At 61.6% G+C, this 115,343-nt stretch carries 91 protein-coding genes (2 of these 91 only partly in view); 52 read left to right on the top strand and 39 right to left on the bottom strand.

Going from position 1 to position 115,343, the window contains the following annotated elements; all coding sequences use genetic code 11:
• The 7 genes from IFT44_RS00995 to IFT44_RS01025 form a co-directional block, all read right to left on the bottom strand.
• On the bottom strand, window positions 1–1,761 hold the 5' portion of the coding sequence (locus IFT44_RS00995) for a glycosyltransferase (protein WP_192175255.1). Its footprint begins 888 nt before the window's first position; the window shows 1,761 of its 2,649 coding nt (coding positions 1–1,761); it begins with the start codon at window positions 1,759–1,761; its stop codon lies off the left edge, out of view.
• Window positions 1,758–3,200 carry a DUF6212 domain-containing protein gene (locus IFT44_RS01000; RefSeq protein WP_207106115.1) on the bottom strand — a complete coding sequence of 481 codons (1,443 nt, stop codon included), beginning with the start codon at window positions 3,198–3,200 and terminating at the stop codon, window positions 1,758–1,760. The genes IFT44_RS00995 and IFT44_RS01000 overlap by 4 nt, the downstream gene beginning before the upstream one ends.
• Before the next feature lie 7 nt (window positions 3,201–3,207).
• Entirely contained in the window at window positions 3,208–4,215 is a 1,008-nt protein-coding gene (galE, locus tag IFT44_RS01005) for a UDP-glucose 4-epimerase GalE (RefSeq protein ID WP_192175257.1), read from the bottom strand.
• 39 nt (window positions 4,216–4,254) lie between these two features.
• Window positions 4,255–6,669 carry a glycosyltransferase family 2 protein gene (locus tag IFT44_RS01010; RefSeq protein ID WP_192175258.1) on the bottom strand — a complete coding sequence of 805 codons (2,415 nt, stop codon included), beginning with the start codon at window positions 6,667–6,669 and terminating at the stop codon, window positions 4,255–4,257.
• Complete coding sequence (locus IFT44_RS01015) at window positions 6,666–9,023, bottom strand: glycosyltransferase family 2 protein (protein WP_192175500.1); 2,358 nt, start codon at window positions 9,021–9,023, stop codon at window positions 6,666–6,668. The genes IFT44_RS01010 and IFT44_RS01015 overlap by 4 nt, the downstream gene beginning before the upstream one ends.
• A gap of 150 nt (window positions 9,024–9,173) precedes the next feature.
• Entirely contained in the window at window positions 9,174–10,688 is a 1,515-nt protein-coding gene (locus tag IFT44_RS01020; RefSeq protein WP_122478364.1) for a DUF4214 domain-containing protein, read from the bottom strand.
• 17 nt (window positions 10,689–10,705) lie between these two features.
• Window positions 10,706–11,524, bottom strand: a complete 819-nt coding sequence (locus IFT44_RS01025) for a hypothetical protein (protein ID WP_192175501.1) — start codon at window positions 11,522–11,524, stop codon at window positions 10,706–10,708.
• Window positions 11,525–12,252: 728 nt separating this feature from the next.
• Between IFT44_RS01025 and IFT44_RS01030 the strand changes: the two genes are divergently transcribed.
• The 13 genes from IFT44_RS01030 (at window position 12,253) to IFT44_RS01090 (ending at window position 28,442) form a co-directional block, all read left to right on the top strand.
• A complete protein-coding gene (locus IFT44_RS01030; RefSeq protein WP_192175259.1) occupies window positions 12,253–14,076 on the top strand; it encodes a type I secretion system permease/ATPase in 1,824 nt (607 codons plus the stop codon).
• Between the two features lie 58 nt (window positions 14,077–14,134).
• On the top strand, window positions 14,135–15,415 hold the full coding sequence (locus IFT44_RS01035) for an HlyD family type I secretion periplasmic adaptor subunit (protein WP_199861466.1): 1,281 nt from the start codon (window positions 14,135–14,137) through the stop codon (window positions 15,413–15,415).
• Window positions 15,412–16,830, top strand: coding sequence for a TolC family outer membrane protein (locus IFT44_RS01040; RefSeq protein ID WP_192175260.1), 1,419 nt, complete (start codon window positions 15,412–15,414; stop codon window positions 16,828–16,830). Before IFT44_RS01035 ends, IFT44_RS01040 begins: the two co-directional genes overlap by 4 nt.
• Window positions 16,831–17,126: 296 nt before the next feature.
• A complete protein-coding gene (gene gmd, locus IFT44_RS01045; RefSeq protein ID WP_122714154.1) occupies window positions 17,127–18,158 on the top strand; it encodes a GDP-mannose 4,6-dehydratase in 1,032 nt (343 codons plus the stop codon).
• A complete protein-coding gene (locus tag IFT44_RS01050; protein ID WP_192057197.1) occupies window positions 18,158–19,054 on the top strand; it encodes a GDP-mannose 4,6-dehydratase in 897 nt (298 codons plus the stop codon). Before gmd ends, IFT44_RS01050 begins: the two co-directional genes overlap by 1 nt.
• Window positions 19,055–20,200 (top strand): glycosyltransferase family 4 protein, encoded by a 1,146-nt coding sequence (locus tag IFT44_RS01055; RefSeq protein ID WP_192175261.1) that lies wholly within the window; start codon window positions 19,055–19,057, stop codon window positions 20,198–20,200.
• Window positions 20,197–21,312, top strand: a complete 1,116-nt coding sequence (locus IFT44_RS01060; RefSeq protein WP_192057195.1) for a glycosyltransferase family 4 protein — start codon at window positions 20,197–20,199, stop codon at window positions 21,310–21,312. The genes IFT44_RS01055 and IFT44_RS01060 overlap by 4 nt, the downstream gene beginning before the upstream one ends.
• 24 nt (window positions 21,313–21,336) lie before the next feature.
• Window positions 21,337–22,308, top strand: a complete 972-nt coding sequence (locus tag IFT44_RS01065) for a UDP-glucose 4-epimerase family protein (protein WP_192175262.1) — start codon at window positions 21,337–21,339, stop codon at window positions 22,306–22,308.
• The gene (locus IFT44_RS01070) at window positions 22,305–23,315 is read left to right on the top strand and encodes an MraY family glycosyltransferase (protein WP_192175263.1); all 1,011 of its coding nucleotides are present in this window, start codon (window positions 22,305–22,307) and stop codon (window positions 23,313–23,315) included. Before IFT44_RS01065 ends, IFT44_RS01070 begins: the two co-directional genes overlap by 4 nt.
• 100 nt (window positions 23,316–23,415) lie before the next feature.
• A complete protein-coding gene (locus tag IFT44_RS01075; protein WP_192102099.1) occupies window positions 23,416–25,416 on the top strand; it encodes a polysaccharide biosynthesis protein in 2,001 nt (666 codons plus the stop codon).
• A 417-nt stretch (window positions 25,417–25,833) separates the two neighbouring features.
• Complete coding sequence (locus tag IFT44_RS01080; RefSeq protein ID WP_192056208.1) at window positions 25,834–26,730, top strand: glycosyltransferase family 2 protein; 897 nt, start codon at window positions 25,834–25,836, stop codon at window positions 26,728–26,730.
• A 16-nt stretch (window positions 26,731–26,746) separates the two neighbouring features.
• Window positions 26,747–27,382, top strand: a complete 636-nt coding sequence (locus IFT44_RS01085; protein ID WP_192056210.1) for a CatB-related O-acetyltransferase — start codon at window positions 26,747–26,749, stop codon at window positions 27,380–27,382.
• A gap of 169 nt (window positions 27,383–27,551) precedes the next feature.
• Window positions 27,552–28,442, top strand: coding sequence for a glycosyltransferase (locus tag IFT44_RS01090; protein ID WP_192175264.1), 891 nt, complete (start codon window positions 27,552–27,554; stop codon window positions 28,440–28,442).
• A gap of 223 nt (window positions 28,443–28,665) precedes the next feature.
• Here the strand turns inward: IFT44_RS01090 and IFT44_RS01095 are convergent, their stop codons facing one another.
• The gene (locus tag IFT44_RS01095; protein WP_192175265.1) at window positions 28,666–29,871 is read right to left on the bottom strand and encodes an O-antigen ligase family protein; all 1,206 of its coding nucleotides are present in this window, start codon (window positions 29,869–29,871) and stop codon (window positions 28,666–28,668) included.
• 298 nt (window positions 29,872–30,169) lie between these two features.
• On the opposite strand from IFT44_RS01095, the gene IFT44_RS01100 reads away from it, so the two are divergent.
• Entirely contained in the window at window positions 30,170–30,493 is a 324-nt protein-coding gene (locus tag IFT44_RS01100) for a ComEA family DNA-binding protein (RefSeq protein WP_122478336.1), read from the top strand.
• A 15-nt stretch (window positions 30,494–30,508) separates the two neighbouring features.
• On the opposite strand, the gene IFT44_RS01105 is transcribed toward IFT44_RS01100, so the two are convergent.
• On the bottom strand, window positions 30,509–31,789 hold the full coding sequence (locus IFT44_RS01105) for a glycosyltransferase (protein WP_192175266.1): 1,281 nt from the start codon (window positions 31,787–31,789) through the stop codon (window positions 30,509–30,511).
• Between the two features lie 449 nt (window positions 31,790–32,238).
• Here IFT44_RS01105 and IFT44_RS01110 point away from each other — a divergent pair, with 449 nt between their 5' ends.
• From IFT44_RS01110 to IFT44_RS01140, 7 genes are all read left to right on the top strand, one after another.
• The gene (locus tag IFT44_RS01110; RefSeq protein ID WP_192056215.1) at window positions 32,239–32,700 is read left to right on the top strand and encodes a histidine kinase; all 462 of its coding nucleotides are present in this window, start codon (window positions 32,239–32,241) and stop codon (window positions 32,698–32,700) included.
• Between the two features lie 187 nt (window positions 32,701–32,887).
• Window positions 32,888–34,183 carry an MFS transporter gene (locus tag IFT44_RS01115; RefSeq protein WP_122478330.1) on the top strand — a complete coding sequence of 432 codons (1,296 nt, stop codon included), beginning with the start codon at window positions 32,888–32,890 and terminating at the stop codon, window positions 34,181–34,183.
• A 283-nt stretch (window positions 34,184–34,466) separates the two neighbouring features.
• Entirely contained in the window at window positions 34,467–35,465 is a 999-nt protein-coding gene (locus IFT44_RS01120; RefSeq protein WP_192175267.1) for a 2-dehydro-3-deoxygalactonokinase, read from the top strand.
• Window position 35,466: 1 nt separating this feature from the next.
• Window positions 35,467–36,090 (top strand): 2-dehydro-3-deoxy-6-phosphogalactonate aldolase, encoded by a 624-nt coding sequence (locus tag IFT44_RS01125; RefSeq protein ID WP_122800155.1) that lies wholly within the window; start codon window positions 35,467–35,469, stop codon window positions 36,088–36,090.
• A gap of 173 nt (window positions 36,091–36,263) precedes the next feature.
• Entirely contained in the window at window positions 36,264–37,412 is a 1,149-nt protein-coding gene (gene dgoD / locus IFT44_RS01130; RefSeq protein ID WP_122478323.1) for a galactonate dehydratase, read from the top strand.
• A 145-nt stretch (window positions 37,413–37,557) separates the two neighbouring features.
• Window positions 37,558–38,868, top strand: a complete 1,311-nt coding sequence (locus IFT44_RS01135) for an MFS transporter (RefSeq protein ID WP_122478321.1) — start codon at window positions 37,558–37,560, stop codon at window positions 38,866–38,868.
• 58 nt (window positions 38,869–38,926) lie between these two features.
• The gene (locus IFT44_RS01140; RefSeq protein ID WP_192057186.1) at window positions 38,927–39,718 is read left to right on the top strand and encodes an IclR family transcriptional regulator; all 792 of its coding nucleotides are present in this window, start codon (window positions 38,927–38,929) and stop codon (window positions 39,716–39,718) included.
• 879 nt (window positions 39,719–40,597) lie between these two features.
• On the opposite strand, the gene IFT44_RS01145 is transcribed toward IFT44_RS01140, so the two are convergent.
• From IFT44_RS01145 to IFT44_RS01175, 7 genes are all read right to left on the bottom strand, one after another.
• Window positions 40,598–41,089 carry an REP-associated tyrosine transposase gene (locus tag IFT44_RS01145; RefSeq protein WP_192175268.1) on the bottom strand — a complete coding sequence of 164 codons (492 nt, stop codon included), beginning with the start codon at window positions 41,087–41,089 and terminating at the stop codon, window positions 40,598–40,600.
• Between the two features lie 418 nt (window positions 41,090–41,507).
• Window positions 41,508–42,335 (bottom strand): iron uptake system protein EfeO, encoded by an 828-nt coding sequence (gene efeO / locus IFT44_RS01150; RefSeq protein ID WP_122476861.1) that lies wholly within the window; start codon window positions 42,333–42,335, stop codon window positions 41,508–41,510.
• A gap of 27 nt (window positions 42,336–42,362) precedes the next feature.
• On the bottom strand, window positions 42,363–43,676 hold the full coding sequence (efeB, locus tag IFT44_RS01155; RefSeq protein WP_192175269.1) for an iron uptake transporter deferrochelatase/peroxidase subunit: 1,314 nt from the start codon (window positions 43,674–43,676) through the stop codon (window positions 42,363–42,365).
• 297 nt (window positions 43,677–43,973) lie between these two features.
• A complete protein-coding gene (gene efeO / locus IFT44_RS01160; RefSeq protein WP_192175270.1) occupies window positions 43,974–45,167 on the bottom strand; it encodes an iron uptake system protein EfeO in 1,194 nt (397 codons plus the stop codon).
• Window positions 45,168–45,174: 7 nt separating this feature from the next.
• Entirely contained in the window at window positions 45,175–46,017 is an 843-nt protein-coding gene (gene efeU / locus IFT44_RS01165; protein ID WP_122476866.1) for an iron uptake transporter permease EfeU, read from the bottom strand.
• A gap of 105 nt (window positions 46,018–46,122) precedes the next feature.
• Entirely contained in the window at window positions 46,123–51,216 is a 5,094-nt protein-coding gene (locus IFT44_RS01170; protein ID WP_192175271.1) for a dermonecrotic toxin domain-containing protein, read from the bottom strand.
• A gap of 194 nt (window positions 51,217–51,410) precedes the next feature.
• The gene (locus IFT44_RS01175) at window positions 51,411–51,728 is read right to left on the bottom strand and encodes an SCP2 sterol-binding domain-containing protein (protein WP_185793470.1); all 318 of its coding nucleotides are present in this window, start codon (window positions 51,726–51,728) and stop codon (window positions 51,411–51,413) included.
• Between the two features lie 249 nt (window positions 51,729–51,977).
• Between IFT44_RS01175 and sohB the strand changes: the two genes are divergently transcribed.
• The 4 genes from sohB to IFT44_RS01190 all read left to right on the top strand — a co-directional run bounded on the left by sohB (window position 51,978) and on the right by IFT44_RS01190 (window position 62,627).
• Window positions 51,978–53,003 (top strand): protease SohB, encoded by a 1,026-nt coding sequence (sohB, locus tag IFT44_RS01180; RefSeq protein WP_122476871.1) that lies wholly within the window; start codon window positions 51,978–51,980, stop codon window positions 53,001–53,003.
• A 90-nt stretch (window positions 53,004–53,093) separates the two neighbouring features.
• Entirely contained in the window at window positions 53,094–54,881 is a 1,788-nt protein-coding gene (locus tag IFT44_RS21100) for a dermonecrotic toxin domain-containing protein (protein ID WP_244652064.1), read from the top strand.
• Window positions 54,882–55,849: 968 nt separating this feature from the next.
• Window positions 55,850–57,529 (top strand): NEL-type E3 ubiquitin ligase domain-containing protein, encoded by a 1,680-nt coding sequence (locus tag IFT44_RS21105; protein WP_244652086.1) that lies wholly within the window; start codon window positions 55,850–55,852, stop codon window positions 57,527–57,529.
• Between the two features lie 91 nt (window positions 57,530–57,620).
• Window positions 57,621–62,627 (top strand): dermonecrotic toxin domain-containing protein, encoded by a 5,007-nt coding sequence (locus IFT44_RS01190; RefSeq protein ID WP_192175273.1) that lies wholly within the window; start codon window positions 57,621–57,623, stop codon window positions 62,625–62,627.
• 78 nt (window positions 62,628–62,705) lie between these two features.
• Here IFT44_RS01190 and IFT44_RS01195 read toward each other — a convergent pair whose 3' ends face one another.
• The 4 genes from IFT44_RS01195 to IFT44_RS01210 all read right to left on the bottom strand — a co-directional run bounded on the left by IFT44_RS01195 (window position 62,706) and on the right by IFT44_RS01210 (window position 65,604).
• Window positions 62,706–63,200 (bottom strand): DUF934 domain-containing protein, encoded by a 495-nt coding sequence (locus IFT44_RS01195; protein WP_122476876.1) that lies wholly within the window; start codon window positions 63,198–63,200, stop codon window positions 62,706–62,708.
• The gene (locus tag IFT44_RS01200) at window positions 63,184–64,842 is read right to left on the bottom strand and encodes a nitrite/sulfite reductase (RefSeq protein WP_122476878.1); all 1,659 of its coding nucleotides are present in this window, start codon (window positions 64,840–64,842) and stop codon (window positions 63,184–63,186) included. Before IFT44_RS01200 ends, IFT44_RS01195 begins: the two co-directional genes overlap by 17 nt.
• 284 nt (window positions 64,843–65,126) lie before the next feature.
• Entirely contained in the window at window positions 65,127–65,288 is a 162-nt protein-coding gene (locus IFT44_RS01205; protein ID WP_185793466.1) for a hypothetical protein, read from the bottom strand.
• Window positions 65,289–65,301: 13 nt separating this feature from the next.
• Window positions 65,302–65,604: a DUF1883 domain-containing protein gene (locus IFT44_RS01210; RefSeq protein WP_122476881.1), complete on the bottom strand. Its 303-nt coding sequence runs from the start codon at window positions 65,602–65,604 to the stop codon at window positions 65,302–65,304.
• Between the two features lie 149 nt (window positions 65,605–65,753).
• Between IFT44_RS01210 and IFT44_RS01215 the strand changes: the two genes are divergently transcribed.
• Window positions 65,754–66,104 (top strand): hypothetical protein, encoded by a 351-nt coding sequence (locus tag IFT44_RS01215; protein ID WP_122476883.1) that lies wholly within the window; start codon window positions 65,754–65,756, stop codon window positions 66,102–66,104.
• Between the two features lie 7 nt (window positions 66,105–66,111).
• On the opposite strand, the gene IFT44_RS01220 is transcribed toward IFT44_RS01215, so the two are convergent.
• Window positions 66,112–66,402: a hypothetical protein gene (locus IFT44_RS01220; protein WP_240998717.1), complete on the bottom strand. Its 291-nt coding sequence runs from the start codon at window positions 66,400–66,402 to the stop codon at window positions 66,112–66,114.
• A 260-nt stretch (window positions 66,403–66,662) separates the two neighbouring features.
• Here IFT44_RS01220 and galU point away from each other — a divergent pair, with 260 nt between their 5' ends.
• Together galU and gorA are read left to right on the top strand one after the other, a co-directional pair.
• Entirely contained in the window at window positions 66,663–67,505 is an 843-nt protein-coding gene (gene galU, locus IFT44_RS01225; protein WP_122476885.1) for a UTP--glucose-1-phosphate uridylyltransferase GalU, read from the top strand.
• 104 nt (window positions 67,506–67,609) lie between these two features.
• On the top strand, window positions 67,610–68,968 hold the full coding sequence (gene gorA, locus IFT44_RS01230) for a glutathione-disulfide reductase (RefSeq protein ID WP_122476886.1): 1,359 nt from the start codon (window positions 67,610–67,612) through the stop codon (window positions 68,966–68,968).
• A gap of 16 nt (window positions 68,969–68,984) precedes the next feature.
• On the opposite strand, the gene IFT44_RS01235 is transcribed toward gorA, so the two are convergent.
• Window positions 68,985–69,629, bottom strand: a complete 645-nt coding sequence (locus IFT44_RS01235; protein WP_192175274.1) for a response regulator — start codon at window positions 69,627–69,629, stop codon at window positions 68,985–68,987.
• A gap of 271 nt (window positions 69,630–69,900) precedes the next feature.
• Here IFT44_RS01235 and ahpC point away from each other — a divergent pair, with 271 nt between their 5' ends.
• From ahpC to gloA, 4 genes are all read left to right on the top strand, one after another.
• Window positions 69,901–70,464 carry an alkyl hydroperoxide reductase subunit C gene (gene ahpC, locus IFT44_RS01240; RefSeq protein WP_122476891.1) on the top strand — a complete coding sequence of 188 codons (564 nt, stop codon included), beginning with the start codon at window positions 69,901–69,903 and terminating at the stop codon, window positions 70,462–70,464.
• Between the two features lie 239 nt (window positions 70,465–70,703).
• Entirely contained in the window at window positions 70,704–72,266 is a 1,563-nt protein-coding gene (gene ahpF, locus IFT44_RS01245; RefSeq protein WP_192175275.1) for an alkyl hydroperoxide reductase subunit F, read from the top strand.
• 480 nt (window positions 72,267–72,746) lie between these two features.
• Complete coding sequence (locus IFT44_RS01250) at window positions 72,747–73,112, top strand: histone-like nucleoid-structuring protein, MvaT/MvaU family (RefSeq protein ID WP_122476894.1); 366 nt, start codon at window positions 72,747–72,749, stop codon at window positions 73,110–73,112.
• Window positions 73,113–73,378: 266 nt separating this feature from the next.
• Window positions 73,379–73,897 (top strand): lactoylglutathione lyase, encoded by a 519-nt coding sequence (gloA, locus tag IFT44_RS01255; RefSeq protein ID WP_122476895.1) that lies wholly within the window; start codon window positions 73,379–73,381, stop codon window positions 73,895–73,897.
• Between the two features lie 74 nt (window positions 73,898–73,971).
• Here gloA and xylB read toward each other — a convergent pair whose 3' ends face one another.
• From xylB to IFT44_RS01305, 10 genes are all read right to left on the bottom strand, one after another.
• Window positions 73,972–75,441, bottom strand: a complete 1,470-nt coding sequence (gene xylB / locus IFT44_RS01260) for a xylulokinase (protein ID WP_192057178.1) — start codon at window positions 75,439–75,441, stop codon at window positions 73,972–73,974.
• 6 nt (window positions 75,442–75,447) lie between these two features.
• A complete protein-coding gene (locus IFT44_RS01265; protein WP_192057177.1) occupies window positions 75,448–76,929 on the bottom strand; it encodes a mannitol dehydrogenase family protein in 1,482 nt (493 codons plus the stop codon).
• A 13-nt stretch (window positions 76,930–76,942) separates the two neighbouring features.
• Window positions 76,943–78,046 carry an ABC transporter ATP-binding protein gene (locus IFT44_RS01270; protein ID WP_122476901.1) on the bottom strand — a complete coding sequence of 368 codons (1,104 nt, stop codon included), beginning with the start codon at window positions 78,044–78,046 and terminating at the stop codon, window positions 76,943–76,945.
• Between the two features lie 133 nt (window positions 78,047–78,179).
• Window positions 78,180–79,010 carry a carbohydrate ABC transporter permease gene (locus IFT44_RS01275; protein ID WP_122476903.1) on the bottom strand — a complete coding sequence of 277 codons (831 nt, stop codon included), beginning with the start codon at window positions 79,008–79,010 and terminating at the stop codon, window positions 78,180–78,182.
• Between the two features lie 11 nt (window positions 79,011–79,021).
• A complete protein-coding gene (locus tag IFT44_RS01280; protein WP_122476905.1) occupies window positions 79,022–79,948 on the bottom strand; it encodes a carbohydrate ABC transporter permease in 927 nt (308 codons plus the stop codon).
• 60 nt (window positions 79,949–80,008) lie between these two features.
• The gene (locus IFT44_RS01285; protein ID WP_185793459.1) at window positions 80,009–81,328 is read right to left on the bottom strand and encodes an ABC transporter substrate-binding protein; all 1,320 of its coding nucleotides are present in this window, start codon (window positions 81,326–81,328) and stop codon (window positions 80,009–80,011) included.
• Between the two features lie 211 nt (window positions 81,329–81,539).
• Complete coding sequence (locus IFT44_RS01290) at window positions 81,540–82,433, bottom strand: AraC family transcriptional regulator (RefSeq protein WP_185793458.1); 894 nt, start codon at window positions 82,431–82,433, stop codon at window positions 81,540–81,542.
• 124 nt (window positions 82,434–82,557) lie between these two features.
• A complete protein-coding gene (locus tag IFT44_RS01295) occupies window positions 82,558–83,496 on the bottom strand; it encodes a MurR/RpiR family transcriptional regulator (protein WP_192102084.1) in 939 nt (312 codons plus the stop codon).
• Window positions 83,497–83,577: 81 nt separating this feature from the next.
• On the bottom strand, window positions 83,578–84,861 hold the full coding sequence (locus tag IFT44_RS01300) for a glycosyltransferase (RefSeq protein ID WP_192175276.1): 1,284 nt from the start codon (window positions 84,859–84,861) through the stop codon (window positions 83,578–83,580).
• Between the two features lie 76 nt (window positions 84,862–84,937).
• On the bottom strand, window positions 84,938–85,300 hold the full coding sequence (locus IFT44_RS01305) for a response regulator (protein WP_192047183.1): 363 nt from the start codon (window positions 85,298–85,300) through the stop codon (window positions 84,938–84,940).
• 270 nt (window positions 85,301–85,570) lie between these two features.
• Here IFT44_RS01305 and IFT44_RS01310 point away from each other — a divergent pair, with 270 nt between their 5' ends.
• From IFT44_RS01310 to IFT44_RS01330, 5 genes are all read left to right on the top strand, one after another.
• A complete protein-coding gene (locus tag IFT44_RS01310) occupies window positions 85,571–89,056 on the top strand; it encodes a response regulator (RefSeq protein WP_192057174.1) in 3,486 nt (1,161 codons plus the stop codon).
• Window positions 89,056–89,910 (top strand): CheR family methyltransferase, encoded by an 855-nt coding sequence (locus tag IFT44_RS01315; RefSeq protein WP_240998718.1) that lies wholly within the window; start codon window positions 89,056–89,058, stop codon window positions 89,908–89,910. Before IFT44_RS01310 ends, IFT44_RS01315 begins: the two co-directional genes overlap by 1 nt.
• Window positions 89,907–90,482, top strand: coding sequence for a chemotaxis protein CheB (locus IFT44_RS01320; RefSeq protein WP_192175277.1), 576 nt, complete (start codon window positions 89,907–89,909; stop codon window positions 90,480–90,482). The genes IFT44_RS01315 and IFT44_RS01320 overlap by 4 nt, the downstream gene beginning before the upstream one ends.
• Complete coding sequence (locus tag IFT44_RS01325; protein ID WP_122476919.1) at window positions 90,476–91,657, top strand: hybrid sensor histidine kinase/response regulator; 1,182 nt, start codon at window positions 90,476–90,478, stop codon at window positions 91,655–91,657. The genes IFT44_RS01320 and IFT44_RS01325 overlap by 7 nt, the downstream gene beginning before the upstream one ends.
• An 81-nt stretch (window positions 91,658–91,738) precedes the next feature.
• Window positions 91,739–92,116, top strand: coding sequence for a response regulator (locus tag IFT44_RS01330; RefSeq protein WP_122476920.1), 378 nt, complete (start codon window positions 91,739–91,741; stop codon window positions 92,114–92,116).
• 79 nt (window positions 92,117–92,195) lie between these two features.
• On the opposite strand, the gene mltA is transcribed toward IFT44_RS01330, so the two are convergent.
• Both mltA and IFT44_RS01340 read right to left on the bottom strand, forming a co-directional pair.
• Complete coding sequence (gene mltA, locus IFT44_RS01335; protein WP_425311966.1) at window positions 92,196–93,350, bottom strand: murein transglycosylase A; 1,155 nt, start codon at window positions 93,348–93,350, stop codon at window positions 92,196–92,198.
• Window positions 93,351–93,534: 184 nt separating this feature from the next.
• A complete protein-coding gene (locus tag IFT44_RS01340) occupies window positions 93,535–93,864 on the bottom strand; it encodes a hypothetical protein (protein WP_122476924.1) in 330 nt (109 codons plus the stop codon).
• 533 nt (window positions 93,865–94,397) lie between these two features.
• On the opposite strand from IFT44_RS01340, the gene IFT44_RS01345 reads away from it, so the two are divergent.
• From IFT44_RS01345 to IFT44_RS01355, 3 genes are all read left to right on the top strand, one after another.
• Complete coding sequence (locus IFT44_RS01345) at window positions 94,398–95,669, top strand: sensor histidine kinase (protein WP_185793451.1); 1,272 nt, start codon at window positions 94,398–94,400, stop codon at window positions 95,667–95,669.
• A 273-nt stretch (window positions 95,670–95,942) separates the two neighbouring features.
• Complete coding sequence (locus IFT44_RS01350; RefSeq protein ID WP_122476930.1) at window positions 95,943–96,602, top strand: TIGR04211 family SH3 domain-containing protein; 660 nt, start codon at window positions 95,943–95,945, stop codon at window positions 96,600–96,602.
• Between the two features lie 91 nt (window positions 96,603–96,693).
• Entirely contained in the window at window positions 96,694–97,398 is a 705-nt protein-coding gene (locus IFT44_RS01355; protein WP_192057173.1) for a DUF533 domain-containing protein, read from the top strand.
• Between the two features lie 219 nt (window positions 97,399–97,617).
• Here the strand turns inward: IFT44_RS01355 and xthA are convergent, their stop codons facing one another.
• Window positions 97,618–98,436 carry an exodeoxyribonuclease III gene (gene xthA, locus IFT44_RS01360; protein WP_192056255.1) on the bottom strand — a complete coding sequence of 273 codons (819 nt, stop codon included), beginning with the start codon at window positions 98,434–98,436 and terminating at the stop codon, window positions 97,618–97,620.
• Window positions 98,437–98,597: 161 nt separating this feature from the next.
• Here xthA and IFT44_RS01365 point away from each other — a divergent pair, with 161 nt between their 5' ends.
• From IFT44_RS01365 to IFT44_RS01375, 3 genes are all read left to right on the top strand, one after another.
• The gene (locus IFT44_RS01365; RefSeq protein ID WP_192102079.1) at window positions 98,598–99,266 is read left to right on the top strand and encodes a GNAT family N-acetyltransferase; all 669 of its coding nucleotides are present in this window, start codon (window positions 98,598–98,600) and stop codon (window positions 99,264–99,266) included.
• Window positions 99,267–99,331: 65 nt separating this feature from the next.
• The gene (locus tag IFT44_RS01370) at window positions 99,332–101,059 is read left to right on the top strand and encodes an autotransporter assembly complex protein TamA (protein ID WP_192175278.1); all 1,728 of its coding nucleotides are present in this window, start codon (window positions 99,332–99,334) and stop codon (window positions 101,057–101,059) included.
• The gene (locus IFT44_RS01375; protein ID WP_244652067.1) at window positions 101,056–104,757 is read left to right on the top strand and encodes a translocation/assembly module TamB domain-containing protein; all 3,702 of its coding nucleotides are present in this window, start codon (window positions 101,056–101,058) and stop codon (window positions 104,755–104,757) included. The genes IFT44_RS01370 and IFT44_RS01375 overlap by 4 nt, the downstream gene beginning before the upstream one ends.
• A 39-nt stretch (window positions 104,758–104,796) precedes the next feature.
• On the opposite strand, the gene IFT44_RS01380 is transcribed toward IFT44_RS01375, so the two are convergent.
• Window positions 104,797–105,171: a Mor transcription activator family protein gene (locus tag IFT44_RS01380; protein ID WP_122476937.1), complete on the bottom strand. Its 375-nt coding sequence runs from the start codon at window positions 105,169–105,171 to the stop codon at window positions 104,797–104,799.
• Window positions 105,172–105,438: 267 nt separating this feature from the next.
• Between IFT44_RS01380 and IFT44_RS01385 the strand changes: the two genes are divergently transcribed.
• The 3 genes from IFT44_RS01385 to IFT44_RS01395 all read left to right on the top strand — a co-directional run bounded on the left by IFT44_RS01385 (window position 105,439) and on the right by IFT44_RS01395 (window position 107,079).
• Entirely contained in the window at window positions 105,439–105,630 is a 192-nt protein-coding gene (locus IFT44_RS01385) for a hypothetical protein (protein ID WP_185793444.1), read from the top strand.
• An 81-nt stretch (window positions 105,631–105,711) separates the two neighbouring features.
• Window positions 105,712–105,978: a PepSY domain-containing protein gene (locus IFT44_RS01390; protein WP_122476941.1), complete on the top strand. Its 267-nt coding sequence runs from the start codon at window positions 105,712–105,714 to the stop codon at window positions 105,976–105,978.
• A gap of 75 nt (window positions 105,979–106,053) precedes the next feature.
• A complete protein-coding gene (locus tag IFT44_RS01395; RefSeq protein ID WP_192102077.1) occupies window positions 106,054–107,079 on the top strand; it encodes an Ldh family oxidoreductase in 1,026 nt (341 codons plus the stop codon).
• An 82-nt stretch (window positions 107,080–107,161) separates the two neighbouring features.
• Here the strand turns inward: IFT44_RS01395 and IFT44_RS01400 are convergent, their stop codons facing one another.
• On the bottom strand, window positions 107,162–107,482 hold the full coding sequence (locus tag IFT44_RS01400; RefSeq protein WP_122476944.1) for a DUF883 family protein: 321 nt from the start codon (window positions 107,480–107,482) through the stop codon (window positions 107,162–107,164).
• A gap of 157 nt (window positions 107,483–107,639) precedes the next feature.
• Here IFT44_RS01400 and IFT44_RS01405 point away from each other — a divergent pair, with 157 nt between their 5' ends.
• On the top strand, window positions 107,640–107,894 hold the full coding sequence (locus IFT44_RS01405; protein ID WP_122476946.1) for a hypothetical protein: 255 nt from the start codon (window positions 107,640–107,642) through the stop codon (window positions 107,892–107,894).
• 39 nt (window positions 107,895–107,933) lie between these two features.
• Here the strand turns inward: IFT44_RS01405 and IFT44_RS01410 are convergent, their stop codons facing one another.
• The gene (locus tag IFT44_RS01410; RefSeq protein ID WP_122476948.1) at window positions 107,934–108,404 is read right to left on the bottom strand and encodes an LEA type 2 family protein; all 471 of its coding nucleotides are present in this window, start codon (window positions 108,402–108,404) and stop codon (window positions 107,934–107,936) included.
• 366 nt (window positions 108,405–108,770) lie between these two features.
• Between IFT44_RS01410 and eat the strand changes: the two genes are divergently transcribed.
• From eat to eutC, 3 genes are read left to right on the top strand one after another with little or no spacing between them, the layout of a single operon-like run.
• Complete coding sequence (gene eat / locus IFT44_RS01415) at window positions 108,771–110,129, top strand: ethanolamine permease (protein WP_192175279.1); 1,359 nt, start codon at window positions 108,771–108,773, stop codon at window positions 110,127–110,129.
• 10 nt (window positions 110,130–110,139) lie between these two features.
• Complete coding sequence (locus tag IFT44_RS01420) at window positions 110,140–111,531, top strand: ethanolamine ammonia-lyase subunit EutB (protein WP_192136741.1); 1,392 nt, start codon at window positions 110,140–110,142, stop codon at window positions 111,529–111,531.
• 46 nt (window positions 111,532–111,577) lie between these two features.
• Window positions 111,578–112,384 carry an ethanolamine ammonia-lyase subunit EutC gene (gene eutC / locus IFT44_RS01425; RefSeq protein ID WP_192136742.1) on the top strand — a complete coding sequence of 269 codons (807 nt, stop codon included), beginning with the start codon at window positions 111,578–111,580 and terminating at the stop codon, window positions 112,382–112,384.
• A gap of 116 nt (window positions 112,385–112,500) precedes the next feature.
• Here eutC and IFT44_RS01430 read toward each other — a convergent pair whose 3' ends face one another.
• Window positions 112,501–113,163 carry an HAD family hydrolase gene (locus IFT44_RS01430; RefSeq protein ID WP_185793438.1) on the bottom strand — a complete coding sequence of 221 codons (663 nt, stop codon included), beginning with the start codon at window positions 113,161–113,163 and terminating at the stop codon, window positions 112,501–112,503.
• Between the two features lie 201 nt (window positions 113,164–113,364).
• On the opposite strand from IFT44_RS01430, the gene IFT44_RS01435 reads away from it, so the two are divergent.
• Window positions 113,365–114,708, top strand: coding sequence for a putative bifunctional diguanylate cyclase/phosphodiesterase (locus IFT44_RS01435; protein ID WP_192175280.1), 1,344 nt, complete (start codon window positions 113,365–113,367; stop codon window positions 114,706–114,708).
• A 149-nt stretch (window positions 114,709–114,857) separates the two neighbouring features.
• Window positions 114,858–115,343, top strand: partial view of a translesion DNA synthesis-associated protein ImuA gene (gene imuA / locus IFT44_RS01440; RefSeq protein WP_192175281.1) — the 5' portion only. 132 nt of this gene lie beyond the right edge of the window; only the first 486 of its 618 coding nucleotides appear in the window; it begins with the start codon at window positions 114,858–114,860; the stop codon falls past the right edge of the window.

Here is a 115,343-nt window from a genome sequence, read left to right on the forward strand (position 1 = left end):
GAGCCAATACATGAGGCTAGAAGCTTTGCCATGATTGCCGTGGCGTGCCCATGGGGAAATATCCGTCCCCATATAACTCACTGCACCATCCCAGTCCTTTTGTGACTCGTCGCTGAGAAAGCTAACTGACTCAAAAACAACTCTCCACTCTTCAGTCATATTGATATTGGTGCTTTCAAGTATGAATAGATGCGGGGTCCATCCAAACTTCTTCAAGGCTCTAGCGATATTTAATGCAACCTTTTCCACACCGCCAAATTCTACAAGGGGGAGAATTAGCCCTACATGCTTGCCCGAATTTGCGATCTTGGGATACGTGGCATTGCCTCCAAACTGACGACGGGATGCCTCATGTGCCCTTGCTCTTTCAGGTATGCCTTCCTGCCTCCATTCCCATGTATGCGCTACAGCTTGTTTAAATCGAGAATTGCGCAGCATATGCAGTTGTGAGAGAAAATTGTATACGGCTGTGGAGTCAGGCTCATAGGTGTTAATTAGGATGGATGGAGATATACGCAGTGTTACGTTTGCAACAATAGGATCACAGTTCGCGCGAGAAAGCGAATTGATCCATTCGTGGTTGGTATCTAATAGCGTCTCATACAAGCATCTAGGAGCAACCATCAAAATGCTTGCTTGCAGGTGCGATGAATTTGACCCCAGGCTAGTCGCATATGCGTGACGATCAGGCTCGCCTTCAACAATATTAAGTGTAGATATCCCAGTGGACGTAAGGGCCTGCTCAAGAGACCAAAAAGCCCAATGCAAAGACTTCGCAGCTATAAGGGTGTCGATCGTTTTTGAACTAGTTATGACCAAAAAAGAGGGTGTGTGTGCACGGCTGCGTGAAACTAGCGAATTCCAGACCATTCTGCAATATTCGTCTGGCGTTATAACTCTGCCGGGTAGTTCAGGATCGACCGTTAGAAAGTATTGATTTGTGTCGCTAAGGTAGCATGCATAACGAGGAAGCTCGGCATGTTCGAGAGTGACAAGTGTTTTAGGAGACATCAGTATTTTGTGCTTACGCAGCATGGATCCTCTAATCTCATCCTGATCGCGATGCGAGTCTGCGAGCATGCTTTCTGGACGTTTTCGATAAAGGAGCCCAAAATCTTCTAGGTTTTTACCTCTAAATCCTGCGTCCGCAGCCGTCAAAAAAAAGTCCCAGTCCTCAAATCCGAGCTTCATGCTTTCATCGAAAAATATACCTCTCTCGAATACTCGCCGATGTATAAGGCTGCCCGCTTCACATATGTTCATTGTGGTGTGGATAAGTAGCGAATACTCACCGCCATAATCTCCTGACCATTTCACCCCGAACATGTCAACGTTAGGATATATCCAGTCGCATCCAGTATCATTAGACAGGGCGGTCATGCCGCGTGAGATTGAGTTTCGACGAAGTCTATTATCAGCGTCTAAGAGATATATAGCTTCCACCGATGTCCAGCGATTTAGAGCCTCCCTGATCCCATGGTTTCTGGCTGAACTTAGGCCACCGTTCTGCTTCCTAAGATAAACAATCTGTCTAGGGTAGGTAGTCACAAATTCTGAACAGATAATATCCGTCTCGGCATGAGGACACCCATCGTTTACAAGAACCAAGACAATAGCGAAGTCAGCTATCTGCTGCAGAGCACTCTCTATGGCTTCGGTCATTAAGACGCTATGTCTAAATATGGGCATGACTATTGCGACTTTAGGGGCCGCCAGCGCGCTTGGGCGATTATATCTATCTACTTCGGCAACGGAAATCATGCTGTCGCTCTGATTTTTTTAAAGTATGCCCAGCACTTTTCGTTGCTGTAACCGGGTTTTAATCTTGTAGCGAGATAGATATCTCCTGTACCGATCAGAGGCTCAGGCAGGAAAAGATGCAGCTCTGACTGGGCGCCACCTTCCACCGTTATCCACTCTGAGATAAAGCCCGGTTTGAATTGGACACCCTTTTCGTCTAGGGTCTCAGGGTCTGGTACGGAAATGGCTAGCGCGTACTCAATCGGGGCAGCCTCTTTATTCGCGCTTTGAATGTCAGCCCATATATGTTTAGCTCCTACTGGAGCGGCTTGGGCAAGCTTTCCTAGCACGGGAGTTTGATTGATAGGATGCACAAGTATTGCTTTTGGCTCTTCTAAATACTTAACGTGGTCCCTGCTGTTGCTGAGATTCGCTACGCCTCGCATTATATCCTCAGCAACGAGCCACCGCTTATCTTGCAGTCCGTCAATAGGGCTGCTCATACTTGCTGCGGTCGGCCGCGTCTGCGGTAAGCTCCTCCATGCTTTCATCGCTAGTGTTCTATTTTCGGCCTCTCCGTTAAGCTGAACGCACCACCTGGGATCTGGATGCGGCACACCGGCGGATATTGATACTGACCCAGTTCCGCACCAGCGTATAGTGATGTATATGGATTGTTCATCCACCCCTAGACTTTGCGGGAGCGCAAGACGCAACCAATTCAATGATAAGTTCTGAAATGGGATCTTCCAGCTGCCTACCTGTTCGGAAGACTCGACAGTATTAAGCTTCACATGCAGATAGCCATCGGCATCTGTAGAAATCGCGGAAACATGGACGCCAATATCACTTATACCTACGCTTACTGTTGGCATAAGTTGCACGGCCGTAGATTTATCGCCGTCCAGTAAAATGACTCTACTGCACGGCTCGATCAGTAGTGACTCAGTTCTATGTAAGTCAAAGTTAGCTTCTGCGTAGCGCTCTAGTGCACGATAGCTTTCAAGTGTTTCCTCATGCGAGATTCGAATCTTTGACAATTCACGCATTAGAGTAACATTTCTTCTAGAGGTCGATATTTGGTACCTAACCAGTTGGCTGATCAACCAATTATTAAGACTTTCCGGACCAGCTTTTGGGTCAAATACCGTGAGGCTGGGTGGCACATCGTGGCCATGTTTTACCCAGTGATCAGCAATATCTTTAAGTTCAACTGCGGAGCTTTTATTCGCTGCAATGAAACCCACCAAATGGTTTGGGAGCGAGTCTAATCGCTTTTCTCCTTCAAGGTCCATCTCATACATCTGACCCTCCCTTGACTTCAAAGCGACAAGGCTAAATTCATCCGGAAGTCTAATGCTACTTAGTGCGGGCAGGTCAGCTGCTATGATCCCAATGCTATAAATAAGGGGCGTGTGATCAACTTTTCTATTTAGTGACTTGATTTGGTTAGTTTTCATATTTATGTTAAATATCTATCTTTTGATTAGATTCATTTGCTTGGCGTTTGTGCCACTGCCACGCGTGTTTAACGATTTCGTCTAGCGAGCTGTACTGAGGTGCCCATCCAAGCATATCTATGATTTTCGAGGAATCTGATACCAGTACGGAAGGATCTCCAAAGCGACGAGAACCATATTTAACTGGCACATCTAATCCTGTAACGCTTTCTACTGATCTGATGACTTCGTTGACCGAGTATCCATTTCCATTCCCCAAATTGAAGCTGTTACTATCGCCGCCATTAATCAAATGCTGTAGCGAAAGCCAGTGAGCTTCCCCAAGATCCATGACGTGGATGTAATCTCTTATGCAGGTGCCGTCATAAGTGTCGTAGTCTTTACCGAATACTGTGATGTCGGGGCGACGCCCCGATGCCGCGTCTAATACGAGGGGTATAAGATGGGTTTCTGGATCGTGTCGCTCGCCCAGAATAGACTCGGGGTGCGCGCCTGCTGCGTTAAAATAACGTAGGGAAATGGATTTTATACCGTACGCCCGATCATAATCGGCCAATATCTGCTCTACCATGAGCTTGGTCCGGCCGTAAGTGTTAATCGGATTTAGCGGGTGGCTCTCATTAATAGGCGTATACTGTGGATTGCCAAAAATCGCTGCTGTAGATGAAAAAATTATTTTCGATACATTATGGCTACGCATGGCATTAAGTAGGTTTAAGCTATTTACCAGATTGTTTTCATAATATTTAGCAGGGTCGGACATGGACTCGCCTACTTGAATAGACGAGGCGAAATGAATCACTGCTTCTATGTTGTGATCAGTGAAGACTGTATTTAGTATAGTAGGATTGCAAAGATCACCTTCAATAAACGTACCGCAGAATGCAGCGTCTTTATGGCCAGAAGATAGGTTGTCTAGTATTACTACGTTCTCACCACGCTCCCTCAGCATCCACGACATGTGCGAGCCGATGTAACCTGCGCCACCAACAACTAATATATTTTTAATCTTCATGACCCTATATGCCTATCTATGGATTGGTAAGGTACCAATTTAGAATTGCTCCTTGCTGCGCAGGTGCTGAAGCGCCTTCAGATTGCTTGCGAGTACGCGATTGTTTGTTCCACTATGTCTTGGGTCGAAGCAACGCGGAGGAAGCGCTAATCCAGAATAAGGACCGGTAAGGTAGTCCGCGCTCAAGGCCGGATGATAGGTTATGTCATCGAACCCCCTATGCATCCACTTCGCAAGCAAAGATTGCTGCTCTGACCGCGCCCGGGCTCGCTTGTCATTTGTTGTGTCTTTTCCACGGCTTGCTGACTCTGCATGTACAAGCTTCGCGTTTGCTTCCCATATAAGAGAATGACCGAGGAGGCCTATTCGCAAACATAGATCCACATCGTTGAATGCCACAGGAAAGGTTTGTTCATCCATGCCTCCGCATTGACGGTAGAGGTCAGCACTTAACACCATGCATGCGGCTGTAACTGCACTGCGTTTGTGTGTTATTTGGTTCAAGCCTAGATAGCCTGCTTCATGTGCTTGAAGATAGTTGCCACAATGCGCTGCTACGCCATTTATACCAATGATAACTCCACCATGTTGAACCATGTTGTTAGGCCACATTAGTTTGGCCCCAGCTATGCTGATGTTTGGTCGTATTACTTGGCTGACTAATTCCTTAAGCCAATCCGCATTGAGTATCTCAATATCGTTATTGAGCAAGCAGACAAATTCGCCTGTAGCGATTTCCGCCGCACGGTTGTTGACTGCCGGGTAGTTGAAGGGGAACGGGTGCGGTAGTATGATCACCCCGCGCTGCTTCAGATCTGCTAAATATGTAAGTGTTTCAGGATCACTCGACTCATTGTCGATTATGATGACTTCCAAGTTTGGATAATCAGTCTGGCCCAATACACCTTCGACACAGGTGCGCAGCAATTTTACCTGATCCCGGGTAGGGATCATGATCGATACTTTAGGTAGTTCATCCGGCAACGGCCACCTCGCCCTTAGTAGGCCGGGAAAGTCCTCAATCGCCTCGATTGTCGCGCCTTCGCGGAGGGTATTGACGAGCCAAGCCATAGCGGCTTCTCGCTGCTCGCAGCGCGGAGCGTCCGCAGGTGTTACTGGACGGCTAAGGTGTCGGTGATAGACAACTTTGGGCAGGTGCACGACTCTGACTTTAGGGCTCTGAGTGAGCAGTGCTATGCTGGCAAGCAATGTGTGCCAGCCAAGCGTTGCGGTGCACAAGACGCTACTAGCGGTGTCGAGCGCCTGTTCAAGCAGAGAGGAAGTGAAGATGGCGCCAGGGGAAAAGACGTCGGCTCCTATGAACAGGTCTAGGTCCCATACCGGCTTCAACCATGGCGAAGAGCGCTCGCCAGCTAGTCCATCACAGTCACAATCGCCATAGGCCCACGCTGTACCGTCTTCCAGTAATGGCGCAAGGTGATCCAAAGCATACGCGGCCAGCCGGTCACCAGCTATTAGAGGGATTATGAGGTCGCAGCCCAGGTTCATCAGGCGCTTGAGTCCAGGCATTACATCCGTAGCCTCAACTACTTCTACCGCTTTGGCTTGGTGGCGCTGCTGACTTGCGCTGAGTCGGGATAGTGCCTCTAGTTGCGCATCTCCCTCGCTGATGATGAGCACGCCGCAAGTCTGCTTCGCTGCAATGCTCGCAGGTTCCGGCTTCTGGAACACCTCGAACCACTGCGGGTAGTGATTGAAACCGGCGCTCTTAGGCAAGATTAGCTCTTGGTAGTGAGCGACTTCGGCCATTAGCGCAACCCTGGCTTCATCACCGACGGTTGCCAAGTGACTGCGAAGCAGGGCTTCCACGCCTTCCGGCCAGCAGCAAAAAGCCAACGGGCTTCCAGAAAGCTGCTCGCCCAAGTCGTTTTGTACGTGCAGTGTATGGACCTTGCCATCTGCGAGCTCCCAAGGGAGGTCCAGTTCGAAACCATGGCTGCGGCTAGCCTTGTACGATAAGGCATGATGCAATTGATTGGCCTTGGCTGTTACCAGTACGTTGGCGCCTTCGCGGACGTGGATAGTAACCGAGCGGTTTGGATCGGCGGCATCGAATGCCCAGCCACTTATTCTCAAACCTCCGGTGTGCCAGACCTGAGACGCGGCGGGAGCCGGCTCGGAAGGCATTGCTGCAGGGAGTTGGATGGTGCCTGCCAACCATTCGGACTGATTGGCAACGCGTGCCGTAATCACGCTGCCAGTACTCAACCAACTCTCGCGAAGTTGAATGGCGAAGCCGTTGAACTGATCACCTGCTTCCGCGTCTGGGCAGAACTCGTTGGCTCGTACAAATGCCACGCTACTGCCGTCCACATGGATCTCCACCACCAGTTTCAGATCCGGTTTAGCAGCATCCATCGCCCAGCCTTGTAGCACATCACCATAGAGCCCGGCGAGTCGACCGCGAATAGTGGTTGTATTTTGATCGTTCATAGTTCTGTCAGGCTCGAAGCCTCTGTCCTTGATCTATCCAGCTGCGCGGGCGCGCAGGAGGTGGATTCGCTGATGGCATTTTCTCGCATTGAGTGAAGCGGTATGTCATGCAAGGCAGCCATCCGTATGCAGTACGCATCGGGGAGTAGGCCAGTATCCAGAGTGGCAAGCACTTTACATCCGCTGAGCGTCACCCACGTTGCCCGCTCGAACCCAGGGGAAGGAGTCAAGCCTTGCACGGCTCCTGTGGCAAGTAGCGTTTTCAATGCTGGAGTGTCGCCTTCTACACAGAAAATAGTGGACGAAGCGGCCCTGCGGAACTGTCTAGCCACTTGAGTCCATCTCTCAAGCGTTGCCGGTTGTGACAGATCGTCTGCGATGAGCATCCGCTGTGCTGGCTTCTCGACTATGGAGGGTCTATGCGTGGGGTCGCTGTTCGCCGCTCCAACGGACGCAGTGAGGCCAACTGCGTCGAACGTTTGCGTCAGATCGGCGGGCAACACCGGGCCCCCTGCGTAAATGTAATTTGCTACCCCGTTTTTGATCAGGGACGTTAGATGACCAAACAGTACCTTGCCGTCTTTAGGCAGGGTGTAATCTATGACCAACGCCAAGGGCTTCATCGGAGCTGAGAGTGTCGCAACAATGCCGGTGGCCCCCTGTCTGTAGACGAGACTCAACGCAGAGTTTTGTGGCGAGTCCGGCTGCACATGAACTGCCATGGCTGAACCACAGATGATTGCTTCGCTTTTCAGCCAGTTGCACAGGCTGCCGAAGCGCGCACTTTGCAGAGCGTTTCGAGCCGGCCGCAATGGATCCCGTTTGCAGAACGCGTCATAGTCCGCCTCGGCAGTGGGAAACCGTTTGCGCAATATGGCGTTGTTGTAGGCAACCCTTAGTTGTTTTTCTTCCTTGAAAGATACCCCGCCTTTATGGGCCACGAAAACGTTGGGTGCACCAAGATGGCGGAAGCCATGCTGACGCGCTCGCAGACACCAGTCCGTTTCTTCGCCATAACCTCGGCTGAGGTGCACTTCGTCCAAGTACCCCACCGCATCCAGTGCGCTGCGTTTTATGTAAAGGCAGAAGCCGCATCCTGTCTCCAGCTCTACCGCTGGACTGTTGACCGTGCGTGCCAGTTCATCAAGTTCGGCGTGTTCGGAGGGTGTCGGCATTGGCGCGCTGACACGGCTGACCGGAAAGCTCATCAGTTCGCCGTTGTTGGTGAACGGCGTCACCGAAGCGATATCGGCTGCTGCATAGGCCTTGTCACGCAGGCGGTCCAGCCAGTTGCCCTGTACGCGCGTGTCGGCATTTAGCCAGACCACATCTTGCAGGCCACTGAGTGCCATTCCGCGATTCATGTTTCGGATGAAACCGAGATTCACCGGGTTCTGGATCAGCTTGATCTTGCCTTTGCTTGCGAGAATCTTGAGCGCTTTATTCAATGCCGGAACTGGGGTCGCGTCATCCAGTACCACGATTCTGTGGGGAGTGCGGTTTAATTTGCGCGCTGCAATCGCACTGTTGATGCACTCCAGGGTTTCCTCGAGGCCGTCATACACGGGAATCAATACATCGACTGGCTGCGTTGCGCCCGCTCCCTCAAGTGCCGGTGGGGGAACGAAGGCAGGCATCGCCGAAACAGGGCTGCCCAGCAAGGGTGCCCCTGTCCCGAACCGTACCTGCACAGCTGGCGTGGGGTTGGGGACCTTGATTCGAATGCCGCCGTGAGTGGAAGGAAGGCCGACAGCTGTCAGCAACGGGTGTGCCAGATTCGCCGTAACGCTCATCGCCTGGCCGTTGGCTTCGAGGTGCAGGGTAGGGGCCGTTTGCGGATCTCTCAGGTCGACTGCCCAGCCCTGGATTTCCTTTTCATCAGGATTGAAGCGAACTACTCCGACAGTGGACGCAGTATCGGGCTGGGCGAGCAGCAACTTGAGGACGAACGAGAGCTCGGCTGCTTCAGTGATATCAGGAAGGTGAGCAAGGATAGACGCGCGCAGATCCTGAGATGATTCTGATTGGCTGCGAGCTTGCCACAGTGTCATCCGCAACGAGGCATCGTTGGGGTTTTTCTGCCAAGCCGCACTCAGGTATTTCTTCGCGGTTTCAGGTTGGTTCTGAAGCAGAATGCATCGGCCGACCAACGCATGTACGTCTGGTCGATGGGGCAGGAGATGAGCTGCGTTACTTAGAAAAATAAATGCCAGCTGAGGATCGTGCGACAACGCATCGATACCTTTCCAGATCAGAGCCTCCGGTCGGTATTCGGACGTCTGCATGGCGCGTTCCAGCGCTACAGCGGCGAGGTCATGCTCATTGGCCTGACGGTGGCGGTGAAAAATGTCCATGAGCGTTTCTCGCTCACGATCAAGGTTTCTGGACATGGGCTGTTCGATTCGCCATTCAAAATAAAAAGAAGGGCGACCCTAAAGTCGCCCCTTTTTTTCAGAACACGCCCAGCCTTTCAGCTGGACGTATCTTCAACTCGGCAGGGTGAGTTACACCGCGCCGTGCAGTACTACAACGTTGTCGATGTGAGCGATCGCTTCCTGCGAACCGATGATGCCGATGGCAACGTCAGCCTGAGTAGCGCCGTTGGCCAGAGCCTCGACCCAACCTGCTTTACCAGCAACGTCGGCTGCAGCCTGATCTTCGGTACGGCCCAGTGCTTTGACGTACAGGTCGTTCAGGAAGTTGTCAGTCGACTTCTCAGCAGCTTCGGACGAACCGAGGATGCCTGCAGCCACTTCGGCACGGCTTGCACCGTTGACCAGTTGACCGACCCAAGCGGACAAGCCGTCTTCGCCTGCATCACGGCCCAGAGCGGCAGTGTACAGAGCTTGGACGAATTCGCCGTTGCCGCTGTCTTGGGCGATGGCTTCTTGCGAAGTTGCAATGCCGGTAACAACGTCTACGAGCGAACCACCGCTGGCCAACACGCTCAGCCAGTTTTGAGCGCCAGCGGCGTCTTCACCGATGTTGCGGCCCAGCAGGGCACCGTACAGGGTGTCGATGAACGCGGTGTTGTCACCGTCGGTGTACTCGCCAGAGTTCAGGAAGTTCTGAGCAATGGTGTTCAACGAAGTACCTTCGTTGACCTGAGTAGTCCACTGCTTGGCGCCAGCAACGTCGGCGTCACGGCCGAGGATACCGTCGTACAGACGCAGGGCAGCAGCTTCGGCTTCGTTGTGAGCCAGCGCAACGGTGCTGATGACGCCAGCGGTGTCGGTGAAGCTCAGGAACTCGGCGTTGGTGATGGCCGCGGTTTGACCCAGACCTTGAGCGCCGTTCAGCGTGACGTTGAAGTTGTTGCCTGTAACGAAGCTGTAGTTGGCGGAAGAACCTTCCAACTGAACGACGTCATAGCCAGCGCCGGTGTTCACTACGTCAGAGTGGTTTACGCCGCTCAGAACGATGGTGTCATTGCCGGTACCGGTGGTGATGACGTTGTTGCCCAGGCCAGCGACTACGGTGTTGTTGCCGTTGCCAGTGGTGATGACGTCGTTACCGAAGCCAGCGTCGATGTAGGTGTTCTGATCGCCAGTTACGGTGATGATGTCGTCGCCGTTGCCGGTTTTGACCAGGAATTCAACAGCAGTAGCAGGATCAGCGGCAACAGCGGCGGCTGCGATGCTGAATGCGCTGAAAGTCGACACTTCTTCAGCCGGAGCTACTGGAGCTACAGGAGCAGCAGCAACAGGGTTGAAAGTGACGTTCAGGTTGGCATTGCTGTCCAGTACGAACGCTTTGGCCGAGGCCAGCGAATCAGGAATGGCCAAGGTAACGGTGTCGCCAGTACGGCCAGCGACAGTACCGGTTACGACTTCAGCAGCAGCAGTCTGACCAGTTGGAGTCAGAGGAGCCGAAACGCCATCCCAGCTAGCCAGGTTGACGGTGGCAGCTGTTTCCAAGCTCAGCAGGGTGCTGATCGCGGCCGCGGTAGCGGACGAGAAGTTGGTACCGGTCAGAGTGGTCTGGAACGATTCGGACGAAATAGGGCTGTCGTATTGCATGTGTAATTCCTGTTACTTCAGGCCATCTGGCCCGTGCTGCTGATTTTCTGCTTCAATGCAGAGTTTTCCCACGGAGACTTATTGCGGGGAGCGTTCATCTTCGTGACGGGATCTATGGAGAGATGCAGCGCCACCAGAGGCTCGGTGCCTGTGGGGCCATACATCATCTGGTTGGCCACGACGAGTTGCGGCGAGGAGCCGGAGAACACGATGTGGCCAGACAATTCGTAGAGGCAGCGGTTGGGACCGACCAGGCTGAAGCCTGCCGAAATCAGCGGAGAGGCTTTGCCGCGTGTCCCGGTGAAGGTGCCAGCAGCCACGTTGGGACTTGGGCCCGAACCGGCGACTGTTGAGGTGTAGACGAGATCTACGCCTTCTGGCTTGTTTTCCCAGATGACGCAAAAACCTTCCAGGCGTTTCGTGCCGTCATGCTCACCCACCCACCCTTTGGTGGATTCAACGTCGCCTGCGCCCTGGAGGTGCGCGATGAGCTTGAGCGTGGCGGGGGAGGCCGTTACCGCGAGTGCCGGGCTGGGCTCTGGGGTCGCAACGACAGAGAAATTGCGCATGATGGCAGGAGAGGTGTCTATACGGTCGATGCGCAGATCTATCGGATCAATTTCAGCATCGAACATGTGATATTCGGTGATCAGAACAGTGGCCACGCCACTTTTAACACGGGCAACTATAGTGTCGCCCAAGTGTGTAAGCATGTTCTTGCTCACACCCTCGGCTGGGAAGAAGTCGATAGACCCTTTGCCCAAAGGCGCTTGTTGTAGTGCGATGCAAACAGGCTTGTCTGCGGGGGGCTGCGAGGCATAACGAAAGATGTACATTCCAGGCTCTAGCAGGGTGACCCGCGAGCTGATTTTCAATCCATCTAGTGCATGCGAAGGCAGTGACATGAAATTCCGATTTCCTGTTGGCTTGAACACACTGTGCCATTGAGAAATGACAATCCCGAAACAATAACGTGGCCAGTGGCGGCTTCCCTTCGAGCGAGAATGATTGAGCCAGAGAGGGTAGGTTGTCAATCGTCGAGTGAAAAAAATCTTACATTCCCGATCAAGCCGGCTTTAGAGGGGTGACCGGGGGCAGCAGTCTGGCGCTAATGGTTTATGAATAGCCGTGTGGCCACTATTGAGGTGCGCAAATTATATTCGAAAAAAAACCTTTAATATCAGAAGGTTGCGATAACTAAGAATTTGTAATATTTGATTACGACAAATTTCAGTCACAATATTAGTGGCACTAAGCTATTACCTACAGCTTGATCGGAATCTTCCACTTGACAGGTAAAAATCTGTCGGATGGGCGTTATCCGCTTAGATCTGGATTCGGTTTCGGTGCGCGAGGCGATCGGTGGGAAGCCTAATGTTTCATACGCAAACTGAATAAAAAATTAAGAAAAAAACCGTAGTGCTGCATCCTCCGGTTCCATATGCTGCCCATGTTTTGACCCGCACTACTAGCAGCCTAATGAGAGTCGCGGCAGAACCTCCTATCAAACGGACGCGAGTGGTACACTGCGTGCCGTTTTAGCCATTTCTTCAGTACGGATACTATGAGTCGGTCACACGAGAATAATCTGCAAGCGGCTTTAAAGGCCTGTAAAACCAGCTTCCTCTCGGTAGGTTTCTTCAGTTTCTTCGTCAATGCGTTGATGCTGGTTCCAACCTTCTACATGATCCAGGTGTCCGGCAGGGTGGTTCCTGCCAGCAGCAATTCAACGTTGTTGATGCTCACGCTGATCCTCACCATTCTCATGATCACCATGGGTTCGCTCGAGTGGGTGCGCTCGAGAATCATGGTGCGCATCAGCAACCGGCTCGACGTCCTTCTGAGTCGGGATGTGTACCGGGCCAGTTTCAAGCGCGCGCTGAATAGTGGGGGGATGGATGCCACGGCCCAGTCGTTGAATGACCTGACGTCGCTCCGCCAGTTTTTGACCGGGCCCGGCTTGTTTGCGTTCTTCGATGCTCCCTGGTTTCCGATCTACACCGCCGTAATGTTCCTTTTCCATCCGTGGTTCGGCTGGATGACCGTGGCGTCAGGTCTGGTTCTGGTCGTGCTGGCGTTCGTCAATCACCGGTACACGGCGAACACCCTTGCCGCGGCCAACAAGGAAAGCGTCAGCTCCAACGTCACGACCAACAAGACATTGCGCAATGCGGAAGTCATCGAGTCCATGGGGATGCTTGAAACCCTCATGAACAGATGGGCGGTTCGTCAGCGCAAGGTGCTGATGCTGCAGTCGGAGGCGAGTGACAAGGGCGGGACCATTACCTCGATTTCCAAGACGTTCCGCAATTGGGCCCAATCGATCATGCTGGGTATCGGCGCCTATCTGGTGATCACTCATCAGGTGACACCGGGCCTGATGATGGCGGGCTCCTTGCTGCTGGGCCGTGCGCTGTCTCCCATCGACCAGATGATCGGCAGCTGGAAAGGGTTCATCGCTGCGAAGGTGCAGTACGGCCGTCTCAGCGACGTACTGAACAAACTCAACGCAGAACCGGAGCGCATGCCGCTTCCGGCGCCGCAAGGGCACATTCAGGTCGAGAATCTGGTTGTAGCGCCCCCGGGAGCCAAGGCTCCGGTGATCCGCAATATCAGCTTCGTTGCACCTGCCGGATCGATTGTCGGCATCGTCGGGCCGAGCGCGGCGGGCAAGTCGACATTGGTGCGCGCCTTGATGGGCATCTGGCCGACGCAGCACGGTGTGGTTCGACTCGATGGTGCTGATATCAGCAGTTGGGACAAGCACGAGCTTGGGCCCTATGTGGGTTATCTGCCTCAGGACATCGAGCTTTTCGAGGGCACCATCAGCGACAACATCTCCCGTTTTGAAAAAATCATCCCCGAAAAGGTGGTACAGGCCGCGCAGACAGCTGGCGTCCACGAGATGGTGCTGATGCTCCCCGACGGCTATGACACCGTGATCGGTAGCGATGGCATCAACCTTTCGGGCGGTCAGCGTCAGCGAATCGGTCTGGCCCGTGCCATCTACGGCAATCCGCGGCTTATCGTGCTCGATGAGCCTAACTCCAACCTCGACGAGGTGGGTGAGCGCGCGCTCAGCGTTGCATTGCAGAAGATCAAGGAGACAGGCGCCACCGTCTTCATCGTCTCCCATCGACCCAATATCCTTTCGCGGCTCGACCGCATATTGGTGATGTCCAACGGGACCATTTCTCTCTATGGCGAGCGTGACAAGGTCATTGCCGAGCTCGCAGTTCAACAGGCAAAAGGTCAGGCCCGTGTTGCCCAGCCCGGCCCAGGCCCAGGCACGAACGGTGCGACAGCGCCCGCTGCGCCTAATCCGCCGGCACCTCCTGCAGGCCCCGGCGTGCAAACGCCCGCTGCTTCCGCACCTAACGGCGCTTGAAAGGAATTCATCAGTGACCAGCAAGGCTATTACGACGTTCGATCACAACTTCGATGACATGCCCACGTCCGATCGCGGCATCAGGCGCATTGGCATGACTATCGTGTTTGTCACCTTTGGCATCTTCGGTACATGGGCTGCGGTAGCACCGTTGGGAAACTCGGTACACGGCACGGGCAGCGTTACGGTGCAGAGCTATCGCAAGACCGTTCAGCATCTGGAGGGCGGTATCGTCAAGGAGCTGCTCGCTCGCGACGGCGACATGGTCAAGCAAGGTGACCCGCTTATCGTGCTCGACGAAGGACAGTTGAGCAGCGAGTACGAGTCGACCCGCAATCAGTTGATCGTAGCTCGCTACAAGGAAGCGCGTTTGCGTGCCGAGCGCGACGGCTTGCAGGCCATCCCACCCGTGGTTCTGACGGGCACGGATTCGGAGCGGGCGCAGGAAGCGCTGGCCGGTGAGCAGCAGGTGTTCAGTGCTCGACACGATTCGCGGCTGAGTGAGATTTCGGTGCAGCGCGAACGTATCAGTCAGTTGAAGCAGCAGATACTGGGTCTGCAAGATATGATCAGAACCAAGCAGAATCTGGAAAAATCCTATAGCGGCGAGATCGTCCAGCTCAAAGATCTGCTTTCTCAAGGCTTCGTCGACAATCAGCGTTTGCTGGAACAGCAGCGCCGCTTGGACATGCTCAAGACGGAAGTGGCCGACCACCAGTCCACTATTGTGAAAACCCGCCTGCAGATCAGCGAAACGGAAATGCAGATCGTGCAGTTGAACAAGAAATTCAGCTCGGACGTGGCCAATGAGCTATCGGGCGTGCAGGCGCAGGTGTTCGACCTGCAAGAGAAGGAGAGCGCATTGAGCGATCGCCTGTCTCGTGTAGTCATCCGGGCGCCAGAGAGTGGCATGGTACTCGACATGAAAGTGCACACGGTCGGCGGCGTTGTCAGTGCTGCCACTCCACTGCTGGATATCGTGCCAGCGTCTGCCGAGCTCATCGTCGAGGCACACGTTGCACCGAACGATATCGACCGCCTATCGCTGGGCAAGAAAGCCGACATCCGCTTCAGTGCGTTCAACAGCACCACCACGCCTGTGATTGAGGGCGAGGTGACGCGTATTTCGGCTGACGCCCTGAAAGACGAACGCTCGGGTGAGCCCTACTACCTGGTGCGAGTGAAGGTTTCCGACGATGGCATGAAGAAGCTCGGCGATCGCAAGTTGCAACCGGGGATGCCTGCTGAGGTGCTGATCAATGCCGGTGACCGCACCATGCTCGAGTATCTGCTCAAGCCCGCTCAGAACATGTTCGCCACGTCGATGATCGAGGAATGACTGTGTCGCGTTTGTTACCTGGTGTGATGTTGAGCATGTTGGCGTTGCAAGCCGTTGGCGCCGAACCGCTGGTTCCCAACGATGTTCCGCCCAAGCCACCAGTGTCGGCTTCGACCTACGCACTGGACCTGGCCGGGCTGTACCGCGAGGCGCGTCTTGAAGACCCGCGCGTGCTGGCAGCCTATGCCCGGGCGCGGTCCGCGTCCGAGCAGCAGCGCGAAGCTTTGGGCGGCCTGCTGCCGCAGTTGTCGGCGCAGAGCAATTTCAACCGGATTTTGCGCAAGGACGACGCGGCGCGTGAGATCTACGACAACAAGAGCTATTCCCTGAGCCTGACCCAATACCTCTACAACAAGACCGCTTGGGAAGGGTGGCAGAAGGCCAAGAGCGTTACGGCGCAGAAAGGCGCCCAGGCCGAAGATTCCCACGCCGAGGCCACGGTGGATCTGGCCAAGCGATACTTCATCGCGTTGGCCGCCGATGACGAACTGGAGCTGGTGCAGGCCGAGCGGCGGGCTACGCAGAAAAATCTTGATCGGATCAACATGCTCTACGAGCGGCAGATGGCCAAGATCACCGATCAGCTCGATCTGAAGGCACGCGTCGATGCCTTGGCGGCGCAGGAAGTGGATGCGCGCAACCAGGTGCAGGTCAGTCGTGAGGCGTTGTCCGAGATCGTCGGCCGGCGGATCGACGAACGTCTGAGCCGCGTACGCAACGATGTGGCCTTGCAGGCGCCGACTGTGCCGCTGGCCAATTTCGTGTCCCAAGCCATGGATGCCAACCCCTTGCTCAAGGCTTACCAGAGCGGCGCCGAGGCCGCCGATGCGGCGGTGCGCGAAGGCAAGGGCGGGCACTATCCGCAACTGAGTGTGAGCCTGAGTGCTCAGCAAAGTGACGTAGGGTACGACAATACCTTGACGCCTCGCAGCGACAGCTACGTGGCGACGCTTGGGGTGAGGGTACCGATCTACAGCGGCGGTTCCACCTCGGCGCGGGTTCGGGGTTTGTACGATGACCAGCTGGCTGCCGAGCAAGACCTTGAGGGTGTGCGTCGGCAGGTGGTGAAGGAAACGACCACTTCCTACCTGACCGCCCAGGCCAGTGTGGAAAAGATCCGCGCGAACAAGAACGCATTGTCTTCGGCGCAACAGTCGAGTGTGGCCGCGCAGAAGGCGTTTGCCTATGGCGTGGTGAATGCGGTGGATGTATTGACCAGTGTGCAGAACGAGTTCAAGGCGCGTAGGGATTTGCTGAGATCGCAGTACGACTTCATTACCAACCTGTTCATGTTGAATCGTTGGAGTGGCAAGTTGAACCAAGAGAGTGTCGACAGTGTCAACGTCTGGCTCAGCCCCGAGCCGGAACAAGGTTTGCCTGGCGGTGATGTTGCCAAGGTGAAAACCAAACCCTGATTGATGTTGGATCGTCGATGTAACAACTCTGTAGGAGCGGTCTGTGGCCGCGAACGGAACACCGCGATACATCAGTCAGTCCTTGGTGTTCTTTTCGCGGCCACGGACCGCTCCTACGGGATGCGAGCAGCGTGCGGTCTTCGGCTCGCGCCGGTGTTGGAGGCTGGGCTGAGCTGGCGGGTATATGTATACTCCGCGCTTTGTTAAGTCGAGCGCCGGTGCTTTGCGCGGCCGCAAGCGTTGTTCGGTTTCTCTTTCGCTGCCTTGTCGGCACTAAATGGAGTTGGTTAATTCGCATGAAAGCTATTGTCACTGGTATCACTGGTCAAGATGGCGCCTACCTGGCGGAACTGCTGCTGGAAAAGGGCTACACCGTATACGGCACTTACCGCCGTACCAGCTCCGTCAACTTCTGGCGTATCGAAGAGCTGGGTATCCAGAACAACCCTAACCTGCACCTGGTCGAGTACGACCTGACCGACCTTTCTGCCAGCATCCGGTTGCTGCAGACCACCGAAGCCACTGAGGTCTACAACCTCGCTGCGCAGAGCTTCGTTGGTGTTTCGTTCGAGCAGCCGCTGACCACCGCCGAAATCACCGGCCTGGGCGCTGTCAACCTGCTGGAAGCCATCCGCATCGTCAACCCGAAGGCGCGCTTCTACCAGGCTTCGACCTCCGAGATGTTCGGCAAGGTGCAGGCCATTCCTCAGATCGAGGAAACCCCGTTCTACCCGCGTAGCCCCTACGGTGTGGCCAAGCTGTATGCCCACTGGATGACCATCAACTACCGCGAGTCGTACGGCATCTTCGCCACCAGCGGCATCCTGTTCAACCACGAGTCGCCCCTGCGCGGCCGTGAGTTCGTGACCCGCAAGATCACCGACACCGTCGCCAAGATCAAGCTGGGCCTGCAGGAAACCCTGGAGCTGGGCAACATCGACGCCAAGCGCGATTGGGGTTTTGCCAAGGAGTACGTCGAAGGTATGTGGCGCATGCTGCAGGCCGACGAGCCGGACACTTTCGTGTTGGCCACCAACCGTACCGAAACCGTGCGTGACTTCGTCACCATGGCCTTCAAGGCCGTGGACATCGAGATCAAGTGGCAGGGCGAAGCTGAATCCGAGCAGGGCCTGTGTGCCAAGACTGGCAAGGTGCTGGTGTCGGTCAATCCGAAGTTCTACCGCCCAACCGAAGTTGACCTGCTGATCGGTAACCCGGCCAAGGCCAAGGCCGTATTGGGCTGGGAACCGAAGACCTCGCTGGAAGAGCTGTGCCGGATGATGGTCGAGGCTGACCTGCGCCGCAACGAGAAAGGGTTTTCGTTCTGATGGCTAATGTCGGCAAACGCGCATTGATCACTGGTATCCAGGGTTTCACCGGCCGCTACATGGCCGCCGAGTTGCAGGCCCATGGGTATGAAGTCATCGGTTTGGGCAGTCAGCCGTCGGAGGAACCAGGTTACTACCAGGCCGATCTGAACGATGCGCCCAGGCTCAGCGCGTTGCTGGCAGAGCTGCAGCCCGATTACGTGGTTCACCTCGCTGCACTGGCGTTCGTGGGCCATGGCGTGGCTGATGCGTTCTATCAGGTCAACCTGATCGGTACGCGCAACCTGCTCGAAGCGGTCGCCGCTTCGGGCAAGGCGCCTGAATGTGTATTGCTGGCCAGTAGCGCCAATGTGTATGGCAATGCATCCGAAGGCTTGCTGGACGAAGGCACGGCCCCCGCGCCGGCCAACGATTACGCCGTCAGCAAGCTGGCCATGGAATACATGGCCAGCTTGTGGCAAAACCGCTTGCCCATTGTCGTCACCCGGCCGTTCAACTACACCGGGGTGGGGCAGGCGGACAATTTTCTGTTGCCCAAGATCGTCTCGCACTTCCGCCGCAAGGCCGACGTGATCGAGTTGGGCAACCTCGACGTGTGGCGCGATTTCAGCGACGTACGCGCGCTGGTCGCGGCTTACCGTGGGCTGTTGGAAAACAAGCCCTTGGGGCAGACCGTCAATGTCAGCTCGGGTGTCACCCATTCGCTGCGTGAAGTGATCGAGTTGTGCGAAAGCATCACCGGCCATTCCATCCGTGTGGAAGTGAACCCCGCATTCGTGCGCGCCAATGAAGTGAAGACGCTGTGCGGTGACAATACCCGTCTGCGTTCGCTGGTGGGCGACTGGCAGACCCCGCCGTTACGCGACACCCTGCAATGGATGTTGGCTGCCCAATAAATGAAGGTCGTCCTTTCCGTCGAGCCTGTGCGCTTTCCGCTGACGGGCATTGGACGTTATACCTATGAGCTGGCGCGACGCCTGCAGAGCAGTCCGGAAATAACCGACCTGCAGTTCTTTGCCGGGCGCAGCTTCTTGCCGGTGCTGCCGAGTGCTGCGGACGCGTCCGGCAGCGGCTACAGCCTCAAGCGGGCAGTGCAGAAAAACTTTCTGGCCATCGAGGCCTATCGTCTGCTGATGCCATTGCTCAAGGCGCGTGCCCTGAAAGGGCATGGCGATTATCTGTATCACAGCCCCAATTATTACCTGCCGCCGTTCAAGGGGCCGCGCATTGCGACCTTTCACGACCTGTCGCCGTTTACCTGGTCCCAGTGTCACGCGCCGCAGCTGGCGCGCTACCTGCAGAAAGAGCTGCGGCTGACCTTGAAGCGTGCGGACCGCCTGATCACCGATTCCGAATTTACCCGGCGCGAACTGGCCGAGTATTTCGATTGGCCGCTCGAGCGGATCGACACTGTGCCGCTGGCCAGTTCGCCGGAGTTTCATCCGCGCAGCGCGGCGCAAACCGCTGAAGTGCTCGGGCGCTACGGGTTGAGCCACGAAGGCTACAGCCTGTTCGCCGGCACCATCGAGCCGCGCAAGAACATCGAGACGCTGCTCACCGCCTACGAAACGCTGCCGCTGGCCACGCGTCAACGCTGGCCGTTGATTCTGGCCGGCTACCGGGGCTGGCAGAACGAGGCGATCTTTGCGCGCATCGAGTCGGCGCAGCGCCAGGGCTGGGCGCGCTATCTGGGCTTCGTGCCGGCCGAGGACTTGCCGGTGCTGTTCGCGGGCGCGCGGCTGTTTGCCTTTCCGTCGTTGTACGAGGGGTTTGGCCTGCCGGTGCTGGAGTCGATGAGTTCGGGCGTGCCGGTGGTCTGTGCCAACAACTCGTCCCTGTTGGAAGTGGCGGGCGAGGCGGCGCTGATGTGCGAGGCGATGGATATCGAAACCCTGGCGCAGCACATGGCCAAGGCGCTGGAAGACGACCCATGGCGCGCCGAGGCTCGGCAACGTGGTCTGGCCCACGCCGACGGATTTTCCTGGGACCGTTGTGCGGCGCAGACGTTGATATCCTATCGCCGCACGTTGGAAAGCCGATGATCAAGGTGCTGCACTTCTTCAAGACGTACTTCCCCGATTCCATGGGCGGTATCGAGCAGGTCATCTTTCAGCTGGCAGAAGGATGTGCCGCGGGCGGTGTGCAATCCGAAGTGTTGTACCTCAGCGAGCGCGGCGCGGCGCGTGGCGAACGGGTAGGGCACCATGTGGCCCACCGTGCCAAGCTCGATTTGCACGTGGCCTCGACCGGGTTTTCCTGGTCGGCGCTGGGCGATTTCAAGGAGTTGGCCAGCCAGGCGGATCTGATTCACTACCACTTCCCCTGGCCGTTCATGGACCTGGTGCATTTTGCCAGCCGCACCGGCAAGCCGTCGGTGGTCAGTTATCACTCCGACATCATCAAGCAGAAGACCCTGCTCAAGTTGTATCAGCCGTTGATGAATCGCTTCCTCGGGTCCATGGACCGCATCGTCGTGTCTTCACCCGACTACGCGGCCAGCAGCCCGGTGCTGCAGCGCTTCACTGAAAAGTTGTCAGTCATCCCGTTCGGCCTCGATCCCGCTACATACCCCACGCCGTCTGCCGAGCGCTTGGCGCATTGGCAGGCGCGCTTTCCCGGCAAGTTCTTTCTTTTCGTCGGTGCGCTGCGCTACTACAAGGGTCTGAACTACCTGCTCGATGCTGCCAAGGCAACCGGCTTGCCGGTGGTGATTCTTGGGGGTGGCCATCTGGAAGCTGAGCTCAAGGCCTATGCCCAGCAGCTTGAAGTGAGCAACGTGCATTTTCTCGGCGGCTTGCCGGATGAAGACAAGGCGGCGCTGCTGACCCTGTGCCACGGCTTCGTGTTTCCGTCGCACCTGCGTTCCGAGTCGTTCGGCATTTCGCTGCTGGAAGGCGCCATGTATGGCAAACCGATGATTTCGTGCGACATCGGCAGCGGCATGAGCTACATCAACCTGGCCGGTGAAACCGGGCTGGTGATTCCCCCGCGCGATCCCCAAGCGCTGGCGGCGGCCATGCACACCCTGTGGAACGATGAAGCCCTGGCCAGTGCCATGGGCGCCGCCGCGGCGCGTCGCTTCCAGCAGGTGTTCACCGCGCAGGGGATGGCGGACAGTTATGTGCAGTTGTATCACGACGTATTGCAGCGTTAATCCATTCGACCAAGGTGCTCGCCCATGATCTCGAAAGCTGTTTTGGTAACTGGCGCGTCGGGTTTTGTCGGTGCCGCTGTCGCGGCTCGGCTGGTGCGGCTGGGCTGCCCGATCACCCGCGCCGCCGTGCGCCGCGCCTACACAAAACTGCCCTTTGGGGTGGAAGGCTGCGTGGTGCCCACGCTGGCCGCCGACACCGACTGGACCAGCGCGCTCGCCGGCATTGACAGTGTGGTGCACGCCGCTGCGCGTGTGCACGTGATGCGCGAGTCGCACGCCGATCCCTTGGCCGAATTTCGCCGGGTGAATGTCGAAGGCACGCTGAACCTTGCCCGCCAGGCCGCGCAGGCCGGAGTGCAGCGCTTTGTTTTCATAAGTTCGATCAAGGTCAATGGCGAGGCCACCGAGCCGGGCCAGCCGTTTCGTGCCGACGACGAGCCGGCTCCGCGCGATGCCTACGGCATTTCCAAGCTGGAAGCGGAAGTGGGCCTGCGAGCATTGGCAGCAAGCACTGGCATGGAGGTGGTGATCATTCGCCCGGTGCTGGTGTACGGGCCAGGCGTGCGCGCGAATTTCCAGACGCTGCTGCGGCTGGTGAGCAGTGGTGTGCCGCTGCCTTTCGGCAAGACCAGCAACCGTCGCAGCCTGGTGGCGCTGGACAATCTGGCGGATCTGGTGTGCACCTGCCTGGAACATCCGGCTGCGGCCAATCAGACCTTTCTGGTCAGTGATGGCGAGCCGGTGTCCACTGCGAACCTGGTGCGCGCCATGGCTGCGGCAATGGGCAAGCAACCACGGTTGATCGATGTGCCGTTGCCGTGGATGAGCCGCGTGGCCAATGCCTTGGGGCAGGGTGCAGTGACGCAACGGCTGTTTGATTCCCTGGAAGTCGACATCGACAAGAATCGCCAATTGCTGGGCTGGCAGCCGCCCACCTCCATGGCCGACGCGCTGGCCGCCACGGCACGGCCCTACGTGGCAGCGCGCCGTCGATGAGCTTGCTGGTATGGCTGCTGGTCGTGCTGGTGCTTGCCTATGGGCTAACCTTCGCTTTGCGTCGCTATGCGCTGGCGCGCAGCCTGATGGACGTGCCCAACGCGCGCAGTTCCCACACGGTGCCGACCCCGCGCGGCGGTGGCGTGGCGATCGTACTGGTGTTTCTGGCCGCCATCAGCGGGCTGGCGCTTTGGGGAATGCTCGAAGGCCGTGTCTGGCTGGCCCTGTTCGGCAGTGGGGCACTGGTGGCCGTGGTGGGTTTTCTCGATGACCACAATCACATCGCTGCACGTTGGCGCCTGCTCGGACATTTCGCAGCGGGCGGCTGGGCCCTGCTGTGCCTGGGTGGCATGCCCGGCGTGATCGGTGCGGTCGACGGGCTTGCCGCGTTTTGGTGGGTATTCGGCCTGTTGTACCTGGTGTGGATGCTCAACCTCTACAACTTCATGGACGGCATCGACGGTATCGCCAGTGTCGAGGCCATCTGCGTGTGCGCCGGGGCCTGTTTGATCTATGCGCTTGGCGGGCATGCACAGCTGATGTGGCTGCCGGCCTTGCTGGGGGCGGCAGTGTCGGGCTTTCTGGTGTGGAACTGGCCGCCGGCGAAGATCTTCATGGGCGATGCGGGCAGCGGTTTTCTCGGGCTGGTGCTGGCGGTGCTGTCGGTTCAGGCAGCGTGGATCGAGCCGGCTTACTTCTGGGGGTGGGTGATCCTTCTGGGTGTGTTCATCGTCGACGCCACGTTCACCCTGCTGCGACGTTTGCTGCGCGGTGACAAGGTGTATCAGGCTCATCGAAGCCACGCCTATCAGTACGCCTCGCGGGTCTATGGGCGGCATCTGCCGGTGACCGTAGCGACGGCATTGATCACTCTGGGCTGGCTGTTGCCGTGGGCCATTGCCGTGACGGTTTTCGGTCTGAGCCCCGTTCTAGGCACCTTTATTGCGTACATCCCTTTGTTGTGGCTGGCTTTTCGTTATCATGCGGGGGAATTGGAACGCGCATGAAATTGCGTTCGCGCACTGGTGCAATCGGCTGATCGCACTTAAGGTTACGTAGTTGCTACAACCGACCGTCACGGTCTGGGGCCATTCGGGTCGAATACTGATGGATAGAATACGTACACGCTTGCTGGGTTTGCCACGTCGCCAGAAGCGTATGTTGCAAGTGGTCGCGGACATCGTGCTGGTCTGGGTCGCGCTGTGGATGGCCTTTCTGGTGCGCCTGGGCATCGAGGACATGTACAACCCGATCCGCGAGCACGAATGGTTGTTCGTGGCCGCGCCGTTCGTGGCCATACCGCTGTTCATTCGTTTCGGCATGTATCGCGCGGTGATGCGCTACTTCGGCAACGATGCACTGGTGGCCATCGTCAAGGCGGTCAGCCTGTCGGCGCTGATCCTGGCGGTGGTGGTGTATTGGTACAGCAACCACCAGACGGTGGTGCCGCGCTCGATCATCTTCAATTATTGGTGGATCAGCCTGGTCATCATCGGCGGCCTGCGCCTGGCCATGCGCCAATACTTCATGGGCGACTGGTTCAACGCCGTGCACAACGTGCCGTTCGCCGGGCGTGACGACCGTCTGACCAAGGTGGCGGTGTACGGTGCCGGTGTTGCAGGCAACCAGCTGGTTGCCGCACTGCGCATGGGCCGGGTGATGCGTCCGGTGGCGTTCATCGACGACGACCCGAGCATATCCGACCGGGTGATTGCCGGCATTCAGGTGTTCAAGCCCAAGCATATCCAGCGCATGATCGATCTGACCGGCGCCGAGGAGCTGTTGCTGGCGTTGCCGTCGACGTCGCGCTCGCGGCGTCGCGAGATTCTCAGTTTCCTCGAAGGCTTTCCGCTGCACGTGCGCAGCGTGCCCAACTTCACCGCGCTGGCCAGTGGTGAGGTGAAGGTCGACGACATTCAGGAAGTCGACATTGCCGACTTGCTCGGGCGTGATTCGGTGCCTGCGCAGGATGACCTGTTGGAACACTGCATTGCTGGCAAGTCGGTGCTGGTGACCGGGGCAGGGGGGTCGATCGGCTCCGAGCTCTGCCGACAGATTCTTGGCCTTGAGCCTGCGCTGTTGATTCTGCTGGATCATGGCGAATTCAATCTGTACACCATCAGCGGCGAGCTGGAGCAGCGTGCTGCCCGTGAAGGGTTGCACGTGCAGATGCTGCCGACCTTGGGCACGGTGCGCGACCAGGCCAAGCTGCTCGAGGTGATGACCACATGGAAGGTGGATACGGTGTACCACGCGGCGGCCTACAAGCATGTGCCGATGGTGGAACACAACATTGCCGAGGGTGTACGCAACAACGTGCTGGGTACGCTGAACTGCGCCCAGGCGGCGTTGCAGGCGGGGGTGGCCAACTTCGTGTTGATCTCCACCGACAAGGCGGTGCGCCCCACCAATGTGATGGGCAGCACCAAACGCCTGGCGGAGATGACCCTGCAGGCGCTGAGCCGTGAAGTGGCGCCGGTGTTATTCGGCGACCCGGCCAACGTGGCGCGGGTGAACAAGACACGCTTCACCATGGTGCGCTTCGGCAATGTGCTGGGCTCGTCGGGGTCGGTGATTCCGTTGTTTCACAAGCAGATCAAGTCGGGCGGGCCGGTGACGGTGACCCATCCGAACATCACCCGCTATTTCATGACCATTCCCGAGGCCGCGCAGTTGGTCATCCAAGCGGGGTCGATGGGGCGCGGCGGTGAAGTGTTCGTGCTGGACATGGGCGAGCCGGTGAAGATCATCGACCTGGCGCAGAAGATGATTCACTTGTCGGGCTTGAGCATTCGGTCCGAGCAGAATCCCCAGGGGGATATCGGCATCGAGTTCACTGGGCTGCGGCCGGGTGAGAAGCTGTATGAGGAATTGCTGATCGGCAACAACGTGGTGGCTACCCGTCATCCGATGATCATGAGCGCCCATGAGGATCATTTGCCATGGGAAGCCCTCAAGGGCGAGCTGACCGGTTTGCTGCGGGCACTGGATGACACGGATTTCGACCGGGTCCGCGAAATATTGCAGAAAGCCGTGAGCGGCTACGCGCCCGAAGGCGAGATCGTCGATTGGCTGCACATCCAACAGCACCGCGGCACCCCCGACTGATCCGGCGTCTTGCAAACTCGCTCCCCCGTAGGAGCGGCCAGTGGCCGCGAAGACCGCCCCGCATTTCGCCTGACCCACCGCGCGGACCTTTTCGCGGCCAATGACCGCTCCTACGGAGGGTTCCCGATCCTGCCGACGCCCCCGCCCGCAGTCTCCCTGATCCACTGCGGTGCCCTTTTCGCGGCCAATGACCGCTCCTACGGAGGGTTGCCCGATCTGCCGACACCCCGTAGGAGCGGCCAGTGGCCGCGAAGACCGCCCCGCATTTCGCCTGACCCACCGCGCGGACCTTTTCGCGGCCGGTGACCGCTCCTACGGGAGGGGGCATGGATTGGTCGACAATCGGGTACGGATCGCCCATCATGCAGCGCTGCCGATATCAGGCCGTACATACCCGAATTAGTCGTTGCCCATAAAATGACCGACATACTTTCCGAACCTGCCGTTCGAGCCGACGTAGCGGATTTGCCCCTCGTTTCGATCGTGGCGCCGTGCTACAACGCTGAAAATTTCCTCGAAGAAGCGTTGGCCAGCATCTTCGCCCAGGACTATCCGAATTTCGAAGTGATCATCGTCGACGACGGTTCCAGTGACCGCAGCATCGAGATGCTCACCGCGCTGCAGGCGACCTACGACTTCCAGTTGCTGCGGCAAACCAACCAGGGTGTCAGCGCCGCGCTCAATTTCGGCCTGCAGCACGCTCGCGGCAAATACGTATCCACGCCGGATCTGGACGACATCATGCTCGCCCACTCTCTGCGCGTACGTGTCGATTACCTGGAGCAGAACCCTGAAGTCGGCGCGGTAGGTGCATTGATCACCTACATGGACACCCAGGGCAACGCCCTCAAGGACCAGACGCACACGCGCATCCGCCGCATGGATTTCGCCGACATCCTCGCCAATGCCCGGGTCTGCGGCGCGCCAGTGTCGTTGTACCGCATGGACGTGCTGCGCAAGGCCAAGTTCTACGACCCGGCCATCAAGGTCCAGGATTTCCAGATCACCCTGCGCATTGCCGAACAGGGCGTCGAGATCCATATGCTGCCGGTGATCGTGACCCGCTACCGGCGCCATCCGCACAACCTGTCGCGCCGCTACAAGACCCTGTTCGAAGCCGACATGCGTGCCATCGAGCCCTATCGCGGGCACCCCGGCTATGAGCGCGGCCGCGCCAAACTGGTCAACAAGGCGTTGAAATACGCGGTGGTGGAAGACAAGAAGGATGCGCTGCGACTGCTGCGCTCCATCCCGCTCAAGCTATGGGATCGCACCACGTTTCGCCGTCTCAAGCGTCTGGTGCTGCATTGGTAAGTAAGGAAGTGCGTCGATGAAGTGGTGGGACCGGTTGAAGAAAAGGAAGGTTCGCAAGCACCTCGGGCAGTTCGAGAAGCTGTTTCGCGGGCCCGAGCGAATCCGCATGCGCTACCCCCAGTATGCAATCGGGGTGGGCACCTACGGCATTCCCGACGTGCAGGAGTTCGGTGACGACACCACCTTGAAGGTCGGCAACTACACCTCGATCGCCGAGGGGGTGAAGATCCTGCTCGGGGGTGGCCATCGCACCGACTGGGTGTCGTGCTTTCCGTTTCCGTTGATCATCGACGAGGTCAAGGACGTGCCGGGCGCAGCGCCCACCAAAGGCGACGTAGTGATCGGCAGCGACTGCTGGCTGTGCGCCAATGTGTTGATTCTGTCCGGTGTGACGGTTGGCCATGGTGCAGTGGTTGCAGCCGGCGCGGTGGTGACCAAGGACATACCGCCCTATGCCGTGGTGGGCGGCAACCCGTGTCGGTTCATCAAATGGCGTTTCGAAGAACGCGTACGGGACGCCTTGCTGGCGTCGGCGTGGTGGGACTGGCCTGTTGCCGAAGTCAAAGCCGTGGCCCACCTGCTGTGCAGCGACGACCTCGAGGCGTTTCTGACCTATGCCCGCAATCGCCAGCCAACAGCCGTGGCTGGATGAAGTGGTTGGAAGTGTCATCCGCTTGCCAGCGTTGCAAGCAAGGCCTCACATCCATTGAGGTCATGCATTGTTACAATGCGAATGGCCCTGGCGATTGGCTCGGCCGCTCGTCGTACCTAGAGTGCCTACCTTCGCGTAGGCACGGCATCACTTTTTCAGAGCAGCGAATATGAACACGTCCACCTCCGACAATCGAAAGCAGCCCCTGGTGTCGGTGATCATCGCCTCGTACAACCATGCGCCGTATATCGAGGCCTCGATCGGCAGCGTGCTGGCGCAGACCTACGCCAACATCGAGTTGCTGGTGGTGGACGATGGCTCGACCGATGGCAGCGTCGAGCTGCTGCGCAAGCTCAGTGCCGAGCATGGTTTCGATCTGCGCGTGCAGGAGAACAAGGGGCTGTCGCGCACGCTGAACGAGTCGGTGGCACGCTGCCAGGGCAGCCTGGTGGTGCCGTTCGGGTCGGATGACGTGATGTTCGCCCATCGTATCGCCACTCAGGTGGCGTACATGGAAGGCAAGCCCGAGGTGGGTATCTGCTCGGCCAATACCGAGATCATCGATGCGGCCGGCAAGGTGATGTGCGAGCGTGAACAGCGCAAGCGCAACGAGCCGTTTCGCCGGCTGGATTTCGACGACATGTTCATGGACCGCAAGCCGGGGCCGACTGCCGCCACGCTGATGTTCCGTCGCGAGGCGCTGGAGAAGGTGGGTGGGTTCGATCCGGAGATTCGCCTTGAGGATGTCTATATCGAGTTGGCAGTGACCCGCGCGGGTTATTTCATCGATGTACTGGGTGAGCCTCTGGCGCAGTACCGCAAGCATGCGACCAACACCTACAAGAATGGCCGCTTCATGGTCGAGAACGTGCTCAAGACCTACGCCGTGTACCGCGAGCACCCGGCGTACGAGCAGGTGCGCTGGCGTTTTCTCAATTCGATGTTCCTGAAGTATGCGCGCAAGGACAAGGGCCTGAGCAGAGAGCTGCTGGGCATGATTCCGCTCAGGGCCTGGAACAGGAAGACCCTGCGCGGCATGCTCCGTATGGTGTTCAGCTGAAATCCGCGTAGACGTTTTCGCGGCCGATGACCGCTCCTACGGGACGTCGGATTCTCGGTAGGAGCGGCCCGTGGCCGCGAAAGGCGCACCGCAGTGCTTCAGGCAATACGCGTAACCCTTTTCGCGGCCGATGACCGCTCCTACGGGGCGTCGGATTCTCCGTAGGAGCGGCCCGTGGCCGCGAAGGGCGCGCTGGGTTGCATCAGGCAATCAGCAATGTCATTCAAACGGCCTTGGCAGGCCGGCTGAGGCGATTGCCCCAGTGGCATAGCCATTGCGCATACACCAGCGCCATCGGAATCCAGATCAGGAACCAGTGCTCCTTGGGGCGGGACATGAAGGCGCTGCCTTCGGTCAGCCCCGACGCAAACCCGAACACCAGCCAGGTTGCGGCCAACACCACCTGCGGTTCGCGCCGATTCATCCAGCAGAAGCGCATGGCCAGACCATACAGCACCATCCACAGACTCAGCCCTGCAACGCCGCCGATGTACAGCACGCCCAGTTCGATATTGTGCGGGTCGGCCAAGGTGTACGGCAGGCCAGGGATGACGATGGTCATCTCCGAATCATATCCGCGCCCCAACCACGGGTTCTCGCCGATCTGACGCAGTGACTCCACCCAGATTTCCGGCCGGTACGACGCCCCGCGCGAGGTCAGCACATCGGGCATTACCACGTACAGCGCTGCGATCCCCAGCAGTGCAATGGCAATTGCCAGCACGCCGCGTTTCTTGTTTCCCGCCGCCATCAGCCACAGCAATGCCGCCGCCATGCCGATGATCGGCGTCCGCGAGCCCGTGGCGATCAAGGTTACGCCCAGTACCGCCAGGCACCCCAGCGCCAATGGGTTCCACGGATTGCGTCCGATGTACCAGGTGGCCAGCCAGACACTGGCAAAAGCGCCGAACACATGGGCGCTGAGCAGAGGGTTGTAGAGCGCGCCATACCCATCCAGACGGCTGCCCAGGGACGCGCCTTGCACGCCATAGAAATAGATCAACGACAAACCCGCCGCTGCCGTGGCGATCACTGCCGCTGCACGGGTGAGCTGCGCCAGCCGCGCGGGCATTTTCAGCGCGATCAGGCCAGCCGAGAGCAGCACCATGGCGATGTAGAGCGGCCGCTTGAACAGCGAGCCGAAGTCTTCGCCGTCTGCGGCCCAACTGACACTCAGCAGGATGTAGGCGCTGAAGGCCACGAAGGCAAGGAACATCGGGTTGCGCACCAGCGCCTTGAACGGACCCGGCTGCAATGCCAGGGCGAGCAGGGTGGGCACCGCCAGGAAGATGTAGAACAGCTTGTGATACAGAGAGCGATCCCATGCCCAGAACATGCCGGTCATGATGACCAACCAGCCGATGGGGAGCACATAGGCGTTCAGCACGTGCACCGTACGCTCGCGCACGGAAGTACTCTGGGATTGCATGAGAGGTTGTCTGTCCATAGGCCTTGGCAGTGAAGTGTTTGGGGGCGGGTGGATTGTACGTGGATGTGACTTTGCATCAACACAGAAGGTCCGAACGCCGAAAAATCCTACGGGCTGGTGCAGCGCACACACCTACTTACACATGCCCTCAATCCGTCAGGCGCCCGCGCAGGCCGGGGCAGGGCCAGTGCGACACGTCGTGCAACAGGGTGGCACTGGAACATCTGCGATGCGGGACTAGGGTTGGCAGGCGGCTCGGGAATGCCGCACTTCTCATTCAAGTCATGGAGCATAAGCGATGCGCAAGATCCTCCTTCCTGCACTGGCGCTGGCATTCTTCGCCAGCACCGCGGTGCCCATTCTAAGCTCGCCAGTTATGGCCGCGCCTGCCGCCTCGGTATCGGTTGCCCATCCGGGGCTGCCGGGCAGGGTCAACCTCAATACAGCCGACGCTGAAACCCTCAAGAAGGAACTCTCCGGGGTCGGCCTGACCAAGGCGACCGCCATCGTCAAGCACCGACAGACCTACGGGCCATTCGACTCGGTGGAAGAACTGCTGGAGGTTACGGGTATCGGCAAGGCCTTGCTGGATCGCAACCGCGACAAGCTGGTCGTCAATTGACGATCGGTCGCAGGCTCAGCTGGAGCTGACCAGACGCAGTTTGAACCGGTCGGGAATCACCGCCTCGACGATATCGGCAGCCCGCTGGGTGCCGCCCATCAGGTGGATGGCATCGGCCAGGTTCTCCAGGTCGGGCCATTGGTTCTCCAGCAGATGACGCATGTGTTCCGCCAACTCCCGGCTGCTGCAATGCCGGCTGGCGTGGACGCCGGAACCGCTGTAGGCCACCCGCGCCGCAACGCCTGGCTGGTCGGCGGCGATGGGCAAGGCCAGGATCGGCGTTTCTGCCACGACGGCTTCGAGCACGATGTCGAGGTCGCCGTCGGTCACCAGCACGTCGGCATACTGCAACAGCATGGGCTGATCGGCAAAATCCGTGACCCAGGTTGCGCCGTGCCGCAGCAGTTGATCGCTTTGCCGATGACTCAGCCCACCGCAATGCATGACCAGCAGTTGGGCATCGAGCAACTTGCAGGCCTGGGCAATGCGTTTGAACAGGCTCATGCGGTTGCCGTGGAGCCGGCCCAGGGTTGCGAAGACGAAAGGCCGAGCATTGTCCAACGTGTAGGGCAGGTGGTTGGTCTCATCGGACACCCGGCGCAGGGGGCCGACCTCATGGAACCATGGCGGCAGATTGGGCCGCGGAAAATCGAACTCCAGCACCGTTTGGCTGATTTGCGCGAGCGGCGACAGGCATTGATGCAGGCCCTCGCGGACGCTCAGCCCAAGTGCGACGGACTGACGGGCAATGGCTTTGCGCAACGGCTTCATGACCCAGTCATGCCGGCGCTCGGCGCGCGCATACCGCTCGATGGCGTCTTCGCCGCGCTCGTAGGGGTAGGGCAATACGGCCAACGGTACGGTTATGTCCTCGCGGTTGACCGGCAATGCGCAGGCGACGGACACGAACGGCAGGCCAAGCGACTCTGCCACCAGCCCGCCCGCTGCTTCCATCTGGTCGCACAGCACGGCATCGATGCGTTCTTCGCGCAGAGCGTTGGGCAACTCTTCACAGAGCATCTGCGTGACTTGCGCCATATCGGCATAGGTACGCCGCTGGCCAAGCAAGGTGTCGAAATTGGCTGCCAGTGCAAGGCTTTTTGCCAGGCTTCCGGCAGGAAAGCGTTCCTGGCCGACGCTGCGGAATTTGACCCTGCTGCAATGCAATAGATGACGTGCGTCGGGTTGGTGGAAGAATGTGACGCTGTGTCCGCGGTCGATCAGCTCCATTGCCAGGTTTTCAAGCGGTTGAAAGTGGCTCGGCAGGGGTGGAGCGATGATGGCAAAGCGGATCATTGTCGACTCCCGCGCGTTCAGGTGAACACAATGCGTCAGGTCCTCTCTCAACGGCAAGCGGGGCCTGCCGTACGCTGATGCAGCTAGCGTGAATTAGGGGAGGGTTCGAAGCTATGAGCGCAGGTCCTTGCCGCTCGTTCCGTGTTGTCACCGGAAATGTATCTGGAAACGGCGCTAACCGTCGGAAATATGCTGGGTAAACTTTAAGTAATAAAGAATTAAAGCATTACAAAACATCGGCTTGCAGACAATCTCAAATGTAGTTTGTGATTTATCGTCAAACGCTCGACGTTTTCCGTTTCGAACTGCCGTTTGGGAGAGTAAGCTTGCCGGCGGGCCACCCCCTGGGGGTGATAATCATTGGAAGCCGCGGGTTGAATTGCACCCGCTGTAGTGGCTTGGCGAGGCGGGTAAGGGATCGTCCTGCGCCGACGCCTGGGAAGTGGATGATGGCTGACAAGAGATTGCGGATTCTGATTGCCGACGAGTTGGACCAGCAGGCGGTGCAGATCGAACGAACGCTCAACAACCTGGGCTACTTCAGGGTGGTGCCGGTGGGTTCGCTCGACGAACTGCTGACCATGGTGCAAAGCGCTTACGAGCCTTTCGATCTGTTGATTGCCAACACTGACATGGCTGTGCGGTCGGGTGTCGATCTGCCGCGGTTCTGCAAGAACAGTGAGCACGTTCGCCATGCGTTGCTGTATGAGAGCCAGAAGCGGATCGAAACCGAACTGGCCGACCCTGGCGGTGAGCGGTTGAGCACCAGCGTCACGCAGCTGCCGGACCGCGACGCGCTGCAGACCTTCATGGCCATTGTCGAATCGCCCAAGGCGCCGCCGGAGCATCGCGTTCGCGTGATCGGCGATGGCATCCGCGTACGCAAGTCGCTCAGCTCACCGCCGCTGTAGGAGCGGTCGTCGGCCGCGAACCGGGCATTGCGGTGTATCAGCCAGTCTGCGGCGTTCCTTTCGCGGCCGATGACCGCTTCTACGGGATAGGCACCTCATAGCGCCTGCCATGCCTGACGGTTTTTGCTATCCTGCGCGCCTTTGACAGGCGCGAGGATACGCGCCGTCGGCCACCAGCGGATTGCCCATGCCTGCCGATAGCTCTGCCCAGCCATTGCTGCTCAACCGCAGCGACCACAAGACCCTCGGTCTGGCGGCCCTCGGTGGCGCGCTGGAAATCTACGATTTCATCATCTTCGTATTCTTCGCCCTGACCCTCAGCCAGCTGTTCTTCCCGCCGCAGATGCCCGAATGGCTGCGCCTGTTGCAGAGCTTCGGCATCTTCGTGACCGGCTATCTGGCCCGCCCGTTGGGCGGCATCCTGATGGCGCATTTCGCCGATCGTCTGGGGCGCAAGCGGGTGTTCAGCCTGAGCATCCTGATGATGGCGGTGCCCTGCCTGCTGATCGGCATGATGCCCACCTATGCGCAGATCGGTTACTTCGCGCCGCTGCTGCTGCTGGCCCTGCGCATTCTGCAGGGCGCTGCCGTCGGGGGCGAGGTGCCCAGCGCCTGGGTGTTCGTGGCCGAGCACGTGCCGCTGAGAAGACGCGGCTATGCCTTGGGGTTTCTCCAGGCGGGGCTGACCTTTGGCTATCTGCTCGGCGCATTGACTGCCACTGTGCTGGCGCGGGTGTACACCCCGCAGGAAATCCTCGATTGGGCGTGGCGTTTGCCCTTCCTGCTGGGCGGCGTATTCGGCGTGGTCGGTGTGTGGCTGCGCCGACTGCTCAGCGAAACACCGGTGTTTCTGGCCATGCGCGCGCGCAGTGAGCAGGTCAGCGAATTCTCCCTGCGTACCGTGCTGCGTGAACACCGCGCCTCGCTGATCCCTGCGGTATTGCTGACGTGTGTGCTGACTTCGGCGGTGGTGGTGCTGGTGGTGATCACGCCGACGGTGATGCAGCAGCGCTTTGGCCTGGATGCACGGCACACCTTTGCGCTGAGTAGCCTGGGTATCGTCTTCCTCAACGTTGGCTGCGTGTTGGCTGGCCTGCTGGTCGATCGCATCGGCGCCTGGCGTGCGCTGGTCCTTTATAGCGTGCTGCTGCCGCTGGGCATCACCGCGCTCTATGCCAGCCTGGTTGCCGGTGTCGGCAGTCTTGCCGTGGCCTATGCGCTGGCTGGTCTGGGGTGTGGAGTGGTGGGTGTGGTGCCGTCACTGATGGTCGGCCTGTTTCCCGCCAAGGTGCGTGTATCGGGCATTTCGTTTACCTACAACATCGCGTATGCGCTGTGGGCGAGTACCACGCCGCTGCTGCTGATCGCCTTGATGCCGTGGAGCCCGTGGGTCTGTGTGGGCTATTGCGTGGTGATGGGTGCGGTCGGTGTCGGCACCGCCTGGCTCTTCGGCAGACGCCGACCTCTTCAGGCCTACGCCTGACCTCAAACGAACCGGCCACCAGGCCGGTTTTTTTATGCCTCGATCCCAAGAATGCTGCGGTGCTGGTGTGGGGGCGGTCCGTGGCCGCGAAAGATTCACCGCGATTCAGCTGACACACCGCGGCGCTCTTTTCGCGGCCGATGACCGCTCCTACGGGGGATTTGTGCCTATAAAATCCCTATATATGGGATTGATAATTATATATTGAGATTATCGTTCAAATGGATTTATAGTCGGCCATCACACACCGCCACTCACTACCAAAAACAAACAAGGTGAAGCGATGCAGCCGCAACTCGTTGCACTCGATTGGGGTACCAGTTCCCTGCGAGCCTATCTGCTCGGCCCTGATGGCCACGTACTCGACCAGCGTTCGCTGGATCGGGGCATCATGCAGTTGTCCAACACCCCCCGTAGCATTTGCGGCGAACAGACCAGCGATGGTTTCGAGCTGACCTTCGATGAAGCCTGCGGCGACTGGCTCGATGCTTTTCCTGACGTTGCCGTGATCGCCTGCGGCATGGTCGGCAGCGCCCAGGGTTGGCACGAAGTGCCGTATTGCCACAGCCCGGCGCAGGCCGCCGATGTCGCAGCCGGCATGGCTCGCGTGCGTACCCTCAGGGGTATCTATGTGCATCTGGTGCCCGGCGTGCTGCAACGTTCGGCACTGCCCAACGTCATGCGCGGCGAGGAAACCCAGATCTTCGGCCTGCTGCAGTCGCTGCCTTCGGGCGAGCGCGACCAGACCTTGCTGATCGGCCTGCCTGGCAGCCATTCGAAGTGGGCGAGGGTGGTCGAGCAGCGCATCGAGCATTTCGACACCTTCATGACCGGCGAGCTGTTCGCCGCAGCCAGTGCCCACACCATTCTCGGTCGCACGCAGAAGCGCAGTGCGTCGTTCGACAGCGCGGCGTTCGAGCGCGGTGTAGCCGTGGCGATGTCGCGCGAGGGCAGCATCGGCGTGCTGTCGACCATGTTCAGCGCGCGCAGCCTTGGCCTCACCGGCCAATTGGCGAGCAGTGAACAAGCAGACTATCTGTCCGGCCTGATGATTGGCCACGAGCTGCGCGCCCTGGCCGAAATGCTGCGTCAGCGCAGCGGGCAGGAATCGCTGCCGGCTGTGGTCCTGATCGGCAGCAGTGCGTTGTGCCAGCGCTATCGGCAGGCATTGGCCTTGTGTGGCTTCAACAGCGTCAGCCTGGCCGAACAGGCCACCGAACGCGGTCTCTGGAGCCTGGCGATGGCCGCCGGGCTCGTCGCTCAACAGTTCCAAGAGGTTTGACATGCTCAAGCAAGCAATGGCCCAGAACGGGCTGATCGCCATTTTGCGCGGCCTGCGCCCCGAAGAGTCGGTGGCCATCGGCGAGGTGCTGTACAGCGCCGGGTTTCGCATCATCGAGGTGCCGCTCAACTCTCCGCAGCCTTTCGACAGCATTCGGCTGTTGCGCAACAGTTTGCCCGCCGATTGCCTGATCGGTGCCGGAACGGTGCTGTCGGCCGAGCAGGTACTTCAGGTCAAGGCAGCGGGAGGGCAACTGATCGTCATGCCGCACAGCGATCCTTCAGTGCTCAAGGCGGCCAAGGAGGCCGAGATGTTCCTGGCGCCGGGCGTGCTGACGCCGACCGAAGCGTTCGCCGCGCTGGCTGCCGGTGCCGACGTGTTGAAACTGTTCCCGGCCGAGTCGCTGACGCCGGCCGTGGTCAAGGCGCTATTGGCGGTGCTGCCCAAAGGCACGGCGCTGGTACCGGTGGGAGGCATCAGCCCGGACAACATGCAGCCGTTTCTCGACGCCGGCGTTGCCGGGTTTGGCCTGGGTTCGGGCCTGTTCAAGCCAGGCATGACGGTGCAGCAGGTGGCGGATAACGCGAAGGCGTACGTCCAGGCCTGGCAGTCGCTGAAAGGTTGACACGCTGTGCGCCCCTGTAGGAGCGGTCATCGGCCGCGAACAGGGCGCCGCGCAGTGACTGATCCACCGCGTCGCCCGGTTCGCGGCCACGGACCGCTCCTACGAAATCGATACGGGCGGGAACGGCAACATTTACAGACGCTCGAGCGTCCATCGAACAAGAGAGACAACAGATGAAAATCACCAAACTCACGACCTTCATCGTTCCACCGCGCTGGTGCTTCCTCAAAGTCGAGACCGACGAGGGTGTGGTCGGCTGGGGCGAGCCCGTGGTCGAAGGCCGCGCGCACACCGTGGCTGCCGCCGTTGACGAATTGTCCGACTACCTGATCGGCAAGGACCCACGCAATATCGAAGACATCTGGACCGTGCTGTACCGCGGCGGTTTCTACCGTGGCGGCGCCATCCACATGAGCGCCCTGGCCGGTATCGATCAAGCGCTGTGGGATATCAAGGGCAAGGCCCTGGGCGTTTCGGTCAGCGACCTGCTTGGCGGGCAGGTACGCGATCGGATTCGGGTGTACTCGTGGATCGGTGGCGACCGCCCGGCCGACACAGCGCGCGCGGCGAGCGAGGCGGTGGCCCGTGGTTTCACTGCGGTGAAGATGAACGGCACCGAGGAACTGCAGTTTCTCGACACGTTCGACAAGGTCGATCGCGCCCTGGCCAGCGTTGCGGCCGTGCGTGATGCGGTAGGGCCGAACGTGGGCATTGGCGTCGACTTCCATGGCCGGGTGCACAAGCCCATGGCCAAGGTGCTGATGAAGGAGCTGGACCAGTTCAAGCTGATGTTCATCGAAGAGCCGGTGTTGAGCGAGAATTACGAAGCGCTCAAGGAACTGGCGCCGTTGACCAGCACGCCGATCGCGCTCGGTGAGCGTTTGTACTCGCGTTGGGACTTCAAGCGGATTCTCAGTGAAGGCTATGTGGACATCATCCAGCCCGATGCCTCGCATGCCGGGGGCATTACCGAGACCCGCAAGATCGCCAACATGGCCGAGGCCTATGACGTAGCGCTGGCCTTGCATTGCCCGTTGGGGCCGATCGCGCTGGCGGCGTGCCTGCAGCTGGATGCGGTTTGCTACAACGCCTTCATCCAGGAGCAGAGCCTGGGCATTCACTACAACGAAAGCAACGATCTGCTCGACTATGTCACCCACCCCGAGGTGTTCGATTACGACAATGGGTTCGTGAAGATTCCGAACGGGCCGGGGCTGGGAATCGAGATCAACGAGGAGTACGTGCGGGAGCGCGCAGAGATCGGCCATCGCTGGCGCAACCCGATCTGGCGCCATGCCGACGGCAGCTTCGCGGAGTGGTGATTCACCGCTGATACCGCGGCGCGGCCTTCGCGGGTAGCAAGCTCGCCGCCCGCCCCGCTCCCACACGGGCGGCGAGATTTCTACTCGCGAAGGCGTCCGCCCTGTCGCCGCAGCACCCCTCTACAAATACAATAAGAGGCACCCCATGCATACCCAATCCACTACCGCCGCGCCGGCGCTGGCGACGCCCAGCCGCAAGCGCTTCTTCATCATGGTGCTGTTGTTCATCACTGTGGTGATCAACTACCTGGACCGCAGCAACCTGTCCATCGCCGCCCCGGCGCTGACCAGCGACCTGGGCATCGATCCCGTGCACGTCGGCCTGATTTTCTCGGCATTCGGCTGGACCTACGCCGCCATGCAGATCCCCGGCGGCTGGCTGGTCGACCGCGTTCCGCCACGCATCCTCTACAGCGTGGCCCTGGCGTTATGGTCCATTGCCACCGTCATGCTCGGCTTTGCCGGCAGTTTCATCGCTCTGTTCGTGCTGCGCATGGCCGTGGGCGCGCTGGAAGCGCCGGCGTACCCGATCAACAGCCGCGTGGTGACGACCTGGTTCCCCGAGCGCGAACGTGCCACCGCCATTGGCTTCTACACCTCGGGCCAGTTCGTCGGTCTGGCTTTCCTGACCCCGGTACTGGCCTGGCTGCAACACGAATTCGGCTGGCACATGGTGTTCGTCAGCACCGGTCTGGTGGGCATTGTCTGGGCAGTGATCTGGTACGCGGTGTATCGCGAGCCGCGCGATTTCAAAGGCGCCAACGCGGCCGAAATCCAGCTCATCAGCGACGGCGGCGGCTTGGTCGACATGCAGAAATCGGCGCGCCAGGCCAAGGCCGGTTTCAGCTGGACCGACCTCGGCATCGTGTTGAGCAAGCGCAAACTCTGGGGTATCTACCTGGGCCAGTATTGCCTCAACTCGACCTTGTGGTTCTTCCTGACCTGGTTCCCGACTTACCTAGTGAAATACCGCGGCATGGATTTCATCAAATCGGGCATGCTCGCCTCGTTGCCGTTCCTGGCCGCTTTTGTCGGCGTGCTGTGCTCGGGGTTCTTTTCCGACTGGCTGATCCGTCGCGGTGCCAGCATCGGCCTGGCGCGCAAGCTGCCGATCATCGGCGGCCTGCTGATCTCGACGTGCATCATCGGCGCCAACTACGTCGATTCGACCCCGCTGGTCATCGCTTGCCTGGCGCTGGCCTTTTTCGGCAACGGCCTGGCGTCGATCACCTGGTCGCTGGTTTCGACCCTGGCCCCTGCGCGGTTACTGGGGCTGACGGGCGGGGTGTTCAACTTCATCGGCAACCTGTCGGCGATCACCACACCGATCGCCATCGGCTTCCTGGCGACCGGCGACTCGTTCGCGCCCGCGATCACTTACATTGCGGTCACGGCGCTGGTCGGGGCGTTGTCCTACATTCTGCTGGTGGGCAAGGTCGAGCGGATCGAGCTTTGACCCGATTGCGAGCAGGCGAACATAATGCGCCTGCTTTTACCTGACGCGAAGGTTGACCATGCAGGACGACATGCCCCCCGCCGCACCGACCGGCACCCAGACCCTGCTCCGCGGGCTTGCAGTGATCCAGGCCGTGGCCGGCGGCGCCCGTGATCTGAAAGAGATCGCACGGCGCATCGGCACCACGCGCAGCACCACCCACCGGCTGGTCAGTTGCCTGGTGGACGAGCGCTACTTGCGGGTGCTGCCCCAGGCGGGCTATCTGCTCGGGCCGCGGCTGATCGAGCTGGGCTTCCAGGCGCGGGACGAAGTGCCACTGGTGATGTTGGCCAGCCCTTGGCTGGATGAACTGTCGGCGCGAACCGGCGATACCATTCACCTGGCGATTCGCGACGGCGACGAGGTGCTGTACCTGCACAAGACCCCAGGGCGCAATGGCCCGGAGATGCGTTCGCGGGTAGGTCATCGCATGCCGCTGGCGCGCACCGGCATCGGCAAGGCGCTGATGCTCGACGCCGAGGCGGCCGAATGGCAGAGGCTGTTCGAACGGGGTGAGGCCGTTGCGGCGGAATCCGCCCTGTGGCCCGACCACCCGCAACTCACCTGGCCCCAGTTCCAGGCCCGTATGCAAACCTATGTAACGGGTCGCTATGCGTTCGACCTGGAAGACAACGAACCGTCGATCCGCTGCGTGGCTGCACCCATCCGCGATGCCAGCGGACAAATCGTGGCCGCGATCAGTGTCGCCAGCACGCTGCCTTACATGCCTGTGGAGAAGATGGAATCCCTGGTTCCTGTGGTCCAGAAAGCCGCTCACGCCATCTCCGCAGAACTCGGCGCTAGGGTGTAACCCCAGACGCTGCAGCGCTCTTTTCGCGGCCACGGACCGCTCCTACGCAGGGTTTGAGGGCGCCGTAGGAGCGGTCAGCGGCCGCGAAGGGGGCGCCGCGGTGTGTCTGGGAGACCGCAGCGCCTTTTCGCGGCCACGGACCGCTCCTACGCAGGGTTCGAGGTCGCCGTAGGAGCGGTCATCGGCCGCGAAGGGGGCGCCGCGGTGTGTCTGGGAGACCGCAGCGCTGCGTTCGCGGCCACGGACCGCTCCTACGCAGGGTTCGAGGGCGCCGTAGGAGCGGTCATCGGCCGCGAAGGGGGGCGCTGCGGTGTGTCTGGGAGACCGCAGCGCCTTTTCGCGGCCACGGACCGCTCCTACGCAGGGTTCGAGGTCGCCATAGGAGCGGTCGTCGGCCGCGAAGGGGGTGCTGCGGTGTGTCTGGGAGACTGCAGCGTTCTTTTCGCGGCCACGGACCGCTCCTATGCAGGGTTCGAGGGCGCCGTAGGTGCGGTCATCGGCCGCGAAGGGGGCGCTGCGGTGTGTCTGGGAGACCGCAGCGCCTTTTCGCGGCCACGGACCGCTCTTACGCAGGGTTTGAGGGCGCCGTAGGAGCGGTCAGCGGCCGCGAAGGGGGCGCCGCGGTGTGTCTGGGAGACCGCAGCGCCTTTTCGCGGCCACGGACCGCTCCTACGCAGGGTTCGAGGTCGCCGTAGGAGCGGTCATCGGCCGCGAAGGGGGCGCCGCGGTGTGTCTGGGAGACCGCAGCGCTGCGTTCGCGGCCACGGACCGCTCCTACGCAGGGTTCGAGGGCGCCGTAGGAGCGGTCATCGGCCGCGAAGGGGGGCGCTGCGGTGTGTCTGGGAGACCGCAGCGCCTTTTCGCGGCCACGGACCGCTCCTACGGGCGTGGGGTTGAGCTGGATGCCTGGTAACCCTGCAGCCAAATAGCATCCCACAAAGGGTAATCGCCGACCCTTTTGACTAATCCTGCGCGCAGCGGGTTGGCGACAATGTATCTGGCACTGGCGAGTAAATCCTCCTCCTGACGCAGCGCTCGGTCGTGGAAGCCTGCCTGCCACAATTGGCCTGTTCTTGCGCACCGTTCATTGATTGCCTTGCTCGAGCGCGATTTGACCTGACGCATCAGGCTTTCCAGCGATGCGTCCTCAAGTTGCATCAGCCAGTGGAGGTGATCGGGCATGACAACCCAAGCCAGCGATTGTGCCTGGTTCCAGTGCTGGGCATTCATCATCTCCCTGACTACGCACCGTCCCAGTTCGAAATCCCGGAACAGGGGCGTTCTATGTTTCACAACGGCAGTCAAAAGATAGATGCCGCCACGCTGAGAAAAGCGGCCCGTGCGTAACCTGCAATTTTTGTAGAGTGGCATGAGAGCCTCCATCCATGGCGGAGGTTTGAATGTAGCGGGCAGTGACCAGGTGGGTGGGGCGGATTGATGTCTGTGTGTGTCCGCTACGGAGATCGAAATGACCGGTGATGAGTGTCAGGTTTGCACAGTGCCAGAAGCTTGAAGGAGCGGCGTGTAGCCGCGGATGAGATGCTGCGGGGGATCAGGGGTATTGCGTCGGTTTTTTCGCGGCCACGGACCGCTCCTACGCAGGGTTCGAGGGCGCCGTAGGTGCGGTCATCGGCCGCGAAGGGGCCTTGCGGTGTTTCTGATGTACGGGTGTGCGGGCTTCGCGGGCAGAGCCCGCTCCCACAAAAACAGCCCCTGCAAAAAAAAACCCTACAAAAACGGCGCCCACAAAAAAGGGCCCTTGGAAGGGCCCTTATCACCAGCAGACGGCTCAGTTCAGGCCGAGTTTTCCGCGCAGGGTGGAGAGGTCTTCGGCGAGGGTGTTGACCGGGCCGATCAGTGCCTTGCGGTCGTTTTCCTTGACCTTGTCGTAGGTTTGGAAGCCGCCATCGGCAGTGCGGTACTTGGCCAGGATCTTGTCGACGGTGGCGAAGTTCTTGTCTACCTTGGCTGCGAACGCCTTGTCCTGGCCTTCGATCTGTGGACGGAACAGGTCGACGATCTTCTTCGCGCCGTCGATGTTGCCCTGGAAATCATACAGGTCGGTATGGCTGTAACGGTCTTCCTCACCGGACACCTTGGTCGCGGCCACCTCTTCGAGCAGTGCGGCGGCACCGCCGACCACTTTCTCCGGCGGGAAGGTCAGCTCGGCGATACGGTTCTGCAAGTCCTTCACATCCTTGAGCAGACCGTCGGCCAATGCATCCAGGCCCTTGGTGGTATTTTCCGAGTACAGGCTGTATTCCAGGCGGTGAAAACCGGTGAAATCTTCCGCCTTCACACCGGCTTCATGGTCATCGACACGCGAATCGATCGACGCATCCAGATCGCTGAACAGCTCGGCGATCGGCTCGATGGCCTCGTAATGCACGCGGGTCGGCGCGTACAGCTTCTTGGCGGTGGCCAGGTCGCCTTTCTTGATCGCGTCGGTGAACCTGGCGGTTTCCACGGCCAGTTGATCGACCTTCTCGGTCACGTAGATCTTGTAGTCCGAAACCGGCCCTACCAGGTCCAACGGCGACTGGGTCGCGGCAAAGGCCGACAGCGGAGCGTTGAACAGGCCAAGGGTCAGCAGCAGAGCGAGTGGCGTCTTTGTCATGAGTGGTTCCCCGGTTGTATCAAGTGGTCATGCAGTGGTGGTGAGGTTCTTGCTCGCAGCGAGCAGGCTGCGGCCGATGAAATCCTGGGCGCTGGTCACCCCTGGCAGGGTGAAGAAATAACCGCCGCCCACGGGCTTGAGGTATTCCTCCAGCGGTTCGCCGTTGAGGCGGGTCTGCACGGTGATAAAACCTTTTTCCAGATCCGCCTGGTAGCAGATGAACAGCAAGCCCATGTCCAGCTGGCCGTTCTTGTTCACCCCGTTCGAATAATTGAAGGGTCGACGCAGGATGAGGTTCTGCTGCGACTCCGGGGTGCGCGGATTGGCCAGGCGAATGTGCGCGTCCAGCTTGGTCAGCTTGCCTTCGGGATCTTTGCCGTAGTCCGGCACGTCACTTTCGAGCCGGCCGTCCATGGGCGCACCGGTGGTTTTCACCCGGCCAAAGATATTCTCCTGCTCTTGCAGCGGCGTGCGGTCCCAGCGTTCGACGAAGTTGCGGATGATGCGCACCGCCTGATAACTGCCATGCTCGGCCCAGGCTGGCTCGTCGCTGCCAGGCTGTACCCATACCAGCGCATCCATCAGCCGCGTGTCGTTGGAGTCCGGGTTGGCCGAGCCGTCACGAAAGCCGAGGAAGTTGCGCGCGCTCTGTTCAGGTTCGCCAGGTTTGGCGGGCGCCTGCGGCGGCACCGTACCTTCCTGTTTCCAGCGCACGAAAAGCAGGTCGGGCAGGTTCTTGACGATGTCGCGCAGGGCATGGATGTTGCTGTCCGGGGTATTGGCACAGAACTGCAGGGTCAGGTCACCGTGGCATTGATCCGCCTCCAACGCATCGTTGGGGAAACCGACCATCCGCGACAGGCGTTTGGGCTTGGCATCGGCGAGGCCGAAGCGCTCGTCGAACAGTGACTCGCCCACCGACACGGTGATGGTCAGGTTGTCTGGCACCACCACCGGGCCAAGGATGCCCGAATCCACCGGCGGCAGCTTGGGGTCGACCTGCGCCACGGGGCCGCCAGTCATCAGGAAGCGGATGCGCTCGTCCAGGGTGCGGAACAGGCGCTCCAGGTCTTCGCGATCACTGGCCAGTACATCGAATGCCACCAGCATGCCTGCGGCTGGCCGCGGTGTGACGATCCCGGTCTGGTGCACGCCCTGGTAGTCATGGCGGTCCTGGGTCTTTTCGCTTTTTGGCGCTTCGGTGACCTTGGCGGCGGGTGCGGCCATCGCCGGGCAGCTCAGGCCGGCACCGGCCAGTGCCGCACCGGCGGCGCCCAGGCCCAGCAGCACGCGACGGCGCTGGGCGTCGATGGTCGGATTCGGATTGTCGGCGTTGCTCATGATCGTTTATCTCGTCGCTGTTTCATTCACTTCAACCTCTGTCGCACCGCAGGTGCCGCCGACGCGGCTCGCGCCGCTGCTACAGAGATCGCACTGCCACTGCGGCTTGTCGTAATCCCTTGTAGCAGCGGTGCAAGCCGCGTCCGGGCTCAGCGCGGTCAGCCAGTTACACCGCCGGTGCCGCCGACGCGGCTCGCGCCGCTGCTACAGAGATCGCACTGCCACTGCGGCTTGTCGTATCCCCGCGTCCGGGCTCAATGCGGTCAGCCAGTTACACCGCAGGTACCGCCGACGCTGCTACAGGGTGGAGAGGCCCAGCGCAGGGTCGATGCCGTCGAGGGCATCGGCCAAGGCCTTGGCCTGGGCAGCGATCTGCTGGCGTTGCTCGGTGCTGACCGTCTCGTGGCTCTGATAGCCGTCGCCGCTGCGCAGGCTCGCCAACTGCATGGCCAACTCATCCGCCGCCTCGTCGATCCGCGGCAGCAACTCGGACGCGGACTTCGTCAACAGTGGACGCAGCAGGTCGATCACCTTGCGCGCACCCTCCAGATTGGCCGCGAAGCCATTCAGGTCGGTGTGGCTGTAGCGCTCTTCTTCACCCTGGCTACGAAGGTCCGCCAACCCGTGCAGGTTGCGCGCAACGATGCTCACCAGTTGTTCGGGAGGCAATGGCTGCGCCAGCAGCTGGCGCCTCAATTCAGTGACATCGCTGGCCAGTTTCTGCGCCACCGGCACCAGGCCCTCCACGCTGTTCTGCTGGAACAAGCCGTACTCCAAGCGGTGGAAGCCACCGAAAGCCGTATCCTGTTCGCGCTTCTCGTAGTAGTCGGCGCGGGCATTGATGGCATTGTCCAGTTCGGCCAGGCGTTGCGCGGCGGGCGCGATACGTTGATAGGCGGCTCGTGCCGGGGCGTACAAGCTGCGAGCCTGCGCCAGATCACCGGCGACAATGGCCTGGTTCAAGGCGTCCACGGCGCGAATCAGGGCGCTGCCCTGGGTTGCCAGGTACACCCGGTACTCCGACAGAGGGCCGACGAAGGCCACCATCGACGGCCGCGCCTTGGCTGCAGCATCGGACTCGGCCGTGGGCGTGACCTTCAAGGTGCCGCGCGGATTGCTGAGCAGGCCGCAGGTGATCTGATAGTCCCCCGGCTGCAGGTTGGCGTTGATCACCTGACTCAGGCCGGGTGCGATGTTCTCGCGCTCTTCGACCACCAGCACGCCATCGAGGATTTCCCATTCCACCGCCCGCTCGGAGCGGTTGACGATGCGAAAGCTGTTGCGCCCCGCGGCCACGGTGAGCGCGGCCGGCTCGCAGTTGTGCGGATGGATGTTCACCACGATCTCGTTCTGGGCGCTGGCCTGACGTTTGCTCGAAGCGACTTGCGACGCGTAGTAGAACAGGCCGCCGGCGGCGATCATCACGACCACCGACGCGGCGAGCGCCACACGCATCAGGCGCGGCGGGGCGCCATTGACTGGGTTGGACATGGAAGCCTTACTGATGAGTGGCGGGGGAGGAGTTGACCTGCGCCGGCGCGGCATGGGGCATGAAGAACGCCACCAGGGCCACCACCAGATAGATCAGGTATGCACCCAGGGTGCTGATCGTCGGTGCGTCCTGATAGCCGAACATGCCGGCCAGTACCGATCCGATCGGACCGTCCATGGGCAGTGTGGCGCTGATGTCGAAGACCACGCTCTGCAAGCTGTTCCAGACCCCTGCTTCATGCAGGGCCATGACCGAGTTGGCGAGAATGCCCGCCGCGACCACCAGAATGAACAAGCCGGTCCAGCGAAAGAACAGCGACAGGTTCAGGCGCATGCTGCCCGAATAGATGGCAAAGCCGATGGCCACCGCCAGCAGCAGGCCGAGCAGGGCGCCGATGGGCGCACCGGGACCTTCGCTCTGCTGGAACACGGCGAGAAGGAAAAATACGGTTTCCAGGCCTTCGCGGGCGACTGCGAAGAACACCATGGCGATCAGCGCCGCGACCTGGTGGCGAGAGCCAGTCAGGGCTTGGTCCAGGGCTGCCTGCAGCGAGTGCTTCACCGAGCGGGCGACCTTGCGCATCCAGAACACCATGGAAGTGAGGATGACCACGGCCACCAGGCCGATGAGCGCTTCGAACAATTCCTGTTGCTTCTGCGGGAATTCCGCGCTCATCAACTCAAGGCCGCCGCCCACCAGCAGGGCCAGGGCCGCTGCCAGGAAGACGCCGATCCAGACCGCTGGCATCCATTGACCACGACCAGTCTGTTTCAGGTAGCTGGCGATGATGCCAACGATGAGCGCGGCTTCAATCCCTTCGCGCAGCATGATCAAGAATGGAACCAGCACTTCGCACCGTTCAACGAGTAATTAGGATGCTAACTTGTAACATAATGATACTCATTATTAAACAGGGTGCTTGATGTTTGCGCCGAATGGAAGCTGAACAAATCTTCAGGAAGAGGGCGGCGTAAAGACCTCCTGCCCCAGGCGGAAAACCAGCAGCGTGACTGAATCGGCATTGGCCAGAATCAGCTTCGAACGCACCTCAGGGTCAGTCCGGAAGGCCACGCGGGCATCGGCAAGGTGGGTCTTGCCTGTCAATTGCAGGACCGTTTTGCGCTGACGGCCGTCGCTGGGACGAAAATCGCGTCGACCACTGGAACCCGGGCGAGTGAACAGTTTTGCAACCGGCGTACTCAAGGACAACCCTTCCTGGCGAATCTTGAGCAAGCTGCGCGCATACACCTGCGCCTGCCCATACATGCCGCCCAGGTCATCATAATGCTGGTGCAGCGGCAGAAAGGTGTCGAGGTAGGCCAGGTCCACGGTCTTGAGCACCTGATGGCTGAGCTCATGCAGCAGCGATGCGGCCTGATGGTGCGCATACAACTGCGCCTGGGTGCGTTCATGACTGGAATACATCATGGTCTCGATCGGCAGATCGAAGAATTTTTCCGTCAGGAATATGCGTTGCTGCGGATCGCCCTCCCAGACAAAGGCGTGGTTGCCCTCGTGGCCCTCCTCATTGAGCCCGTCCCAATAGCGGGGCGAGGAGTGTGGGTCCAGTGCATCGCTGGTCAGTGCGTCGAGCAACTGCACACAGCTGCTGCGCAGACGTTGCAGCATGGCCGGCGTGACGTCCACTTCGAACACGTCGGTCAGAATCTCCAGGGTCTGTGCCGGCAGCGGTACGTGGGGGGATTTCTGGTTGAGATTTTGCAGCGCATTGCGCAGGCAATCGACCGCATGGGCATGGGCGCGCACGATCATCTGGTGATGACGAGGGTAGCGCTGGCGGATCTGATCGGTACCTTCGGCCAAGGTGATGAATACGTCGGGAATGTTGATGTCGGTGATCCAGGTGTCGTAGTTGTCCATCAACGAATACCCGGCCCCCATCCGCGCGATCTCGAGATCGGCGTGCCACTTCTGCTGGCCATCCAGGGTGATGGTTGGCCCTTCACGTCCTTTGCTGACGATGTACCAACCTTGCTCGGCGCGCTTGACCTCCATCACCCGGCCATCGACCACGGCATAGCGGTGCGCGAGGTCGGCGGTTTCATACATGTTGAGCAGGGCGTCGTAGTTGAGTCTGTTCAATGCCACATCGTTGGCTTCCAATGCGGCCAGTGCCGCACTCAGGCCGCCGAAGCGCCGGCCTGCCACCAGCGCCCTGGGTGCGTGTTCGGCATTTTCGGCGGCCTGGATCTCGCGCTTGAAATGCTCGGCGCCACGGCGCGCGCCGACCACCGAAGCCAGGGCGGCAATGAAGTCGGCCAGGGCCTCGCCCCAGCGCCTGCGTCCCATCGCCTTGACCGAATCGTTGAGCAGCTGTTGCGACTGATAAAGCGCCACCAGGGACCCGACGACGCTGGGTAGAATCATCGCACCTTGCTCGATGCCCAGTTTCACGATGTGACAGAAAGCATTCCAGCTCGCTTCTCCCGAGGACATGGTCTGCTGGCGTGCCAGCAGTTGGATGAGCTGGAGATTGTCTTCGAACAGATAGTACAGAGCGTTGCCCTGTTCTGGTTGATCGAGCAGGACGATGGCTGGCGGTTTGCCCAGTCTCTGACCGTCGTTGACTTCGGTGGTCCAGGGGATATGGGGCTCGGTGAATCCCGAGTGCTCATAGCGTGAATGAACGTCTTCAGGCAGTCGGCTCAGGATCTGTGCCTGAAGCGCGGTGTTGGTCTTGATCTGCTCCAGCAGCTGTACGCGCGATGCGTACTCGCGAATGGTCTCCGACTCGCCATAGCAGGTGTAGAGCACGACCGGACCACGGTCGGGTTGCACCGGCGCGATCAGGTACATGCCGCAGGCAATATCGGCTTTCATGCCCACGTCCGGGATCAAGCCCAGCGGCCCGAGGGTGATCCGCTGACCGTTCAAGGGCTCGCGAGCCACACCGTCTGGCATCTCTACCACCTGAGCGATCATGTCGGTGGCCGCCGCACTGATCTTGCCCTGCATCTCTCGTTCGAGCGCGTTGCGCACCATCTGCGCCGGCAATGCCTTGACGAACAGCAAACGGCGCAAGGGGTAGTCTCCAGACTGCCTGGACAGCTTGGCGGCCAGCAGCTTGCGGTACTCGCCACCCACATCCGCATCCTTGACCACCTCGCGCACCTGGTGCGTGGTCGGTACATCCATGATCAACGAGGGCGGGTCGAGGCTGATGTGCATCTCGCTCGACACCGACCCGGAGAATTGGCTGATCGCCCATTCGGTCAGGGTTTTCGTCCGGCTGACGAGCGTACCGGTACCGAGCATGCCGCCAATGCTGACTCCGCCGCCGCTGGTGTCGGTCAGCTTGATCACGACCCGATCAGGATCACTGGGGCCTCCTGGCCAGACCTTGGCCATGGAGGCGCGCAGACGGTCTCGCGAGAAATCGTCGATGAAGGGGATTTGCGCCAGATAATTGCTTTTCCTGTTGGCGGTTGCCAGGCAGCGTCCGAGAATGTCGGCGTAGCGGGCGAGTTGGCTGGCGCTAGCGCGCTGGATCCAGGGGGGTAGCAGCTCGGCAAGCTGCACGTTCGCCGCATCGACGGCCAGACGGTCCAGGCCAACGGTGAGCATGTTGTCGGCGCGGCTGTAGTCTGCATTGCGCTGGAACAGCGTGGCGGAAAACCCGCATTGGACGGCCAGCGCCATGTTGACGCCCAGACCGGTCAGCTGACGATGGCTTTCCAGCGCATCGAGCTCGGTAATGAAATCGCCGGTCAGCGCACGGGTTTCCACGTGAATGCCGGAGACGGGAGCGGCCTGGAAGTGTTCCAGGACTGTCGCGATCAAGGCCGGATCCAGGCCGTTGAGCCAGCGGGTACGGGCGTGCGGATGACGGGCCGAAGCCGCCACGGTTTTCTTCAGTTGCTGCAGCGAGTCGAAGGCGAACAGCCCGTGGTCGCCGGACCACATCAATACCGGGCTTGCAGGCTTTGAATGGCAGTGCAGCACGAACATGTCGGCCAGCGGGATGGTGTTCGTTTCTGAAGGCACCCGCAAATAGATGGCATGCACGTCGGTGTCGGCAGCATTGCGCAAACGGGCCGTGGGATAGTCGAGTGCAGTGGCGAGCAGTTGCAGCAGTGTCTCGTCGATGCTGCCCTCACGCCGGGCGACGGCCAGGCTGGTGCGCAGGCCGAGTTCACGCAATGCCCGCCGTTGACCTGGCAGGTCATAGGCACCCAGGCAGGGTGGTTGCGGTGCGGACATCTGCCGGCGCACCAGGCCGCGGTAGGTTTTCGTCAGTGCCGGACTGCAGGCCAGCACGAGTTGTTCTATATGTTCGACGTCTGGCCAGTTGAGCTCGATGCCTGCCAGGTTCAACACTCGATCCGCCGAGGTCAGTGGCGCGATGATGGCGCCGCTGGTCCGCTCCAGAAAGTAGTCGACCAGCCCGATAGCCGCCAACTCCGGTGCTCCATCAATGTGGAGACGCAACTCGTCGGCCGGTAGCGGTGACTGCATCGCCAGCAGGCCGGGTGCGAACAACAGGCGCACACCGTCTTTGACCGGGGAGACGCAGTGCATGGTCGATCGCTGCCAGCTGCGCAGGGTCTCGATCTGCAGCAGCCAGTTGCTCTTGGCCTGATTCGTGGAAGGCTCGACTGCCTGCAGGGCCAAGGCGGTGATCGGTCGCTCGCCGCTGAGCCAGTGCAGCCGAGGGTGTGCCAGCTTGCGCAAATCCAACGCTTCGGCCACCGCCAGCAGCGGAGAAGGGCGCAGGGCTGACGTGTTGCCGAACACCTCCTGCACCCGGCGCCGTTGCAAGTCGATCAAGCCGTCGGCCAGGGTCTGGAACGCTTGCCCGGTCAGCGCCAGGCGCTGGGGTACAGGCCGAATCATCGCGTTGAACAATGCTCGATCGCCTTTGATCAGCCGCAGGCTGTCGCTCGCCCCGGCGACCAGCCCTTGCAGGTAGTCACCCAGCGCCTGCAGGTCGGCACAATGCAACAGACCCTGGTCCGTGCTGAAGATGTAGTAGCCGAGGCTGGCCTGGTCGGCGTCGCTGATGATCAGCGTGCCTGGCCAGGCCACGGGCTCGTCGTTCAGCGCCTGGTCGGCGTTGAACCGAAGGGTTTCCAGGCGCAAACCTGCAGGCGCTGGCGATGTCACCACCGATTTCAGCAGCTCCAGTTGCGCGTTGCTCGCATGCAGATGGCTTTGCGCCTCGAGCACTGCACTCAGGTAGGCAGTCTGCAGGCTCCGACCCAGGCCATCGCGCAGGCTGCCGCGCTCGTTGTCGGGGTTGGCGCGCCAGAAGTCGGCCAGCGCAGCGCTGTAGTTTTTCGCCAATCGTGAGTTGGTGGCCATCAGCGTACTGCGGTAGCAGAGCGCATCGGCGTCACTCAACGTCTGTCCATAGACGCCGAGGAAACGATGTTCGCAGTCGGGTTGCGATGAGTCGGCGAGCAGGTCCAGAGCGGTATCGAGCAAGCGCTGCACGTTGACCACTGCCTGAGTCTGGCGGTCGACACGATGCACTTTGTGGCTGCGCGGGATGATCGGGTCGCTGGCAGGCATCGCAGTGCGCAGCGCTGCGGTGAGGTCTCGGTCGAGGATATCGCCAAGCAGCGGCAACTGATGCCAGGTACGGTCGATGGCTTTCAGGCGCCGCGCTTGCGCCAGAATGATCGCTTTCATCCAGCGCTTGAACGGTGATTGGGTCACCGACACCCATTTCGGCTCGCGCGTGCTGGTCAGCCGAGCACCGGCTTCGCCCTGCAACCGCGCCAACAGGGCATCGCGCAGGGCGGCGCTGCTGGTGAACGGCAGGATGCCTGTGAGTGGCGAGTAATAGTAGGCCGCCGCAAGGTCCGGATCGGTGCGCGTGATGCGCAGTCCGCAGAACACGCCGGGATCGGCATTGCCCAGCAGGCAGACCTGCATGTCCGGCGCAATGGTGGGGCGATCTGGCAGGCCCCGCAGCCAGTCGTATTCGATGACACTCAGTTGTTCGCTTTCAAATGCCTGGGTGAGGTGGCGGGACATGCACTGGGCAAGTTGACGCGAGTGAAACCAGGGGAGGGTATTGGCCATGATGCGCTCCATCGAAGGAACAGGCGGCAGGTGCCGGCCTGAGAGCGATCAAGGCTAGGGCGATGCAGGCGTACCATGGCTGTACATATGTGGCGAGGGGAGCCAAATGGATGAGGCTTGAGACGCACCTGCCCCGAGGCGTGGTCGGGGCAGGTGGGGTGGTGCGGTGAAGCGCAGGTCTGGACCGGGAACAATCAGACCGGGAACAGTTCGCTCAGCTTCATGGCCAGCATCATGTCGCCTTCGGCGCGCAGCTTGCCGCCCATGAACGCCTGCATGCCATCGGTTTCGCCGCTGACGATACCCTTGAGGGTTTCGCTGTCCATGACCAGGGTCACGTTGGCGTCCGGGTTTTCGCCTTCCTGCAGCTCGCAGGTACCGTCTTTCACCAGCAGGGCGTACTGCTTGTCTTCGTCGGTGATGTTGAATCCGAATACCAGGTCCAGGCCTTTGGCGGCCTCTGGATTGAACTTGGCTTTCATGGCGTGTACGGCGTCGGCTACGGAGGTCATGGTGCGGTCCTTTTGTTGGAGGTGTGCAATGATCGCGAGGGCCTGGGCGGCCTGGCTCGATAGGGCAGTGAAAGTCCTGCGAGGTTAGGGGGGGTATCGGCGCCTGTCAACGGATAATCATACGTGCGTTTGAATGGCTCGTTTGATGCCAAGCGTTTCCCGGCTGGCCCAAGGCTTTGCCCCCCGGTATGCTGGGCTCATTCCATCGTCCCCCTGGCTTGGCGGGCGTCATGCATGTAAGGAGTCACCGTGGAGTTTTTCGCCGATTACGCCGGGTTTCTGATCCGCACCGTCACCTTGGTCGTTGCCATTCTGGTGGTATTGGCCGCCATCGCGTCGCTGCGCGCCAAGGGCCGGCGCAAACCGGCCGGCCAGTTGCAGGTCAGCAAGCTCAATGACTTCTACAAGGGCCTGCGCGAACGGCTCGAGGCCGGTCTGTTCGACAAGGACAAGCTCAAGGCCTTGCGCAAGGAACAGGCGAAGAACGAGAAGAAAGCCAAGAAGAAAAAGCCCGACAGCAAGCACCGGGTCTTCGTCCTGGACTTCGATGGCGACATCAAGGCTTCCGCCACCGAAAACCTGCGTCATGAAATCACCGCACTGCTGACCCTGGCCACCCCCAACGACGAGGTCGTGCTGCGCCTGGAAAGCGGCGGCGGCATGGTCCACAGCTACGGCCTGGCGTCCTCGCAACTGGCGCGCATCCGCCAGGCCGGTGTGCCGCTGACCGTGTGCATCGACAAGGTTGCCGCCAGTGGCGGCTACATGATGGCCTGCATTGGCGAGAAGATCATCAGCGCGCCGTTCGCCATCCTCGGGTCCATCGGCGTGGTCGCGCAGTTGCCCAACGTCAACAAGCTGTTGAAGAAGCACGACATCGATTTCGAGGTGCTCACCGCCGGCGAGTACAAGCGCACCTTGACCGTGTTCGGCGAGAACACCGAGAAGGGCCGGGAGAAATTCCAGGAAGACCTCGACGTCACCCACAAGCTGTTCAAGAGTTTCGTTGCCCACTATCGCCCGCAGTTGTCGATCGACGATGTGGCGACCGGCGAGGTCTGGCTCGGCGTGGCGGCGCTCGACAAGCAGCTGGTCGACGAGCTCAAGACCAGCGACGAATACCTGGCCGAACGCGCCAGGCAAGCCGAGGTGTTCCATCTTCATTACGCCAAGGCCAAGAGCCTGCAGGAGCGCGTAGGGCTGGCAGCCAGCGGCTCGGTCGAGCACCTGGCCGGCAAGGCCTGGGAGAAGCTCAGCCAGCAGCGTTTCTGGTAACGTCCAGCGTTATGTAACACCGGGCGCTTCGGGCGCCTTGCTCCACTGGGCCATCTGCGGCATGTCGCCGTGGATTACCCGGATTGGAGCTTGCTCTTGGTTACCCCAGCACCCGCGCTGCATGTCAGCGACACCCCCGCCCATTACCCTGTCATCGCCAAGCATGTCCCGGACTGGTTGCGAAAGGCCGAGCCAGTGGCCATTCGCGCCTACGAGAAAGCCTTGCGCCAGAACCGCGCGAGCCAGGCGACTGCGCAGTATCTGGCGAAAGATTTCGTCGGTCCGGCCGAGTTCGTCGGCTCCCGTCTGCAATCGGCGTTCGACGCTGCCTTCGGTGCAGCGGGCGCTGTCGATGTCACTCGCGCCGAATGGGTCGAATTCGACCGTGGCTCGGCGATTCTCGGCCGACCGCTCAGTGTGCGGCGGCGTACGTTGCTGGAAGCGGCCATGGCCAATTTCAGTGAAGACGAAGCCAGCCCCGGCCACTTCACCGGCGGCACGCTGCTGCTGCAACCCGATGCCCTGCAATTGCGGCTCGAAGAGCACGGCCTGCGCTGGAGCTACGGTTGGCACTATCAGGCCAAGGACACGATCGCGGTACAACCTCACCAGTTCGCCCGGCTGTGCCGCGACCTGGATCTGGGCCGTGCCTACCAGCAACGCTTCGATGAGGTGTTCAAGCCCACGGCGCTCAGAAGCCAATGGGTCACGGGTGCATTTCGCGCCAATATACGCAGCGAACTGGCCGTGCAGGCGCAGCAGGCGTTGCTGCGCGGCCAGCTCGATGCGCAAGCCTGCAGCGTGGTGCAGCAGCTGCTGGCAGATACGCCGGGTGAGGTGAAGTGGCAGGGTCAGCCAGTGATATTGTGCGATCTGCGCGGTTTGGTCACTTGGGTGCACAGCGGCACGACGTTGCACGGTGTGGTGTCCATCCAGACCAGCACGCAATCCAGTGCACCGTGCATCGTCTATATGCCTGGTGCTGGCGATGGTGCCTTCAAGCAGTACCCCAGCTTCGACGCGTTCAGTGCCGACCTGCGTGCGAAGTTGCGTGACGGTGCCTTCCAGGGCTGGTTTGCGGGGTTCGTGGCCGAGCCCGACCGCCGCGAGTTCTTTCTCAGGCTGAACAACACGTTGCGTCCGCAACGTGTCGAGTGGGGCATTGCACAGGGTCCACTGGATGATCCGGATGCCGATATCGGTCTGCGCCGCACCACCAGTGCCCAGGCTTTGGTGCCGCTGCTGCACGAGGCCATGCTGGCCAAACGCGCGGCGGATGCGCGCTACTTCGTTGTACCGACTGCCGAGATCGACGCCGCCGAGCGGCAGGCGCGCTGGATGCACTACCTGCAGCAGGGCGTGACGCTGCTCAATGTTGCCGCTTTGTCGGTGCCGGCCCTCGGTGCGTTGATGGCCGCCGTCGGCACCGTTCAACTGCTTGGCGAGCTGTTCGTCGGCATGGACGACTGGACCCACGGACAGACCGAAGAAGCGGCAGCTCACTTTTTCGCCGTCGCGGTCAATCTCGCTGTGGTGGGCGCCACGGTCGCAGGCGGCGTGGCCCTGGCGCGGTCGCCGTTCGTGGCCGGCATGCTGCCGGTCGTCGACCGCGCCGGGCGCACCCGCCTGTGGCCGGCATGCTGCCGGTCGTCGACCGCGCCGGGCGCACCCGCCTGTGGCCGACCACCCTGGAAGCGTTCGCAGCCCGCGAGCAGCTTCCGCAGACGCTGGTGCCCGATGCGCAGTGGCAATACGTGCACGGGGGCAGCCACTACATCAAGCACGATGGACTGTTCTACCGACAAAGCTTCGAGGCCAGTAGCGCAAGGTGGTACATCGAACATCCTGCGGCCGACGTCGAGTATCGCCTGGCCTTGACCCACAACGGTGAAGGCGCCTGGCGCGTGGCCCACGAAGATCCAGGGCAATGGACTGCCGTGCAGGCACTGCGTCGATTCGGCCCTGCGCTGGACGGGCTGGATGATGCCGCGCTGCAACGGGTGCGCCAGGTCAGCGGAATCAGCGGGCGTCAGTTGCGCGATCTGCATCGTCGCGGCGGCAAGCTCCCGGCGCTGGTCAAGGCGTGCGCCGATGACCTGCGCGCCGAACGGGCCGTGCTGGCGCTTCCCGCGAGTGAGCGTACGGCTGCTCTGGCGCGTTTGCGCGAAGCAGCACCAGCGATACCTGTCGGGCATCCGGCGGCCGCCTTGCTTCGCGATTTTCCCCGCCTGCCGCAGGTGGTTGCCGAAGAGATAGCGGCCGGCGCCAACGACCGCGAACGGGCACAGCTGATTGCCGCTGCCCGCGTTCCGCTGCGCTTGGCCACCCAGGCACGCTGGAGCCTGTGGGAGGCGCAGCTCAATCGAGCCATCCTCGGCCTCACTGGCGCCGGCGATGCACGCACCGCCAGGCTGCGCCAGGGCCTGACGGCGGCCATGAGCGAGCAACAACAGCGCACTGTTTCGCCGCAGAAACTCTTGGCCCTGGCAGCCGGGGATCGCCCGCGGGCCGCCCGGCTCATTGGCCAGCGCCGGCCCAAGGCCTTCACGGCGCCCGAGCGCATCGCGGGGCACCGCTGGGGTTATCGTCTCAGCGGTCGTGGTGGCAGCCAGGACGAACTGGCGCAACCTGTGCGTCCCCTCAGCGCCGCTCGCCAGCAGGCACGCTTCGACGAAGGGCGGCGGCTGGATGCCTCCCTGGCCCGCTGGGCCCAGGAAAGCACCACCACGCCAGGTGCCGATGGGCAACCCGTTGCGGTTGCCAGCGCAGATCGCGAGCTGGCGCGGCAGCGCATCATGGCTTCCTGGCGCGGCGAGGCACCCCTGGCCGAGGACGGTGCCGGTGAAATGTCGCAAGTGCTCGATCTCTCGGAGTTGCGCATTGGTGCGCTGCCGGTGCTGGAAGGCGACTTTTCCCGGGTTCGCTACCTGTCGCTGGAACAGTGCGGCCTGACCGAGCTGACGCCCGGGTTTCTGGAAATGTTCACCCAACTGGAACACCTGGAGTTGCAAAGCAATTACCTGACGCGGATCCCGCCCGGTGTCACGGCGCTGAACGAACTGCAGATGATCGCGCTCGACGACAACCGCCTGCAGGCCTCGCCAACGATGTTCGATGAGGTGGCCACACTGCCTGGCCTGCACGCACTGGTGCTGCGCGACAACCCCATGCAGATTCCCCCGACCGCCGTGCAGCGCCTGGCCAGCCTGTCCTCGTTGCGCTACCTGGCCCTGGACAACACCGATGGCCAGGCGATGGCCGAGCACCTGCCCATTCTTGCCAGGCTGCCCAACCTGGAAAGCCTGTGGGTGGGCCGCAACGGCATGACCCTGACGCCCCAGGCCATGCAGGCGCTGGGCAGCCTGCAAACGCTGGACTACCTGGACCTGTCGGGGAATCCGGTGGGCCCGCACCTGGACCTGAGCCTGCTTCAGGCCATAGGCGGGCTGCGCCTGCGCGATTGTCAGCTGCAGCAGTGGCCTGTCGGCCTGACCGGCCTGATGGACCGTCAACCGCTGCGCCTGCGCTGGGTCGAGCTGGACGACAATCCCATCGTCGAGGTGCCCGAGCTGCACACGCTGGCGTTCTTCCGAGGCGAGCCACAAGTGCCACGCCCGCTGGGTCTTTCTTTCGCCCACTTGAGCGCCGTTGCGGTCAGCCGCCTGCAGGCCGTGGGCGTGGTCTTCGACTACCTGCAGATACTGGCGCAAGCGGCCGACGGCGAGGCTGCGGCGCGACTGGCCAGGCTGCGTGCGATGCCGGGCAGCCGGCGCTTCATGCAGCTGCTGGGCAGGCTCAGCGATACCGCAGACTACCGTCTGGTCCCCGCCAACCTGGCCGAGCGGGCCTGGAAAGTGATCGACGCGGCAGCTGCGTCGAGCTCGCTGCGCGAGCAATTGTTCGCCATCGCCCAGCGCCCGGACACCTGCGGTGATCAGGTGATGGCACTGTTTGCCGACCTGGAACAACAACAGATGTACGTCCGCGCCGCCGACCCCACGCTCGATGGGCCGCAACGCAGTGCTCAGCTGCTTGGGTTGTCGCGCAGCCTGTACCGCCTGGATCGCGTCGACAGCCTGGCCCGCGCCGATGTGCGGGCGCGCGCGGCGGCCCGCGATATCGACGCGGACGAAATGGAAGAGGTCGAGGTACTGCTGGCCTACCGGATTGGCCTGGCCACGCGGCTGGGTCTGTTGAACCAGCCCCATGGCATGCTGTTCGGGGCCATCGAACCGGTGACGTTGGCCCAGCTCGATGCGGTGGCCGGCCAGGTGCTGCAAGAGGAGAGCGATGCAGCCCTGTTGGAGTGGCACATGAGCCAGGACTACTGGCTCGATTACCTGCGACGCGAGCACCGAGCTCGCCTGGACGCCGCCCAGGCACCGTGGCAGGTGCGCCTGGCGCAGCTGCAGGCGCGTGACTATGACGACGGTTTTGACCAGGAGCTGGTCAGCTTGCAGGTGGAGCGCCAGGCCGCGGAAATGACAGTCCTGCGTGCGCTGACGCAGGAGGCCATGACGCAATAGGCAAGCCCCGGCGGCTGTGGTGCATGGCTACCGCAGCCGCCCTTGTCGGCTCTGTTTTGCTGGGCGTTCTTCGAAACCAGGAAAGCCAAGCATGTCCAGCACCGAGATTCCCCTTCCAGGTCGCCATGATGCGTTCATTCGTGAGCGCACCCCCGCATGGGCCGCCGCCATCGGCACGACGCAGATGAACCAGTTGCAGCAAGCGCTGGTGTCCGAGCAATTCAGCTCGAACGGCCCACTGCCTTGGTTCGCCCGCGCTTCGAGCGAGCATCGTGACGCTTTGATATCAGCCCAGGCCGAGCGCCAGCGTTGCCGCTCGAAGCTGAGCCTGGCCCTGGCCGGGTTTCGCAGCGTGGTCGCGTTCGCCGAACCCATCCTCGCCGAGGCCATGCGCATGCGCTTCGGCGCAACCTTGAGTGTCCACGCCACGGACTTCATCCGTATCCAGACGCGCGAGCACCTGCTGGGTCTGGATAACGACCATGTGCCTCAAGCCGAACCACTGATCATGGCAGCGCTGGGCAACTTCGTGGCAGACGTGGATCTTCATCCGCGTACCACGCTGGCACCCTCGGGCAGCGTGAAAAAGAGCGGTCCGTTCCCGCTCGGGCCGTTCACCAGCCGCTTTGAATACCGCATCGACAACCCACTGCCGATCGACCCCGGACAGTTCGCCACCCTGGTCCGCCAGTTGGACCTGGGGCGTCTGTACCAGGCTCACTTGAGCGAAGTGTTCGACGCCACCGCCACCCGTGCCCAGGTCGCTGCCGCAGTCAACGCGACCCGCAGGGCCCAGCTGCGGGTGCTGGCCCATGTCGCGCGGATGAAGGGGGACATCGACGAGCAGGGCTTCAAGGTGGTCGAAAGTGTGGTCGCCGGCCGCGTCGAGCGCTGGGGTACCGGCACGGTACAGTTCTCTCGGCTGAGCCTGCTCGGGTCGGCGCTGCACGATGTGCTGGTGATCGGGCCGGCGCGCGGAGTGGGCCAGGCGACGGCGCCCATGCCTTGTCTGGTATGGATGCCGGGCGATGCGCGGGCACCCCTGAAGCAATACGCATCGACGGCCGAGTTCATCCAGGCGCTGGCCGTGGAGCTACTCAAGCCCGAGTCCGTTCGCCGGTTGCTTGCGCGCGTGGCGCAGACCGAACGCGCCGAGTTCCAGGCACGCCTGCAACGTCGGCTCTGGCGCACCGAGGACGGTGATAACGGGCGCAAGATCGCCGTGGTCAATGCGCGGCCCAAGCTGGATATCGTCGAGGTGTCGGTGCGCGGCGAGCTGTTTGCCCATCTGCACGAGCGCCATGTGGCCTGGCTCAAGGCCGAAGCCAGGTGCCTGGCGGTGCCTACCGATCGGATCGACGCCGATCAGCGTCAGGCGCGCTGGGCCGGTTGGCTGGAGGAGGGTGTGTCGTTGTTGAACCTGGCTGCCCTGTGCATCCCGGCGCTGGGCGAGGTGATGGTGCCGGTGATCGCGCAGCTGCTGGTCGGTGAGGTCTACCACGGTATCGAGGCCTGGGAGGATGGCCGCACCGACGAAGCGTTCGGACACTTCAAGGGCATCGTCGGCAACCTGGCACTGGCCGTCGTCGCCCACGGCGTGGCCGCCGATTTCGGCACGACCTATGGCGCGGACGGTGTGGTCGACGAGATGCAACAGGTGCGGCTGGCCGACGGTCGCCAACGCCTGCTGCACCCGGATCTGCAGGACTACCGGGCAGTCGATTTGCCCGTCGCTATCATGGCCGACGACCAAGGCGTCTACCGCCACCTGGGCAAGACCTTCATCCGGCTCGACGATCACTTTTTCGAGGTGCAACTCACTGCCGATCAGGCTCGGGGCCATGTGATTCATCCCACAGGCTCGACGGCCTATCGCCCCAGCGTCCAGCACAATGGCGCAGGCGCCTGGCAGCACGCTCTGGAGCAGCCGTTGCAATGGCGCGGCGCCGGGTTGATGCGCCGCTTCGGTCCCATGACCGAGCGCATCGGCGACGACGACCTGCTGACCCTGGCCGAGATCCATGGCGTACCCCTGGACCGGTTGCGTCGCCTGCACGTCGACCAGGAGCCACTGCCGGCGGCCCTGCACGAGGGTGTCATTCGCTACCAGGCCCATCAGGACCTGGCCACGCGCATGGGGCCCAGCGGCCAGGGTATGCTCGATGAGCAGGGCAAGCAGCTGTTGGCCTCGCTGATCGAGCGCCAGCAGCCTGCTGCCAGCCGCGAGGCTGGAATACTGCGTCGCGATTTTCCGGGCCTGCCGGTGCGAATCGCCAATGAGATCGGCGCGTCGGTCAGCGCTGCCGAGCGTACGTGTATCCGCGAAGCTGGGCGGCTGCCGCTGCGTGTGGCCGAGCAGGCGCGCGCGCGGTTGGCACAGTGGCGTTCGAGCCAGGCCTGTAGCGCGCTGATCCTCGACACCGGTGGCTCTGCGGACCGCGACAAGGTGGTGATCGGCCTGTTGCCCAGCCTGCCGGGATGGACGGGCCGGGTGCGCCTGGAGTTGCGCGACGGCGGCCAGGCCGGCGACGTCACCGCGGCAGCGGGCGTCGGGGTCGATACCGAGCTCAAGTACATCGTGGCCAGTGAGGGCCGCTACCGCGCCTATGACCAGCGCGACCAGGAACTGGGCGGGTGGATGGATCTGTACAGCGCCATCTGCCGCGCCTTGCCCGACGCCGAACGCAGCGCCCTGGACCTCAATCCCAGCGCCGGGGAGGCACTGCGCCAGCGCTTGAGTGCCCTGGTTCGCGCCGACCGCAGCCGCGTGTCGCGACTGCTCGGGCAACGTCAGGTACAGCCTTGGTTCAAATCACCGGAACGCCACTCGCAGGGCATCGGCTACGCGCTCAGCGGGCGTGGCCAACCAGGCTGGAGGCAGAACCGACGGTTGCGCCACCTGTATCCGGGTTTGTCGCAAGCCAGTCTGCAGGTGCTGCGTGAATCGATGGTACGGCCCGATGAGTCGTTCGAGATGGCCTTGCAGCGCCTGGAGCAGGAATTTCAGGTATTGCGCCGGGAACTCAAGGATTGGCGCCGGCGCGCGCCGGTGGACGTGAACAGGGACAACGCTGCTCGCGATATCATCAGCGCCTGGCGCAGGGAAACCACGATTCTGGACCTTGGCGGGCAGCGCCTGGGTGATCTGCCATTGCTGGTGGCCGACCTCAGCCATGTGCGGCACTTGCGCATGAGCGCCATGGGGTTGCAAGGCGATCCCTCGTTCTTCCTGTCGGTGTTTCCCAATCTGTTCAGCCTGAACCTGTCGAACAACCGGCTGACAGCCATTCCGGGGCAGGTGCGCTCGATGGCCAGGCTGATGACTCTGGACTTCGACGAAAACCTGCTGGCTCCCGCGCCACAGATGTTCGATGCATTGATCAGCCACCCCACCCAGACCGCGCTGCGCTACCTCAGCCTGCGACGCAGCTTCGCGATCCGCCTGGCCGAGGGCAGCATCGTCGATAACCCTCTGCCGGCTGAAGCCCTGCAGGCGCTCGGGCAAATTCCGCATCTGCGCGAGCTGGATCTGTCGAGCAATGCGCTGACCCTCGACGATGCCGCCTGTACCGCCCTGGGGCAATTGCGGGAACTGGAAACCTTGCGCCTGCAGCGCAACCATATTCGCTTGAGCGAGGCACGACGCACGGCGCTGGCAGGCTTGTCTGGCCTGCAGACCCTGGATCTGAACGGCAACCCGCTGCTGCTGCCGCCGACGCTCGACAGACTGCTGTCGTTGCGCTATCTGGGGTTGAGCGGGACTGGCATCGGCACCTGGCCGCCGGGGCTGACGCAGGTTTTCAATCGTGTGCCTCAGGTGATCAGAATTGCCAACCTCAGCGGCAACGAGATCGTCCGCGTGCCCGTGCTGGAAAACAGCGCCATGGCGCAGATCAACCTGAACCTGGTCAACCACGGCCGTCCGGTGCTCAATCTGGACAACAACCCCTTGTCGGAACCCAGCTATCAGCGCCTGAGTCGGGCCGGTGTGTTCCCGCGTCGACGCTGGATGGGCGGTGCTGGCGCAGCAGGCCGCCCGGTGGTCGACCAGCGCTGGCTGGAAGGCTGCGAAGCGGGCCTTGCGCAGCGCATCGCGGCGGATCGCAGCAGTGAGGGGGCGGCGGCTTTCTATCGGGTAATGGATCAAGTCTCGCGCACGGCGGGCTACGCCAGACACTCCCTGGCCTACAAGCAGCGCATGTGGGCGATCATGGAGGCACTGGTGCCGCCGGTGCAGGGGGGCGCTGGTGATGGGCTGGGTGTGGTGGACCTGCGTCAGCAGCTGTTCGATCAGGCGACCTTGACCGAGAACACCTGCGGCGATGGCATCAGCGTGGTGATAGACGCCTTCGAAACCCGGGTCCTGGCCTGGCAGGCGGCGTCCAGCGCCATCGATGGTGGGGCGGCGATGTTCAAGCCGTTGCTGGCCTTGAGTCGCCAGTTGTACAAGGCGGCGTTGGTGGACGAATACGCCGTGGGCATCACCCAGGCGCGCCTGCAACGGCGCGAGGCGTTGCTGGCTGGCGATCCTGCGCCGGCGCTATTGCCGTTCGACGATATCACCGAGGCGGAACTGCAGGCCGCCGTGCCGGACGAGGTGGAGATTCGCTTGCGCTTGCGCGGGTTGGCGCAGTCACGCCTGGGGCTGCGCGTGCAACCCGAGATGCTCTACACCGAGCAGATCGCTTCGGCCACTGTCGAGCATGTGGTACGCGCCGTGCTGGAGCGCGCTACCGACAGCGGATTGACCGACTGGCTGGTGGATCAGCCTTTCTGGCAGCTGTACCTGCGCAAGGTGTACCCGGAGCGGGTGTCAGCGCTGTCGGACTTCTGGGCCGAGGTGATCAACCATTTCGAAGAAGCCCTGGATGCCAACGCCGCATTCACCACAGAGGTATCCGGGCTGCCGCCGTTGCTTGAACAGCTGAAAACCTTGGCGCCCAGCGTGGTATGGCAGGGCGAGCAGGGGGAGGCGGCGAAAGTGGTGCTGACCGAGCAAGCCACGCTGGATCTCTACGGGGCCATCGATCAGGCACGTCGAAAGGCGCTGGACGCGCTCCATCGAGCGCTGACCCAGGCAGCGTTGGTCGGTTCTTAGGAAGGATCGAGCGGCGGCGTGCGGGTTTGTGACCGCCGCGCCAGCAGTGGCGCGGCGGCTACGGCCTGCAACCAGGGTTCAGCGGCGACGGAACAGCGGCAGCGGTTCGTCGGTGGCCGCCTGGTAGCTCACGGAGAAATCCTTGAGGCTTTCCAGGGCTTCGTACGGGTCTTTGTCGGCGCGCAAGGCGAAGGCATCGAACCCGCAGCGGTGCAGGTAGAACAATTGGTCGCGGAGCACGTCGCCAATGGCGCGCAGTTCGCCCTTGAAGCCATAGCGATCGCGCAGCAGGCGCGCATTGGAGTAGTTGCGGCCGTCGGTGAAGGCCGGGAAGTTCAGGGCGATGACCTGGAACTCGTTGGCCTGTTCACCGATTTCCTCGGCTTCTTCGTCGCTGTCCAGCCATACGCCCAGCCCACCGTCCCGAGCCTTGAGCGCCGGACCGTGCTCGCGCCACAGCGAGAGGGGCACGATCAGGTCGTCACAGTTGCTGATGCCGTCGAACGAGGTGTCCTTGGGCAGCAGGTGCCAGGTTTCGTCGACGACTTCGTTGTTCTTAATGATTCGCTGCATAGACGCGCTCCTTGAAGGGGTCGATGCCGATCCGCTGGTAGGTATCGATGAAACGCTCGTCTTCGGTGCGTTTTTCCACGTACACGTCGATCAGCTTGGAGATGACATCCGGCATGGCGTCCTGGGCGAACGACGGGCCGAGGATCTTGCCCAGGCTGGCGTCGCGGCTGGCGCTGCCACCCAGGGACACCTGGTAGAACTCCTCACCTTTCTTGTCCACGCCAAGGATGCCGATGTGGCCGACGTGGTGGTGACCGCAGGCGTTCATGCAACCGGAAATGTTGAGGTCCAGTTCGCCGATGTCGAACAGGTAGTCCAGGTCGTCGAAACGGCGCTGGATGGATTCGGCGATCGGAATCGACTTGGCGTTGGCCAGGGAGCAGAAATCACCGCCCGGGCAGCAGATGATGTCAGTCAGCAGGCCGATGTTGGGGGTGGCGAAACCGCCTTCGCGCAACTCGTTCCACAGGCTGAACAGCTGCGCCTGTTCGACGTCGGCCAGAATGATGTTCTGCTCGTGAGAGGTGCGCAGCTGACCGAAGCTGTACTTGTCGGCCAGATCGGCGACGGCGTCGAGCTGCTTGTCGGTCAGGTCGCCGGGTGCGACGCCGGTGGGCTTGAGCGACAGGGTCACGGCCACATAGCCCGGCTTCTTGTGGGCCAGGGTATTGCGCGAGCGCCAGCGGGCGAAACCCGGATGCTCGGCATCCAGTTGCGCCAGGTCGGCGGCGAAGTCGGGCAGGGCTTTGTACTCCGGGTCGACGAAGTGCTTGGCCACGCGGTGCAGTTCGGCCTCGGTCAGTGTGGTGCTGCCGCCGCGCAAGTGCTGCATCTCGGCATCGACTTTCTGGGCGAACACTTCCGGCGTCAGGGCCTTGACCAGAATCTTGATCCGAGCCTTGTACTTGTTGTCGCGACGGCCATAGCGGTTGTAGACGCGCAGGATGGCATCGAGGTAGCTGAGCAGGTCCTGCCAGGGCAGGAACTCGTTGATGAACGCGCCCACTACCGGCGTCCGGCCAAGGCCGCCACCGACCAGTACGCGGAAGCCCAGCTCGCCAGCGTCGTTGTGCACCGGCTCCAGGCCAATGTCATGCACTTCGATGGCGGCGCGGTCGGTGCTTGCACCATTCACGGCAATCTTGAACTTGCGCGGCAGGTAGGCGAATTCCGGGTGGAACGTGGTCCACTGGCGAACGATCTCGCACCACGGGCGCGGGTCGATCACTTCATCGGCGGCCACGCCGGCGAACTGGTCGGTGGTGACGTTGCGCAGGCAGTTGCCGCTGGTCTGGATCGCATGCATCTGCACGGTAGCCAGTTCGGCCAGGATGTCGGGAATGTCTTCCACGGCCGGCCAGTTGAACTGCACGTTCTGTCGCGTGCTGATGTGCGCGTAGCCCTTGTCGAAGTCGCGAGCGATCTTGGCCATCATGCGCGTCTGCCGCGATGTCAGCTGGCCATAGGGCACGGCGACGCGCAGCATCGGGGCAAAACGCTGGATGTAGAGGCCGTTCTGCAGGCGTAGCGGGCGAAACTCTTCTTCGCTCAGTTCGCCAGCCAGGTAGCGGCGGGTCTGATCTCGGAACTGCTTGACGCGGTCCTCGATGATCCGTTGATCGTACTCGTCATAAACGTACATGGTGATCCTGTTCTCAGGCTGTCTTGTCGCATCATCAGAAAAGCACGCGCACGGTCGCGGGCTCTCGACAGAGCCGACGGAAGATAACAGTTTGTAAATAGACGTAAAAGTGATGTTTGAGTATATGCACAGAACCAGAATGCATATGCCCCGAGGTACCTGTCACCCCTGTAGGAGCGGTCATCGCCCGCGAAGGCCGTACCGCGGAGTGCCTGCCCCCACAGAGTTCGCGATCGCCTTGTGGGAGCGGGCCCTGCCCGCGAAGCGCGCGCCGCGGATTGGACTCAGAGGGCCTTGCTGACGTGAATGTCGCTGATGCTCGCCGCAGCGTCGCCGTGCAAGGCGACCAGGGCAGCCTGGGCCTCTTCCAGCGAGCCGGTGGCCAGGTGGGCGAAGTCCCAGCGGCGTTGGCCGTCGAGGTTGTAGCGGATCACATACTTGATCATGGGCGCCCCTGTATCAGGTGAATTTCGAAGCCGTGCGGCGCACGATCTTGATCTTGTGGGTGAAGCTGCTCTTGCGCGCCACGCTGGACAGCTTGGTGCCCGCAGTGTCGATGGTGATGTTCCAGAAGCCTGTGCTCGGCGCGCTGATCTTGGCCGGGAAGGTATCGAACGCGCCGCCGTGGTAGGTATGTCGTCCGCCGTTCTTGAAGCTGCGGAAATTGGCATCGCTCATCAGGCGGATGTTGCAGAGCTGGGAGCACTCGATGACGACCAGGTCATCTTCATTGAGGTGCTCGCGCTGGTGAACGAATTTCATGGGCTCTCCACTGTTGCAGGTGCGCGAGTTACAGATGCGCGCAAAAGCGCAACGATATCATGCGCGTCGCGACACAGATAAATTCTACCGATGCATGGAGCAAATTCATGACCTTGCGGTCACAGGGTATTTAATGACGGAGATGCATCATGAAGTGGGCCTGGTTGACGGCAGTGGTATTGCTCGGTGGTTGTGCCACCGTGACGGACATCGAGAAAAGCCCCGAGACCATGAGCGTGATTTCCGGCAAGACCCCCAAGGAGTATTCAACCTGCGTGGTCGCCCAACTGAGCGACAGTCGCGGGCCCTCCGTGATCGAGCAGAAGCATGACGGCTATCGGATCATCGTTCCGCAGAAACTCTCCAAGGATCCAGCCGCCGTGCTGATCGTCGACGATCGTTCCGGCGGCAGCAGCATCAAGGTGCACGAACGTCTGTCCAACGTTCCGCTGCGCCCCGCCGACGTGCGTCAGGCGGCCGAGAAATGCATTTCCGGCTGAGCCGTTTCTACTTGCACACCACCACAAGGCTGCGGGTCTGGTAATTGCCAAGGTCGGCATCCGCCAGCCCGACCTCGCCAGTGCGCCGCGGTACACCCTGCGTCGCGACCGTCTGATAGCCGGCGGGGCACTCCAGGCGGGCCTGTTCGTCGCACTTGTCCCAGGACATGGCTTGACCCGAGCAATCGATGTTCAAGCCTTGTTGGCCGTTCTTGAGAATGGTGGGCGAAGTGCTTGCGCAGGCCGAAACGGCAAGCACGGCAAGGGAGGCCAGGGTGGTGCGCAGGAGGGTGCTCATGGGGCGGGATTCTTCAGGTAGACAAGGGGGCCGCTATGCGGTGGCGCAATGCTATACACTGCCAGGCGGCAAGGGTAGTTGTGCAAGGAAATTTTCCGTTGCTCGACCGGTGTAGCAATATTTACCTTGCAGTGGAACTATCTGCATCAGGATTTCTCTATCAACCAATCGGTTGGCCAGCGGCAGGCATTGTTAGGTAGTCGACGCCTGAACCCGACTGTGCCGTAACTCGTCAGCATTGCTCTTCTGTAAGGACTCACATGATCAAGAAATGCTTGTTTCCAGCGGCCGGCTACGGTACTCGCTTCCTGCCAGCGACCAAAGCAATGCCCAAGGAAATGCTGCCGATCGTCAACAAGCCGCTGATCCAGTACGGCGTCGAAGAGGCTCTGGAAGCTGGCCTGAGCCAGATTTCCATCGTCACCGGGCGCGGCAAGCGCGCGATCGAAGACCACTTCGACATCAGCTACGAGCTGGAAACCCAGATCAAGGGCACCGAAAAGGAAAAGTACCTGGTCGGCATTCGCAAGCTGATCGACCAGTGCACCTTCTCCTACACCCGCCAGGTGCAGATGAAAGGCCTGGGCCACGCCATTCTCAGCGGTCGCCCGCTGATCGGCGACGAGGCGTTCGCCGTCGTGCTGGCGGACGACATGTGCGTGAATCTGGACGGCGACGGTGTGCTGCAGCAGATGGTCAAGCTGTACAACCAGTTCCGCTGCTCGATCGTGGCCATTCAGGAAGTCGACCCGCAGGAAACCCACAAGTACGGTGTGATCGCCGGCGACATGATCCGTGAAGATATCTTTCGCGTGACCAGCATGGTTGAAAAGCCAAAGCCTGAAGATGCGCCGTCGAACCTGGCCATCATCGGCCGCTACATCCTGACCCCGGACATCTTCGACCTCATCGAACAGACCGAGCCAGGCAAGAGTGGCGAGATCCAGATCACCGATGCCCTGATGAAGCAGGCCCAGAACGGGTGCGTGCTGGCCTACAAGTTCAAAGGCGAGCGTTTCGACTGCGGCGGCGCCGAAGGCTACATCGACGCCACCAACTTCTGCTTCGAAAACTTCTACAAGACCGGCAAAGCGTTCATCTGACGCCCAATCGGTTAGCATGAGCGACGCCGCTGCCCTCTGGACAGCGGCGTTCTTGTTTATGGCTACGGCTCGCGTGCGGGCCGTGCAGGTGCCAGGAGAGCAACATGAGCTATGACTTCGATTTATTCGTGATTGGCGCCGGTTCCGGCGGCGTGCGCGCGGCGCGCTTCGCCGCAGGGTTCGGTGCGAAAGTGGCAGTGGCTGAAAGCCGCTACCTGGGCGGCACCTGCGTCAATGTCGGCTGCGTGCCGAAGAAGTTGCTGGTGTATGGCGCCCACTTCGCCGACGACTTCGACCACGCCAGCGGTTTTGGCTGGAGCCTGGAGAAGCCTTCGTTCGATTGGCCGACGCTGATTGCCAACAAGAACAAGGAGATCGAACGGCTCAATGGCATCTATCGCAACCTGCTGGTCAACAGCGGCGTGAAACTGCTGGAAGGTCATGCACGCCTGGTGGACGCGCACACGGTCGAAGTGGATGGACAGCGCTTCAGCGCCGAGCACATCCTGATAGCCACCGGTGGCTGGCCGCAGATTCCCGATGTGCCGGGACGTGAGCATGCCATCACCTCGAACGAGGCGTTTTTCCTCGAGCAACTGCCCAAGCGTGTCATCGTGGTTGGTGGCGGTTACATCGCCGTCGAATTCGCTGGGATCTTCAATGGCCTGGGCAGCGAAACCACCTTGCTCTACCGCGGCGAGATGTTCCTGCGTGGCTTCGACGGTGCGGTGCGCAAGCACTTGAGCGAAGAGCTGACCAAGCGCGGCATGAACCTGCAGTTCAATTCCGATATTGCCCGCATCGACAAGCTCGACGACGGCAGCCTCAAGGTCACGCTCAAGGACGGTCGCGAGCTGGCGGCGGACTGCGTGTTCTATGCGACCGGGCGCCGGCCGATGCTGGATAACCTGGGGTTGGAAAATACCGGCGTGCAGTTGGACGACAAGGGGTTCATCCAGGTCGACGAGCAGTTCCAGACCACAGAGCCCTCGATCCTGGCGCTGGGCGATGTTATTGGCCGTGTGCAGCTGACCCCGGTAGCGTTGGCCGAGGGCATGGCCGTGGCGCGTCGCCTGTTCAAGCCTGAGCAGTATCGCCCGGTGGACTACAAGCACATCCCCACTGCAGTGTTCAGCCTGCCGAACATCGGCACCGTGGGCTTGACCGAGGAAGAGGCGCGCGAGCAGGGGCATTCGGTACAGATCTTCGAGAGCCGTTTCCGACCCATGCAACTGAGCCTGACCCATAGCCAGGAGCGCACCCTGATGAAGCTGGTGGTCGATGCCGACACCGACAAGGTGCTGGGTTGCCACATGGTTGGCCCTGATGCCGGCGAGATCGTCCAGGGCCTGGCGATTGCGCTCAAGGCAGGCGCGACCAAGCAGGTCTTCGACGAAACCATCGGCGTGCATCCCACCGCTGCCGAAGAATTCGTCACCATGCGCACTCCAGTGGACGCCTGAGCCTGCGGCCTGCCGGTCAGTCCGGCAGGCCGACCACCGCAGCGTATTCCTGCAGTGCGGCGTCATGGCCGATACCCAGTTTTTCCATGGCGCAGCGCTTTTGCCGGCTGATGGTTTTTTCGCTGCGTTGCAGACGTGCAGCGACGTCGCGTCCGCTCATGCCGCCCACCAGTAACCTCAGCACTTCCAGCTCGCGCGCCGACAGGCGTTCATGGGCGCCCCGGTGTTCCACTTCATATTCGGCCAGGCGTCGGGTGAAGCGTGCACTGAGGTAGTGGTTGCCGCGCATGAGGCTGTGGGCCGCCGTGCTCAGATGGCTCAGGCACTCCTGCTTGTCATAGAGCCCTCGGGCGCCGCTGTCGAGGATAGCCCGCAGCACCATGGGATTGTCCAGCGTGGTCAGCACCAACACCGGCAGGCGCGGGTAGCGAAGACGCACCTGGCGCAGCAGCGCCAGGCCGTCGCCACCCTCGAGCTGAGGCATGCGGTAGTCGGTGATCAGCAGATCGCAGGCATGCTGCTGCAGCGATTCGAGCACTCGGTTGGCGTTTTCGGCCTCGCCGACCACGCTGAAACGCGCGCGCGGGGCGCGCTCCAGCGCAATGCGCAGCCCAAGTCGAACGGCCGAGTGGTCGTCGGCCACAATGGTTTTGATAGTCACCTGGTTGATCTCATCTGCGGAAGCGGGCCTCATGCTATCCGCCGGGTCCCAGGCATGGCTGTAGGGAGTGCGTGGGTGCGACTGTGCGAAAAGTCGACAAAAAGCAGTGTCATTGCCCTGTGTTCACATTTCTTCTTTATTATGGGTAGCTTCGATAGGCAAAACCAATCGACAGCATCCAGTTTGCCAATGAGCTATCGGTCGAGCATGTGTCTAGGATGCTGCCTATCGAATTCAAACACGATTTCAACCCCCTGAAGGAGAGTCACCGATGCCGATCATCAACAGCCAAGTCAAGCCATTCAACGCTACCGCTTACCACAATGGCGCTTTCGTGCCGGTCAGCGACGCCGATCTGAAAGGCAAGTGGTCTGTCGTATTCTTCTACCCAGCCGACTTCACCTTCGTTTGCCCAACCGAACTGGGCGACCTGGCCGACAACTACGAAGCCTTCAAGCAACTGGGCGTGGAAATCTATGGTGTGTCGACCGACACCCACTTCACCCACAAAGCCTGGCACGACACTTCGGACACCATCGGCAAGATCCAGTACCCGCTGATCGGTGACCCGACTCACACCATTTCGAAGAACTTCGACGTGCTGATCGAGGCCGACGGCATCGCTGACCGTGGCACTTTCGTGATCAACCCGGAAGGCCAGATCAAGATCGTCGAGCTGAACGACGGCGGTGTAGGCCGTGATGCATCCGAACTGCTGCGCAAGGTCAAAGCGGCCCAGTACGTCGCCGCTCACCCAGGCGAAGTATGCCCAGCCAAGTGGAAAGAAGGCGAAGCCACCCTGGCTCCGTCGCTGGACCTGGTTGGCAAGATCTAAGCAGCTTCCCAGGCTGTCTCCTGCGGGTCACTCCCCGCAGGACTGCATCACCCCTGTAGGAGCGGTCATCGGCCGCGAAAATCCGCCGCGTTTTGCTTGTCCGAACGCAGCGCCTGATTCGCACCCAGCGACCGCTCCCACAGTTTTCAACTTCTCCAAAAGCATCATCGCTCACTCGGGGTCGATTACCCCGGCGGGCAACTGTCGTCTTCGAAACATTCAAAACGGAAATCGCCCTCATGTTGGACGCCAATCTTAAAGCCCAGTTGAAAGCCTATCTGGAACGGGTCACCCAACCGATCGAGATCGTCGCGTCCCTTGATGACGGCGCGAAATCCGAGGAATTGCTCGGTCTGCTGCGCGACATCGACGCGTTGTCGGACAAGATCACGCTGCTCGACAATGGCAACGATGCACGCAAGCCATCGTTTTCCATCACCCGTCCCGGCGCGGACATCGGCCTGCGTTTTGCCGGTATCCCCATGGGTCACGAATTCACCTCGCTGGTACTGGCGCTGCTGCAGGTTGGCGGCCACCCCTCCAAGGCCAGTGCCGAGGTCATCGAACAGATCGCTGCGTTGAAAGGCGAGTTTCTGTTCGAAAGCTATTTTTCCCTGTCATGCCAGAACTGCCCGGACGTGGTCCAGGCGCTGAACCTGATGGCGGTGCTCAACCCCAATATTCGTCACGTCGCCATTGACGGCGCGCTGTTCCAGGCTGAAGTGGAAGAGCGGCAGGTCATGGCCGTGCCGAGCGTCTACCTCAACGGCAAGAACTTCGGTCAGGGCCGCATGGGCCTGGAAGAAATCCTGGCGAAAATCGACACCAGCGCCAGTGATCGCCAGGCTGAAAAGCTCAACGCCAAGCAGGCGTTCGACATGCTGGTGATCGGCGGCGGGCCTGCCGGTGCGGCAGCTGCCATCTACGCTGCCCGCAAAGGCATCCGTACCGGTGTTGCCGCCGAACGTTTCGGCGGCCAGGTGCTGGACACCATGGCCATCGAGAACTTCATTTCCGTGCAGGAAACCGAAGGCCCGAAATTGGCCGTGGCGCTTGAAGAGCACGTCAAGCAGTACGAAGTGGACATCATGAACCTGCAGCGTGCCGAGAAACTGATCCCTGGCAAGGACGGTGCGCCCCATGAAGTGATCTTTGCCAGCGGTGCGTCACTCAAAGCCAAGACGCTGATTCTGGCGACCGGTGCGCGCTGGCGTGAAATGAACGTGCCGGGTGAGCAGGAGTACCGCAACCGCGGCGTGGCCTACTGCCCGCACTGCGACGGTCCGCTGTTCAAGGGCAAGCGCGTGGCGGTGATCGGTGGTGGCAACTCTGGTGTGGAAGCCGCTATCGACCTGGCGGGTATCGTTGCCCATGTCACGCTGATCGAGTTCGACACCCAGCTGCGTGCCGACGCCGTGCTGCAGCGCAAGCTGCACAGCCTGCCCAACGTCAAGGTGATCACCAGTGCCCTGACCACCGAAGTGACCGGTGACGGCCAGCGTGTCAACGGCCTGCGCTACAAGGATCGGCAGAGCAGCGAGCATCACGAAATCGCTCTGGAAGGTATCTTCGTGCAGATCGGCCTGCTGCCCAACACCGACTGGCTCAAAGGCACCATCGAGCTGTCGAACCGCGGCGAGATCATGGTCGATGCACGCGGCGAGACCGATCTGCCGGGTATCTTCGCTGCCGGTGACGTGACCACCGTGCCGTTCAAGCAGATCGTGATCGCGGTCGGCGAGGGCGCCAAGGCTTCGCTGGCAGCTTTCGATCACCTGATCCGCACTTCTGCGCCTGCCTGATCGGGCAACTGACGCGGCTTGCGCCGCTGCTACAGGAGGGGCGCTGGACTGACGCGGCTTGCGCCGCTGCTACAGGGTAGCGCTTGACCGACGCGGCTTGCGGCGCTGCTGCGGGGTAACGCTTGACTGACGCGGCTTGCGCCGCTGCTACAGGGTAGCGCTGGGCTGACGTGGCTTGCGCCGCTGCTACAGGAGGGGCGCTTGACTGACGCGGCTTGCGCCGCTGTTACGGGGTAACACCTGTAGCAGCGGCGCAAGCCGCGTCGCTTTTGACAATATCAAACCCTCTGCTTCAACTTCTGCTGCGCGCCCAATCTTCCAGACAAACTTCAAGTAACTAAAGAAGTTGCCGTCCCCACTGTTGCGTCATTTACGTTTCTGCGAAGTTGCACTATCGTGTGCAAGCAAGCGTGGCATCTGCAAGAGAGCCCGGCTCGAAAAAGGGCAGGGCGCCATCAGGTTCTGTCCGGAGTAGAGACATTGTCAAGACTCGCTGAATACCGTGCCGCCGAAAAGGCATTGCAAGAACAACTCGCCCAGCTCGAAACAATGAAGAACGACGCGGGGTTGAAGAAAGAAATCGAGTTCGAGAAAAAGCTCCTGGGTTTGATGAAAACCTATGAAAAGGGCCTGCGCGACATCGTCGCCATTCTCGATCCGCAAACTGCCTCCGCCAGGGCGCCAGCCCCTGCGCCCAAGCAGCAACGGCGGGCACGGGTGGTCAAGGTGTACGAGAACCCGCACACCGGCGAGCGCATCGAAACCAAGGGTGGCAATCACCACGGCCTCAAAGCCTGGAAACAGGAGCATGGCGTCAGCACCGTAGACGGCTGGTTGCTTCGCTGAGTGAATTCGATGAAAAACGCTGAGTGAGTGCTCAGGTTTTCACATCCTTTTCACAGCCACTGTTCCATTATGAAATCCGCTGATGGAACAGCGCCCCAAATGCCCGCTTCGGCGGGCTTCTTATTGCCTGAATTTCAAGATTATCTTCCGCGTTACATTCTCCGCGTCTCATTGTCGCGCATTCAAAGCGTCGTCGCGTTTGGCATCGTCCATTGCGTTCCGTATCATGACTCGCAGCTACTGCCCATTCATTCAAGGGAGCTTTCATGAGCCTCGATCATTTGAACAGTGTGCCCGGTGTAACCGCGCAACCTGAAGCCGCCACATCCCAGTTCGTCTTCAACCACACCATGTTGCGGGTCAAGAACATCGAGCGGTCGCTGGACTTCTATACCCGGGTATTGGGTTTCAGCCTGGTGGAGAAGCGGGATTTTGCCGAGGCCCAGTTCAGCCTGTATTTCCTGGCACTGGTGGACAAGTCGACGATTCCTGCGGATGACAAGGCGCGCACCACCTGGATGAAGTCGATGCCCGGGGTGCTCGAGTTGACCCATAACCATGGCACCGAGAACGATGCGGACTTTGCCTACCACGATGGCAACAGCGACCCACGCGGTTTCGGTCATATCTGTGTATCGGTGCCGGATATCCACGCGGCCTGCGAGCGTTTCGAAACGCTGGGTGTGGACTTCCAGAAGCGTTTGACCGATGGCCGCATGAAGAGCATCGCCTTCATCAAGGACCCTGACGGTTACTGGGTCGAAATCATCCAGCCGGACCTCTAACCTTCCGCCCCGCACACCGCGGTGCTTTCTTCGCGGCCGCTGACCGCTCCTACAGAGGGGGCGTGGCACCGGGGCTACGCAGGGATATGCTGGCGGTAACGCTGGTAGGCGCCGTGATAGGCCGAGACGTTGGCGGGGATGGGTTGGGTGCGACTGGTTTCATCCAGGCGCACGCAGCGTTCGCATAACGGGGCCAAGCCTTGTGGATCCTGGCCGGCGCACCATGCCGCCTGGATTGCCGCGCCCAATGCCGCGGCCTCCGGCTGCTCGGTGCAGACCACCGGGGCGTCCATGATGTCCGCTACTATCTGCCGCCACACCGGGCTCTTCGAGCCGCCCCCGATCAGCCGTATCACGCGGGTTTGCAGGCCGCCTGCGCGCAGCAGGTCCAGGCCATAGCGCAGGCCGAAGGTGGTGCCTTCCACCGCCGCGCGGCACAGGTTTGCCGCGCTCAGGTTGTCACTGGTTAGCCCCAGCACCGAGCCGGTGGCGTGAGGCAGCGCGGGTACCCGTTCGCCATTGAGGAACGGCAGCATCACGATACCTGCGGCGCCAATCGGTGCCTGCGCCACGGCCTTGTTGAAACCGCGGATGTCCAACTGCAGCAACTCGCGCACGGCCGTAGTCACATTGGTCAGGTTCATGGTGCAGATCAGCGGCAACCACCCTCCCGACGACGAACAGAACGTCGCCACCGCCGGTTCGTCCAGCACGGTAGGCTGGTCGCTGCAGGCGTACACCGTGCCGGAAGACCCCAGGCTCATGGTGATGACTCCAGGGTGGGTGTTATCGGTGCCGATGGCGCCCATCATGTTGTCGCCGCCGCCGCTGGCGACCACAGCCAACGGATTGATACCCAGGCGTGCGGCAATTCCCGGACGAATCGTGCCCACTGGCTGATGCGACTCGATCAGCGGCGGCACTGCCGCTTCCAGCCGCCCGCTGGGGTCGATCTGGCGCAGCAGGGCAAAGTCCCACTGGCGCTCGCGCACGTTGAAGTAACCGGTGCCCGAAGCGTCACCGTATTCGGCGCGCGCCAGCCCGGTCAGCCAGAAGTTCAGGTAGTCGTGGGGCAACAGCACGTGGGCGATGCGCTCGAATATCTGCGGATGATGCTCGCGGGTCCAGAGCAGCTTCGACACGGTATACCCCGGCGCAATGACCAGCCCCAGGCGGTCGAGCGAGCCCTGTTCACCACCCAGTTCGGCCAGCAGGCGCTCGTTCTGCGGCGTGCTCTCGGTGTCGCACCAGAGCTTGGCCGGGCGCAGCGGTTGCCCGTCTGCGTCCAGCAACACCAGGCCATGCTGCTGGCCGGACACACCGACGCCCAGAATCTGCTGGCCATCGATACCGGCCTGGGCCAGCGCCTGCGCGGTGGCCTGTTCGAACGCAGTCAGCCAGTCACTGGTGAGCTGCTCGCGCCGTCCGTTTTCGCCGCTGATCATATGATGAGCGGCCGAGCCCTGGCCCAGTACCTGACCGCTGTCAGCGTCGAGGATCAGCGCCTTGGTGCCTTGGGTGCCGCAGTCGATCCCGAGAAACATGGCCGCTTACTCCTCGCCGTCCAGCAGCTGCTTCAAGGTGGCATGCACACCCTGGGTACGCAGGCTGTGGAGATTGCGTTCGAAGGCCGCGACGAACTCCGCCGAGCGTGGGATCTGCGTGCCGAAGATTTCCTCGACCCCCAGCAGCCGTTGCGTGAGCAACGCCTCGTCGGCGACCAGCGTCTGGCAGAACTCGGCGCGTGGATCTGGAATGGTGTAGTGCGTGCCGTTCTCGTCGACGCCGCCCAGATAAAGCGCCCAGGCCGCTACCACCAGCGCCGCGCGCTCGGTGCCCTGCCGATCGGCGATCAGGCGGTTGATGGTCGGCACGGTGAACTTGGGAAACTTCGAGGAGCCGTCCGAACACACGCGTTCCAACTGGTCGGCGATGGCCTGGTTGGAGAAGCGCTCGATCAGCGTGTCCTTGTAGCCTTCCAGGTCGATGCCAGGCACGGAAGCCAGTTGTGGCGTGACGTCGAGGTCCATGTAGGCGCGGATGTAGCGCACGAACAGCGGATCGTTCATGGTCTCGTGAACGAAGCGGTAACCTTTCAGGAAGCCCAGGTAGGTCAGGGCCAGGTGGCTGCCGTTGAGCAGTTTGATCTTCATCTCTTCATAGGGCGTGACATCGTCGGTGAACTGCACGCCGACCTTTTCCCAGGCGGGCCGGCCCGCGCCGAACTTGTCCTCTACCACCCATTGCACGAACGGCTCGCAGACAACCGGCCAGCTGTCCTCTACGCCATGCCGTTCGCGCAGTTGGGCGCGATGGGCCTCGCTGGTCATCGGCGTGATGCGGTCGACCATGGCATTGGGGAACTGCACATGGCTGGCGATCCAGTCGTGCAGCGTCGGGTCCTGCAGCCCCGCGAACGCCAGCAACGCCTTGCGCGCGACTGCGCCGTTATGGGGCAGGTTGTCACAGGACATCACGGTGAAGGCGTCGATGCCGGCGTCGCGCCGTCGTTGCAAGGCCGCGCAGAGAAAGCCGAAGACGGTGGTGGGCGTCAGCGGGTGAGCCAGGTCGTGCTGGATCTGCGGCAAGTGAGCCATGAACTCGCCGTTGCTGTCGTCGATGCAATAGCCCCCTTCGGTGATGGTCAGTGAAACGATGCGCACCGCGGGCTCGGCCAGCTTGACGATCAGGGCCTCGGCGCTCTCTTCGGCCAGGAGCATGTCGGTGATCGCGCCGATCACTCGCACTTCGGTGTCCGGCGTGTCGCCCAGTTCCACCAGGGTGTAGTAGAAATCCTGCTCGGCCAGGGCGTCGCGGACCTTGCGGTCTTCACTGCGCAAGCCGGCGCCGCAGATAGCCCACTGCCGGGCTTCGCCCTGGTTCATCAGGGCATCGGTGTAGAACGCCTGGTGCGCGCGGTGGAACCCACCGACGCCGATGTGGACGATGCCATGCGCGAGCGTCGTCGGGTCGTAGGCGGGCAACTGGATGTGCTCGGCGAGCTGATGCAGATTCTGTCGATTGAGTTTCATGTTCGGTCCTGTATCAGGCAGCGGCCTGCAGCGGTTTGGCCACGGCAATGCCCTGGGCATCGAAAAGGTGGCAGTACTCGGCGTCCAGCAGCAGGTTCAGGCGTTCGCCGTACTGGCTGCGCAGATCGCCGCGGATTCGCAGGGTCAGCGGTTCCTGCGAGTCGGTGACGACGTGGCAGAAGGTATCGCTGCCCAGTCGCTCGCTGACATCGGCGGTCACCGCCAGCTGGCATTGCCCCGGCTGCGCCAGGTCGAGGTGCTCGGGGCGGATGCCCAGGGTCACCGCATCGCCGACTTTCAGCGTCTGGCTGACGCGGGGCAGGTAGATCCGGGTGCCGGCGTCGAGGGCAACTTCGCAGCCCTGGCCATCGACCCGGCTGAGCGTGCCTTTGAGGAAACCCATCTTCGGCGTACCGAGAAAACCGGCGACGAACAGGTTGGCCGGATGATGGTACAGCTCCAGAGGCGCCCCTACCTGTTCGACGCGGCCGCCGTTGAGCACCACCACCTTGTCGGCCAGGGTCATGGCTTCGACCTGGTCATGGGTGACGTAGATCATGGTGGCCTGCAGTTCCTTGTGCAGGCGCGAGAGTTCCAGGCGGGTCTGCACGCGCAGGGCTGCGTCGAGGTTGGACAGTGGCTCGTCGAACAGGAAGATCTTGGGGTGACGGACGATGGCGCGCCCGATCGCCACGCGCTGGCGCTGGCCGCCCGACAACTGCTTGGGCTTGCGGTCGAGCAAGGCGCCCAGTTCGAGAATGCGCGCAGCTTCCGCTACCTTGCTCTCGACTTCCGCTTTGGGCTTGCCGGCCAGGTCCAGTGCGAACGACAGGTTCTTGCGCACCGTCATGTGCGGATACAGGGCGTAGGTCTGGAACACCATGGCCAGGTCGCGCTTGGCCGGGGTCACTTCGGTGATGTCGCGACCGTCCAGCTCGATGGTGCCACTGCTGACTTCCTCGAGCCCGGCGATCAAACGCAGCAGCGTCGACTTGCCGCAGCCCGACGGGCCGACGAACACCACGAATTCGCGGTCGTGCACTTCCAGGTCGATGCCCTTGATGATCTGCAGACCTTCGAAGCCCTTTTTCAGGTTTTTTATTTTCAGAGTGGCCATGGGATGGTTCCTGATATGAGTACGTTGTTGGCGATGCTGGCCTCTTCGCGGCCACTGGCCGCTCCTACAAGGGTCGTGCAGAACCCGTAGGAGCGGTCAGCGGCCGCGAAGGCGTCCGTGAAATCGCCACCGGTCACTTGACTGCCCCGAAGGACAGGCCGCGCACCAGCTGCTTCTGGCTGATCCAGCCGAAGATCAGAATCGGCGCGCAGGCCAGGGTCGAAACGGCTGACAACTTGGCCCAGAACAAGCCTTCCGGGCTTGAGTACGAGGCGATCAGGGCGGTCAACGGCGCGGCGCCGGAGCTGGTCAGGTTCAACGACCAGAAGGCTTCGTTCCAGCACAGGATCAACGACAGCAGCACCGTCGAGGCCAGGCCACCCTTGCTGATCGGCAACAGCACCCGAAGCATTTCCTGGCCCAGCGTGGCACCGTCCAGGCGTGCCGCTTCGAGGATTTCCCGGGGGATGTCCTTGAAGTAGGTGTACACCATCCAGACCACGATCGGCAGGTTGATCAGGGTGTAGATGACGATCAGGGCAATGCGTGAATCCAGCAGGCCGGCACCCTTGGCCAGCAGGTAGATGGGCATCAGCACACCCACCGGCGGCAGCATCTTGGTGGAGAGCATCCACAGCAAGGTCTGCTTGGTGCGCTTGGTTTCGTAGAACGCCATCGAGTAGGCGGCCGGCACTGCAATCAACATGCACAGGGCGGTGGCACTGAAGGAAATCAGCACCGAGTTCCAGGCGAAGTGCAGGTAGTCGCTGCGCTCCTGAATGTGCAGGTAGTTTTCCAGGGTCGGCGTGAAGATGAACTGCGGTGGTGTGGCGAAGGCGTCGATCTCGCTCTTGAAGCTGGTCAGCACCATCCAGAAGATCGGGAAGAACACCAGGATCGCCACGGCCCAGGCCAGGCAGCCCAGGACCAGGCTTTGCAGGCGACGCGATTGTTGAAGTGTCATGGTGCAGGCCCTCAATTCTTGTCGGTGAGGTTTTTGCCGATCATCCGCACCAGGATGATGGCGGCGATGTTGGCGATGACCACGGCGATCAAGCCACCAGCGGAGGCCATGCCCACGTCGAACTGCACCAGCGCCTGGTTGTAGATCAGGTAGGCAAGGTTGGTGGAGGCGAAACCCGGACCACCGTTGGTAGTGGTGAAGATTTCCGCGAACACCGAGAGCAGGAAGATCGTTTCGATCATCACCACCACGGCGATGGGCCGCGCCAGATGCGGCAGCGTCAGGTGCCAGAAGATCGCCAGGGCGCCGGCGCCGTCTAGCCGCGCGGCCTCTTTCTGTTCCTGGTCCAGCGACTGCATGGCGGTCATCAGCAGCAGGATGGCGAACGGCAGCCATTGCCAACTGACGATGACGATGATCGAGAACAGCGGGTAATGGGCGAGCCAGTCGACCGGTTCTGCACCGAAGAATTTCCACACCGCAGCGAGGATTCCCGACACCGGATGGAAAATCAGGTTCTTGAAGATCAGCGCGCCAACCGTGGGCATGATGAAGAACGGCGAGATGAGCATCACTCGCACGATACCTCGGCCCAGGAACTCGCTGGCTTCCAGCAGGGCTGCGATCAGTACGCCGAAGACCACGCTGATCAACAGCACGCTGCCGACCAGCAGCAAGGTATTGGTGGCGCCCGGCATGAAGCCGGCGTCGGTGAGGAAGAAGCTGAAATTCTCCAGCCCGACGAATTCGTTCTCGCCGGGGTACAGCAGGTTGTAGCGGATCAGCGAGAAGTAGACGGTCATGCCCAGTGGCACGATCATCCATAGCAGCAGCAAGGCCACCGACGGCGTGACCAGAAACCAGCCGGGGTTGGACAAGCGGCGCTTGCCCGTCACCTCAGCGGCGTCGGGCTGGGGCTTGGCAGTCGTAGTATTCATGAGTGCGCACCTGGTGAGCAGGGCTGCCCGCCACGGTCGGCGGGCAGCAGGGCGGACGTGTTACTGCTTGGGGTAGCCGGCGCGCTTCATGGCGCGCTCGGTCGCCGTCTGCGCAACCACCAACGCCTGGTCCGCGGTGGTCTGCCCGGTCAGCGCGGCAGCGAATGCCTTGCCGACTTCAGTACCGATGGCCTGGAACTCGGGAATGGTCACCAGTTGGATGCCAACGTAGGGCTTGGCGTCGGTCTGCTTGGGATCGGCGACCTTCAGCGATTCCAGCGTGATGTGGGCGAACGGCGCCGCCTTCAGGTACTCGTCGGTGTAGGTCGACTTGCGCGTGCCAGGTGGCACATTGGCCACGCCGTCGGTCTTGGCGACCAGCGCTGCATATTCCTTGGACGTTGCCCAGGCCGAAAACTGCTGCGCGGCCTGCTGGTTCTTCGAGCTGGCTGGGATGGCCAGGGCCCAGGAGTACAGCCAGGCCGAGCCCTTGTCGGTGGTTTCATGAGGGGCGAAGGTGAAGCCGACACTGTCGGCGACCTTGCTTTGGGTCTTGTCCATGGTGAACGAGCCGGCGACGCTGGCGTCGACCCAGATGGCGCACTTGCCACTGTTGAACAGCGCCAGGTTCTCGTTGAAGCCATTGCTCGAAGCGCCTGGAGGGCCGGACTTCTTCATGTTGTCGACATAGAAGTTCAGCGCTTTCTTCCAGGCTTCGCTGTCGAACTGTGGCTTCCACTGGCTATCGAACCAGCTGCCGCCGAAGCTGTTGGCCACGGTAGTGATCAACGCCATGTTCTCGCCCCAGCCGGCCTTGCCGCGCAGGCACAGGCCGTATTGGTCCTTGCTCTTGTCGGTGAGCTTTCCGGCGAATTCGGCGATCTGGGTCCAGGTGGGTTTTTCCGGCATCTCGAGACCGGCCGCCTTGAACAGGTCGGTGCGGTAGTAGGTCATCGAGCTTTCAGCGTAGAACGGCAGGGCGTACAGCTGGCCTTTCACCGACAGGCCGTCGCGCACCGAAGGGAAGACATCGTCTATGTCGTAGCTGGCGGGCAGGTCCTTCATCGGTGACAGCCAACCCTTTGCGCCCCACAGCGAGGCTTCGTACATGCCGATGGTCAACACGTCGAACTGGCCGCCCTGGGTAGCGATATCGGTGGTCAGGCGCTGGCGCAGCACGTTTTCTTCCAGCACCACCCAATTGAGCTTGATGTCGGGATGCTCGGACTCGAAAGTCTTGGCCAGGCGCTGCATGCGAATCATGTCGCTGTTGTTGACGGTGGCGATGGTCAGGGTGGTGTCGGCATGGCTGTAGCCACTGACGGCCAGTGCGCCACACAGACCGCTGGCAACGAGCAGGCGTTTGTAGTCTATGGTCATCTCGCATTCCTCTTCGGCACGCGGGGGGGCGGCCTTGGTTATTATTCTTGTGTCTTCGTAGAGGTGAAGCACTGCCTGTGATTACAGACCCCCGCAGGCATTCTGACAAATCCCTGAGTACACCCACGCTGATACTAATTTGCACTGAGCCGGCTGGCGCAGCGACGCGCCAGAGGCGTGCGCAGCGTCGTTGTGAGGTTTCGTACAGGTTTCAGGAGCTCGACCGCTGCACGGCCAGGCGACGATAGTGCGACGGCGTCATGCCCTTGAGCTGCTGGAAGCGGCGGTTGAAGTTGGAAATATTGTTGAAGCCGGACTCGAAGCACACGTCCGTCACCGGCCGATCGCCGTCAGCCAGCAGCTCGCAGGACTTGCTGATGCGCAGGCGATTGACGAACTCGACGAAGCAGCGGCCGGTAGCCTGTTTGAACACCCGGGAAAAATAGGTCGGTTTCATGCCCAGGTAGGCGGCGACTTCTTCCAGAGACAGCTCGCGCGCATAGTGGGCAAAAATGTAGTCGACCGCGCGGTTGGTGCGCTCCACCGCGTGCTCGTCGGCGTCCTGGGCCGCTGCAGTGCCCGAGAGCAACTGGTAGTCCTCGCAGGCCGCCAGCGATTCCATGAGTATCAGGAAGTGTCCGAGGCGGCTGATACCCTGGCTGTCGGCGATGCGCTGCATCGAGGCACCGGCCTGGGCGATGGTCCGGGCACAGCGGAACTCGATGCCGTAACGGGCTCGTTCGAGCAGCGGCGCAAGACTTTTGAGTTCGCTGAATACCTGGTGGCCATGGTCGAACAGCTCGTCGGTGAAATTGACCAGCATGTCGCGCTTGTTCACCGACTCGTCGTTCTGCAGCTGGCTGATCCAGTTGTGCGGCAGATTGGGCCCGGTGAGAAACAGGCTGCCCGGATTGAAGTTGCCGATGTAGTCGCCGACGAACACTTTGCCGGAGGTGGCGACCAGCAGGTGCAGTTCGTATTCCTTGTGGAAATGCCAGCGCACCAGCGGGCACGGGAAACCATGCTGGCGATAGATGATCGAGCGACCGTCGTGGTCGTCCATCAACTCGTAGGAAGGGTCGGTTATTCGCGTTGCTCGAGTCATGCCGTGGCTGCTTTTGGAGTTGTGCCGATCGGAAATGCGCACCCAAGCATAGCGGTGGACGGGCCTGTGCGTCCAAGGCTGAAACGTCCGGCGTCGAGAAGCCCGGCGTTGAAGCGGCCCTCGCTCAGCGGGCGTCGTCGTTCTTGCGCGGCGTGTTCGAGCGCGGTAGGCCCGGCAAGGAGGGGGGCAGGCTGCCGCGGTCCGGCTCCCAGTCGGGAAGCGATGGCCGGCCCTCGTTCGCTGCCGGTTTGAGCAGCTGTACTTGAGCCAGCAGCGCTTCCATGGCGGCCATCAACCCGACCTTGGAATTGGGCAGCACGGGGTGGTGAGGTGGGATGAACAGGCTCAGGGTCGACACCTGCACCAGAGGCGATGCCGGGCAGTCGGTCACACTGAGCACACAAGCTTCGCGGGACTTGGCGTATTCGGCCAGGCGAATGGTGTCGCGGGTGTAGGCGGGCAGGGCGATGGCCAGCAGGGTGTCGTTGCGGGTGATGCCGGACAGTCGATAGGCCGACCCTTCAAGACCGCCGTCCAGGGTCACGCAGTGCGCGCCGGCGCAGAACGGGCTGAGCCCCGCGGCTGCCATGGCGGCGATGTGAAAGCTGTTGCCGAAACCGACCACGAACACATTCTGCGAGCGGGCCAGGCGCAGGGCCATCTCATCGAAGGTCTGGTTGTCGTTCATGCGTGTGACGTTGTCCAGATGGTGCTTGCTGAGGCTGATCTGCTGTTCCAGATCGAACCCCGTCTCCGGTGCCTGCTTGAGCCGGCCTTCGATGACGTCGGCCGCAGACACCACGGCCAGCAGGTTTTCCATCAGGGCAAAGCGCAGGCCGGTGAAACCGTTGAGGCCGATCGCATTGGCCAGGCGGTTGACGGCGGCGGTGGAGGTGCCGGTGGCGCCGGCCAGTTCTTCTATGTTGAGCGTTGCGCTGCGGTAGGGGTTGGCTTGCAGGAATGTGGAGACTTTCTTCAGCGCGGGCCGCAGCTCTTCGTGCTTGCCACGCAATGCGCGCATCAGCTCGGAATCGTACACTTTGGTACTGTCGATAGGCGCCATCGTCGTTCGTCCTGAATGGGCAATAGGAACTACCTTGGACACCAAAGATTAGTTCGCGGGCCACAAAGTGCCAGCGGCCGCTTAGACCGATTGGTTCTTGGATTGGATCCATTGCGAGAAGTATTTCGTGCTCTTGTGCAGATGATGCCGGAGCATGCTGCCGGTGAAGTTTGCCCGGCGATGCTGCGCGAGGCTCTGGCTCAACTGTTGCAGACGCAGGATCAGAGCCTGAGCGTGTGGCTCGGTCGCATACTGGGCGCCCAGATGCTCATGGCACTGCTCATGGGCGGCTTGCCATTGATCCGCGTTTTCGTACAGCTCGACGGCCGCCTGCGCCAGCTCGTCTGCGCTGCGGCCTATCCGGCCCGGCCAGCGCTCGCCGGTACGCATGCCTTCGGCGCCCGTCGGGGTCGTCACGCTGGGCGTACCGCAGAGCATGGCATCGAGCAACTTGCCCTTGATGCCCGCGCCGAAACGCAGTGGCGCCAGTGCCACCCGTGCCTGACCCACCACCTGCAACGCATCCATTGCCCAGCCCTTGACCAGGAAACCTTGGGCAGGGTTGTGCAGGGCCGTGGCCTTGGGCGGTGTGTAGGCGCCGTGGACGTGCAATTGCGCGCGCGGCAACTGCTTGCGAATGCGTGGCCAGACCTGCTGCTTGAGCCACAGCACGGCGTCCCAGTTGGGCGCGTGGCGAAAATTGCCGATGCAGACGAAGTTGGCTCTCTGCTCGAAGGTCAGTGCTGCGGTGGCTGGCGGCTCGACCATCAGCGGACAATCATGCAGCAGGCTGGCTGGCACGCCGAAGCGTTCGGTCAGCAGTTGCGTCTCGAACGGCGAGATCATCAAGCTCAAGTCGCAACGAAAGATGGCTGCCACTTCACGCTGGGTGATATCGGCGTCGCTCATGTGCGCGTAGAGCGTGTCCGGTGCTTCGGCGAACAATGCCGAGAAGTCGTTTTCGTCGTCACTTGCGTGCAGGCGCTGCTTGAGCAAACCCTGACGCGCGTCGCGCAGGCTCTGCAGGTCGCAGGTTTCCAGCACACGCACGGCCTGCGGGCAGTGCTGCTCGACCCGCCAACCGAATTGCTCTTCCATCATGAAGCGATCGAACAGGACCATGTCCGGCTGCAACTCAGCCACGAAGCGGTCGAAACTGTCGTCATTGAGCTCGATGGCTCGTTCGGCGATGCCCAGCGCTGCGAGGTCGGCCTTGTGCTCGCCGACCCTGGCGGGGCTGGCGAAAGTCACGTGCCAGCCTTGGGTCGTGAAGCACTGCAGCAACTGCATCATGTGCCCGCCGGCCGCGGAAGAGGTGGGCTCGGGCCAGACATAGCCAATGACCAGGACGCGCTGAAAAGACATGGGGCAGACTCGGGGGCAAAAACCGGGCGCGCATTAGGCCATGATTACGCGCCGGGGTGTAGCGGCAGGCGCGGCTTCAGGCCGCCAGCATGCTCTTGACCTTGTCGCGCAACTGGTCGATGGAGAACGGCTTGCCGATCATGGCCATGCCCGCCGGAACGTCCAGCGCTTCGGCGTAGCCGCTGGCGAACAGCACCGGCAGTTCGGGACGCAAGGCGCGCGCCTCGACGGCCAGCTCCTTGCCGTCCATGCCGGGCAGGCCCATGTCGGTCATCATCAGGTCGATGGTCTCGGCCGAATCGTTGAGGAAGGTCAGCGCCTGAGGACCGTCCTCGGCTTCCAGTACCTTGAACTCGAATTCCTCCAGCACGTCCACGATCAGCATGCGGACGATCGCATCGTCTTCGACGACAAGAATGGTTTTGGCGGTATCGGACATCGTTCGGATCCTGGTCGGCAAGGGGCGCAGACGGCGCCGAGCCGTCATGTCGCAGATAACGTTACGCCCCGAGGGCAACGAGCACCCGGGAAGCAGGGCGCCAATCATAAAGCATGGGTCGGGGTCAGGCCATGCTTGTGGAGGCATTAAACGAGACCATTCCCACGTTTAGATGTGAAAATTCTTACGAAGCATGAGGAAAAAACCTAACAAATTGACTGAATTGCGGCAAAATCCCCGACCTCGAATACAGGATCCGGGCCCAAGGACATGAACAAACCCTCTTCGATCGACGAGCAGAGCTTCCGTCGCCTGCTCAGTCGCAACGTTGGCTTGCCGCTGGGCGTGGGCGTGCTCAGCGTGGCCGTGTTCATTGCGATCATCGTTTACCTGCTGTCGGTGATCGACTGGGTCGAGCACACCGACCGGGTCATCAACAACGCCAACGAAGCGACCAAGCTGTCGATCGACATGGAAACCGGGATGCGGGGGTACCTGCTCTCGGGTGCCGAGGGCTACCTGGACCCCTATGAGCTGGCCAAGCCGCGCCTGGCCGCCGAGTTGCCAGCCTTGCAGGCCTTGGTGGCCGACAACCCGCGCCAGGTCGATCGCCTGACCCGCATCATGGCGCTGCAGAAGGACTGGCTCTCCTACGGCGAGGAGCTGATTTCGCTCAAGCGCGCCACCGGCGACTATTCCAGCGTCGTCCAGACCGGCCGCGGCAAGCGCCTGACCGACGCGATCCGCAAGGAATACGAAGGCTTCATTGCCATGGAGCAGCAACTGCGGGTGGAGCGCAGCGAAAACGTGTCGCGCACCATCTGGGCATCGGTCAGCCTTTATGTACTGTTCGTTCTGGTGGTCAGCGCCTTGCTGGCATATTTCGGCCGACGCGACATGACCGAACTGTCGACCTCCTATGGCGGCAACCTGGCTGCCCTGCAAAAGGGTGCCAAGCGCCTGCAGGACCAGGCCTGGCTGCGCACCGGCCAGACTCAGCTGGCCGAACAGTTGCTGGGCCAGCAGACCCTGCAGATGCTGGGCCGCAACATGCTGCAGTTCTTCGCCCAGTACCTGGGGTCGGTGGTCGCGGCGGTGTACATCCGCGAAGAGCACGGCAACCTGCGCCGTATCGCCTCGTACGGGTTCTCCCGCGAGCGTGAGGTGACGGACCAGTTGCTGATCAATGGCGAGGGTATTGCCGGCCAGGCCGTGCAGCGCAACCGGGTCATCCGCCTGGACGACGTGCCGGCCGATTACCTGCGTTTGAGCTCAGGCCTGGGCGAGGGCGCAGCCCGCAGCGTGCTGGTCATCCCGACCAGCGACAACGACCAGATCAACGCCGTGGTCGAGCTGGGTTTCCTGCGACCCCTGACCGACCGCGACCTGGAAATCGTCGAGCTGCTGGCCGACAACATCGGCACCGCCATCGAAGCGGCCCGCTACCGTCAGCGCCTGCAGGAAGTGCTCGCCGAAACCCAGCAGCTCAACGAAGAGCTGCAGGTGCAGCAGGAAGAGCTGAAAACCGCCAACGAAGAGCTCGAAGAACAGTCGCGGGTGCTCAAGGAGTCCCAGGCTTACCTGGAAACCCAGCAGGCGGAACTGGAGCAGACCAACGAGCAGTTGGCCGAACGCACCGATGCGCTGGGCCAGCAGCGCGATGCGCTGGATCGCAAGAACCTGGAGCTCAACCAGGCCCAGGTACAGCTCGAGGAGCGTGCCGACGAGCTGCAGCGTTCGAGCCGCTACAAGTCCGAATTCCTCGCCAACATGTCCCATGAGCTGCGCACGCCACTCAACAGTTCGTTGATCCTGGCCAAGCTGCTGGCGGAAAACCCCCAGGAAAACCTCACTGCCGATCAGGTCAAGTTCGCCGAGTCGATCTACTCCGCGGGCAACGATCTGCTCAACCTGATCAACGACATCCTCGACATCTCCAAAGTCGAGGCAGGTAAGCTCGACCTGCGACCGGAGAACAGCAGCGTGCCGCGTCTGGTCGACGGCCTGCGCATGACCTTCGAGCCGCTGGCCGGGCAGAAGCACCTGGAACTGTCGGTGCAGATCCTTCCCGACGCACCCGCGATGTTGTACACCGATCGCCAGCGCGTGGAGCAGATTCTCAAGAACCTGCTGGCCAACGCGCTGAAGTTCACCGAGCAGGGCAGTGTCGAACTGTTGGTGTCCGGCCACGCCAACCAGGGCATCGCCTTCCAGATTCGCGACACCGGCATCGGTATCGCCGTCGACCAGCAGCAGGCCATCTTCGAGGCCTTCCGCCAGGCGGACGGCACCACCAACCGCCGCTACGGCGGCACCGGCCTGGGCCTGTCGATTTCCCGCGACCTGGCCAACATGCTCGGCGGCTACATCACCGTCAGCAGCGAGCTGGGCAAGGGCAGCACCTTTACCCTGGTATTGCCGCAACGCTACGAAGAAATCATCGAGGCGCCGCGGCATGCGCCGCAGCCCATGGTGATCGCTGCGCAGCCGGTGTCCAACACCCCGGCCGTGCTCGAAGCGCCGCTGACCGTGGCGCGCTTTGCCGACGACCGCGATAAAGGCCCGTTCACCAAGCGCTGCATACTGGTGGTCGAGGATGAGCCGAACTTCGCGCGTATCCTTTACGACCTGGCGCATGAGCTGGACTACCACTGTCTGGTGGCCCACGCCGCCGATGAGGGCTTCGACCTGGCGGCGACCTTCGTGCCCGATGCGATCCTGCTCGACATGCGCCTGCCCGATCATTCGGGCCTGACCGTGCTGCAGCGCCTCAAGGAACTGGCCACCACGCGGCACATTCCCGTGCACGTGATTTCGGTCGAGGACCGGGTCGAGGCGGCCATGCACATGGGCGCGATCGGCTATGCGGTCAAGCCGACCACCCGCGACGAACTCAAGGAAGTCTTCGGCCGCCTGGAAGCCAAGCTGACGCAAAAGCTCAAGCGCATTCTGCTGGTGGAAGACGATGACCTGCAGCGCGAGAGCATTTCCCTGCTGATCGGCGACGACGACATCGAGATCACTGCCGTGGGCTTTGCCCAGGAGGCACTCGACCTGCTGCGCGACAACGTCTACGACTGCATGATCATCGACCTCAAGCTGCCCGACATGCTCGGCGGCGACCTGCTCAAGCGCATGTCCAACGAGGAGATCCGTGCGTTCCCGCCGGTCATCGTCTACACCGGGCGCAACCTCACCCGCGACGAAGAAGCCGAGCTGCTCAAGTACTCCCGTTCGATCATCATCAAGGGCGCGCGCTCGCCCGAGCGGCTGCTCGACGAAGTGACGCTGTTCCTGCACAAAGTCGAATCGCAGTTGTCCCATGAGCGGCAAAAGATGTTGAAAACCGCCCGCAGTCGCGACAAGGTCTTCGAGGGCCGCAAGATCCTCGTGGTGGACGACGACGTGCGCAATATCTTTGCCCTGACCAGTGCCCTGGAACACAAGGGCGCCATCGTTGAAGTAGGCCGTAACGGCCGAGAGGCAATCGACAAGTTGAATCAGGTCGAGGACATCGATCTGGTGTTGATGGATGTGATGATGCCCGAGATGGATGGCTACGAGGCCACCCGCGAGATCCGCAAGGACCCGCGCTGGCGCAAGCTGCCGATCATCGCGGTCACCGCCAAGGCCATGAAAGACGATCAGGAACGCTGCCTGCAGGCCGGTTCCAACGACTACCTGGCCAAGCCCATCGACCTGGATCGTCTGTTCTCGCTGATCCGCGTGTGGTTGCCGCAACTGGAGCGCATGTAGTGAGTGATTCCCTGGCCGGCAAGCCCTCCCAGCCGGCTGCCGAGCGCAATATCGATATCGAGATCCGTTTGCTGATCGAGGCGATCTACCTCACCTACAGCTACGATTTCCGCGATTACTCGGGCGCGTCGGTGAAGCGTCGCATCCTGCACGCGCTACGCCAGATGGAGTGCAGCAGCGTCTCGTCGCTGCAGGCTCGGGTGCTGCACGAGCCTACGGCGTTCATGGAGCTGCTGCAGTACCTGACGATTCCGGTAAGCGAGATGTTCCGTGACCCCGAGCACTTCCTGGCGCTGCGCCGTGAGGTGGTGCCGCTGCTCAAGACCTACCCATCGCTCAAGGTCTGGATCGCCGGGTGCAGCACCGGCGAAGAGGTCTACTCCATGGCCATTCTGTTGCGCGAGGAAGGTCTGCTCGACCGCACCATCATCTATGCCACCGATATCAACCCGACCTCCCTGGAAAAGGCCAAGCAAGGCATCTACTCCATGGAGAGCGTGCGCGCCTATACCCAGAGCTACCAGCGCGCCGGTGGCACCCGCTCGTTCGCCGACTACTACACCGCGGCCTACGGCAACGCCATCTTCGACAGCAGCCTGCGCGAGAACGTGACCTTCGCCGACCACAGCCTGGCCACCGACAGCGTGTTCTCCGAGACCCAGTTGGTGTCCTGCCGCAATGTGCTTATCTATTTCAACAAAGGCCTGCAGGACCGCGCCTTCGGGCTGTTCCACGAATCCCTGAGCCATCGCGGCTTTCTCATGCTCGGCAGCAAGGAAACCCTGGATTTCTCGGCCTACAGTTCGCGCTTCGAAACCCTGACGCGCCCCGAACGGATCTATCGCAAGTCATGAGTCGTTTCCAAGCGGTGGTGGTGGGCGCATCGGCCGGTGGCGTCGAGGCACTGCTGGGGGTGTACGGGCAGTTGCCGATGGATTTCAAGCTGCCGGTGCTGACCGTGCTGCACCTGCCGGACGAGCGTCACAGCCAGTTGGCGGAAGTGTTCGAAAGGCGCTTGAACCGGCCGGTGCGCCAGGCGCGTGACAAGGAGCCCATCGAACCCGGTATGTTCTACTTTGCCGGCCCCGGTTATCACCTGTCGGTCGAGCGCGATTTCAGCCTGTCGTTGAGCCAGGAGGAGCGGGTGCACTATTCGCGTCCAGCCATAGACTTTCTCTTCGATTCGGCCGCCGATGCCTATGGCAGCGGGTTGATCGGGGTATTGTTGACGGGGGCCAACGAAGACGGCGCGCGAGGTCTGGCCAGCATCAAACACAAAGGTGGCTTGACCATCGTCCAGGACCCCGCCGAGGCGCGGGTCGCGGTCATGCCGCAGGCGGCCATCCGCCTGCAGGCGCCTGATCACATTCTTTCACTCCACGGCATTGGCTGTCTGCTTGCCGAGCTGGAACGAAGCACATGCTAAGCAACGTCCAAGCAAAACTGTTGATCGTCGATGACCTGCCGGAGAACCTGCTGGCCCTGGAGGCGTTGATCGCCAGCCCCGGCCGTGAGGTGCACAAGGCACTCTCGGCCGACGAAGCTTTGTCGCTGCTGCTGCAGCACGAATTCGCCATGGCCATTCTCGATGTGCAGATGCCGGGCATGAACGGCTTCGAGCTGGCCGAGCTCATGCGCAGCACCGAGAAGACCAAGAACATTCCGATCGTGTTCGTCAGCGCCGCCGGGCGCGAGCTCAACTATGCCTTCAAGGGCTACGAAAGCGGCGCCGTGGATTTCCTCCACAAGCCGCTGGACATGCAGGCGGTGAAGAGCAAGGTCAGCGTGTTCGTCGACCTGTACCGCCAGCGCAAGACCCTCAAGGAACAGCTCGATGCGCTGGAGCGCTCGCGTCAGGAACAAGAGGTGCTGCTCAAGCGCCTGCAAGTGACCCAAAGCGAACTGGAGCATGCAGTGCGCATGCGTGACGACTTCATGTCGATCGTTTCCCACGAAGTGCGCACCCCGCTCAATGGGCTGATCCTGGAAACGCAACTGCGCAAACTGCACCTGGCGCGCGATAACGCCGATGCCTTCACCCTCGACAAGATGCGCGCCATGGTCGAACGCGACGAGCGGCAGATCAAGAGCCTGATCCGCTTGATCGAGGACATGCTCGATGTGTCGCGCATCCGCACCGGCAAGCTGTCCATCCGTCCTGCCCAGTTCGACCTGGCGCAACTGGTGCGCAATCTGGTCGACAGTTTTGCGCCTCAGGTGGCTGCCGCCGACTGCACCATCAGCCTGCGTGCGGATGAGCCGGTGCTGGGCATCTGGGACGAGTTCCGCATCGAGCAAGTGGTCAGCAACCTGATCTCGAATGCCTTGCGCTACGGTGGCAAGGGGCCGGTGGAGGTCACGGTGTACGGGCACAACGGCTGGGCGCGCGTGGAAGTGCGGGACCATGGCATCGGTATCAGCAAGGAAAACCAGCTGCGCATCTTTCAGCAATTCGAGCGGGTGTCGGGCAGCAACGTGGTAGCGGGCCTGGGCCTGGGCCTGTTCATTTCCGAGCAGATCGTGGCGGCCCACGGCGGGCGCATCGAAGTGGACAGCGCCCTGGGCGACGGCGCGACGTTCCGGGTCAGCCTGCCGCTTTAGGAATAAGCGCACTCACACGCAACCTCTGTCGCAGGTCATGGTCGTAATGGCAGCAAAACATATAAGTACATAGGCTTCCCCATGAGTGAAGATGCACAAGATGTCGTTCTCATCGTAGAGGACGAACCGTTGATATTGATGGTCCTGGCAGACTACTTGTCCGGCCTGGGCTATCGCGTCCTGAAAGCCGAGAATGGCGAGCAGGCACTGGAAATTCTTTCGACCAAGCCGCACCTGGACCTGATGGTCACCGACTATCGTCTGCCCGGTGGCATTTCCGGGGTGAAGATCGCCGAGCCCGCCGTGTTGCTGCGGCCGGACCTGAAGGTGATATTCATCAGTGGCTATCCGGCGGAAATCCTCGAAACCAACAGCCCGATCGCGCGCAAGGCGCCGATCCTGGCCAAGCCGTTCGACCTGGATACGCTGCACGAGCAGATTCAGGAACTGCTGGCCTGAAAGAGCAGGGCACCTGGCCTGACGGTCAGGTGCCCTGTTTGTTTGCAGGCATTTTGTTTGCAGGCATTCGCCGTCTGCTTCAGGGGGTTGGCAATGCGGCCCCTTTGGGCCAGAGCAACCACACCTGACCTTCCTGCTTCATGTTGCCGGCCAGCTCGCCGGCTTCTGCTCCCGTCCCCCAGAACAGATCGGCACGCACTTCGCCGGCAATGGCGCCACCGGTGTCTTGCGCGGCCACTGGGCGAACCACCGGGGTGCCGTCGGGGCGCGTGGTCGAGAGCCATAACAGGCTACCCAACGGGATCACCTTGCGATCGATCGCCACGCTGTAGCCTGCGGTTAGGGGCACGTTGAGCGAGCCACGCGGCCCTTCGTTGCTGTCCGGCCGAAGGCTGAAGAACACGTAGCTCGGATTGCTGGCGAGCAGTTCCGGTACGCGCTGGGGGTTGGCCACGGCCCAGTCTCGGATGCGGCCCATGCTCACTTCTTCTTTCTTCAGCAGGCCCTGGTCCACCAGCCAGCGGCCGACCGGGCGGTAGGGGTGGCCGTTCTGGTCAGCGTAGCCGACGCGCAGTTGCCGACCGTTATCCAGCTGCAGGCGCCCCGAACCTTGAATCTGCAGGAACTGCAGGTCCATGGGGTCGCGCATCCACGCCACCACGGGCGCGTTGTCGATGCCCTGACGCTGGATGGTGGCCGCGTCATCATAGGGACGCAGCACCTGGCCGTCGAGCCGCCCGCGCAGGCGCTTGCCTTTGAGTTCGGGGTAAAGGCTGTCCAACTGCACGCTGATCATGTCTGCCGGTACGCCGTAGACAGGTACCGGATGCCCTGCGTCGGCCTTGAGGCTGCCGGGATAGACAGGCTCATAGTAGCCAGTGATCAGGCCGTGTTCGCCTTTTTCCGCAGAGCGCAGGCCGTAGACCTGCAGTTGTGCCTGAAGGAAGGTGCGGATCGCGGTGGGAGCAGTGTCCACCGCTTGCGCCGAGGCGCAGGTGGCGCCCCAGATCGCATCCTTGGCCAGCCGCTGGCAAGCCGAGCGCCAGGCAGTGAAGCCGGCCTGCAGGTCGCTGTCGCTGACCTTGGGCAAATCATCCCAGGTGGCCGGTGCGTAGGTGGCGACGGGTTGTGTGGGTGGCACGGGCTTGTTGTCGTTGTCGCAGGCGGACAACAGCGCCAGCGCGGGCACGACGCCGATGAGCAGGCGTCGCCAGGGGAAACGGAAATGGGTCACGCAACGCATCCTGATAGCGATAAGAGGCGGCTACTTTGGATAAACCCACCCCCAACGTCAAATCCATGCGGCGAACAGGTATGCAGCGGTGGCCGCCGACGCGGCTCGCGCCGCTGCTACAGAACCTCATCCCCTGTAGCAGCGGCGCGAGCCGCGTCCGGCTTGATGCGCTTGTCCACCTGTATCAGCAATAGCTGGCAATCCGACGTACCTGGCCCTGTCCCTGGCCCAGGGTCCACTCGCGATTGAGGGTCTGGAACACATCGTTGACGAACTGCCGATCGGCCGCCGCTTTCTTGCCGACATAGCCCTTGCCGCGGCGGTAGATCGGCATGCGCGCGCGCAGTTCGGGGTGGCTGCGCTCGAAATCCTCGCCGTCGGCGTCATTGGCCAGGGCGTCGATATGTACATCGCCCCGCTGGCAGACCCAAAGAATATGGTCGTCGAGGCTGTCACGGCCGGCTGCCAGAATGCGGGCGAGCTGGTCAACGGTGGGCTGCTGGTTCAGGTTCATGTGTATGCTCCTTGAGCTCTGTGTGATCTGTCAGGTTGTGGTCCCCAACACGGGTCGGCAGGTACGCTTCACGTGTTGTCCGTCTAGGTCAGTACTGGCTCGAGCTCGATGTGTAGTGCTTGAAACCATCACTACATGAAAGCCATGGCGTTCAGGTTGCACCTACCCGCGGGGTACGCGGATCACATCGGAGTGACTCGATGGCTCATCGAGCAGGACTGGTTTCGCCTCTGCTCTGTTCCCGATCAGGGAGACGGCCTCATCATGCAAGTCGCAACGAGTCGCGTCAATGAATATGTAGTGCTTTTTTATCAGCACTACATATTTTATTTATGACCTGCAAGTCACGCATTCCGGCCTGCTTCGCCGCACATGGATCCTGTCGCGCGGTGTTTGCAATCCGCAGCTCAGCGCCTTGCCCTTGCTCAGGCCCATGAAAGCCCCGGCAAGGCTTGATTGTTCGAGCGTCTCCCATAATCATGCTCGGCCCGAGCGCAGAAGGTGCGTCCTGTGCAAGTACCCAGTGGAGCCGTATGGAGTTCAAGCAGAGTCTGAGTCGACGGATCGTCATCGTGTTTGCCTTGATGAGCGCTTTCGTCGCCGGCGTATTCGCTGTGGGTATCGTGGCTACCGTGCATCTGGTGGAGCGCAAGCTGACGACCATGAGTTTGAGCGGCAACATGCATCGCCTGCTGTTGGTCGACAATGCGGACGATTGGCGCCACCGACCCGAGAAAGACGAGCTGTTCTACATCGAGGGTGGCAACGGCGACCTGAGCATGCCCAACGAGCTCAAGACTTTGCCGATCGGTTTCCAGAAGCTCACGCTTGGGCCGCGCACCTACTACGCCATGGTCGCCCGCGTCGACAATCGCCAGTACGTATTGCTGCGAGACCAGGAGGGTATGGAGCAGCGTGCCAATGTGCTGTTCATCGTGGTAGGCGCTGGCTTTCTGCTGAGCATCGCCCTGGCGATCATGCTGGGCGGACTCCTGGCCCGCCGGGTGATGGCGCCGGTCGTGCGGCTGGCCCGGCAGGTGCGCCATCGCGACAAGATGCTCGGCCTGGCTCCGCCGCTGTCGCCCGATTACACCGACGATGAAGTCGGCGAACTGGCGCGCTCCTTCGATGAAACGCTGAGCAAGCTGCGGGCGGCGCTCAATCGCGAGCAGATGTTCACCAGCGACGTGAGCCACGAATTGCGCACGCCGCTGATGATTCTCGCCAGTTCCTGCGACCTGCTGCTGGCCACCGAGCTGGATGAGCGCTCGCACCGTCAAGTGGCGCGGATTGCACGGGCCACCGACGGCATGAGCCAACTGGTTGAAACGTTCCTGTTGCTGGCACGCGACCGCGATGCGGCCAGCCATGGCAATCCTTCTGCCACCTTGCGCCGGACCGCCGACGAACTGGTCGAGATCTGGGGGCGCCAGATAGAGGCCAAGGGCCTTGAATTCATCTATGTGGCCGACAACCATTCGAGCGAGGTCTACAACCATGCATTCCTGCATTCGGTAATGGGCAACCTGCTGCGCAACGCATGGCACTACACCGACACCGGTTTCGTGCGCCTGACCCTGACCGAAACCGGGTTCCACGTGGAGGACAGCGGTATCGGCATTCCGGAGGAAAAGCGCAACGCCATGTTTCAGCCATTCGTGCGCGGGGACGAGCAGCGCGGCGAGGGTCTGGGCCTGGGCTTGTCCCTGGTGCAGCGCATCTGTGTCAACCAGGGCTGGCACGTGAGCCTGAGCAGTCGCGAGCCGCACGGCTGTTTTTTTGCCGTGCAACTGGGCGACGCCTAGCGCCGGAACACGCTCGAGCCGTGCGCCCAGTCAAGTCTTTTTGTGAACCTTGCCACCTTTTTGTGGTCTTTCAGCTGGCGGCTTGAACCGACGGCGTGCCGGGCAATAGGCCCAGGAGGGGCTTTTCATCGCCTCTCTTCGCAAGTAGTAGCCACCCGTAGCGGTAGTAGCGACAGGCACGACCGGTGCAGGCCCAGCCCGCGGGACATTGTTGTCCCGCTTTCGAATGGTCCGTTCATCGGGGCCTTTTTTCTTATTCATGTGAAGATCGCCATGCCCTCATCTCAACGTCTTTCTACCGTATTCAGCCGCACCCGCCTGGTTGCCACCGGCCTGTTCACCGGGCTGTTGTTCACTGTCGGCCCTGCGCATGGCGAAGAAGCACCCGACACCAGCCGCTGGGTCAGCGACAACCTCAGTACCTTCGTGCGCAGCGGCCCGACCGATGGCTATCGCATCGTCGGCAGCTTGAAGTCCGGTCAGAAAGTCGAATTGCTTTCCACTCAGGGTGACTACAGCCAGGTGCGCGGCGAGGGTGGTTCCAGTGTCTGGATCCCCAGCAGCGACCTGCAACCCACCCCCGGCCCTGCCGAACACGTTCCGCTGCTGACCCAGCAGGTGGCCGATCTGAGCGGCAAGCTGCAGTCCATCGATGACAGCTGGAAGAACCGAGTCCAGGGCATGCAGGAAACCCTTGATGCGCGCAAGAAGTTGATCGACGAGCTGGAAGCGCGCAGCAAGGCGCTGAACGCCGAGCTCAGCGATGCCCAGTCCGAATTGCGCAGCACCCAGGCGAAGTTGGGTGATGAAAACAAGCACGTCATGATGAGCTACATGGTCTATGGCGGCAGCATTGCCGGTGCTGGTTTGCTGGCCGGGCTGATCCTGCCGATGATGACGCGTGGTCGCAAGCGTAACGATCGCTGGTTCTGAGGGCGGCGCCTACAGGTTGCGCTGAACCCGCCCGGCCGCTTGATGATCTATGGTGTTGCACTCCTTATCGCCACACAGAGAGAGCCTTGCCATGAACACCAGTGATCTACTTGAACAACTGCTGCGCGGTCGCAGCGGACAATCCTCGGCCGGCCAGCCTGGCGCTGCTAAAGGGCAGGGCGGACTGGGCGGTTTGCTGGGCGGACTGCTCGGTGGCGGCCGCGGCGCATCGGGCGGCGCCGGGCTGGGTGGGCTCGGCGGTTTGCTGGGTGGCCTGGGTGGCATGCTGGGCGGAAGCGGAGGCAGTCGTTCCGGTTCGAGCAAGTACACTGCCATGGCGTCGTTGGCAATGATGGCTTACAAGGCCTATCAGACCTGGCAGCAACAGCAGGCAGCCGCACCCCAGCAAGCGTTGCGCACAATCGATCAGCTGTCCGAGTCCGAAGTTGAAGGCCACAGCCATGCGATTTTGCGCGCGTTGATTGCCGCGGCCAAGGCCGATGGCCGGGTGGATGCACAAGAGGAAGCCGCGATTCGCGCCGAATTGACCGAGCATGCCGAAGATGCGCAGTTGCAGCAGTGGCTGGACGCAGAATTGGCGCGGCCGCTGGACGCGCAAGAGCTGGCCAGTGCCGCCGATGGCCCGGCGATGGCCGCAGAGATGTACCTCGCCAGCGTGATGCTCATGGGTCAGCAGGATGCCGGCGAGCGGGCCTGGCTCGACCAACTGGCAGCCGCCCTGAACCTGGCCCCGGAACTTCGCGCCCAGCTCGATCAGCAGGCCAAGACGCAATAACCCCCACCTCAAAAGCCGTACGGCGATGCTGCAGGCCAATCCCATGCACCGCCGACGCGGCTCGCGCCGCTGCTACAAAAACAACACCCCCAGCGCCCCGCAACCCCTGTAGCAGCGGCGCAAGCCGCGTCCGCCGGCCCCGCAACCCAGCAGACGCACGCACCCCTGTAGCAGCGGCGCAAGCCGCGTCCGGGCGCAGCGCCAATCCCCGTACGGTCGTTACAAGGGCCCCAATTCCAACCAGATCGGGGCATGGTCTGAAGGTTTTTCCATGGCGCGCAGGTCGTAGTCGATACCGGCGGCCCGAACCTGCGGCAGCAGCCCGCGGGATGCCAAAATCACATCGATGCGCAGGCCGCGCTTGGGCTGGTCTTCGAAGCCGCGGCTGCGATAATCGAACCAGCTGAACCGGTCGGCCACTTCCGGGTGCAGATGGCGGAAGCTATCGACCAAGCCCCAGTCCTGCAACCGTTGCATCCATTCGCGTTCTTCGGGCAAGAAGCTGCACTTGCCCGTCTTCAGCCAACGCTTGGCGTTGTCCGCCCCGATACCAATGTCGCAATCCTGGGGCGAAATGTTCACATCGCCCATCACGATCAATGGCTGATCGTTGCTGAAGCCGCTTTCCAGCAAGCTCTGCAGGTCGCTGTAGAAGCGTCGTTTGGCGGGAAACTTGGTCGGGTGATCGCGGCTTTCACCTTGCGGGAAGTAGCCGTTCATCACCGTGACGACCTGGCCTTGGGCATCGGCGAATGTGCCACGGATGAAGCGGCGTTGAGCGTCGTCTTCGTCACCGGCGAAGCCTTTGTCGATACTCAGCGGGGCGGCGCGAGAAAGCAGCGCAACCCCGTAGTGCCCTTTCTGCCCATGAAAGTGCACGTGATAGCCCAGCGCCTCGACCTCGGCCTGCGGAAACTGCTCGTCCGACACCTTGGTTTCCTGCAGCCCGATCACATCGGGCTGGTGCTTGTCGATCAAGGCCGCCAGCTGATGCGGGCGGGCGCGCAAGCCGTTGATGTTGAACGAGACGATTTTCATGGTCGCGGATCCTGGCAAATGCGCGATGCTAACGGAGTGTGGCGCGAGCGACCAGCGCGGCGGCGTGCAATCCAGCGTGATTTGCCTGCCCCGGGCACGGAACCCCTGCCGCCGCGCATCGTCCATTGACTACTCGTTGCACTCGCCAAGGACAGACCTCCATGCTCCAGACCTCGACCACCGCTGCAGAAGTACGTCAGCTCGATGGTGGTTACGCTCGGGAAACCCGCGCGCTGCTCTACCAGACCTACCTGCTTGACCCGACCTTTGCCTATCTGTTCGAAGCCGATCGTCCTGGGTTCGAGCGCCGCGTGCGTTCCACGGTGCGGCAACTGGTCAATCAGCACTTCCTCCAGGACCTGCCGGCGCTGGGCCTGTTCTTCGATGACCGTCTGGCCGGCGTTGCGCTGGTAGCGCCACCCCAGCGTCGCCTGGGCATCACCGAGAGCTGGGCCTGGCAATGGCGGATGATGCTGGGCACCGGCGTGGAAGGTACCCGCCGTTATCTTGAGTACCATCACGCCGTGCAGCATTGCCTGCCTTCGGATGCGGTGCATGTGCTGCCGCTGATGGGGCTGCATCCCGATTACCAGGGCCCTGAACTGGCAGAGCAACTGCTGACGGCGGTACACAACTGGTGCGCCCAGGACCCGACGTCCGAAGGCGTGGTGTTGGACACCGGCAATCCGCGCTATCTGGCGTTCTTCGAACGGCAAGGTTATACCCAGATCGGCGAAGTGCCATTGGGCCCGGTGGTCGAGCACGTGTTCTTCCATCCCAGCCCTGAAACGGTCCGCAGTTCTGAAACAGTCGGTTACGCACAAGGCTGAACTCCAGTCATCCACGACGCCTGGCAGGGTCCAAATCGACGTACAGGTCGTGATAGCATTCGCCTATGAACTATTCAGGACGATTGGCCGGCAGCCTGGCGCTACTGGTTGCATGTATGGCGGCTCAGGCCCAAAGCGTACTCGATGTGCGCATCAACCCTGCCAATGCGGCGCTCAAGAGCAATGTCGAAGGCTATATCGGCAGCCTGGGCGATCGTGACGGCGAGGCACTGTTGCGCTTCAGTCGCGGGGCCGAGGAGCAGGCGCAGAAAGCGGCGCAGGCGTTGGGCTATTACCAGGCGCGAGTGAGCAGCGAAGTACAGCCGGGAGAAAATCCCCGCCTGCTGCTGCACATAGAGCCGGGAGAGCCTATACATCTGCGCAACGTCACCGTACGTGTCGAAGGTCCGGCGGCGCAATTGAAGGCCTTCCGCGTGCCGCACAGTCGCGAGCTGGCTCCTGGCGCGGTGCTCAACCACGGTCAGTACGAGAATGCCAAGCAGCTGATACAGAACCAGGCCTCGCGCTATGGATTCTTCAGTGGCACCTTCAGCAAGCAGCGCCTGGCCGTCGACCCACGGGCAGGCCTGGCCGACATCGAACTGGTGTACAACAGCGGTCCGCGGTTCAAGCTGGGCAAGGTCAGTTTCCAGGGCGACACGCCTTTCGACGATGAACTGCTGCAGCGCATGGTGCCCTTCAAGGAAGACACCGCCTACGATTCCGAACTGATTGCCGAGCTGAACCAGGCGCTGCAATCGAGTGGCTATTTCGAAGGCGTGCGGGTCGACGCGGCGCCAACGGCAGCCACCGAGCGGGTCATTCCCGTGGACGTGCAACTGACCACGCGCAAGCCCCGGACCATGGGGTTGGGCCTGGGTTATTCGACCGATGTGGGGCCGCGCGGCAAAGCCAACTGGACCCGCCACTGGGTCAATCCCCAGGGCCACAGCTATGGTGCGGAAATGGAGCTTTCCGCGCCTCGGCAGAACGTCGGGCTCTGGTATGACATCCCCCTGGATCCACCCCTCACCGACAAACTGCGCTGGGCTGGTGGCTACCAATACGAAGAGCTGGCCGACACCGACAGCCTGAGCAAACTGCTGACATTCGGCCCGGAATGGCACAGCAAGCTACCCAGCGGCTGGCAGCGAGTCATCTCGCTGAAGTGGCAACGCGAAGAATACCGGTTGGGCGACGACACCGGCCTGAGTACCCTGTTGATGCCAGGCATCAGCTACACCTACCTCAAGAGCGACAACAAGGTCGACCCGCACAATGGCTACCGTGTGCAGCTCGATGCGCAAGTGGCCAAGGAAGGGCTGATGTCGGACACCAACCTGTTGCATGGCAACGTAATGCTCAAGGGCTTGACCACCGTGGCGCAGAATCACCGCTTGCTTGGCCGGGTGCAGTTGGGCGGCAACGCCACCAACGGATACAAATCCGTTCCGCCTTCGCTGCGCTTCTTCGCCGGTGGCGATCAGAGCGTGCGTGGCTACGATTACCAGACCCTGTCTCCGGAAAACTCCGATGGCGACCGCATCGGCGGACGCTACATGGTGGCCGGCAGCGTGGAATACCAGTACTCGATTGCCGAGAAATGGCGCCTGGCGACCTTTATCGACAAGGGCAACTCGTTCAACGACCTCAAGTTCGCCGACCTCAAGACGGGCATCGGCGTGGGCGTACGCTGGGTCTCCCCGGTAGGCCCGATTCGTCTCGATCTGGCCCACGCCATGGATGACGACGGTGGCGTGCGCCTGCACTTTTCCATGGGGCCGGAACTATGAAGCCCGCACTGAAACGAGGTCTGCTGATCTCCCTAGGGGCGGTCGCAGCCCTGCTGCTGACCGTGATCGTGGCCGTGTCGCTGGTATTGGGCACGCAAGCCGGCAGCCACTGGGCGCTGGCTCGCGTGCCCGGACTGACCCTGGAAAACTTCAGTGGCAGGCTGGGCGGGCATTGGCAGGCCGACAGGCTGGTATGGCAGCAGCAGGCGACCCGAGTCGAGGTGCAGGCGCTTGAGCTGGCCTGGTCACCCGCTTGCCTGTGGCGCATGACCCTGTGCATCGACACCTTGCACACCGGCGCCATTCTTGCGCAGTTGCCTGCCAGCGAAGAGCCTGCCGGCAGCGGTCCGATCGTATTGCCCGATCTGCAATTGCCCGTCGCGATAGAGCTTGGCGATGTGCGTATCGATAGCCTGGAGCTGGATGGGGTGCAACAGCTGAGCGGTCTGGAGCTGGCAGCGCACTGGACCGCCGACGGCCTCAAGATCGACCGAGCCCACCTGCAGCGCGATGAACTGGTGCTGGATGTGCACGGCACTCTGCGCCCTGGCGGCCAATGGCCGCTCGATCTCGACGCCCAGGTGCAACTGCCGGCAGTGGACGACAAGCCCTGGCAGGTCACCCTCAACGCCACGGGCGATCTGCTGGACACACTGACCCTGGACGGGGAGAGTAGCGGCTACCTGCCCGCGCTGATCACCGGCACGGTGCAGCCGCTGGCCGAGCATTTGCCTGCGCAGTTGCGCATTCAGAGCGAGGCGTTCAAACCCAGCGCCGGGCTGCCCGACACTCTGGCTTTCAATCAGCTGGAACTCCTCGCCAAGGGTGACCTGCAGGCTGGCTATGCCATCGATGGCCGGGCCAGTCTGCCGGCCGAGCAGTCGCCGATGACCCTGTTGCTTGGCGCGCGGGTGGATGCCAAGGGTGCCGTGGTGCAGGCGTTGGACATCTCGTCCAGCGCGCAACAGCACCTGCGGCTGTCTGGCTCTCTGGATTGGCAACAGGCCCTGGCGGCGAAGGCCAGGATCGACTGGCTGGACTTCCCCTGGCACCGCCTGTACCCGGTCATTGCCGAGCCAGCCGTGAAGGTGCGGCGTTTCAACGGCGAGATCGATTACAGCGACGGCAAGTACCTGGGCAACCTGAAAGGTGCCTTCGATGGCCCGGCTGGTGCATTCACCTTGGTAACACCGTTCAGCGGCGACCTGCAGCAGGTCTTCCTGCCCCAGCTGGAACTGGTGGCCGGGCAGGGCAAGGCGGCAGGGCACTTGAACGTGAAGTTTGCCGACGGCATCGCCTGGGACACGGCACTCGCCTTGAGCGCCATCGATCCGGCGTACTGGGTCGCGCAGATGCCCGGCAGCCTCGCCGGCCCTCTGCGCAGTACGGGTGAATTCAAGAACGAACGACTCAGCCTCGATGCCGACCTGGACCTCAAGGGCCGCTTGCGCGGGCAACCGGCCGTGCTCCAGGCCAAGGCCCAAGGCGCGGGCGAACGCTGGACGCTGGGCAACCTCGACGTTCGCCTGGGTGATAACCGCATCAAGGGTCAAGGCAGCCTGCAGCAGCGAGTCGAGGGTCGGCTGGACATCGACCTGGCCCGCCTGGGGCAGTTGTGGCCCGGGCTGCAGGGTCGGTTGAAAGGTCAGATGGATGCCGCAGGTACCCTGCAGGCACCCCAAGGCAAGCTCAAGCTGGTGGGCCAACAGTTGGCAATGGACAGCAACCGTCTGCAGAACCTGACCCTGGACGCCGGCCTCGATGGGGCCCAGCGCGGCACGCTGGATTTGACCGCTGCGGGCATTCGTGCAGGTGCAACCGACCTGGGCACCTTGAGCGCCAAGGCCTCGGGCGATATCAAGCGACAGCAAGTGCAACTGGCTCTCAAGGGACCTCAGCTTGCCCTGGCGACCAGTCTGGACGGTACGCTGGACAAAGGCTTCACCGCACAAAGCAGCTGGCGCGGGCGACTGGCCAGCGGTTCGGTGCAGGCCGGTGGCCAGGACTGGCGTCTGCAGGCGCCAGCGCGACTGGAATACCTGGCTGGCGGGCAGGTCAACTTCGGTGCCCATTGTTGGCGCTCAGGACAGGCCAGCCTGTGTGGCGAAGACCAGCGCCTGGCGCCCGAGCCGCGCCTGCGCTACCACCTCAAGCAGTTCCCGCTGGACAGCCTGGCCCAGTGGTTGCCGAAGGATTTCGCCTGGCAGGGCCTGCTCAATGCCGACGTGGCGGTGGATGTGCCCGCCAGCGGTCCGGCCGGTGAGATCACGGTCGATGCCGGCAACGGCACCTTGCGGGTGCGCAACGACCAGCAGTGGGTCGACTTCCCCTATCAAACCCTGCGTCTGACCAGCCGTCTGAACCCGAAGCGAATCGATACCGAGCTCAATTTTCGCGGGGATCGCCTGGGGCAATTGCAGGTGATTGCGCAGATCGATCCGATCCCGGAGAGCAAGCCTGTCACCGGCAGTTTCCGCCTGGCCGGGCTCGACCTTTCCATCGCTCGGCCCTTCGTGCCCATGGTCGAAACCCTCAAGGGGCAGCTCGATGGCAGCGGACAGATCACAGGTTCTCTGATGGCACCGCAGGTCAACGGCAACGTCCGTCTCAGCGGTGGCGAAATAGCCGGCCCGGAACTGCCGACCACCCTTGAAGACTTGCAGTTGCAGGCGCAGATCGCCGGTGAAAGCGTGCGTTTGCAGGGCAGCTGGAAAAGCGGCAAGACCGGCCAAGGGTCGCTGGGCGGCACCGTCGCCTGGGCCGATGCCCTGGATGTAGACGTGCAGCTCAAGGGCTCGCGGCTGCCGATCAATGTCGAACCCTATGCAACCCTGGAAGCGGCGCCCGACCTGCGCATCCAGATGAATGGCGAGCGTCTCGCCGTGGTCGGCAAGGTGTTCATTCCCAAGGGTGCCATCGTGGTTCGGCAATTGCCGCCGTCCACCGTGAAGCTATCCGATGACGTGGTCATCGTCGGCAACCAGACCGAGCAGGGCAAGACGCCGTTGCCCATGGCGATTGATATCGATGTGGAAGTGGGCCAGGAAAAACTCACGTTCAACGGCTTCGGCCTGAGCGCCAACCTGGCAGGCCATGTTCATATCGGCGACAACCTGGACACCCGGGGTGAACTGGCCCTCAATGACGGGCGCTACAACGCCTATGGCCAACGTCTGACCATACGCCGCGCGCGCTTGCTGTTTGCCGGGCCTATCAGTCAGCCGTACCTGGATATCGAGGCGATCCGCACCACCGGTGATGTGATCGCCGGGATCCGCTTGACCGGCAATGCCGAGCAACCCACCAGCGAAGTGTTCTCGGAACCGACCATGAGCCAGGAACAGGCGCTCTCCTACCTGGTGTTGGGCCGGCCATTGGGCAACGGCGGCGAGGACAACAACATGCTCGCCCAGGCGGCGCTCGGTCTGGGTTTGATGGGCAGTTCGGGGGTCACCAGCAAACTGGCCACCGACCTGGGCATCGAAGATTTCCAGCTCGACACCCAGGGCAGCGGCGATGCCACCAGTGTGGTCGCCAGCGGCAACATTTCCGAGAAGCTCAGCCTGCGCTATGGCGTGGGGGTGTTCGAGCCGGCCAATACCATCGCCTTGCGCTACCTGTTGAGCAAGCGTCTGTATCTGGAAGTGGCCAGCGGCGTCGCCAGTTCGCTGGACCTGTTCTACAAACGTGATTTCTGAGGCTCGATCCCAAGTCCGCTAGTCGGGCTTGAGTAGGACTCAGAGCGCCAGGGTGCGGCGGATATTGCCGATCTGCCGCTGGCTCAGGCCGTACTTGTGGGCGAGGACGCTGCGTGAGGTGCCGTTGCGCGTCTCGTGGTGAATCTGCTGGTTGCGCCATTGGCGCAGGAAATGGTCGGCCTTGGGAATCTCCAGGGCCATGCCGGCGAAGCGCTGGATCAACGCCACTACCGTTGCGGCTTCCAGATGTTCCGCCAGGGCGGTGCGTTGCGGGTGTTTGGGGATGTAGCGCGGGCGTCCGCCGTAGAGCTGGGTCAGGCGGTAGGCCTGTTCGACACCGATGCATTCGATCAATACCTGCAGCGAATGGGGAAGTTGCTCGACGTCGATCTGCTGGAGCTGTTGGGTGTTCATGGTGACTTCCTTGTGGCAGCACTTGGCCAATCCGGCCGGAGGTCATTCTTGTCCAGGCGCCCCTGAGGCTCTAGGAGTCAAGAGGTCTCTGGCTGTGGGCAGGTTCCGGCAACTGCGTGGGAAATCCATACCGTCATTGGCATGACATTGGCCGTGGCGATGTGCTCGAACACTATGCCTCGGTGGTCCCTGGCGATGTAACATGGCATGCAAACAGATACATCCCGGCAACAGAATCCGGGCCAACACGACTGTCAGGACCTCTACATGACTCAAGCTCAACGTATCAAATATTCCTTGCTGATTGCCCTGGTGGTCTTGCTGATCATGCTCGGGCTGTCCTATCTGCAGACCCAGGGCGTCATCACTGAAAAACTCTTTCAGTACATTGCCATGGGTATCGCCGTACTGGTGGTGGTGATCAACGGTGTGCTGCGTCGCAAGGTCAAGCGACCGTAAGCGGGCGGCCTTTGAACTAATTTTTCGAGGTGACGCTCCAAGACAGTGCAGCACAAACCAATCACTGTTATGGAGTGCCCCATGTTCAAGAAGACTTTGACTGCCGTCGTTGCAACTTCCGCCCTGATGACCGCTGGCCTGGCGCTGGCCGACAAGCCCGGCGCTGGTTGGATCACCATCGAGAAAGCCATCGAGACCGCCAAGTCCAAGGGTTACACGGAAGTGTGGAAAATCGAAGCTGACGACAACGGCTACTGGGAAGGTGAGGGCAAGAAAGCCGACGGCGTAGCCTACGAGTTCCGTATCGACGGCCAGTCGGGCAACGTGCTGCGCGATCAGAAGGACTGATGCCCGCGGGCTTGTCCTGAGGCGGGTGGGTGTGGCGTACTAGGGCCTCGTTCCGTTGACGCCAGGAAATGCCCGATGCCTGCTAGCGACCCCGCCGTTCAATCGCTGTCCTTCGAAGATCTGACGCACTTGCTGCGTCAGATCTTCTTGCGTCATGGCACCTCTGCCGAGGTGGCCGACATTCTTGCTCACAACTGTGCAACTGCCCAACGAGACGGGGCCCACAGCCACGGCACATTCCGCATTCCCGGTTACCTTTCCACCCTGGCCAGCGGCTGGGTGGACGGCAAGGCGCGTCCGCAGGTCGAAGACGTTGCCAGTGGTTATGTGGCAGTGGATGCCGCCGGTGGCTTTGCCCAGCCAGCACTGGCCGCGGCGCGCGGGCTGTTGGTGAGCAAGGCACGCGAGGCAGGTATCGCCGTGCTGGCGATCCGCAATTCCCATCACTTTGCTGCGCTCTGGCCAGATGTCGAACCGTTCGCTGCCGAAGGCCTGGTGGCCCTGAGCGTGGTCAACAGCATGACCTGCGTCGTTCCCCATGGAGGCACCAAGCCATTGTTCGGCACCAATCCGATCGCCTTCGCAGCGCCGTGCGCAGGCAAGGATCCGCTGGTCTTCGACATGGCAACCAGCGCACTGGCCCACGGTGATGTGCAGATCGCGGCACGGGCCGGGCATCCCGTGCCTGTCGGTGCCGGTGTCGACAAGCACGGGCAGCCGACGACCGACCCGGCGGCAATTCTCGATGGCGGGGCGCTGCTGCCGTTTGGTGGCCACAAAGGCTCGGCGTTGTCGATGATGGTGGAGCTGCTTTCAGCGGCCCTCACCGGTGGAAATTTTTCCTTCGAGTTCGATTGGACACGTCATCCTGGTGCGCAGACGCCCTGGACCGGGCAGTTGATCATCGTCATCGACCCTGACAAGCGTGCTGGCCAGAACTTTGCCGAACGTAGCCGCGAGCTGGTCGAGCGCATGCATGAAGCCGGGCAATCGCGCCTCTCGGGCGACAGGCGCTATCGCCAGCGCGCACTGGCAAGGACTCAGGGCATTTCGATGCCTGTCGAAGAGTTGGAAAGATTGCGGGCTTTGGCTGGAGAATGATGCAGGAAGGGCCGCTGCGATCGACGGCCCGGAACAACGATGCGAGAACACGGGTGAAATCTGTGGGTGCAGTGCGGACTGATCAGTCGCGACGGCCCAGCAGCAGCCCCAGCAACAGGCCGCAGGTTGCCGAAGCAGCAACGGTCTGCCAAGGATGGCCACCGATGTAGGTTTGCGTGGCTTCGACCACTGGCTTGGCGCGCTCGCGCAGCCCGGCCAGGGAGTACGAAACATGCTCCAGCTTGGAATTGACTTGCGCGCGCAGGCTATTGGCGTCATCACCCACCAGGGAGGCGCCGTCCCTGAGCATTTTTTCCGATTCTTCGATCAACGCCAGCAGCTCGCTGAAAACTTGATCCTTGATTTGATCCTCGGCCGATTCAGCACTTGATCTACGGGCCATTTCACTCACTCCTGGTGTTTATTTAAGGCAGTGCAAGATTGAGTCCCGGCGCCCTGGAAAGTTGCATGCAGGGCTCAGGTGCAGCGTTTGCTCCTACAGGGTTTCATGTCCAGACGTGTAAGATGTCGCCTGTTTTTTCTGCTGGCAGGTATTCGCAATGAGCTTCAATCTCGCTAATCGTTCGCTGGCCGAGCGCGCCATGATCGAGGATGAAAAGGCCCGTCTCTACGAGCTGTGGCAAGCCAACCTGGGCAAGGCCAAGGCCGACGCTGCCCGACTCATTGGGGAAAAGGCCAAACGCAAGGGGCGTTGGGCCGAGTGGGTACGCGCCGAGCTGGACGGCATGTCTCCCCCTGAATACGCCAACATGGTGCGTGCCGAAGTGAACAAGCTGATGGCCGCGGCACGCTGAGCCAGGGGCTGTCGGATTCGGCGGCACAAGCGCCGGGTTTCAATAGCCCGCTGCAGCCGGCAGGCTCAAGGTACCGCTGTCGCTGAAGCGCACCGTTCCGAACAGTCCGCCGGCAAGCTTGCCATGCAATCGGTAGGGCATGCCGTTCAGGCTCTGGGCGGGATTGAGGCCCACGGCCTGGCGCAACGCCGTAAACGCAGACACGCTCACAGGCACGGCCAGCACTTCCTCCGAATAACGTTCGATACGACCGTGCTGGCTGCTGACGCCACTGGCCAACGGCTGGCCGTTGACGTCCAGGTTCACCGCTATGCCGTCGTAGTCGATGGCGGTTTCGTTGGGGTTCTGCAGCCGCAGCTTGATGGCGAAGCGCAGCTCCAGCTCTTGCGCAGGCAAGGGCTCGATGCCCACCACACTGATGGAAACCGGATCCCTGGAGGGCAACAGCGAACATCCCGCTATGCCGGCCAGGAGTGCCAGGGTCAAGCAACTGCGCAATAAGCGAAACATGAGTGGGTAACTCCCGGACCGAGCACGTCGCTCCCTCAGTGCGACCATGAGTGTGGCTCTGGGTTCGCCATTCTGCGGGATGAGCGAACCAGGATGTGCCTGGCAGAGGCTTGGACTGGCTTGATGTGTGCAGATGTTTCAAAGAAATGGCGTTCCTGTGGGCCCAGCCCTGCGCCGCCTGGGAAGTGCGGGCATCGGTGCGTTGGATCGGGGCAGTCAATCGCGGCAAGCCCCAGACTGGCGCAGCGGTTCGACCATCGAGAGTAGGGCTGCTTTCACTTTCGAGGCGTCAAGTAGCCACTTGGCGCCTATGGTTACCCTTCAGGAACGTTCCTATGCGCACATCCGTCTCCGAGGGCACACCCCATGACCGTTTCGAAACTCAAACCTACGCTGGGCACGCTGCACCTTTGGGGTATCGCCGTTGGCCTGGTGATCTCCGGTGAATACTTTGGCTGGAGCTATGGCTGGGGCAGTGCCGGCACCCTGGGTTTCCTCTGCACCACGCTGATGGTCGCTGTGATGTACACCTGCTTCATCTTCAGCTTCACCGAACTGACCACGGCCATTCCCAATGCGGGTGGTCCATTTGCCTACAGCCTGCGCGCATTCGGCCCTGCAGGCGGCATGATTGCCGGGCTGGCGACCCTGATCGAATTCGTCTTCGCCCCGCCGGCCATCGCCATGGCCATCGGCGCCTACCTCAACGTGCAGTTTCCCGGCCTTGATCCCAAATGGGCCGCGGTCGGTGCCTATGCCGTGTTCATGAGCCTCAACATTGTCGGCGTGAGCATTGCGGCCACCTTCGAACTGGTGGTGACCATCCTGGCGGTGTTCGAATTGCTGGTGTTCATGGGCGTGGTGGCGCCGGCGTTCAGTTTCAGCAACTTCGTCCTGGGCGGTTGGGCCGGGTCCGACACGTTCAGCCTCGGTGCATTGAGCGGGATGTTCGCGGCGATTCCTTTCGCCATCTGGTTCTTCCTGGCCATCGAAGGTGCGGCCATGGCCGCCGAGGAAGCCAAGGACCCCAAACGCACCATTCCCCGGGCCTACATCGCCGGGATCCTGACCCTGGTCACCTTGGCCATCAGCGTGATGATCTTCGCCGGCGGCGTCGGCGACTGGCGCGCCCTGGCGAACATCAACGACCCGCTGCCGCAAGCCATGAAAGGCGTGGTGGGCGAGAACTCCAACTGGATGCACATGCTGGTATGGATCGGCCTGTTCGGGCTGGTCGCCAGCTTTCACGGAATCATCCTGGGCTATTCACGGCAGTTCTTCGCGCTGGCACGGGCGGGTTTCCTGCCCAAGGGCCTGGCCAAGCTATCGCGCTTCCACACCCCGCACCGCGCCATCCTCGCCGGTGGGGTGGTGGGCATCGCGGCGATCTTCAGCGATGGGCTGGTCAACCTGCAGGGGCTCAGCCTGACCGCAGCGATGATCACCATGGCCGTATTCGGCGCCATCGTCATGTACATCATGAGCATGCTCAGCCTGTTCAAGCTGCGCCACAGCGAACCTCAGCTCGAGCGTTCCTTCCGCGCGCCCGGCTATCCGCTGGTGCCGGCCATTGCGCTGGTGCTGGCGCTGGTGTGTCTGGTGGCGATGGTGTGGTTCAATGCGATGATCTGCGGGATCTTCATCGGTCTGATGTGCCTCGGCTCGCTGTTCTGCGTATTCGTGCGCAGCCGCGGCGACAGCCACCCCGCAATGGCCAGCGAGTGAGGAGGGCAGCATGAGTTTCGTGCACAGCATCGCCGGGCAGACCTGGCGCTTCGACAATCTCCGGCAGTTGATGGCCAAGGCCAGTCCGGCACGCTCGGGGGACTACCTGGCCGAAATCGCTGCCGGCAGCGACGCCGAGCGGGCGGCGGCGCAGATGGCCCTGGCGGACGTGCCGCTCACGCGTTTTCTGCACGAGGCGCTGATCCCCTATGAAGAGGATGAAGTCACCCGCCTGATCGTCGATACCCACGATGCCCCGGCCTTTGCTGCGGTCAGCCATCTGACCGTGGGCGGCTTTCGTGACTGGCTGCTCGGCGACGAGGCCAACGAAGCCAGCCTGCGGGCCCTGGCGCCCGGCATCACGCCGGAGATGGCCGCTGCCGTGTCGAAGATCATGCGTGTGCAGGACCTGGTCCTGGTGGCGCAGAAGATTCGCGTGGTCACGCGCTTTCGCAACACGGTAGGGCTGCGTGGGCGGATGTCGACCCGGCTGCAGCCGAACCATCCCACGGACGATCCGGCCGGTATCGCTGCCAGTGTTCTGGATGGCCTGCTGTATGGCAACGGCGATGCCATGATCGGCATCAATCCGGCCAGCGATAGCCTCAGCGCCATCAGCGAGCTGTTGAAGATGCTCGACGGCGTGATCCAGCATTACGGCATACCGACCCAATCCTGCGTGCTGACCCATGTGACCTCTTCGATAGCCGCCATCGAGCGCGGCGTGCCGCTGGATCTGGTGTTCCAGTCCATCGCCGGCACCGAAGCGGCCAACAGCAGCTTCGGTGTCAGCCTGGCGGTGTTGCAGGAAGGCCATGAAGCAGGCCTGAGCCTGAAGCGCGGCACCCAGGGCAACAACCTGATGTACTTCGAAACCGGGCAGGGCAGTGCGTTGTCCGCCAACGCCCACCATGGGGTCGATCAGCAGACCTGCGAGGCGCGGGCCTATGCGGTAGCACGGCGGTTCGACCCATTCCTGGTCAATACCGTGGTCGGCTTCATCGGCCCTGAATACCTGTACAACGGCAAGCAGATCATCCGCGCAGGGCTCGAGGACCATTTCTGCGGCAAGCTGATGGGTGTGCCCATGGGTTGCGACATCTGCTACACCAATCATGCCGAGGCTGACCAGGATGACATGGACATGCTGCTGACCCTGCTGGGCGTGGCCGGTATCAATTTCATCATGGGCATTCCGGGGTCGGACGACGTCATGCTCAATTACCAGACCACCTCTTTTCACGATGCCTTGTATGCGCGCAAGACCCTGGGCCTGCGGCCGGCACCGGAGTTCGAAGATTGGCTGGCGCGCATGGACATTCTGCAACAGCAGGACGGCCAGCTGCGCCTGGGTACGGGTGTTCCGCCGTTGTTCGGCACGGCCCTGGCCCGTCTGGGTTGACGGGCCAAGGTTTGGCTAACGCTATCCATCTGCTCGAAGGTGAGCCATGAACGACAACACTCCCACCCGAGGCGACCCCTGGAGCGCGCTGCGCGCACTGACACCGGCGCGCATAGCCCTGGGCCGGGCCGGCACCAGCTTGCCCAGCAGCGCACAGCTGGACTTCCAGTACGCCCATGCGCAAGCCCGCGATGCCGTGCACCTGCCGTTCGACAAGGCAGCGCTCGCCGAGGCTTGTCCCGGTAGTTTGAGCCTGCACAGCGCGGCGACTGACCGGCATGTCTATCTGCAGCGTCCTGACCTGGGTCGGCGCCTGGACGAGGCTTCGCTCCAGCAGCTGCTCACTCACGCCGGCGAGAGTTCGGCAGGGTTCGACCTGGCGGTGGTGATCGCCGACGGTCTTTCCGCGCTGGCTGTGCATCGGCATGCGCTGCCCATGCTGCAACGCATCGAGCAGATTGCGGGTGATGAGGGTTGGAGCGTTGCGCCGGTGTGCCTGGTCGAGCAAGGACGGGTGGCCGTGGCCGACGAGGTAGCGCAGGCACTGGGCGCGCGCATGGTGGTACTGCTGATCGGTGAGCGGCCGGGCCTGAGTTCGCCCGACAGCCTCGGGCTGTATTTCACCTATGCACCGCGAGTGGGGTTGAACGATGCCGCGCGCAACTGCATTTCCAATGTTCGCCAGCAGGGCCTGAGCTACGCCACCGCTGCGCACAAGTTGCAGTACCTGATGCGCGAGGCCTGGCAACGCAAGCTGTCGGGCGTCCACCTCAAGGATGAAGCGTTGGTACCCGAAATCGAAAACGACGCCCCGCAGCGACCGGGGAATTTCTTGCTCGACAACCCCCTGTAGCAGCGGCGCGAGCCGCGTCGGCGGTATCCGCGGTGCATCTGGCCCAACGCGGTAAGCCCAGACGCGGCTTGCGCCGCTGCTACAGGGGATGGCGAGCCGCGTCGGCGGTTTCGCGGTTACAGGGGATTGCGCATCTTTTCGATATGAATCCAGAGGTTTTCATCCTCGAAGGATTCGATCACCAGGTTAGCCCCGGCGGACCGCAGGGTCTGCGCCGATTGGCTGGTCGACAGCGCCACGGTGAACAGCCCAGCCGCAACCGCAGCAGTTACCCCAGGTACCGAATCTTCGAAGGCAATGCCTGCCTCGGCGCGTGCGCCCAAGCGTTGCAGGCCGGTAAGGTAGGGCAGCGGATCGGGTTTGGCGCGTGCCAGCTCTTCGGCAACCACCACTGTCGGCAGGCGCTCGGCCAGGCCCAGGGCATCGAGCATGTGTTCGGCATTGGCACGCGGTGCGTTGGTCACTACCACCATGCCCAGTTGCGCCTGCTCGGCATAGTCGAGCAAGCGCAACAGCCCGGCAATCGGCGCAAGTTGCGGTGCAAGTTCGCGAAAGCGCGCTTCCTTGCGATCGGCGAACGCTTCGTGCTCCGCCACCGAACGCTCTGGAAACAGGTACTGGCACATGTCGGCATTGGCCCGGCCGCTGGCATGCAACTGGAACTCTTCATGGGTGAATTCGCGACCTTCCTCGGCCAGCAATTGCTGCACGGCAAGCAGGTGCAGGGCGTCGGTTTCAGTCAATGTACCATCGAGGTCGAACAGCAGAGCTTCGAGCATGAATCGTCCATTCCATCCCAGGGTTTGCCGCAGTGTAGCAGTGTCGACCGTCAGTTCCGATGCTTGCGGATCTGCGACGGGGAAGATGAAGCTTGGCAAGTATTTAGTGTGATGTTATTTTGCCATCAATTGAATAGTTCCTCTCTTAAATTGCCCGGTCTCTCGCAGGAAGCTCGAGCCTGACATCTGCAGGAAAGTGTCATGTCCGATCCCGTTCATGCTTCTGCTCAGGCTTTCGTGTCCTGTGATCGGCTTACTCTGTTGCCCGATCGACGACAATTTCTCACCGATCTTGGCCACCTGTTGCTGCAGCATCCGGGAGCATCGCGTCATCTGGTGCTGATCGATGCCGTAGACACCGCCTGGGCCCATGACATGACGCTGGCCCTAGGCATGATCCCGTTCGAGAACCTGCTGTGCTGCATAGCGCGTCGGCTGAAGCGCCTGCGCGCGGGGCAGGGGCGGGTCTATCATATCGGGCGCAAGCGTTTTGCCTTCGTGCTGGACGCCGAGCAAGCCGATGTCGGCAACTATCTCGACATGCTCGTACACGCCTTGCGCTGTCCCACCCAGATAGAAGGCATGCCGGTTCGACCCACCGTGCGCGCTGGCGTAACGCCCTTTCTGCTCAGCTTCGAAGCGGTCCGCGATGCACTGCGCAAAGCCATGTACGCGGCCGAACTGGCGCTGCTCGCCGGCCAGGCGTGGGCGTGGTACGACCCCGTGCGCGACAACGCTTATCGCAGGTCCTTCCGGTTGGCTGCCGATGTGACCCAGGCGCTGCGCGATGGACAGCTGCGATTGGTGTTCCAGCCACGTTTCGCCTTGCCCGAGGGTGATCAGGTCAGTGCCGAAGCACTGCTGCGCTGGGAGCATCCAAGGCTGGGCCCGGTTTCGCCCGCCGAGTTCATTCCGGTGCTGGAAAAGAGCGCGTTGATCCACAGCGTGACGCGCTGGGTCATCGACGCGGCATTGGCCAAGCTGGCCCAATGGCCCGCAACGGTGCTCACCAAGCTGTCGCTGAATCTTTCGGCGCTGGATTTCGATGGCCACGACATTACCCAGGTGATCAGCGGGGCCTGTCGCACCCACGGCATCCACCCCGAGCGCCTCGAAGTCGAGATCACCGAAGGCGAGTGGCTGCGTTCCAATCCCCAGGTGCTGACGCAGCTGGCCGCCATTCGCGAATTGGGCGTGGATGTAGCAATTGATGACTTCGGCACCGGCTACAGCAATTTCTCCTACCTGCACGAGATACCTGCCAATGTGGTGAAACTGGACAAGTCGATGATCACCGGCATGGAGCACAGCCCGCGGCATCAGCTGATCGTGCAGACGGTACTGGAACTGGCGCGCAAACTGGGCTATCGCACGGTGGCCGAAGGCGTCGAAACCTTCAAGTGCATGCAGATGATCCGCGCCCTGGGTTGCGATGAAGCCCAAGGCTATTTTTTCGCCCGGCCCATGCCCGAACAGGAATTTCTCGGCTGGAGCGGCGCATCGCGGTTCCCGTTGCGCAAATTGCTGGTGGCAACGCCGGCCTGATCGGTACCGTTGGCACCCTGGGTGGCGAGAACTGAAAATAGACGCTTTACTGTTTATGCATACAGTAGTAAAAATGCAGCCATGAACAGATCACTCCCACTCACCGACATTTATTTTCCGCGCAGCCTGGCCTTGAGGGCAGCTCAGTGATGGGCGCCGTGGTCAGCCTGGACGGCCTGATCGACCAACGCCGCATCTGGCGTGGACGTCAGGAAAGCGCCCCCAGTGCCTTGCAGCCCACCGGGCATGCTGCCCTCGATGCCGTGCTCCCCAGTGGGGGGTGGCCACCGGCGGCTCTCAGTGAAATCCTTCTTGCCGCCAACGGCAGTGGCGAATTGCAGTTGCTCTGGCCGACCCTCGCACGCTTGAGCCAGGCCGGCGAACGAATCGTATTGATAGCACCGCCGTTCATCCCCTATCCCCATGCCTGGATGGCAGCGGGTGTACGTTTGCAGCACCTGTGCGTGCTCAAGGCCCAAGGCAAGGACGCCTTGTGGGCTGCCGAGCAGTGCCTGCGTTCCGGCAGCTGCGCAGCGGTACTCTGCTGGCCGCAGAACCCCGATGACAAAGCCTTGCGACGGCTGCAGGTGGCGGCCGAAACCGGCGAGACCCTGGGCTTTGCCTTGCGCGAACAA

The organism is Pseudomonas sp. CFBP 13710 (assembly GCF_014842235.1).
GTDB classification, from domain to species: domain Bacteria; phylum Pseudomonadota; class Gammaproteobacteria; order Pseudomonadales; family Pseudomonadaceae; genus Aquipseudomonas; species Aquipseudomonas baltica.

Excerpts from the sequence above, each read along its gene's own strand:
- IFT44_RS01010 (WP_192175258.1), bottom strand. The coding sequence starts at position 6,669 with ATGAACGATCAAAATACAACCACTATTCGCGGTCGACTCGCCGGGCTC.
- IFT44_RS01040 (WP_192175260.1), top strand. The coding sequence starts at position 15,412 with ATGACTGTGTCGCGTTTGTTACCTGGTGTGATGTTGAGCATGTTGGCG.
- IFT44_RS01205 (WP_185793466.1), bottom strand. The coding sequence starts at position 65,288 with ATGATCAAGTATGTGATCCGCTACAACCTCGACGGCCAACGCCGCTGG.
- IFT44_RS01430 (WP_185793438.1), bottom strand. The coding sequence starts at position 113,163 with ATGCTCGAAGCTCTGCTGTTCGACCTCGATGGTACATTGACTGAAACC.
- IFT44_RS01110 (WP_192056215.1), top strand. The coding sequence starts at position 32,239 with ATGGCTGACAAGAGATTGCGGATTCTGATTGCCGACGAGTTGGACCAG.
- IFT44_RS01310 (WP_192057174.1), top strand. The coding sequence starts at position 85,571 with ATGAACAAACCCTCTTCGATCGACGAGCAGAGCTTCCGTCGCCTGCTC.
- IFT44_RS01065 (WP_192175262.1), top strand. The coding sequence starts at position 21,337 with ATGATCTCGAAAGCTGTTTTGGTAACTGGCGCGTCGGGTTTTGTCGGT.
- efeB (WP_192175269.1), bottom strand. The coding sequence starts at position 43,676 with ATGAGCAACGCCGACAATCCGAATCCGACCATCGACGCCCAGCGCCGT.
- galE (WP_192175257.1), bottom strand. The coding sequence starts at position 4,215 with ATGAAGATTAAAAATATATTAGTTGTTGGTGGCGCAGGTTACATCGGC.
- IFT44_RS01295 (WP_192102084.1), bottom strand. The coding sequence starts at position 83,496 with ATGGCGCCTATCGACAGTACCAAAGTGTACGATTCCGAGCTGATGCGC.
- IFT44_RS01035 (WP_199861466.1), top strand. The coding sequence starts at position 14,135 with ATGCCCACGTCCGATCGCGGCATCAGGCGCATTGGCATGACTATCGTG.
- IFT44_RS01290 (WP_185793458.1), bottom strand. The coding sequence starts at position 82,433 with ATGACTCGAGCAACGCGAATAACCGACCCTTCCTACGAGTTGATGGAC.
- galU (WP_122476885.1), top strand. The coding sequence starts at position 66,663 with ATGATCAAGAAATGCTTGTTTCCAGCGGCCGGCTACGGTACTCGCTTC.
- IFT44_RS01070 (WP_192175263.1), top strand. The coding sequence starts at position 22,305 with ATGAGCTTGCTGGTATGGCTGCTGGTCGTGCTGGTGCTTGCCTATGGG.
- IFT44_RS01300 (WP_192175276.1), bottom strand. The coding sequence starts at position 84,861 with ATGTCTTTTCAGCGCGTCCTGGTCATTGGCTATGTCTGGCCCGAGCCC.
- IFT44_RS01220 (WP_240998717.1), bottom strand. The coding sequence starts at position 66,402 with ATGAGCACCCTCCTGCGCACCACCCTGGCCTCCCTTGCCGTGCTTGCC.
- IFT44_RS01370 (WP_192175278.1), top strand. The coding sequence starts at position 99,332 with ATGAACTATTCAGGACGATTGGCCGGCAGCCTGGCGCTACTGGTTGCA.
- IFT44_RS01115 (WP_122478330.1), top strand. The coding sequence starts at position 32,888 with ATGCCTGCCGATAGCTCTGCCCAGCCATTGCTGCTCAACCGCAGCGAC.
- IFT44_RS01055 (WP_192175261.1), top strand. The coding sequence starts at position 19,055 with ATGAAGGTCGTCCTTTCCGTCGAGCCTGTGCGCTTTCCGCTGACGGGC.
- IFT44_RS01000 (WP_207106115.1), bottom strand. The coding sequence starts at position 3,200 with ATGAAAACTAACCAAATCAAGTCACTAAATAGAAAAGTTGATCACACG.
- IFT44_RS01375 (WP_244652067.1), top strand. The coding sequence starts at position 101,056 with ATGAAGCCCGCACTGAAACGAGGTCTGCTGATCTCCCTAGGGGCGGTC.
- IFT44_RS01090 (WP_192175264.1), top strand. The coding sequence starts at position 27,552 with ATGAACACGTCCACCTCCGACAATCGAAAGCAGCCCCTGGTGTCGGTG.
- IFT44_RS01015 (WP_192175500.1), bottom strand. The coding sequence starts at position 9,023 with ATGGACATTTTTCACCGCCACCGTCAGGCCAATGAGCATGACCTCGCC.
- IFT44_RS01085 (WP_192056210.1), top strand. The coding sequence starts at position 26,747 with ATGAAGTGGTGGGACCGGTTGAAGAAAAGGAAGGTTCGCAAGCACCTC.
- IFT44_RS01025 (WP_192175501.1), bottom strand. The coding sequence starts at position 11,524 with ATGTACATCTTTCGTTATGCCTCGCAGCCCCCCGCAGACAAGCCTGTT.
- IFT44_RS21105 (WP_244652086.1), top strand. The coding sequence starts at position 55,850 with ATGTCGCAAGTGCTCGATCTCTCGGAGTTGCGCATTGGTGCGCTGCCG.
- IFT44_RS01380 (WP_122476937.1), bottom strand. The coding sequence starts at position 105,171 with ATGAACACCCAACAGCTCCAGCAGATCGACGTCGAGCAACTTCCCCAT.
- IFT44_RS01170 (WP_192175271.1), bottom strand. The coding sequence starts at position 51,216 with ATGGCCAATACCCTCCCCTGGTTTCACTCGCGTCAACTTGCCCAGTGC.
- IFT44_RS01330 (WP_122476920.1), top strand. The coding sequence starts at position 91,739 with ATGAGTGAAGATGCACAAGATGTCGTTCTCATCGTAGAGGACGAACCG.
- ahpC (WP_122476891.1), top strand. The coding sequence starts at position 69,901 with ATGCCGATCATCAACAGCCAAGTCAAGCCATTCAACGCTACCGCTTAC.
- IFT44_RS01355 (WP_192057173.1), top strand. The coding sequence starts at position 96,694 with ATGAACACCAGTGATCTACTTGAACAACTGCTGCGCGGTCGCAGCGGA.
- IFT44_RS01395 (WP_192102077.1), top strand. The coding sequence starts at position 106,054 with ATGCCTGCTAGCGACCCCGCCGTTCAATCGCTGTCCTTCGAAGATCTG.
- IFT44_RS01345 (WP_185793451.1), top strand. The coding sequence starts at position 94,398 with ATGGAGTTCAAGCAGAGTCTGAGTCGACGGATCGTCATCGTGTTTGCC.
- IFT44_RS01280 (WP_122476905.1), bottom strand. The coding sequence starts at position 79,948 with ATGAATACTACGACTGCCAAGCCCCAGCCCGACGCCGCTGAGGTGACG.
- IFT44_RS01195 (WP_122476876.1), bottom strand. The coding sequence starts at position 63,200 with ATGCAGCGAATCATTAAGAACAACGAAGTCGTCGACGAAACCTGGCAC.
- IFT44_RS01140 (WP_192057186.1), top strand. The coding sequence starts at position 38,927 with ATGCAGGACGACATGCCCCCCGCCGCACCGACCGGCACCCAGACCCTG.
- IFT44_RS01095 (WP_192175265.1), bottom strand. The coding sequence starts at position 29,871 with ATGCAATCCCAGAGTACTTCCGTGCGCGAGCGTACGGTGCACGTGCTG.
- IFT44_RS01050 (WP_192057197.1), top strand. The coding sequence starts at position 18,158 with ATGGCTAATGTCGGCAAACGCGCATTGATCACTGGTATCCAGGGTTTC.
- IFT44_RS01120 (WP_192175267.1), top strand. The coding sequence starts at position 34,467 with ATGCAGCCGCAACTCGTTGCACTCGATTGGGGTACCAGTTCCCTGCGA.
- IFT44_RS01100 (WP_122478336.1), top strand. The coding sequence starts at position 30,170 with ATGCGCAAGATCCTCCTTCCTGCACTGGCGCTGGCATTCTTCGCCAGC.
- eutC (WP_192136742.1), top strand. The coding sequence starts at position 111,578 with ATGAACGACAACACTCCCACCCGAGGCGACCCCTGGAGCGCGCTGCGC.
- efeO (WP_192175270.1), bottom strand. The coding sequence starts at position 45,167 with ATGTCCAACCCAGTCAATGGCGCCCCGCCGCGCCTGATGCGTGTGGCG.
- IFT44_RS01215 (WP_122476883.1), top strand. The coding sequence starts at position 65,754 with ATGAAGTGGGCCTGGTTGACGGCAGTGGTATTGCTCGGTGGTTGTGCC.
- IFT44_RS01325 (WP_122476919.1), top strand. The coding sequence starts at position 90,476 with ATGCTAAGCAACGTCCAAGCAAAACTGTTGATCGTCGATGACCTGCCG.
- xthA (WP_192056255.1), bottom strand. The coding sequence starts at position 98,436 with ATGAAAATCGTCTCGTTCAACATCAACGGCTTGCGCGCCCGCCCGCAT.
- IFT44_RS01135 (WP_122478321.1), top strand. The coding sequence starts at position 37,558 with ATGCATACCCAATCCACTACCGCCGCGCCGGCGCTGGCGACGCCCAGC.
- IFT44_RS01175 (WP_185793470.1), bottom strand. The coding sequence starts at position 51,728 with ATGACCTCCGTAGCCGACGCCGTACACGCCATGAAAGCCAAGTTCAAT.
- dgoD (WP_122478323.1), top strand. The coding sequence starts at position 36,264 with ATGAAAATCACCAAACTCACGACCTTCATCGTTCCACCGCGCTGGTGC.
- IFT44_RS01320 (WP_192175277.1), top strand. The coding sequence starts at position 89,907 with ATGAGTCGTTTCCAAGCGGTGGTGGTGGGCGCATCGGCCGGTGGCGTC.
- IFT44_RS01125 (WP_122800155.1), top strand. The coding sequence starts at position 35,467 with ATGCTCAAGCAAGCAATGGCCCAGAACGGGCTGATCGCCATTTTGCGC.
- IFT44_RS01060 (WP_192057195.1), top strand. The coding sequence starts at position 20,197 with ATGATCAAGGTGCTGCACTTCTTCAAGACGTACTTCCCCGATTCCATG.
- IFT44_RS01270 (WP_122476901.1), bottom strand. The coding sequence starts at position 78,046 with ATGGCCACTCTGAAAATAAAAAACCTGAAAAAGGGCTTCGAAGGTCTG.
- ahpF (WP_192175275.1), top strand. The coding sequence starts at position 70,704 with ATGTTGGACGCCAATCTTAAAGCCCAGTTGAAAGCCTATCTGGAACGG.
- efeO (WP_122476861.1), bottom strand. The coding sequence starts at position 42,335 with ATGACAAAGACGCCACTCGCTCTGCTGCTGACCCTTGGCCTGTTCAAC.
- IFT44_RS01020 (WP_122478364.1), bottom strand. The coding sequence starts at position 10,688 with ATGCAATACGACAGCCCTATTTCGTCCGAATCGTTCCAGACCACTCTG.
- IFT44_RS01075 (WP_192102099.1), top strand. The coding sequence starts at position 23,416 with ATGGATAGAATACGTACACGCTTGCTGGGTTTGCCACGTCGCCAGAAG.
- IFT44_RS01105 (WP_192175266.1), bottom strand. The coding sequence starts at position 31,789 with ATGATCCGCTTTGCCATCATCGCTCCACCCCTGCCGAGCCACTTTCAA.
- xylB (WP_192057178.1), bottom strand. The coding sequence starts at position 75,441 with ATGTTTCTCGGGATCGACTGCGGCACCCAAGGCACCAAGGCGCTGATC.
- IFT44_RS01435 (WP_192175280.1), top strand. The coding sequence starts at position 113,365 with ATGTCCGATCCCGTTCATGCTTCTGCTCAGGCTTTCGTGTCCTGTGAT.
- IFT44_RS01385 (WP_185793444.1), top strand. The coding sequence starts at position 105,439 with ATGACTCAAGCTCAACGTATCAAATATTCCTTGCTGATTGCCCTGGTG.
- IFT44_RS01265 (WP_192057177.1), bottom strand. The coding sequence starts at position 76,929 with ATGAAACTCAATCGACAGAATCTGCATCAGCTCGCCGAGCACATCCAG.
- IFT44_RS01350 (WP_122476930.1), top strand. The coding sequence starts at position 95,943 with ATGCCCTCATCTCAACGTCTTTCTACCGTATTCAGCCGCACCCGCCTG.
- IFT44_RS01410 (WP_122476948.1), bottom strand. The coding sequence starts at position 108,404 with ATGTTTCGCTTATTGCGCAGTTGCTTGACCCTGGCACTCCTGGCCGGC.
- gloA (WP_122476895.1), top strand. The coding sequence starts at position 73,379 with ATGAGCCTCGATCATTTGAACAGTGTGCCCGGTGTAACCGCGCAACCT.
- IFT44_RS01080 (WP_192056208.1), top strand. The coding sequence starts at position 25,834 with ATGACCGACATACTTTCCGAACCTGCCGTTCGAGCCGACGTAGCGGAT.
- IFT44_RS01405 (WP_122476946.1), top strand. The coding sequence starts at position 107,640 with ATGAGCTTCAATCTCGCTAATCGTTCGCTGGCCGAGCGCGCCATGATC.
- IFT44_RS01275 (WP_122476903.1), bottom strand. The coding sequence starts at position 79,010 with ATGACACTTCAACAATCGCGTCGCCTGCAAAGCCTGGTCCTGGGCTGC.
- IFT44_RS01400 (WP_122476944.1), bottom strand. The coding sequence starts at position 107,482 with ATGGCCCGTAGATCAAGTGCTGAATCGGCCGAGGATCAAATCAAGGAT.
- IFT44_RS01145 (WP_192175268.1), bottom strand. The coding sequence starts at position 41,089 with ATGCCACTCTACAAAAATTGCAGGTTACGCACGGGCCGCTTTTCTCAG.
- IFT44_RS01030 (WP_192175259.1), top strand. The coding sequence starts at position 12,253 with ATGAGTCGGTCACACGAGAATAATCTGCAAGCGGCTTTAAAGGCCTGT.
- gmd (WP_122714154.1), top strand. The coding sequence starts at position 17,127 with ATGAAAGCTATTGTCACTGGTATCACTGGTCAAGATGGCGCCTACCTG.
- IFT44_RS01305 (WP_192047183.1), bottom strand. The coding sequence starts at position 85,300 with ATGTCCGATACCGCCAAAACCATTCTTGTCGTCGAAGACGATGCGATC.
- eat (WP_192175279.1), top strand. The coding sequence starts at position 108,771 with ATGACCGTTTCGAAACTCAAACCTACGCTGGGCACGCTGCACCTTTGG.
- IFT44_RS01285 (WP_185793459.1), bottom strand. The coding sequence starts at position 81,328 with ATGACCATAGACTACAAACGCCTGCTCGTTGCCAGCGGTCTGTGTGGC.
- IFT44_RS01200 (WP_122476878.1), bottom strand. The coding sequence starts at position 64,842 with ATGTACGTTTATGACGAGTACGATCAACGGATCATCGAGGACCGCGTC.
- IFT44_RS01365 (WP_192102079.1), top strand. The coding sequence starts at position 98,598 with ATGCTCCAGACCTCGACCACCGCTGCAGAAGTACGTCAGCTCGATGGT.
- IFT44_RS01210 (WP_122476881.1), bottom strand. The coding sequence starts at position 65,604 with ATGAAATTCGTTCACCAGCGCGAGCACCTCAATGAAGATGACCTGGTC.
- IFT44_RS01190 (WP_192175273.1), top strand. The coding sequence starts at position 57,621 with ATGTCCAGCACCGAGATTCCCCTTCCAGGTCGCCATGATGCGTTCATT.
- IFT44_RS01390 (WP_122476941.1), top strand. The coding sequence starts at position 105,712 with ATGTTCAAGAAGACTTTGACTGCCGTCGTTGCAACTTCCGCCCTGATG.
- IFT44_RS01340 (WP_122476924.1), bottom strand. The coding sequence starts at position 93,864 with ATGAACCTGAACCAGCAGCCCACCGTTGACCAGCTCGCCCGCATTCTG.
- IFT44_RS01420 (WP_192136741.1), top strand. The coding sequence starts at position 110,140 with ATGAGTTTCGTGCACAGCATCGCCGGGCAGACCTGGCGCTTCGACAAT.
- gorA (WP_122476886.1), top strand. The coding sequence starts at position 67,610 with ATGAGCTATGACTTCGATTTATTCGTGATTGGCGCCGGTTCCGGCGGC.